At 37.7% G+C, this 115343-nt stretch carries 112 protein-coding genes, 7 pseudogenes, 2 riboswitches and 1 other annotated feature (2 of these 122 cut by a window edge); of the genes and pseudogenes, 66 read left to right on the forward strand and 53 right to left on the reverse strand.

The annotated features are described in order from the left end of the window. Both MHB42_RS09880 and MHB42_RS09885 read left to right on the forward strand, forming a co-directional pair. Positions 1-972, forward strand: partial view of an AI-2E family transporter gene (locus MHB42_RS09880; RefSeq protein WP_340805831.1) — the 3' portion only. The gene continues 228 nt to the left of window position 1, outside the view; only the last 972 of its 1200 coding nucleotides appear in the window; the start codon falls outside the window, past its left edge; its stop codon occupies positions 970-972. A 203-nt stretch (positions 973-1175) separates the two neighbouring features. Then, positions 1176-1541, forward strand: a complete 366-nt coding sequence (locus MHB42_RS09885) for a cupin domain-containing protein (protein WP_340805833.1) — start codon at positions 1176-1178, stop codon at positions 1539-1541. Between the two features lie 51 nt (positions 1542-1592). Here the strand turns inward: MHB42_RS09885 and MHB42_RS09890 are convergent, their stop codons facing one another. Beyond that, positions 1593-2768 (reverse strand): aminotransferase class I/II-fold pyridoxal phosphate-dependent enzyme, encoded by a 1176-nt coding sequence (locus tag MHB42_RS09890; protein WP_340805834.1) that lies wholly within the window; start codon positions 2766-2768, stop codon positions 1593-1595. Positions 2769-3016: 248 nt separating this feature from the next. Between MHB42_RS09890 and MHB42_RS09895 the strand changes: the two genes are divergently transcribed. Further along, entirely contained in the window at positions 3017-3823 is an 807-nt protein-coding gene (locus MHB42_RS09895) for an AAA family ATPase (RefSeq protein ID WP_340805835.1), read from the forward strand. 49 nt (positions 3824-3872) lie between these two features. Here MHB42_RS09895 and MHB42_RS09900 read toward each other — a convergent pair whose 3' ends face one another. Beyond that, complete coding sequence (locus MHB42_RS09900) at positions 3873-4667, reverse strand: enoyl-CoA hydratase/isomerase family protein (RefSeq protein WP_340805836.1); 795 nt, start codon at positions 4665-4667, stop codon at positions 3873-3875. A gap of 297 nt (positions 4668-4964) precedes the next feature. Between MHB42_RS09900 and MHB42_RS09905 the strand changes: the two genes are divergently transcribed. After that, positions 4965-5840 carry a tyrosine-type recombinase/integrase gene (locus MHB42_RS09905; RefSeq protein WP_340805837.1) on the forward strand — a complete coding sequence of 292 codons (876 nt, stop codon included), beginning with the start codon at positions 4965-4967 and terminating at the stop codon, positions 5838-5840. Positions 5841-5884: 44 nt separating this feature from the next. Here MHB42_RS09905 and MHB42_RS09910 read toward each other — a convergent pair whose 3' ends face one another. From MHB42_RS09910 to MHB42_RS09920, 3 genes are all read right to left on the reverse strand, one after another. Next, the gene (locus tag MHB42_RS09910; protein ID WP_340808572.1) at positions 5885-6739 is read right to left on the reverse strand and encodes a transglutaminase family protein; all 855 of its coding nucleotides are present in this window, start codon (positions 6737-6739) and stop codon (positions 5885-5887) included. 61 nt (positions 6740-6800) lie between these two features. Next, a complete protein-coding gene (locus MHB42_RS09915) occupies positions 6801-7766 on the reverse strand; it encodes an alpha-E domain-containing protein (RefSeq protein WP_340805838.1) in 966 nt (321 codons plus the stop codon). Then, positions 7720-9210 carry a circularly permuted type 2 ATP-grasp protein gene (locus MHB42_RS09920; RefSeq protein WP_340805839.1) on the reverse strand — a complete coding sequence of 497 codons (1491 nt, stop codon included), beginning with the start codon at positions 9208-9210 and terminating at the stop codon, positions 7720-7722. The genes MHB42_RS09915 and MHB42_RS09920 overlap by 47 nt, the downstream gene beginning before the upstream one ends. Before the next feature lie 77 nt (positions 9211-9287). On the opposite strand from MHB42_RS09920, the gene MHB42_RS09925 reads away from it, so the two are divergent. Then, on the forward strand, positions 9288-9701 hold the full coding sequence (locus tag MHB42_RS09925) for a hypothetical protein (protein ID WP_340805841.1): 414 nt from the start codon (positions 9288-9290) through the stop codon (positions 9699-9701). Positions 9702-10013: 312 nt separating this feature from the next. Here the strand turns inward: MHB42_RS09925 and MHB42_RS09930 are convergent, their stop codons facing one another. Continuing rightward, positions 10014-10235 (reverse strand): PF20097 family protein, encoded by a 222-nt coding sequence (locus tag MHB42_RS09930; protein ID WP_340805842.1) that lies wholly within the window; start codon positions 10233-10235, stop codon positions 10014-10016. A 199-nt stretch (positions 10236-10434) separates the two neighbouring features. On the opposite strand from MHB42_RS09930, the gene MHB42_RS09935 reads away from it, so the two are divergent. From MHB42_RS09935 to MHB42_RS09975, 9 genes are all read left to right on the forward strand, one after another. Next, positions 10435-11388, forward strand: a complete 954-nt coding sequence (locus MHB42_RS09935; protein ID WP_340805844.1) for a tyrosine recombinase XerC — start codon at positions 10435-10437, stop codon at positions 11386-11388. A 119-nt stretch (positions 11389-11507) separates the two neighbouring features. Then, a complete protein-coding gene (locus tag MHB42_RS09940; RefSeq protein ID WP_340805846.1) occupies positions 11508-12053 on the forward strand; it encodes a sigma-70 family RNA polymerase sigma factor in 546 nt (181 codons plus the stop codon). Further along, the gene (locus MHB42_RS09945) at positions 12022-13377 is read left to right on the forward strand and encodes a DUF4179 domain-containing protein (RefSeq protein ID WP_340805848.1); all 1356 of its coding nucleotides are present in this window, start codon (positions 12022-12024) and stop codon (positions 13375-13377) included. The genes MHB42_RS09940 and MHB42_RS09945 overlap by 32 nt, the downstream gene beginning before the upstream one ends. 147 nt (positions 13378-13524) lie before the next feature. After that, positions 13525-13674, forward strand: a complete 150-nt coding sequence (locus MHB42_RS09950) for a hypothetical protein (RefSeq protein WP_004230023.1) — start codon at positions 13525-13527, stop codon at positions 13672-13674. Positions 13675-13794: 120 nt separating this feature from the next. Next, entirely contained in the window at positions 13795-13965 is a 171-nt protein-coding gene (locus MHB42_RS09955) for a transcriptional regulator (protein ID WP_340805859.1), read from the forward strand. A gap of 346 nt (positions 13966-14311) precedes the next feature. Beyond that, on the forward strand, positions 14312-15991 hold the full coding sequence (locus MHB42_RS09960) for a putative bifunctional diguanylate cyclase/phosphodiesterase (protein WP_340805860.1): 1680 nt from the start codon (positions 14312-14314) through the stop codon (positions 15989-15991). Positions 15992-16028: 37 nt separating this feature from the next. After that, positions 16029-16248 (forward strand) — a binding site (T-box leader). A 51-nt stretch (positions 16249-16299) separates the two neighbouring features. Beyond that, positions 16300-17736, forward strand: a complete 1437-nt coding sequence (gene proS / locus MHB42_RS09965; RefSeq protein WP_340805862.1) for a proline--tRNA ligase — start codon at positions 16300-16302, stop codon at positions 17734-17736. 132 nt (positions 17737-17868) lie between these two features. Next, positions 17869-18492 (forward strand): hypothetical protein, encoded by a 624-nt coding sequence (locus tag MHB42_RS09970; protein WP_340805864.1) that lies wholly within the window; start codon positions 17869-17871, stop codon positions 18490-18492. Positions 18493-18506: 14 nt separating this feature from the next. Then, complete coding sequence (locus MHB42_RS09975; protein ID WP_340805866.1) at positions 18507-19208, forward strand: Dph6-related ATP pyrophosphatase; 702 nt, start codon at positions 18507-18509, stop codon at positions 19206-19208. Between the two features lie 22 nt (positions 19209-19230). On the opposite strand, the gene MHB42_RS09980 is transcribed toward MHB42_RS09975, so the two are convergent. After that, positions 19231-19407, reverse strand: coding sequence for a TetR-like C-terminal domain-containing protein (locus tag MHB42_RS09980; RefSeq protein ID WP_445299977.1), 177 nt, complete (start codon positions 19405-19407; stop codon positions 19231-19233). A 126-nt stretch (positions 19408-19533) separates the two neighbouring features. On the opposite strand from MHB42_RS09980, the gene MHB42_RS09985 reads away from it, so the two are divergent. After that, positions 19534-20597, forward strand: a protein-coding gene (locus MHB42_RS09985) for an IS630 family transposase (protein WP_340808510.1) whose coding sequence is annotated in 2 segments (ribosomal slippage) — positions 19534-20055 and positions 20058-20597 — 1062 coding nt in all. Because the reading frame shifts where the segments join, the coding sequence is not laid out codon by codon here. A gap of 19 nt (positions 20598-20616) precedes the next feature. On the opposite strand, the pseudogene MHB42_RS09990 reads toward MHB42_RS09985, so the two are convergent. Then, positions 20617-20925: pseudogene (locus tag MHB42_RS09990) on the reverse strand (TetR/AcrR family transcriptional regulator); the annotation flags it as partial. Between the two features lie 184 nt (positions 20926-21109). Between MHB42_RS09990 and MHB42_RS09995 the strand changes: the two are divergent. The 7 genes and pseudogenes from MHB42_RS09995 (at position 21110) to MHB42_RS10025 (ending at position 27427) form a co-directional block, all read left to right on the forward strand. Further along, positions 21110-21826 (forward strand): annotated as a pseudogene (locus MHB42_RS09995) (SDR family oxidoreductase). Between the two features lie 12 nt (positions 21827-21838). After that, entirely contained in the window at positions 21839-22582 is a 744-nt protein-coding gene (locus tag MHB42_RS10000) for a RibD family protein (protein ID WP_340805868.1), read from the forward strand. Next, positions 22572-22967 carry a cupin domain-containing protein gene (locus MHB42_RS10005; protein WP_340805870.1) on the forward strand — a complete coding sequence of 132 codons (396 nt, stop codon included), beginning with the start codon at positions 22572-22574 and terminating at the stop codon, positions 22965-22967. Before MHB42_RS10000 ends, MHB42_RS10005 begins: the two co-directional genes overlap by 11 nt. 102 nt (positions 22968-23069) lie before the next feature. Beyond that, positions 23070-23396, forward strand: a complete 327-nt coding sequence (locus tag MHB42_RS10010) for an ArsR/SmtB family transcription factor (protein ID WP_340805872.1) — start codon at positions 23070-23072, stop codon at positions 23394-23396. Next, complete coding sequence (locus MHB42_RS10015; RefSeq protein WP_340805874.1) at positions 23393-23803, forward strand: SRPBCC family protein; 411 nt, start codon at positions 23393-23395, stop codon at positions 23801-23803. Before MHB42_RS10010 ends, MHB42_RS10015 begins: the two co-directional genes overlap by 4 nt. A gap of 85 nt (positions 23804-23888) precedes the next feature. Further along, positions 23889-26376: pseudogene (locus tag MHB42_RS10020) on the forward strand (hypothetical protein). Positions 26377-26482: 106 nt separating this feature from the next. After that, complete coding sequence (locus tag MHB42_RS10025) at positions 26483-27427, forward strand: nucleoside hydrolase (RefSeq protein WP_340805877.1); 945 nt, start codon at positions 26483-26485, stop codon at positions 27425-27427. Positions 27428-27435: 8 nt separating this feature from the next. Here the strand turns inward: MHB42_RS10025 and MHB42_RS10030 are convergent, their stop codons facing one another. Genes MHB42_RS10030 through MHB42_RS10040 form a run of 3 tightly spaced genes read right to left on the reverse strand, consistent with a single transcriptional unit; the run spans position 27436 to position 31211 of the window. Further along, positions 27436-28560, reverse strand: a complete 1125-nt coding sequence (locus tag MHB42_RS10030; protein ID WP_340805879.1) for a Ger(x)C family spore germination protein — start codon at positions 28558-28560, stop codon at positions 27436-27438. Further along, positions 28547-29668 (reverse strand): GerAB/ArcD/ProY family transporter, encoded by a 1122-nt coding sequence (locus tag MHB42_RS10035; protein ID WP_340805881.1) that lies wholly within the window; start codon positions 29666-29668, stop codon positions 28547-28549. Before MHB42_RS10035 ends, MHB42_RS10030 begins: the two co-directional genes overlap by 14 nt. 16 nt (positions 29669-29684) lie before the next feature. Further along, a complete protein-coding gene (locus MHB42_RS10040; protein ID WP_340805883.1) occupies positions 29685-31211 on the reverse strand; it encodes a spore germination protein in 1527 nt (508 codons plus the stop codon). 580 nt (positions 31212-31791) lie between these two features. Here MHB42_RS10040 and MHB42_RS10045 point away from each other — a divergent pair. Then, positions 31792-33225 carry a DHA2 family efflux MFS transporter permease subunit gene (locus MHB42_RS10045; protein WP_402893661.1) on the forward strand — a complete coding sequence of 478 codons (1434 nt, stop codon included), beginning with the start codon at positions 31792-31794 and terminating at the stop codon, positions 33223-33225. Positions 33226-33272: 47 nt separating this feature from the next. Here the strand turns inward: MHB42_RS10045 and MHB42_RS10050 are convergent. Further along, positions 33273-34186: pseudogene (locus MHB42_RS10050) on the reverse strand (C40 family peptidase). A gap of 317 nt (positions 34187-34503) precedes the next feature. Continuing rightward, on the reverse strand, positions 34504-35097 hold the full coding sequence (locus tag MHB42_RS10055) for a YczE/YyaS/YitT family protein (protein WP_340805887.1): 594 nt from the start codon (positions 35095-35097) through the stop codon (positions 34504-34506). A gap of 110 nt (positions 35098-35207) precedes the next feature. Between MHB42_RS10055 and MHB42_RS10060 the strand changes: the two genes are divergently transcribed. The 11 genes from MHB42_RS10060 to MHB42_RS10110 all read left to right on the forward strand — a co-directional run bounded on the left by MHB42_RS10060 (position 35208) and on the right by MHB42_RS10110 (position 42026). Continuing rightward, positions 35208-35660 (forward strand): MarR family winged helix-turn-helix transcriptional regulator, encoded by a 453-nt coding sequence (locus MHB42_RS10060; RefSeq protein WP_340805889.1) that lies wholly within the window; start codon positions 35208-35210, stop codon positions 35658-35660. A 20-nt stretch (positions 35661-35680) separates the two neighbouring features. Continuing rightward, complete coding sequence (locus tag MHB42_RS10065) at positions 35681-36199, forward strand: GNAT family N-acetyltransferase (RefSeq protein WP_340805891.1); 519 nt, start codon at positions 35681-35683, stop codon at positions 36197-36199. Between the two features lie 341 nt (positions 36200-36540). After that, positions 36541-36933, forward strand: a complete 393-nt coding sequence (locus MHB42_RS10070; RefSeq protein ID WP_340805893.1) for a hypothetical protein — start codon at positions 36541-36543, stop codon at positions 36931-36933. 183 nt (positions 36934-37116) lie between these two features. Continuing rightward, the gene (locus MHB42_RS10075; protein ID WP_340805895.1) at positions 37117-37872 is read left to right on the forward strand and encodes an NADH dehydrogenase FAD-containing subunit; all 756 of its coding nucleotides are present in this window, start codon (positions 37117-37119) and stop codon (positions 37870-37872) included. A gap of 76 nt (positions 37873-37948) precedes the next feature. Continuing rightward, entirely contained in the window at positions 37949-38593 is a 645-nt protein-coding gene (locus MHB42_RS10080) for a hypothetical protein (protein WP_340805896.1), read from the forward strand. After that, the gene (locus MHB42_RS10085) at positions 38590-39288 is read left to right on the forward strand and encodes a hypothetical protein (protein WP_340805898.1); all 699 of its coding nucleotides are present in this window, start codon (positions 38590-38592) and stop codon (positions 39286-39288) included. Before MHB42_RS10080 ends, MHB42_RS10085 begins: the two co-directional genes overlap by 4 nt. A gap of 12 nt (positions 39289-39300) precedes the next feature. Continuing rightward, positions 39301-39939, forward strand: coding sequence for an ABC transporter ATP-binding protein (locus MHB42_RS10090; RefSeq protein WP_340805900.1), 639 nt, complete (start codon positions 39301-39303; stop codon positions 39937-39939). Positions 39940-39998: 59 nt separating this feature from the next. Further along, positions 39999-40307, forward strand: a complete 309-nt coding sequence (locus MHB42_RS10095) for an ATP-binding cassette domain-containing protein (protein WP_340805902.1) — start codon at positions 39999-40001, stop codon at positions 40305-40307. A 5-nt stretch (positions 40308-40312) separates the two neighbouring features. Further along, positions 40313-41113 carry a metal ABC transporter permease gene (locus tag MHB42_RS10100; protein WP_205443625.1) on the forward strand — a complete coding sequence of 267 codons (801 nt, stop codon included), beginning with the start codon at positions 40313-40315 and terminating at the stop codon, positions 41111-41113. A 27-nt stretch (positions 41114-41140) separates the two neighbouring features. Then, the gene (locus MHB42_RS10105) at positions 41141-41548 is read left to right on the forward strand and encodes a hypothetical protein (protein ID WP_340805906.1); all 408 of its coding nucleotides are present in this window, start codon (positions 41141-41143) and stop codon (positions 41546-41548) included. After that, positions 41541-42026 (forward strand): hypothetical protein, encoded by a 486-nt coding sequence (locus MHB42_RS10110; protein ID WP_340805908.1) that lies wholly within the window; start codon positions 41541-41543, stop codon positions 42024-42026. The genes MHB42_RS10105 and MHB42_RS10110 overlap by 8 nt, the downstream gene beginning before the upstream one ends. Positions 42027-42395: 369 nt before the next feature. Here the strand turns inward: MHB42_RS10110 and MHB42_RS10115 are convergent, their stop codons facing one another. Together MHB42_RS10115 and MHB42_RS10120 are read right to left on the reverse strand one after the other, a co-directional pair. After that, positions 42396-43436 carry a cytochrome ubiquinol oxidase subunit I gene (locus tag MHB42_RS10115; RefSeq protein WP_340805910.1) on the reverse strand — a complete coding sequence of 347 codons (1041 nt, stop codon included), beginning with the start codon at positions 43434-43436 and terminating at the stop codon, positions 42396-42398. Further along, the gene (locus tag MHB42_RS10120) at positions 43433-44761 is read right to left on the reverse strand and encodes a c-type cytochrome (RefSeq protein ID WP_312129289.1); all 1329 of its coding nucleotides are present in this window, start codon (positions 44759-44761) and stop codon (positions 43433-43435) included. Before MHB42_RS10120 ends, MHB42_RS10115 begins: the two co-directional genes overlap by 4 nt. A 321-nt stretch (positions 44762-45082) precedes the next feature. Here MHB42_RS10120 and MHB42_RS10125 point away from each other — a divergent pair, with 321 nt between their 5' ends. From MHB42_RS10125 to MHB42_RS10155, 7 genes are all read left to right on the forward strand, one after another. Continuing rightward, positions 45083-45676, forward strand: a complete 594-nt coding sequence (locus MHB42_RS10125) for a class I SAM-dependent methyltransferase (RefSeq protein ID WP_274768988.1) — start codon at positions 45083-45085, stop codon at positions 45674-45676. Between the two features lie 197 nt (positions 45677-45873). Beyond that, positions 45874-46515 (forward strand): nitrous oxide reductase accessory protein NosL, encoded by a 642-nt coding sequence (locus tag MHB42_RS10130; protein ID WP_340805916.1) that lies wholly within the window; start codon positions 45874-45876, stop codon positions 46513-46515. Between the two features lies 1 nt (position 46516). Then, the gene (locus MHB42_RS10135; RefSeq protein ID WP_340805917.1) at positions 46517-47752 is read left to right on the forward strand and encodes a right-handed parallel beta-helix repeat-containing protein; all 1236 of its coding nucleotides are present in this window, start codon (positions 46517-46519) and stop codon (positions 47750-47752) included. Then, positions 47749-48201, forward strand: a complete 453-nt coding sequence (locus MHB42_RS10140) for a nitrous oxide reductase accessory protein NosL (protein WP_340805919.1) — start codon at positions 47749-47751, stop codon at positions 48199-48201. Before MHB42_RS10135 ends, MHB42_RS10140 begins: the two co-directional genes overlap by 4 nt. A 44-nt stretch (positions 48202-48245) precedes the next feature. Next, positions 48246-48995, forward strand: coding sequence for an ABC transporter permease (locus tag MHB42_RS10145; protein WP_340805921.1), 750 nt, complete (start codon positions 48246-48248; stop codon positions 48993-48995). After that, the gene (locus MHB42_RS10150) at positions 48992-49678 is read left to right on the forward strand and encodes an ABC transporter ATP-binding protein (protein ID WP_340805923.1); all 687 of its coding nucleotides are present in this window, start codon (positions 48992-48994) and stop codon (positions 49676-49678) included. Before MHB42_RS10145 ends, MHB42_RS10150 begins: the two co-directional genes overlap by 4 nt. Further along, on the forward strand, positions 49675-50220 hold the full coding sequence (locus MHB42_RS10155) for a TlpA family protein disulfide reductase (protein ID WP_340805925.1): 546 nt from the start codon (positions 49675-49677) through the stop codon (positions 50218-50220). The genes MHB42_RS10150 and MHB42_RS10155 overlap by 4 nt, the downstream gene beginning before the upstream one ends. Positions 50221-50260: 40 nt before the next feature. On the opposite strand, the gene MHB42_RS10160 is transcribed toward MHB42_RS10155, so the two are convergent. Beyond that, positions 50261-51685, reverse strand: coding sequence for a PepSY-associated TM helix domain-containing protein (locus MHB42_RS10160; RefSeq protein WP_340805926.1), 1425 nt, complete (start codon positions 51683-51685; stop codon positions 50261-50263). Positions 51686-51901: 216 nt separating this feature from the next. Between MHB42_RS10160 and MHB42_RS20680 the strand changes: the two genes are divergently transcribed. The 3 genes from MHB42_RS20680 to MHB42_RS10170 all read left to right on the forward strand — a co-directional run bounded on the left by MHB42_RS20680 (position 51902) and on the right by MHB42_RS10170 (position 53070). After that, the gene (locus MHB42_RS20680) at positions 51902-52033 is read left to right on the forward strand and encodes a MerR family transcriptional regulator (RefSeq protein ID WP_402893664.1); all 132 of its coding nucleotides are present in this window, start codon (positions 51902-51904) and stop codon (positions 52031-52033) included. A gap of 57 nt (positions 52034-52090) precedes the next feature. Further along, complete coding sequence (locus tag MHB42_RS10165; RefSeq protein ID WP_340805928.1) at positions 52091-52228, forward strand: hypothetical protein; 138 nt, start codon at positions 52091-52093, stop codon at positions 52226-52228. Positions 52229-52794: 566 nt separating this feature from the next. Then, the gene (locus tag MHB42_RS10170) at positions 52795-53070 is read left to right on the forward strand and encodes a YqhV family protein (RefSeq protein ID WP_009371666.1); all 276 of its coding nucleotides are present in this window, start codon (positions 52795-52797) and stop codon (positions 53068-53070) included. A 156-nt stretch (positions 53071-53226) separates the two neighbouring features. On the opposite strand, the gene MHB42_RS10175 is transcribed toward MHB42_RS10170, so the two are convergent. From MHB42_RS10175 to MHB42_RS10185, 3 genes are all read right to left on the reverse strand, one after another. After that, on the reverse strand, positions 53227-53994 hold the full coding sequence (locus tag MHB42_RS10175) for a hypothetical protein (protein ID WP_340805932.1): 768 nt from the start codon (positions 53992-53994) through the stop codon (positions 53227-53229). Positions 53995-54469: 475 nt separating this feature from the next. Further along, complete coding sequence (locus MHB42_RS10180; protein WP_340805934.1) at positions 54470-54907, reverse strand: Tn7 transposase TnsA N-terminal domain-containing protein; 438 nt, start codon at positions 54905-54907, stop codon at positions 54470-54472. Positions 54908-55199: 292 nt separating this feature from the next. Then, complete coding sequence (locus MHB42_RS10185) at positions 55200-55796, reverse strand: SCO family protein (protein WP_340805935.1); 597 nt, start codon at positions 55794-55796, stop codon at positions 55200-55202. 533 nt (positions 55797-56329) lie between these two features. On the opposite strand from MHB42_RS10185, the gene MHB42_RS10190 reads away from it, so the two are divergent. The 5 genes from MHB42_RS10190 (at position 56330) to MHB42_RS10210 (ending at position 60806) form a co-directional block, all read left to right on the forward strand. After that, entirely contained in the window at positions 56330-56665 is a 336-nt protein-coding gene (locus MHB42_RS10190; protein ID WP_340805936.1) for a DUF485 domain-containing protein, read from the forward strand. Continuing rightward, a complete protein-coding gene (locus MHB42_RS10195; RefSeq protein ID WP_340805938.1) occupies positions 56666-58219 on the forward strand; it encodes a solute symporter family protein in 1554 nt (517 codons plus the stop codon). A gap of 467 nt (positions 58220-58686) precedes the next feature. Beyond that, positions 58687-59025, forward strand: coding sequence for a DUF485 domain-containing protein (locus MHB42_RS10200; protein WP_340805940.1), 339 nt, complete (start codon positions 58687-58689; stop codon positions 59023-59025). Further along, the gene (locus MHB42_RS10205; RefSeq protein WP_340805941.1) at positions 59022-60566 is read left to right on the forward strand and encodes a solute symporter family protein; all 1545 of its coding nucleotides are present in this window, start codon (positions 59022-59024) and stop codon (positions 60564-60566) included. The genes MHB42_RS10200 and MHB42_RS10205 overlap by 4 nt, the downstream gene beginning before the upstream one ends. Positions 60567-60629: 63 nt before the next feature. After that, complete coding sequence (locus tag MHB42_RS10210) at positions 60630-60806, forward strand: hypothetical protein (protein ID WP_340805942.1); 177 nt, start codon at positions 60630-60632, stop codon at positions 60804-60806. Between the two features lie 26 nt (positions 60807-60832). Here MHB42_RS10210 and MHB42_RS10215 read toward each other — a convergent pair whose 3' ends face one another. The 8 genes from MHB42_RS10215 to parE all read right to left on the reverse strand — a co-directional run bounded on the left by MHB42_RS10215 (position 60833) and on the right by parE (position 70110). Beyond that, the gene (locus MHB42_RS10215) at positions 60833-61582 is read right to left on the reverse strand and encodes a TatD family hydrolase (RefSeq protein WP_340805944.1); all 750 of its coding nucleotides are present in this window, start codon (positions 61580-61582) and stop codon (positions 60833-60835) included. Beyond that, the gene (locus MHB42_RS10220; protein ID WP_340805945.1) at positions 61572-62321 is read right to left on the reverse strand and encodes an ABC transporter ATP-binding protein; all 750 of its coding nucleotides are present in this window, start codon (positions 62319-62321) and stop codon (positions 61572-61574) included. Before MHB42_RS10220 ends, MHB42_RS10215 begins: the two co-directional genes overlap by 11 nt. Further along, the gene (locus tag MHB42_RS10225; RefSeq protein ID WP_340805947.1) at positions 62296-63069 is read right to left on the reverse strand and encodes an ABC transporter permease; all 774 of its coding nucleotides are present in this window, start codon (positions 63067-63069) and stop codon (positions 62296-62298) included. Before MHB42_RS10225 ends, MHB42_RS10220 begins: the two co-directional genes overlap by 26 nt. Beyond that, the gene (locus MHB42_RS10230) at positions 63069-63359 is read right to left on the reverse strand and encodes a thiamine-binding protein (protein ID WP_340805948.1); all 291 of its coding nucleotides are present in this window, start codon (positions 63357-63359) and stop codon (positions 63069-63071) included. The genes MHB42_RS10225 and MHB42_RS10230 overlap by 1 nt, the downstream gene beginning before the upstream one ends. A 1-nt stretch (position 63360) precedes the next feature. Continuing rightward, positions 63361-64365, reverse strand: a complete 1005-nt coding sequence (locus tag MHB42_RS10235) for an ABC transporter substrate-binding protein (protein WP_340805949.1) — start codon at positions 64363-64365, stop codon at positions 63361-63363. A gap of 180 nt (positions 64366-64545) precedes the next feature. After that, a riboswitch (TPP riboswitch) is annotated at positions 64546-64656 on the reverse strand. Between the two features lie 82 nt (positions 64657-64738). Then, positions 64739-65503 (reverse strand): coiled-coil domain-containing protein, encoded by a 765-nt coding sequence (locus MHB42_RS10240; protein ID WP_340805951.1) that lies wholly within the window; start codon positions 65501-65503, stop codon positions 64739-64741. Between the two features lie 192 nt (positions 65504-65695). Continuing rightward, positions 65696-68137, reverse strand: coding sequence for a DNA topoisomerase IV subunit A (gene parC, locus MHB42_RS10245; protein WP_340805952.1), 2442 nt, complete (start codon positions 68135-68137; stop codon positions 65696-65698). Then, positions 68134-70110 (reverse strand): DNA topoisomerase IV subunit B, encoded by a 1977-nt coding sequence (parE, locus tag MHB42_RS10250; RefSeq protein ID WP_340805953.1) that lies wholly within the window; start codon positions 70108-70110, stop codon positions 68134-68136. Before parE ends, parC begins: the two co-directional genes overlap by 4 nt. A gap of 445 nt (positions 70111-70555) precedes the next feature. Between parE and plsY the strand changes: the two genes are divergently transcribed. The 6 genes from plsY (at position 70556) to MHB42_RS10280 (ending at position 75678) form a co-directional block, all read left to right on the forward strand. After that, entirely contained in the window at positions 70556-71158 is a 603-nt protein-coding gene (gene plsY, locus MHB42_RS10255; protein ID WP_340805955.1) for a glycerol-3-phosphate 1-O-acyltransferase PlsY, read from the forward strand. Between the two features lie 22 nt (positions 71159-71180). Beyond that, positions 71181-71471 (forward strand): HesB/YadR/YfhF family protein, encoded by a 291-nt coding sequence (locus MHB42_RS10260; protein WP_340805956.1) that lies wholly within the window; start codon positions 71181-71183, stop codon positions 71469-71471. Positions 71472-71581: 110 nt separating this feature from the next. Beyond that, positions 71582-73108, forward strand: a complete 1527-nt coding sequence (locus tag MHB42_RS10265; protein ID WP_340805957.1) for a spore germination protein — start codon at positions 71582-71584, stop codon at positions 73106-73108. Between the two features lie 3 nt (positions 73109-73111). Then, entirely contained in the window at positions 73112-74299 is a 1188-nt protein-coding gene (locus MHB42_RS10270; RefSeq protein ID WP_340805959.1) for a Ger(x)C family spore germination protein, read from the forward strand. A 15-nt stretch (positions 74300-74314) separates the two neighbouring features. After that, entirely contained in the window at positions 74315-74548 is a 234-nt protein-coding gene (locus tag MHB42_RS10275) for a hypothetical protein (RefSeq protein ID WP_340805960.1), read from the forward strand. Positions 74549-74568: 20 nt separating this feature from the next. Then, positions 74569-75678, forward strand: a complete 1110-nt coding sequence (locus MHB42_RS10280; protein ID WP_340805961.1) for a GerAB/ArcD/ProY family transporter — start codon at positions 74569-74571, stop codon at positions 75676-75678. Positions 75679-75710: 32 nt separating this feature from the next. Here the strand turns inward: MHB42_RS10280 and metA are convergent, their stop codons facing one another. Beyond that, positions 75711-76646 (reverse strand): homoserine O-acetyltransferase MetA, encoded by a 936-nt coding sequence (metA, locus tag MHB42_RS10285; protein ID WP_340805963.1) that lies wholly within the window; start codon positions 76644-76646, stop codon positions 75711-75713. Positions 76647-76744: 98 nt separating this feature from the next. Further along, positions 76745-76854, reverse strand: a riboswitch (SAM riboswitch). A gap of 202 nt (positions 76855-77056) precedes the next feature. Between metA and MHB42_RS10290 the strand changes: the two genes are divergently transcribed. After that, on the forward strand, positions 77057-77428 hold the full coding sequence (locus MHB42_RS10290) for a nucleotide excision repair endonuclease (RefSeq protein ID WP_340808574.1): 372 nt from the start codon (positions 77057-77059) through the stop codon (positions 77426-77428). A gap of 63 nt (positions 77429-77491) precedes the next feature. Here MHB42_RS10290 and MHB42_RS10295 read toward each other — a convergent pair whose 3' ends face one another. After that, complete coding sequence (locus MHB42_RS10295; protein WP_340805964.1) at positions 77492-78274, reverse strand: TrmB family transcriptional regulator; 783 nt, start codon at positions 78272-78274, stop codon at positions 77492-77494. Positions 78275-78378: 104 nt separating this feature from the next. On the opposite strand from MHB42_RS10295, the gene MHB42_RS10300 reads away from it, so the two are divergent. Beyond that, a complete protein-coding gene (locus MHB42_RS10300) occupies positions 78379-79146 on the forward strand; it encodes a TSUP family transporter (RefSeq protein ID WP_340805965.1) in 768 nt (255 codons plus the stop codon). A gap of 35 nt (positions 79147-79181) precedes the next feature. On the opposite strand, the gene panF is transcribed toward MHB42_RS10300, so the two are convergent. From panF to MHB42_RS10315, 3 genes are all read right to left on the reverse strand, one after another. Then, positions 79182-80630: a sodium/pantothenate symporter gene (panF, locus tag MHB42_RS10305; RefSeq protein WP_340805967.1), complete on the reverse strand. Its 1449-nt coding sequence runs from the start codon at positions 80628-80630 to the stop codon at positions 79182-79184. Further along, positions 80630-80887: a YhdT family protein gene (locus MHB42_RS10310; RefSeq protein ID WP_340805968.1), complete on the reverse strand. Its 258-nt coding sequence runs from the start codon at positions 80885-80887 to the stop codon at positions 80630-80632. Before MHB42_RS10310 ends, panF begins: the two co-directional genes overlap by 1 nt. 216 nt (positions 80888-81103) lie before the next feature. Beyond that, entirely contained in the window at positions 81104-82084 is a 981-nt protein-coding gene (locus tag MHB42_RS10315) for a diaminopimelate dehydrogenase (RefSeq protein ID WP_340805969.1), read from the reverse strand. Between the two features lie 257 nt (positions 82085-82341). On the opposite strand from MHB42_RS10315, the gene MHB42_RS10320 reads away from it, so the two are divergent. Further along, positions 82342-82554 (forward strand): hypothetical protein, encoded by a 213-nt coding sequence (locus tag MHB42_RS10320; RefSeq protein WP_340805970.1) that lies wholly within the window; start codon positions 82342-82344, stop codon positions 82552-82554. A gap of 2 nt (positions 82555-82556) precedes the next feature. Here MHB42_RS10320 and yeiL read toward each other — a convergent pair whose 3' ends face one another. Next, positions 82557-83219 carry a transcriptional regulator YeiL gene (gene yeiL, locus MHB42_RS10325; RefSeq protein ID WP_340805972.1) on the reverse strand — a complete coding sequence of 221 codons (663 nt, stop codon included), beginning with the start codon at positions 83217-83219 and terminating at the stop codon, positions 82557-82559. 98 nt (positions 83220-83317) lie between these two features. On the opposite strand from yeiL, the gene MHB42_RS10330 reads away from it, so the two are divergent. Beyond that, complete coding sequence (locus tag MHB42_RS10330; protein ID WP_340805973.1) at positions 83318-84469, forward strand: MFS transporter; 1152 nt, start codon at positions 83318-83320, stop codon at positions 84467-84469. A gap of 21 nt (positions 84470-84490) precedes the next feature. Here the strand turns inward: MHB42_RS10330 and MHB42_RS10335 are convergent, their stop codons facing one another. Further along, positions 84491-85915, reverse strand: coding sequence for an aminotransferase-like domain-containing protein (locus MHB42_RS10335; RefSeq protein WP_340805975.1), 1425 nt, complete (start codon positions 85913-85915; stop codon positions 84491-84493). 109 nt (positions 85916-86024) lie between these two features. On the opposite strand from MHB42_RS10335, the gene MHB42_RS10340 reads away from it, so the two are divergent. Then, on the forward strand, positions 86025-86627 hold the full coding sequence (locus MHB42_RS10340; protein WP_340805977.1) for a LysE/ArgO family amino acid transporter: 603 nt from the start codon (positions 86025-86027) through the stop codon (positions 86625-86627). Between the two features lie 39 nt (positions 86628-86666). On the opposite strand, the gene MHB42_RS10345 is transcribed toward MHB42_RS10340, so the two are convergent. The 9 genes and pseudogenes from MHB42_RS10345 to MHB42_RS10385 form a co-directional block, all read right to left on the reverse strand. After that, positions 86667-87626 carry a DUF3221 domain-containing protein gene (locus MHB42_RS10345; RefSeq protein ID WP_340805978.1) on the reverse strand — a complete coding sequence of 320 codons (960 nt, stop codon included), beginning with the start codon at positions 87624-87626 and terminating at the stop codon, positions 86667-86669. After that, positions 87619-88134, reverse strand: a complete 516-nt coding sequence (locus MHB42_RS10350) for a sigma-70 family RNA polymerase sigma factor (protein WP_340805979.1) — start codon at positions 88132-88134, stop codon at positions 87619-87621. Before MHB42_RS10350 ends, MHB42_RS10345 begins: the two co-directional genes overlap by 8 nt. Positions 88135-88249: 115 nt before the next feature. Then, positions 88250-89773 carry an S-layer homology domain-containing protein gene (locus tag MHB42_RS10355; RefSeq protein ID WP_340805981.1) on the reverse strand — a complete coding sequence of 508 codons (1524 nt, stop codon included), beginning with the start codon at positions 89771-89773 and terminating at the stop codon, positions 88250-88252. A gap of 185 nt (positions 89774-89958) precedes the next feature. Beyond that, positions 89959-92664 (reverse strand): aconitate hydratase AcnA, encoded by a 2706-nt coding sequence (gene acnA, locus MHB42_RS10360; RefSeq protein ID WP_340805982.1) that lies wholly within the window; start codon positions 92662-92664, stop codon positions 89959-89961. A gap of 398 nt (positions 92665-93062) precedes the next feature. Beyond that, positions 93063-93533, reverse strand: a pseudogene (locus MHB42_RS10365) (transposase); the annotation flags it as partial. A gap of 287 nt (positions 93534-93820) precedes the next feature. After that, positions 93821-94267 carry a YkvA family protein gene (locus tag MHB42_RS10370; protein WP_340805984.1) on the reverse strand — a complete coding sequence of 149 codons (447 nt, stop codon included), beginning with the start codon at positions 94265-94267 and terminating at the stop codon, positions 93821-93823. A 113-nt stretch (positions 94268-94380) separates the two neighbouring features. Then, positions 94381-96449: pseudogene (locus MHB42_RS10375) on the reverse strand (catalase). A 160-nt stretch (positions 96450-96609) separates the two neighbouring features. Further along, entirely contained in the window at positions 96610-97086 is a 477-nt protein-coding gene (locus tag MHB42_RS10380; RefSeq protein ID WP_340805985.1) for a GNAT family N-acetyltransferase, read from the reverse strand. Between the two features lie 178 nt (positions 97087-97264). After that, positions 97265-98743, reverse strand: coding sequence for a methyl-accepting chemotaxis protein (locus tag MHB42_RS10385; protein WP_340805987.1), 1479 nt, complete (start codon positions 98741-98743; stop codon positions 97265-97267). Positions 98744-98880: 137 nt separating this feature from the next. Between MHB42_RS10385 and MHB42_RS10390 the strand changes: the two genes are divergently transcribed. The 3 genes from MHB42_RS10390 (at position 98881) to MHB42_RS10400 (ending at position 101250) form a co-directional block, all read left to right on the forward strand. Beyond that, positions 98881-99081: a hypothetical protein gene (locus MHB42_RS10390; protein WP_340805989.1), complete on the forward strand. Its 201-nt coding sequence runs from the start codon at positions 98881-98883 to the stop codon at positions 99079-99081. Positions 99082-99198: 117 nt separating this feature from the next. Continuing rightward, entirely contained in the window at positions 99199-100323 is a 1125-nt protein-coding gene (locus MHB42_RS10395) for an IS4 family transposase (protein WP_340803732.1), read from the forward strand. Positions 100324-100479: 156 nt separating this feature from the next. Then, entirely contained in the window at positions 100480-101250 is a 771-nt protein-coding gene (locus MHB42_RS10400) for an MBL fold metallo-hydrolase (protein WP_445299988.1), read from the forward strand. Between the two features lie 17 nt (positions 101251-101267). Here the strand turns inward: MHB42_RS10400 and MHB42_RS10405 are convergent, their stop codons facing one another. The 4 genes from MHB42_RS10405 to MHB42_RS10420 all read right to left on the reverse strand — a co-directional run bounded on the left by MHB42_RS10405 (position 101268) and on the right by MHB42_RS10420 (position 105562). Next, a complete protein-coding gene (locus MHB42_RS10405; RefSeq protein ID WP_340805993.1) occupies positions 101268-102662 on the reverse strand; it encodes a sodium/glutamate symporter in 1395 nt (464 codons plus the stop codon). Positions 102663-102680: 18 nt separating this feature from the next. Continuing rightward, on the reverse strand, positions 102681-103847 hold the full coding sequence (locus MHB42_RS10410) for an alanine dehydrogenase (protein WP_340805995.1): 1167 nt from the start codon (positions 103845-103847) through the stop codon (positions 102681-102683). Positions 103848-104159: 312 nt separating this feature from the next. Continuing rightward, entirely contained in the window at positions 104160-104684 is a 525-nt protein-coding gene (locus MHB42_RS10415) for a hypothetical protein (protein ID WP_340805997.1), read from the reverse strand. After that, complete coding sequence (locus MHB42_RS10420; protein WP_340805999.1) at positions 104681-105562, reverse strand: response regulator; 882 nt, start codon at positions 105560-105562, stop codon at positions 104681-104683. The genes MHB42_RS10415 and MHB42_RS10420 overlap by 4 nt, the downstream gene beginning before the upstream one ends. A gap of 538 nt (positions 105563-106100) precedes the next feature. Between MHB42_RS10420 and istA the strand changes: the two are divergent. Then, a pseudogene (gene istA, locus MHB42_RS10425) lies at positions 106101-107315 on the forward strand (IS21 family transposase). Positions 107316-107323: 8 nt separating this feature from the next. Beyond that, the gene (gene istB, locus MHB42_RS10430) at positions 107324-108076 is read left to right on the forward strand and encodes an IS21-like element helper ATPase IstB (protein ID WP_340808575.1); all 753 of its coding nucleotides are present in this window, start codon (positions 107324-107326) and stop codon (positions 108074-108076) included. 201 nt (positions 108077-108277) lie between these two features. On the opposite strand, the gene MHB42_RS10435 is transcribed toward istB, so the two are convergent. From MHB42_RS10435 to MHB42_RS10445, 3 genes are all read right to left on the reverse strand, one after another. Further along, positions 108278-108700, reverse strand: coding sequence for an EAL domain-containing protein (locus MHB42_RS10435; RefSeq protein WP_340806001.1), 423 nt, complete (start codon positions 108698-108700; stop codon positions 108278-108280). Further along, positions 108685-109748, reverse strand: a protein-coding gene (locus MHB42_RS10440) for an IS630 family transposase (protein WP_340808510.1) whose coding sequence is annotated in 2 segments (ribosomal slippage) — positions 108685-109224 and positions 109227-109748 — 1062 coding nt in all. Because the reading frame shifts where the segments join, the coding sequence is not laid out codon by codon here. Before MHB42_RS10440 ends, MHB42_RS10435 begins: the two co-directional genes overlap by 16 nt. A 65-nt stretch (positions 109749-109813) precedes the next feature. Next, positions 109814-111112, reverse strand: coding sequence for an EAL domain-containing protein (locus MHB42_RS10445; RefSeq protein WP_340806003.1), 1299 nt, complete (start codon positions 111110-111112; stop codon positions 109814-109816). Between the two features lie 659 nt (positions 111113-111771). Between MHB42_RS10445 and MHB42_RS10450 the strand changes: the two genes are divergently transcribed. Beyond that, on the forward strand, positions 111772-112002 hold the full coding sequence (locus tag MHB42_RS10450) for a hypothetical protein (protein ID WP_340806004.1): 231 nt from the start codon (positions 111772-111774) through the stop codon (positions 112000-112002). A 135-nt stretch (positions 112003-112137) separates the two neighbouring features. Here MHB42_RS10450 and MHB42_RS10455 read toward each other — a convergent pair whose 3' ends face one another. From MHB42_RS10455 to MHB42_RS10465, 3 genes are all read right to left on the reverse strand, one after another. Further along, positions 112138-113343 carry an EAL-associated domain-containing protein gene (locus MHB42_RS10455; RefSeq protein ID WP_340806005.1) on the reverse strand — a complete coding sequence of 402 codons (1206 nt, stop codon included), beginning with the start codon at positions 113341-113343 and terminating at the stop codon, positions 112138-112140. Positions 113344-113628: 285 nt separating this feature from the next. Beyond that, positions 113629-114732 carry a hypothetical protein gene (locus tag MHB42_RS10460; RefSeq protein WP_340806006.1) on the reverse strand — a complete coding sequence of 368 codons (1104 nt, stop codon included), beginning with the start codon at positions 114730-114732 and terminating at the stop codon, positions 113629-113631. Positions 114733-114746: 14 nt separating this feature from the next. Continuing rightward, positions 114747-115343, reverse strand: the 3' end of a protein-coding gene (locus MHB42_RS10465; protein ID WP_340806008.1) for an SPFH domain-containing protein. The gene runs 726 nt beyond the window's last position; the window shows 597 of its 1323 coding nt (coding positions 727-1323); its start codon lies off the right edge, out of view; its stop codon occupies positions 114747-114749.

Genomic DNA, 115343 nt, shown 5'->3' on the forward strand with positions numbered 1-115343 from the left:
TTGCTTGCCATATTGGTACGTTGGCGCATTCCAAGAATTTGGGGAATTTTACTGCTCTATATTGCGGTCATTGGTGTGATTACATTACTTGTTGTGCTGGTCTATCCATTTTTACGTGATCAGTTCACCAATTTAGTACAGGAGTTTCCTGAATACTTTATGGCGTTTACACAAAGCATTGTTGAATTCCTGAATCAATCACGCTTTAATGAATACTTAGATAAAATTAATTTAAACTATGATGAGGTTGTAAATAATTTCACAACAGATATGGTTGAAACAGTGAAGGATACAGCAACAAATGTAGCACAAGGCGTAGCAACAGGCATTACAGGCTTTTTATCCACATTAACAGGTATTATATTATCGCTTGTGACCGTGCCGTTTATTTTGTTTTATTTACTGAAAGAGGGCGAAAAGCTACCGAAATTTATGCTGAAGGTTTGCCCACCACGCATGCGTCAAGAGGTAACGGATATTTTCCATGATATGGACAAGCAAATTAGCTCCTATATTCAAGGGCAAATTTTAGTATCCATGTGTATTGGGGCAATGGTGACAATTGGCTTTTTAATTATCGGTATGAAATATGCGCTACTGCTTGGCTTCCTTGCTATGATTACAAGCGTTGTGCCATATTTAGGACCAGTCATTGCTATTACACCTGCTGTGATTATTGCACTCGTAACATCACCATTTATGGTTGTTAAGCTAGCGATTGTTTGGACGATTGTCCAGCTCATCGAGGGAAAATTTATTTCGCCACAAATTATGGGCAAATCGCTTAGCATTCATCCGATTACTATTATTTTTGTGTTGCTGACAGCAGGCTCATTATTCGGTGTGCCAGGTGTTATTTTAGGAATTCCAGGCTATGCGCTTTTAAAGGTGCTTGTTACGCATTTATTTAAGCTCTTTAAACAACGCTATAACTATTACCAAGATAAGGATCAGGAAAAATATGAGCTTTAAAAAAACAGCTACTGCTAAATATCCGCAGTAGCTGTTTTTGGGTGTTTGAATCATCAGTGTATTAATATACATATATTTTTGTAATTGATACAATTCAAATTTGGACGTATACTATAGCAAAATGTGGATTGGGTTTGAACAGTGCAGGTCTAGGGCATTCTTCATTGAAATTCGTAGCTTCATACCAAGGGAGGAAACATAAAATGACATACATACCGATTAATTTTCAAGAAAAATTAGCTAAATTTCAAGAGCATTGGTCACCAAAGGTTATTGCTGAAATGAACGATTATCAATTTAAACTTGTCAAAGTACAGGGCGATTTTGTTTGGCATAAGCATGCTGATACAGATGAAGTGTTTATTGTCCTTGAGGGGCATTTAACAATCGAATTCCGAGATGGCGAAGTGAGCTTGCGTGAAGGTGAAATGTTTGTAGTACCACGTAATGTCGAACATAAACCCTATGCAGCTTCAGAGTGTAAAATTTTACTTGTAGAGCCTAATGGGGTCGTGAATACAGGTGAAGAGCAAACAGAGCTAACTGCTGAAAATGATGTGTGGATTTAAAAATTATGATAAAACCCTTCTAAGTCAAAAATTAGAAGGGTTTTTGTCTGTTTAAGGCTGTGGCGTTAATTGCACTTGGGCCAAGCGTGTAACCGCCTCCTGTAACATCTCATTTGGTTGTACTAAGGCTAAGCGCAAATAGCCTTGTCCTGCTGTGCCAAAAACTGTGCCTGGTACAGTAACAATGCCAACTTGTTCGATTAATTGAAAGGCTAGCTCTGTACAATCGATATTGTATGGGTATTTTGCCCAAACAAACATCCCGCCGTCTGATGGTGCTGCCTCCCAGCCTAGTGCTTGTAAGCCATTCATCAGCGTTTTATGACGTTCTGAGAAAGTGGCACGTAAGCTTTCTGTAATTTCTTCTGCGTGATCAAGTGCTACGACAGCTGCATCTTGAATGGGCTCAAAAATCCCAAAGTCTAAATTGGATTTCAATTGTTTTAAAATAGCAATTATTTCTGCATTACCTGCGATATAGGCAATACGTGTGCCCGCAAGGCTAAAGCTTTTAGACAGGGAATTAATTTCAATGCCCACTTCTTTTGCGCCCGGTGCAGCAAGGAAGCTAATAGGGCGATCCCCTGTAAAGTAAAACTCAGAGTATGCCGCATCATGCAGCACGATAATATTGTATTTTTTCGCAAAGGCAATCACCTTTTCAAAATAAGCGAAGGACGGCATGGCAGGCACTGGGTTACCCGGTAAGTTTAAGATTAAGAGCTTGGCTTGTTGGGCAATTTCTTCAGGCACTGCGTCTAAGTCTGGTAAATAATCGTTAGCGGCTGTTAATGGCATATAGTAGGGTGTTGCTCCTGCTAAACGAATGCCTGCATCATAGGCAACATAGGCGGGATTTGTGGAAAGCACAATATCACCAGGGTTACAAAAGGCAATCGGTAAATGAACTAAGCCTTCTTGGGAGCCCATTGTTTGAATAATTTCAGAAGCGGGGTCTAAGTCAACATGGCTACGACGTTTGTAGTAGCGACTAACAGCTTCATAGAATCGCTGTGTACCTGTGAGTGTGTAGCCATAAGATTCGGCTAAGCTTGCTTGGTAGGATAGATGCTCACGAATTTTTGCATGTGGGGGAATATCAGGGCTGCCTAAGCTTAAATCAATGAGCTGCATCCCCTTTGCTTGCTGCTGTTTGGCAAAGTTTTTTAAATCGCCAAAAATTGCTTGTGTAAAGTATGACATTTTGTTAGATGGATTGATTTTCAAAATACGTACACTCCTTATGATTATCTAAAATGAAGCTTTAATTGCATCATTTTATCATACGAAAGCATGGAAGGGGAAAGATATTCTGAAAAAAGAAAATATTTATAGTGAGCGAGCATAGTCTGACGGATTGCGTGTCTAAATGGACGGATAGACTGTTTACTGTGACGGATAGCAGGCTTTCCGAAAAGAGGAAGGTTATATTATACTAAACTTCAATGGGAGAGCTTGAGAGGAGGAGTGCGATCATGAAGGTATATTCATTAAGCGGACCGAGCGGCACAGGCAAAAGTACAAGTGCGCTTGCCTTTGCCCATCAATTGGGCGTTGAGGCGATTATTGATGATGGCTTGCTGATTGTTAATGGCGTTAGGGTGGCAGGTGTTTCCGCAAAATTTGAAAAAAATACAATTACGGCTGTACGCCGTGCTATTTTTACGGATGAGGTGCATCGAGAGGCGGTGCAAAAAGCATTGGCAAATTATCAGGTGCAGTCAATTTTACTAATTGGTACATCGAATAAAATGACCAATAGCATTGCTAAGCAGCTAGCATTAGGGCCGATTGCACATTATTATTATGTGGAGGATATTCGTTCCTTGAAGGAGATTCAAAAGGCACGCTTTATTCGTCAAACACAAGGAAAGCACGTGATGCCGATTCCCTATCGCCAAGTGGAGCAAAACTTTTTTAAGCGTTTAGTGCAAAAGGGTATGGAAATTTTTGGACCAAAGCGAGAGAAAATTGGCGAAACGACCATTGTGCGCCCAGATTTTCAGCGGGAATATATTGACATTGATAAATCGGTATATGTTCAGCTATTAACGCATAGCTGTCGTCAGCAAGCGCTTGTACATAAGGTGGAGCACGTACAATTTCTATTAGGCGAGCAGGCACAGGCAATCCTAACCATTCAGATTAAGCTGCCGCTGGATGGTTCATTGGCAGAGCGTTTATATGCCTTACAGCAGGCAGTGCAGCAGGAGTTTTATCAGCATTTTGATTATGAGTTAGATGCTATTCATCTCCATGTGAAAGCCGCTAAAAGGCCGTAAAAAACAGGTACTCCCTTCACATATTTGTGAGTAGAGTACCTGTTTTTAGCTATTTTGGCTGACGTGTAAATTGAGGCTGACGCTTTTCTACAAAGGCACGGCAGCCCTCTGCAAAATCGCTGCCGACAAAAGGTGTGGAGCCTTGCCAGAGGGCAGGTACACTATCGAGGCATTCCTGCACGGATTGCTTTACAGCTAGCAGCGATTCTGGTGACATGCCTGCGACCAGCTTGCCCATGCGAATCATATATTTATTTAAGTCCTTTTCTGCTACTAGGTAGTTCAGCATTCCTAAACGAAAGGCTTCCTCTGCTTTAAACATACGCCCTGTAAAGACTAAATCCTTTGTTGTGGCAGGGCCTACAAGCTGGACTAAGCGCTTGGCAAATTGATTATTTAACGTAATGCCTAATTTACCAACGGGAATGCCAAGCTTGGCTTTATCGGAGCCAATGCGAATATCACACGCTAAAGCTAGCTCTAAGCCAGCGCCCATGGCAGGTCCATTAATGACACCAATCGTTGGTAGGGGAAGGCGCTCAATAAGAGAAATCGTTTGCTCCATATGCACAAAGGCTTCCTCCGCCTTGTCGAGAGAAATGGCATTAAATTCTTTAATATCAGAGCCTGCTGTAAAGTTTTCACCTGAGCCGCGTAAAATCAATACTTTATTTTTAGGGTTTTCTAATACTTGCTGAGCGATTTTCGCTAATTCATCCCACATATTTGCGGTTAATGCGTTTTTTGCCTGAGGGCGATGAATCGTAATAATCGCTAGGCCAGCGGTTTCTTGATAAATAATTTTTGCATCTTCTGCTTCCAGTCGAGTTGTCCTTACTTGCATATCGGCAAAGCCTCCTATAGGTTTCATTCATATTATTATTATATAACACAAACAATAAAAAACACGAAATTATCTGAATTTTACAAGGAAGCGGCATTTCTGATTGAAAGCATGTCGAAACTATGAGAAAATACAATAAGAACATATGTTTCTTATTACTGTAAGGGGCATCCTATTAGTAGAAGCGGTTAAATACAGATTATCCGACACTACAATTTAATAAAATAAATAGAACATACGCACCCAAAATATAGTAAACTATAAATAATTTACGCATAGCAAACAAGGAGAGATTCTATGGTCACATTAAAGGAAGCATGGAATAGCTATTTATTATTGCTGCAATCATTGAAAAAAAGCGCTGCCACAAAAAAGCAGTACAATATGGACGGACAGCAATTTTTAACGTTTGCCCGTGAGCACAACTACTTAGATGTAGATCAGCATTTCAAAGATATATTAGTGCTTTATTGTAACTATCTCAAGGAAACATATAGCAATATTAATACATTTAATCATAAAATCGCGACACTCAGAGGCTTTGTGGACTTTATTTTTTTACGAGAATGGGTGGAGCCCTTTGATTATCAGCATATTTTACAGCCGAAAAAACGCCAAAAAGAGGCACTTCAATTACTAACAAACAAGCATATGATGCAAATTTCTAATGTTTGGCCAACCTATTTTCAATATGCTAAAACAGAGGAGCATGCATGGCTGGCACGGCGCAATGGCTGCATTGTCCAAATGCTAATGGAAACAGGATGTAAGCCAGCAGAGCTTGTCCGTATGAAATGGGCACATGTTCATGATAAGGAAGCCACTATTTATATTGCTAATCGCAATGGACGACGAGCCATTAAGCTATCTGCATTATTGCTGGAAATGCTAGCACACTATCAGCAGGAAACAGCAACATTGCATCAGCAAGAGCTGGGGGAATGGATGTGGGTTAGCGAGGCAAGTCAGGCAAAGCCGATTACGACTAAAACCGTGGAGCGCATTTTTCAAACAATCTCTCAGGAAATCGGGAAAAATGTACGGGCAACGGATTTACGCTATACCGTTATGCAGAAGGCGTTTCAGCAGGAAAAAACATTGGAGCATATTCAGCAGGAGATGGGCTATGTGCGTAAATGGGTGCTAACCGAAAGACAGCGACGTTTTGAATAAAAAATATGCAGCAAGCGCATTTTCGCCATTGCTGCATATTTTTATTATAAATGATTTAATGCCTTAACGTTTACCTTTACCGTTAAATCATGCTTACCACCTGTATAAACACCTTCAACAGGGCTTATATCACTATAATCACGGCCAATGCATAGAATAATATGGCTCTCCAATACTTCCACGTTATTTGTTGGGTCAAGACCGATCCAGCCAATGCCAGGAATCATAACTTCTACCCAAGCATGTGTCGCAATATCGCCGATAAGCCCTGAATTTTCATCCACATATAAATAACCACTAACATAGCGCGCTGGAATCCCTTTTGCGCGTAGCACAGCCAGCATAACATGCGTAAAATCCTGACAAACACCGCGTTTTAAGGCAAATGCTTCATTGGCAGTTGTTGTAACATCTGTTGCGGTCGAATCATAATTAAAGCTAGCATATAAATATTGCATTAAATTCAACGAAAACAGCACAGGATTTTCAGCATGACCAATTGCATGATAAACCTCCTCTAATTGCGGCTCCGACATAAATGTAAAATGGGTCGTCTTTAAATATGGTAAGTAATGCTCGTAAAATAGCTGTGAATGAAAAATTGTCTGCATTTCAGGTGAATATTGAATACGATGAATAAATGGCGCACGCTGAATACTAACAATAGAGGAGGTGTGAATCTCTAATGTTTGATGCTGCTCTGGAATATAAAAGGAACCAACTGTATTGCCCCAAATATCCGTATGCTCACGTGTCAGGGATGATGGTGTAATCGCAATACGGTAAGAGAGCAGGCGCTGACGCTCATCACTGCGCGGCTTTAAGCGAATCGTATTTAAGCTTTGATCGACTTCAGTTTCATATTGAAAAATATTGGTATGCTGAATTTCAAATTTCATCGTGTCCGCTTCCTTTTGCTTACTGACTTGCTTGTTGACAGGGAGCTGTGGTGGATTCCCTTCAAGATTGTAGGCTGGGTTCATATAAATGATAGATTGTTGAGAATGCATCACCGAAGGCAATACATTGCCCCAATCGTTCCTCCATAATAATAATAGCTTCGTGCACATCCAGTTGTTCAAAATGAATCGAGTTCATTGTAGCAGCAAAGCGCTTGATTGTCACATGCAGCGTTAAAAACCTTTCAGATGAAGCATCCTGCTCAATGGCTGTAATAGCTTCTTCTATTTTTTGCAGACAAAACATGACCGAACGAGGAAAATGCTCATCCTGTACTAAATAGCGCATCACCGCCAATACATTAATTTGTCGATGCTTGCGTAAGAAAGATTCTCTTGCTACAGCAATATCTAATAGAAAGGTGCCATCACTCTCCACAAGAGGGAGTGCTGTTGCTTTATGTTGCGCTAGAATTGTGACAATCATGCGCAGCGTTTTTTCTGCACGTTCAAGCCACTTGCCAATTTGTATAAAATAAAAGGGGAGATCACGATCCATTGTACCTTCAATTAGCCCTGTGACCGTTAAGAAAGTTTTGCGTATATCCTGTAAAAAGGCTTGCAGCTCAATCAGTGGAATAGGACGCTCTCTTGCTAGAATCGTTTGCTGCTTTGTAACATAAAAGGCATTTTGCATTTCCCATAGCTCTGCTGGCATACTATCTCGTGTGACACGCGCATTTTCTCGAATAGACCGCAATGTTGCCTGAAGTGCATTGCTGTTTTTCTCTGAAAATAATAGATAATCAATTAATGGATTAACACGTATCGTTTGATAATTAGCTAAATATTCCTGCTTGGAAGCGCAAATCGTTAAAATAGCCTCCCAATGATCTAAATATTCATGTTCTTTTCCCGATTGCTCCAGCATATTCAACAGCTGTACCTGTAATATATGTGCATTTGTTTGTGTTCGTTCACTATACCGTGCCATCCAATATAGTGCGTCCGCTACTCGACTTAGCATGCTGCACGTCCTCCTTTAATATCCAAGTATCCTTAGCGCCACCACCTTGCGATGAATTCACAATCAATGACCCTTCCTGTAATGCCACTCGTGATAAACCACCTGGCAATACATAGCAATCCTCACTTTTGACCACATACACACGTAAATCGACATGGCAAGGATAAAAGCGTCCTTGCTGAAATGCAGGTGCTCGCGATAGCTTAATCGTTGGCTGTGCAATATATTGCAGTGGCTGTGCTACTATTTTTTCCTTAAATAAAGCAATTTCCTCCTCGCTCGCATGTGGACCAATCAGCATATCATAGCCCCCTGAAGCACCAACATTTTTAATAACAAGCTCATGCAAATGCTCCAGCACCCATGCACGCTGACGATCATCTCCTAAATGGTAGGTTTGGACATTCGGTAAAATAGGCTCCTCCTGCAAGTAATAACGAATCATCTCAGGCACATAGGCATACATCGCCTTATCATCTGCCACACCGTTGCCAACCGCATTTAAAATCGCTACATTGCCTGCCTCATAAGCTGCCATTAACGAAGGAACACCTAATAACGAATCCTTTCGAAACACAGCAGGGTCTAAAAAATCATCATCAATCCGCCGATAAATAATATTAATTTGCTGCAAGCCATAGATCGTTTTCATATAAACCTTTAAATCTTGTACAACTAAATCGCGTCCCTCAACAAGCTGAATATTTAAGTGTTGGGCTAAAAATACATGATCATAATAAGCCGAGTTATACATCCCTGCTGTTAATAGCACCGCTTTTGGCTCACGTGCTGCTGACATAGAGGGTGGGCGATGTGCCAGCAAAGCTTTTTGCATATAAGCAAGATGCTTATCAAGAGGACGTATTGTATGCTTAGAGAAAAATTCAGGATATACCTCCTTCATAACATGACGATTTTGAAAAACATAGGAAATGCCAGAAGGGTTGCGTAAATTATCCTCTAATACATGATAATCACCATGCTCATCGCGAATTAAATCGATGCCTGCTAAAAAGATATGATTAGCGATTGGTACTTTCAATCCCTTCATTGCTAGAACGTAGTATGGATTATGTTCAACAAGCTGCCGTGGAATATAGCCATCCCGAATAATCGCTTGTTCACCATAAATATCTTGTAAAAATAAATTTAGCGCTTTAACACGCTGCTTGACACCTGCCTCAATGGTTGCCCACTGTGCATGTGGAATAATAATTGGCACACAGTCAAATGGCATGGTGCGCTCTGTTCCATCCTGTGCACCATAGACAGTAAAGGTAATCCCTTGGGTAAGAAAGCTTGTCTGTGCTTGGCGATATTTTTCTTCAAGCTGCTCCTGCGAAAACATCGCTAGCTTGCGATAAAATGAACGATAATGCGGCTTAGGCTGAGTACCTTCAAACATTTCGTCAAAGAATAAGCTGGAATCATAGAAATTCATCATATAGCATCGCCTCCGAATTTAAGTAGTGGTGAAAACATGTTACACTGTGAATAAGTAGATAAAAGGAGCTAATAATTATGACACTGATTAATTTAATGCAAGCCTATGAATTAGATAAGCTATCTAAATTACATTTATCAGATGAGGAAATTTTACAAGCTTTACGAGCAGGAGATGTATCAGCTTGGCAGCAACATGTGCCAAACTATGAATTTCAAGAAACAATGGCACTTTATCAGCAAGGGGAACAACAGTTCTTGGATGCGTTACATGGCCATTATCAAATTAAATATGTAACATTACCAGGCATCCAACGTTTATTGCAACTCCGCTTTCAATTAGAGGCAGGCAAAGATTACGAATTACTTGAAACTGGTATCCAGCATTTAACATGTACTGGCGAAACAATTGACAAGCTTCAGCAAATGCTATCCAGCAATTGGTCACTTACAAAGGAAGCAGACAATACATATGCTATATTTGTAAAATAATGTAACATGCGTTGTGAGAAGAATCGACATAGGTAGTTATCCATCTTCTGCTTTTTCGAATCGTTTCACAGCGCAAAAAGGTGTCTACTAAGTTAATATTCAAAAACAATGAATTTTATACCTACTATTACAAAAATCCCCTTGATAAGCAGGGGATTTTTTATATTGTTGAAAGAACATATGTTCTAAACCTCTAAAAAGAGCATTTTTCCTAATAAAGTTCCCAAATTTATATTTGGGAACGTTTTTATGGTAAAGAAAATGCAAAAGCTCCATTTTGAAAAAGATTTAATCAAAATGGAGCTTTTCGCTTTAGCTAAGTTTATGAGGTTCATCTACAAACATCCCTAAAATATAACCACAATCCTGACAATAATATGCACTTATTTTAGAATTCTTTCTTAAATGCGAATTCAGTGGTGCACTTTTTTTCATTGCTTCTTCAGGAAACATATAAAGTGGAGCATGAGCTGCTCGAATAATACCTTTACGAATATCCTTATGATTACACTGTGGACATATCTTCAATTCCATAGCAATCCCTCCATAGACTTTTATATATTCTACTATAAACTTTTTTCTTAAGTACTTTATGAATAAACATATCTGTTAACGAGTTTCTTTAGCGGTGATTACATTCATAAAAGTATATCACTAATAAATAATGATTACTTTGATATACAATTTGGGAACGTTTTTTGTGGTAAAATAGAGAGCAATTAGAGGTGATTTGATGCAAAAAACAAAACTACCAAAAATCATAAAGGATTTTCTTGTTTATTTAACGACAATTAAAGGCAAATCCCAGCGCACAAGAAAGGAATATGAATATGATTTACTATTATTTTTCCGCTTCCACAAGGCTGTGCAGGAGGATGTAGCTACTGATAATTTAGCAGCCATTGATATTGTTAGCATTTCCATTGATGATATTCGTGAGATTACATTAGAGGATTTATACTTATTTATGGAATATTGTGAGGTACAGCGTGGCAATTCGGCTGCGGCAAGAGCGCGTAAAGTCGCAACCTTAAAATCCTTCTTTAAATACATAAAGGGGAAGCGTCGGCTAATTGAGGAAAATCCAGCAGATGAACTAGAAACACCGAAAATTGGACGCAAAAGACCCATCTATCTAAATATGCAGGAAGCGACGCTATTTATGGATGGTCTACAGGCATCTCCACGCAATTACTGTATTATGATGTTTTTCTTGAATTTAGGAATCCGTGTTACAGAGCTTTGCCAGCTCAATAAATCCTCCATTCAAGGGCGCTATTTAACGATCGTTGGAAAGGGCAATAAGGAGCGCACTGTTTATTTGAATGATAGCTGTATACAGGCATTAGAGAACTATGAAAACAGTGGTAAAACACCCTATAAGGGAGAGGGCGAGGAGCCGCTTTTTGTATCACAAAAGGGCACACGACTTACGCGCCAAACCGTTGCCAGAATTGTGAAACGCATTAATCAGCAATCAGGCTTACAAAAGGAACGACTAACACCGCATAAGCTGCGCCATACATCCGCCACAATGATGTACAAGGCAGGCGCTGATATTCGAAGCCTACAGCATATTTTAGGGCATTCCAGTGTCGCAACAACCCAAATCTACACCCATATCGAGGATGAACAGCTTCAACAGGTACTCAACAACAATCCATTTAATATTGTTCATAAAAAATAAGAAGAAAAACGGGGTCATAGGCTTGATTTTTAGCCTATGACCCTAAAATTCTTTCCTAATAAAAAAATTGAAACTTTTTGGCGGAGTACCATCTCTAATGAACGAAAGGAGGTTGAGGCATGAACGAAAGAAAACTAGTAAAAAAGGCAGTAAAGGGCAATAAAGAAGCATTTGAAAAGCTTCTCGTTATACATAGCAATCAATTGTATCGTACTGCCTTTTTATATGTAGGAAATCGCGAAGATGCATTAGATATTGTACAAGAAGTCGCTTATAAGGGGCTTTTAGCAATAGGTCAGTTAAGAAATGAGGAATTTTTCTTAACATGGCTCACAAAAATTTTAATGCATTGTGCTTTTGATGTCATAAAAAAGAAGAAACGAGAAATACCCATTGAAAAAATAATAGAGCCTTCATCTGAGAAATTAGAAAAAAGAGAGAGCCGCTTAGATTTAGTGAAGATGATCCACCAATTAAAAGCTCCTTATCGAGATGCTATTATTCTATTTTATTTTCATGATTTGCCGATTAGTGAAGTAGCCAAAATAATGAATATCCCTGAAAATACAGTGAAAACATATCTTTATCGCGGCAAGGGACAGTTAAAAAAACTACTAAGGGGGAATGGTTACAATGGAGAAGAAACCGTTTCAAGTAGAATATGAAAAGATTGAAGTACCGCAGGATGAGGTTTTACAGGCTATACAGATTGGTATTAACCGAGCAACGGCTACAAGAAGTATAAAAAATCGTAAAAAACGTTTAAAACCTTATTTACTATTAGCATCAGCATTACTTTTTATAACAGCAAGCTTTATCTCTCCGTCTATATCATACGTAATGGCTGAAGTACCTTTTATCGGTAAGGTATATGAAAATATGAATGATTTCATCGGTAGAAATTTAGCATCACAGCAATTAATCACCCAGTTAAATGAAACAGCCAGCAATCAAGGCATTGATATTACGATCAAAAGTACCTATTATGATGGTGCAGTGATTGGCGCTACTTTTTATATAACTGGTGATGTTCAAACAGAAGCTGATGGTAGATTGCTAGGCTTCTATGAACTATTTGATGGGAAGAAAGAGATAGCAGATAGTAAAGAACTCGTCTATTTAGACCCTACAGAGGATGGATATGCAGGTCATATCCAATTATATTATCCAAAAACGGAGCTGCCATCTAACACGACTTTTCCGCTTGAATTTAAGCGTATCGGCACAAAAGAAGGTGTTTGGAAGTTTGATGTGCCGATTCAGCAATTGCCTTATACAACCATTCAGCTTCAGCAAAAAAGCAGCGCCATAGATGCAGGTATAAGCGTGCTGTTTGATACCATTATGCAAGGACAAGCATCAACCGCAATTAACTATACGGCTACTTTTCCCCGTGAAGGAAAGCATGACCAAGTAAGGTTAGAAATTTTTGATGATAAAGGAAAGCAGCTACCATTATTGGCAGATGGTATTGATTTAGAAACGTCTAAGGATCAGCATTCTATAACCATTAAAGGAAGAACGATCATATCACAGCCACTAGCAGAAACAACAAGCCATTTAACAATCTCTCCAAAAGTAGCTGTCTATGAAAAGGATCAGTTTACCACATTGGAACAACCAACGCCAATTCATATTGACTCTGCTCGGCAAAAGCTAGGTGTAACAGTAGAAAAGATAACATTAAAGGACAAGCAATTGACGATTGATTTCTACTTCAATAGTGAACATAAAGATTTTATACTGTTTGAAAACTTTGCTCGAAACAATATCGAACTTGTTGAAGAATCTGAAAAAGAAGTGTACAAGAAGTCGATTAAACATACAACGAAAGCAATAGATAAAGATAACTTACGCTTTAGCAGTACATTTAATATTGGGACAGTGCATAATTTTAGTACAGATAACTATGTTTTAAGGGTCAATTTCAATGCACTCCATGCAAATATACCAGTTGAATTAGATGCCGTGAAAATTGATGTGAATTAAACAGCAGGGAATTTAGCGCTATCGCAAAGGGCTAAATTCCCTGTTATTTTTTTAAAAAGAATACTTGACGGATAAAACAATCTGTTATATATTAAATAAAAATAATAACAACTGTTATAAAACAGATTTATCCAAGGAGGAATTTATATGTCAAAGTATCGTGATGGTTATGAGTTTTATTGTGAAATGTGTGAGCGTTATGGATTAGAGCCAATTTCTTTCCGCTATTATGTATTACAGCTATCGCAGCAACAACTATCTGCCTATAATATGCAAGCAAAACAATTAGGGATTTAAAAGGACGTGATTATGACGGAAGCCGATGTGAATATTTTATAAAAGCCCAGCCATATAGCATAACATGGACTGGGCTTCTGCAATTTTATAGACATGCACAACTGAAAGGAAGTTATGATGATGACAGATTATCGAGAAGGCTATGAATATTATCGACAAGCTTGTGAAAAACATGGCTTAGAGCCAATTAATTTTCACTACTATATTTTAAATTTATCGCAGGAGCAGTTGGATGCCTATAACCATTATGCCAAAGTATCAGGAGGCTCAATTGAATATGAGGTTTCTTAGCCTATAAAATGTCTTACTGCTTATTGCGTATAGTAAGGCATTTTTTTACTGTTTCTCATACAAAAGCAATTAGCTGTTATAGTATAAAAGTAATTTAATTATCATAAATTTATAGGATTTCAAGCAACTATTTTCTATATTTTTTGTAAAAATACAGAAAAAATAACGTTGAATGTTTTTGATATTTGGGTTGAATTAACTGCTTTTCTAAGACTATAATATAGTTACATAAAAAAGGGGCGCTATACCACAACTTTATACCTCGCTGTAAGATAAAGCAAAAGTACCAAACCCTTCATATTTTAATGAACGGAGAATGAAAATGATGAATATCACGCCTAGTAGTATGAATCAACACAATTATAGTCTAAAAGAATTACAGGATATCTTTTCTGCCATGAATAGTTCCATTATTGTAGCTATTACAGATCGTACAGGAAAAATTACATTTGTGAATGACCATTTTTGTAAAATTTCAAAATATTCACGTGAAGAATTATTAGGGCAGGATCACCGTTTACTGAACTCGGGCTATCATCCTAAATCTTTCTTTAAAGAGATGTGGAGAACTATCGGGAGAGGCGATATGTGGAATGGCGAGGTGTGTAATCGTGCAAAAGACGGGAGCCTTTATTGGGTAAAAACAACTATTTTCCCATTTCTTGATGAAAAAGGGAAGCCGTATCAATATATTGCGATACGTGTAGATATTACAGCACAAAAGGATATAAAAAAAATTACGCATATTGCCTATCACGATGAGTTAACAGGACTACCAAATCGTCGTAAATTAGAACAGCGTTTAGAAAATGAATTCCATCAATCTCGACGTACAGGAGAGAGGTTTGCGTTGTTTTTCATTGATGTGAATCGTTTCAAACACATTAACGACGGGCTTGGTCATATTATTGGCGATATGTTTTTAGTAGAGATGGCAAATCGTCTGCGCAATATTGATTACACATCGAAGTCATTCTATCGCCATAATAGTGATGAATTTGTAATGATTTTAAATGATGTCAATCGTATTGATGAAATGGCAAAGGAAATTATTAATGCATTTAATGAAAGCTTTATCATTGATAACTATGAGTTTTATGCAAGCATTAGTATCGGAATTAGTATATTCCCTGATCATGCAGGCTCCATCGAGGAATTATTAAAGAACGCTGATATTGCGATGTATGCCGCAAAATCTACACGCGGCAACCAATATCGCTTATACCGCGATAATATGGATGAAGCGAACGATAAATGGCTTTTATTAGAAACAAAATTACATCAGGCTTTAAAAAATGATGCCTTAGCGCTGCATTACCAGCCTAAAATTGATTTAAAAACAGATACAGTTGTTGGGATGGAGGCATTGCTGCGCTGGCATGATGCAGAATTAGGTCATGTCCCACCAGATCGCTTTATTCCATTTGCAGAGGAATGCGGACTTATTAATGATATTGGTATATGGGTGCTACGCAAGGCATGTGCGCAAGCGCGTCTTTGGAATCAGGAATATAGCTTAAGCTTACGTGTTGCTGTTAATATTTCACCGATTCATATTAGTACACCGGGCTTTGTGAATATGGTGCGTGAAATTGTTGCAGAAACAGGGTTTGACCCGCATTTATTGGAAATTGAAATTACAGAGATGAGCATGCTTGATTATACAGAGGAGCTTATTGATACCATTAGGCAATTACGAGCACTCGGTATTACGATTTCATTAGATGATTTTGGCACAGGCTATTCCTCCTTAAATTATTTAAAAAAATTCCCTGTCGACGTACTGAAAATCGACCGTGCCTTTGTACGGGATATAGTGCCTGAAAAATCAGGAATTGCCATGATTTCAGCGATGATTTCCCTAGCCCATGCCTTAAACTTGCAAGTTGTTGCTGAAGGTGTTGAGGAGGAGGCAGAATTAAAGGTGTTACGTGAGCATGGCTGTGAGTATGTACAAGGCTATTATTTCAGCAAGCCGTTATCTGTAGAGGATTTTACCAATTTAATTAAACAATCTAGTTTTTAATTGCTATCGGAGAGCTGTTTTGCTAAAGTTAGATCAAATATAATTGATGATGTGGCCAAGTAAGGAAGAATTGTGAAACAGAAAATATAGCAATTGCTGAAAGCTATATCACCGCTTCTTCGCTGAACACCTACCACGGAGATGTTATGCAAACATAACCGAGTCGTTTTCGTTATCAAACGTGAGAGGGCTTTAAGTTTTGCTTAAAGCTAAATCAAGGTGGTACCACGTCTATCTAGCACAAGGACGTCCTTTTAACAAGGACAGCTTTGTGCTTTTTTTGATTTTACTGTTAGGGAGGAATGCATATGTCAAAGCAGCTAGAGGATTTTTCGAAATGGTATATTGAAACCATTCAAAAGGCAGATTTAATGGATTATACGCCTGTTCGTGGCTGTATTGCCTTTAAGCCAGATGGCTATGAAATTTGGGAGCATATTCAGGAGGAAATGGATCGTCGCTTTAAAGAAACTGGACATCGCAATGCCTATTTCCCAATGCTTATCCCTGAATCCTTCTTCCAAAAGGAAAAGGATCATATCGAAGGGTTCTCACCTGAGCTGCCATGGGTGACGGAGGCAGCAGGAGAACCATTAGAGGAACGTCTAGCACTTCGACCAACCTCTGAAACAATGATTGGCCATCTTTACTCGAATTGGATCAAAAGCTATCGTGACCTACCTGTGCTGCTTAATCAATGGGCAAATGTCTTTCGCTGGGAAAAGAAAACCTTGCCGTTTATCCGTACATCTGAATTTCTATGGCAGGAGGGGCATACGGCACATGTAGATGAGGCAGAGGCACGTCAGGAAACCATGCAAATGCTGGACATTTATAAAGAGGTGGTGGAGCAAGTATTAGCCATTCCTGTCTATGATGGACAAAAAACACCGTCCGAGCGCTTTGCAGGAGCTGTTGATACGTATTCCATTGAGGCAATGATGAAAAATGGTAAGGCTGTGCAAGCAGGTACTTCGCATTATTTAGGCACTAAATTTGCGGAAGCCTTTAATATCAAGTATTTAACAAAAGCAAATAAGCATGACTATGTACACACAACCTCTTGGGGCACTTCTACGCGTTTAATTGGCTCTGTCATTATGGTGCATGGTGATGAGCAGGGGCTTGTCCTACCACCACGCATTGCACCAACACAGGTTATATTAATTCCTGTTGGACCGTGGAAAAAGAATCCGCAAATTATGGAGCAGCTCGATACTATTTTTGCAACGCTTAAGGCGAAGGGAATTCGTGTACGTCTTGATGATTCAGACCAATCACCGGGCTTTAAATTTAATGAGTGGGAGCTCAAAGGCGTACCATTACGTGTAGAATTAGGGCCTCGTGATCTCGATAATCATCAAGCACAGCTAAAGGCACGCGATGAGGTGGAGAAACAAGCAATTGAGCTATCCGCTATTGTTCCAGCCATTGAACAGGAGCTAGTAGCAATGCAAACGCGCTTACTAGAAAAAGCACGTCAATTCCGCGAAGCCAATGCCCACACAACCATTGATACACTTGCACAATTACAGCAGCATATCGACATAGCCAAAGAAAATAGCACAATTCCAGGCTGGGTGCTTGCTGGATGGTGTGGTGAGGATGCCTGTGAGGAACAAGTAAAAGAACAAACGAAATATACCTCTCGCAATATTCCATTTAGCCCACCAACAACCAAAGCAATCTGTATTGGCTGTGGCAATAAAGCCAAGCATACAGTTTGGTTTGCCCAAGCCTATTAATGAACCTAAGCCGATTTCCTTTTGAGAAATCGGCTTGTTTATAAAAATTATGTAAATGTAAAACTTTCCTTATAATAATGGCAGATTCACTGGAAATGAGGATGCCTATGATAAACTTGCAATTGCTTTATAATGACTATCTACATATTAAATTTTATAAATGAGGAAACGCTTGCCTCCTTTGCATTGCAAGGCGATACGCTTGTACATACGAAAACAAATATCCAAGTAGCGCATTATTTTGCTTGTTACTATGATTATTATTGTGAGCAACTAGCTATAACACCTGCACATCTAAATGCCTGCAAAAATCTTACGCTAACGCTTGTGCAAACAATAGAGGGCAAACGTAATAAGCTGACAATGCCAGCAGCACAGGGCATAGAGTGCATCATACAGCTTATTAATGATGTCGATGCCTTTTTACAGATGTATCATGGCAATAGCATAGTCTTCTTTATGCTTATTGAAGATTTTCTATGCCATCAGTCTGCAATGCCTTACCATAATCATTGTTTTGACATGCTCTTACAAAATTATGTAAATTATATTTTAGCTTTTCATTTTGAGGAGATGAATAAGCTTATAGACTACTTCACCGAGCAGCCATTATACTGTAAACTAATTATTAATAAGCTTTTTGGATATACCATTTTTATGCAAAAAATAATAAAGCAAGCCAATATCGCTTTAAGCGAGTATCCAAGGCTTACGCAATTTTTCGAGCAGGAAACAAGCGATATCTATCAAGCATAAAGGAGAACATCATTATGTCACAAGCCGTCAATTGGAAAAACAATGCACAAGGTCAGCGATTTATTGCCTCCTTTAGTGGTGGCAAGGATAGTGTGTTAGCATTATATAAAGCAAAAAAAGTCGGGCAAGCAATGGGCTTGATTGTGATGCTGGAGGAGGAAGGTAAACGTTCCAGATCGCATGGTATGCCCCCTGCACTAATACAGGCACAAGCACAGGCAATTGGACTGCCTGTTTATACGGCTGCTGCGAGCTGGGCGGATTATGAGCGTGTATTTATCCAGCTTTTAGCAGATGCCAAGCAGCAAGGGGCAGAGGTATTAGTGACAGGGGACTTAGATATGCCTATTCATGATTGCTGGCATGATAAGGTGACAAAGCAGGCTGGTTTACAGCTTGCCATGCCATTATGGGACATGGACCATCGTGCTGCTGTGCAGGAATTTATTGATTTAGGCTTTGTTACAATGGTGGTGACGGTTAATTTATCACTTGGTATGACAGAGGAGGATTTAGGACGTGTGCTTACCCATGATTATATAAAGGAGCTTGAAGCACGTGGGATTGACCCTTGCGGAGAGGGTGGGGAATTCCATACAACCGTTCTTGATGGACCACTTTTTCAACAGCCCATCACTATTCGCCAATGTCCCATCCACAAAGATGGTGAATATGCTTTTTTACCGCTGGAATTAGCTAACAATAACGTCATGTAGATGGCGTTATTGTTTGATGCTGCTATAAATTTGTTTCCAATAAATTGCCCACTTGCTCTGCCATAACTTGTGGTGGATAGGGCTTACCATTGGTAAACCACCATTCCACAATGCCAACAATGGCAGCCCCCAAAAATTGCAGTGTAATCTCCTGCTTATCCCCCACATCCTTTGTTAATTCCTCTATTACAAACGCCAAAAATATTTTTCTAAAATAGTGTGCGCCTTTACTATCTATATATAAGGTGATTAACTTTTAGACTTACACTCTTTTTCTTCGTTTTCCTGTATACTATTCTTAATAGATATGAAACGGAGAAAAATGATGCGTAAAATTGTCCTAATTCCTGAAGAACAAATTCCTGCTGCTTTAGAAGAATTAAAGCTTGTCATGAAAGAAGAAAACAATCATAAAATGTTCGTTCGCTACCAAGTGATTTATATGTTACTTTCCGGCGAATCGTATGAAAAAATTGTCGACTATACAGGTCTTTCTTTAGCGACGCTGTTCAATTATCGCAAAGCTTATTGTGAAAAAGGGATCGCTGGACTTGGACGTAAAAAACAACCTGGTCGAAAGCGTCATTTAACGGCTGAACAAGAAGCACGAGTCGTCGCGACAATTGTCAACCAAACGCCTAAAGATGCTGGTTTTCCCGTTGAAATGAACTGGACAGCGCCTCTTCTTCGCGATTGGATTGAGCGAACATTTGGTGTGTCTTTTTCTGTACGTGGGACACGTGATTTATTGTACCGTCTTGGTTTAAGTTATACGAAACCAACGTATACATTGGAAAAAGCAGACCCCCTCAAACAAGCAGTTTTCCTTGAAAAATTTGAACAGGCGAAAAAAAACTAATTCATGGTCAAATTGATCGTATTTTATTTGAAGACGAGTCAATGATCCGTGATTACCAAGCGATTTCCAACACGTGGTTTCTTAAAGGTCAACAAAAAATCATTCCAACATATGGCCGACATCAAGGGGTTAAGCTAATTGGTACATTGGATTACGAAACGGGCGATGTATTTTGCGTGCAAGAAGAACAATATACCGCTGTTGAATTCCTAAGTTTTTTAGAAAAAGTCATCGCTCGTTATCCGAATGAACGCATCGTGATGGTATTAGACAATGCGCGCATACACCATGCGAAATTGATTCAACCATTTTTAGAAAAGTATCAAGATTTCTTTGAATTTCTGTTCCTTCCGCCGTACAGTCCCAATTTAAATTTAATCGAAGGACTGTGGAAATGGATGAAGACAACGGTGATCCACAATGTCTTTTACTCAAATGTCGGAAAGATTCAACGTGCTGTCCAAGGCTTTATCCAAATGATTAATCAAACACCTGAAAATACGGTGAATAGGCTGTGCTTGAAACTCTAATTTTCTTTCACCGTATATATAGCATTGTTGTAAAAAATAATGTATGACGGTCAAAGTATTCAAACCATAATAGCTCTGCCTCAACATAATTCATATCCATAGCTAATGTACAAAGCTTACGTAATTCCTCTATATGCTCATCTGTTAATTTATCCAGTAAATCATATTTATCAAGATAATGTAAATAAAAGGTTCTTCTATTGACATCTGCTCGATCGGAAATTTCTTGTATAGTAATAGCATCAAAGCCTTTTTCCGCCATTAATGCAAGAAAAGCATTTTTAATGGCTTTTTGAGATTTTATAATTCTGCGATCTATTTTTGTCATACTAGAAAACACCATACTTTCTACACAATATCAAATTATTTGTGCACTATTGCTCTAATACTAGCAATTTGATTATTGCGAATAGCTACTATTTCTTTTAAATTATACACAGTTGAGTATTAATTCATCAAGGTGAATTAATAGAATGGAGGAATAAGCTATGATAAAAGATAAAGTTGTGATAATGACAGGCGCGTCCAGTGGAATTGGGGAGGCAACTGTCAAGGAGCTTGCTGCTAAGGGCGCAAAGCTGGTACTCGTTGCACGTCGTCAGGAGCGTCTTGCAAAATTGCAGGCAGACATTCAAGAAAGGGTGGACAGGCAGTTTATCAGGTTGCAGATGTGACATCCCCTATACAGATGGAGGCAGTAGCTGCCTTTAACACTTGAGCAGTTTGGACAAATTGATGTATTGGTTAATAATGCAGGCATTATGCCACAAGCATTTTTGTATAAGCAAAAGCTTGTCGAATGGGATCAAATGATTGATGTCAATATAAAAGGTGTGTTGTATGCGATTGCTGCTGTGCTTCCTACAATGCGTGAGCGTCAATCAGGGCATGTGATAAACCTTTCTTCTGTTGTTGGTCATCATATTTATCCGGGCGGTACTGTTTATTGTGCGACAAAGCATGCCGTGCGAGCGATTTCGGAAGGCTTGCGTCAGGAAGAAGCGATGAGTGGGACAAATATTCGTGTTACCAATATTTCGCCTAGAGCCGTTAACAGCGAATTATTAGCAACAACTTCAGATACTGATATGCGCGCAGGCTTAGATGAATTTTATCAAGTAGCGATTGATGCGACAAATATTGCAAAAACCATTGCATTTGCTATTGAGCAACCTGCTGAGGTTGGTATCAATGAAATTATTGTGCGCCCAACCGTACAGGTAGGGTAAAAGGAGAGAATCATGAGTAGACCATATTTATTTTGTCATATGCTTGTTTCATTAGACGGGAAAATTATCGGCTCCTATATGGATACACCTGAGGGGCAAGAAAGTAGCAACGTGTTTTATAACATTGCATTTGGGGAAAAGCCTTTTTATAAGCATCAGGGCTGGCTATCTGGACGTACCACAACAGATGATAATTTCACCCACTATCAAACGCCGAACTTAGATAACACTGCGCCAGCCGTACCAGCAGGAGATTTTATTGTCGACACAGATTTAGACAAATATTATGTATCCATTGACCCATCTGGCAAGCTGGGCTGGACAAGCAATATATTACAATACCGAGATACAAAGGCTCATATTATTGAAGTGTTGACAGAAAAAGCAAGCAATGCGTATAAAGCACTATTAAGAACACACAATATCTCCTATATTATCGCTGGCAAAGAAACATTGGATTATGATATTGTAATGCAAAAGCTTAAAACATTATTTATGATGGATACACTGATGCTTGGCGGTGGTGGTGTGTTGAATTGGTCATTTATCCAAGCTGGGCTATGTGATGAAATCAGTATTGTCATTGCACCAACGGCAGATGGTTGTGCAACAGCTCCCTCATTGTTTGAAACACGAGAGGGCTTATCAACAGCTATACCTGTAGGATTTTCCTTAAAAGCTGTTGAAGCACAGGAGGATGGTAGTGTTTGGTTAAGATATACTGTGAAGAAGGCAGGGACTGATAATGGCAAATGAACATTTACGCAATAGCACAATTTTTCCATTAGGGCAAAAAGTCGAAGCAAACTTTATTGGAGATGCGTATCTACAAATGGTGTTTACGGATGCAGCACCGCTTAATACAGCCATTGGCAATGTAACCTTTGCGCCAGGAGCACGCAATAATTGGCATGTTCATCATACTGGGCAGGTGTTATTAGTAACAGGTGGCGAAGGCTGGTATCAAGAGGAAGGAAAGCCAGCCCAGCGTTTAACAACAGGCGATGTTGTCAATATTCCGCCAAATATCAAGCATTGGCATGGTGCAACAAAGGATAGCTGGTTTGTGCATTTAGCGATGACACCTGGTGAAACAGAGTGGCTAGAGCCTGTTGAGGATGAATGGTTTTCTCAATTATAAGTATTAAAACGTTGTAAAGAAGGGGCATACTTTCTTTATAACGTTTTTTCTTGCTATATTGACAGGACACCGTTAAGTGTCCAATTAGAAAGGGTGGTGGTTGTGAGCCATAATAATCAAGAGCGTGATGTTTATGTAGCCATTGCTGACCCAACAAGACGTCAATTATTGCGTTTATTAGCAGAGGCAGAGGAATTACCACTTCATGAATTAACCGCTCACTTTCAAATGGGGCGCACTGCTGTATCCAAGCATTTGGCGATTTTAAAGGATGCTGGTCTTGTCCTTGCACGAAAGGATGGCAGGGAAACGAAATATCGTTTACATGCTGCTCCATTACAGGAGGTTCAGGATTGGGTCGCATTTTACGAAAGTTTTTGGAAGCAACGAATGGGTCAATTACAACGTTTATTGGAGGAAAACAAATGAAACCAGATGTATCAGTTGATTATCAATTTACAAGTTCTATCGAGCAAGTATGGCATGCCTTAACAGATTCAGATATGCTCGCAAAATGGATATGGAGCAATGATTTTCAGCCAGTCGTGGGACACAAGTTCCAATTCCGCGCAGAGCCAAATGAATGGTGGGATGGCATTGTCCATTGTGAGGTGCTGGAAATTGATGAGCCTCATAAAATATCGTATACTTGGGCAAGTGCTGGTGAAACAACAACCGTTACATGGACACTCACACAAAATGAAGATGGTACAACCCAGCTACGTCTTGACCAATCAGGCTTTAGCGAGGAAACAAAAGCACGTCAAGGCGCAATTGAAGGTGCTAAATATTCTTGGCTAACAATGGGTGAGCAGCTTCAAAAAGTGCTGGGATAGCCTCTAATAAAGAACGCAATTCCTTTTATAGAATTGTGTTCTTTCCATTTTCATTGAAATCTCTGCAAACAGAAAGGACCATCTAATGAAAATTAACCAACTAATCGCCAACAATATTTACCGTCTAGATGTGACATTACCAGAGAATCAATCGCTCGGTATTACTGGGTTATCTGGCTCAGGGAAAACAACATTCTGTCAAACTATTGGAGAAGAATCAAAAAAACGTCTTGTATCGTTATTACCAAAGGCTGAATATCAATATTTATTTCCAGAGGTTATGGAAACCAATTTTAGTGCCATTCAAATGGAGGATATGCCCTTAGTGCTATTTTTAGGGAAATCATCTATTTCCACTAATCCCCGTTCAACAATTGGCACACATACAGGTGTTTTTAAAGAAATTCGTCAGCGCATGGCAGAGGAATTTCAGCTATCGCCAGAGGTTTTTTCCTTTAATAATGCGCTTGGCTGGTGTCCTGCCTGTAAAGGACGTGGCACAACGAAAAATATACAATGCAAAAAGTGTGAAGGGAAGCGCTACAATCCTGAGGTAGAGCAATACAAGATGACATTGCAAGGTCAGCCTCACAACATTTCAGCTATCCATGAATTAAGCGTTGAAACGATTTATGCACTAGCAGGGGAATTAAAGATTAGCGAAGAGAAACAGCATATTTTGCGCAATATTATGGAAATGAATATTGGCTACCTAACATTGAATCGCATTATGGGGACATTATCAGGTGGGGAATTAACAAGACTTTACCTAGCAGAGTTTATGGCAACAAGTGAAGATACGGTCATTATTGTGGATGAAATTTCTGTTGGTCTTGACCACAATACATTGCTAAAAATTTTACAGCAAATTAAACAATTAGGCACTAAAAATCAAATTTGGCTAATTGACCATTCCGATACGGTGCTGGATATGGCTGACCAGCCTGTATTCTTTGGGCCGGGCAGTGGGAAATACGGTGGAAAAATTGTTGAACAATCACCAAGACCTCAGCCCATCTACTGCAAGCGCAATGAGGCAGCTCCTACAGCCTATTATCAATTTCACGATTTATATTGCCGCAATATTGAAATTGATCATATCGAAATTCCAAAAAACCGTCTTGTGACCTTTACGGGTGAATCTGGCTGTGGAAAATCAACACTTGTCAATGGCTGAAAATATTTATAAGGGCGGTATTTTAAAGAGTCTATCATCTATGGCACGCCTCATTTATGGAGAGTATGAATCGAATAAAATTGCGCCTGTTGTGGCGATTGATCTTGAAAGACATTTATATAGCCAGTATAGCTTCCTGTATGAAATGGGCGGGCTAATTAATCATATTGTTGCTGCACATCCAACAAATAAAGATACACGAAGCTTTGACTTTTTCCGTCAAGAAAATCATTGTCCGAGCTGTTCAGGTCGCCTAGAAATTGAAAAATTCGATATGGATATTGTTATACAAAATAAAGACGTACCCTTTTGGGATGGCTTATTACATCCTGATATTATGGAAGTGCTACAATACTATCAGCATGCAAAATTAGCCTTTTTATTTGAGGAAATTAAACGTGAGCTTGGTCAAGATTTAACGAAAAGCTACAATGATATGACAGAGGATGAAAAGCATACATTTTTATATGGCTATTGGGACAAGCCGTTTTATGATAAAGCCACAAAATCATCGAAAAAGTGGGAAGGCTTTAATTTTATTATTGGACGTTATATTGTCATCTCCAAATCCGCTATTAAACAGCAAATTAAAGATTCAAAAGAAAAGATGCCATGCCCAATCTGTCATGGCACTGTGCTGAACCATCAAAGGAAATTGCTGTTTGGTCATACAGATATTCGTGATATCATTCAGCTACCAATTGATGACGTGATGAATATCGTTGGCAAGCTTCCAGTGCTTGACAGGCTCAAGGCAATTGTTGGCGGGGAAATGTCCTTGCTGCAAGATGTGTCCTTGCTGCCGCGAGCAACACAGGTATCCTTAAAAATGCTCGAATTGGAGCTAGCAAGCTTTGTAGGCTATGAAATCGTGCTGCAAAATGCCTTACCATTCTGGGCTACAATTAAAGATAATATTGAAACGATTAGCCATAAAAACCTTGTGACGATCTGTGATTTTGCTAATATTTACGAAACAAGGGAGGCTATGATCGATCAATATTTCACCAATGGCAAATATAAAAAGCTCACATATGTATACGAAGCATTTGGCTATAAAAAAATCGTCACACAAATAAATAAAGTAAAAGCGAGTCATCCTTGTCCATTCTGTAAAGGAAAAAAGGTTATTGCAGAGGACGGCTTGCATGACGGTGTTCAGAAATTATCCATTCCTTGTGTGAGCTGTGGGGCAAGTGGTATGAATGAGGAAGGGCTACAGGAAAGCATTGACGGTATCGATGTTCAGACATGGCTAACAGGTGCTGTGCGTGATGTAATAGCAGAGGGCTTATATACAGAGGATGCCGCAAATATTCCTATTTTTAGCCGTATTCGAGAGTTAAATAAACAACAGATGATGGCGATTTATCACTGCCTTGAGCAGTATCGCTAACAACAAAACTCATTTGCCATAACCACTGGCAAATGAGTTTTTTCTTTATATAAGTGTATCGTCTTACAAGTGTTCATCGTACTATAAGGGAAAGGAGAGGATATTATTGGGAAAAAAGGTGCTGTTATTTGGAGATATTGGTATTGATGATACAGTAGCCTTAATCTATGCATGGCTGAATCAAGAGATTGAAATTGTAGGGCTAGTGGCAGATTACGGCAATGTATCAAGAGATGATGCTGTAGCCAATATTTATTATGTCATGAAGTTATTTGATTTTCCACAAGATATTCCTGTTATTTTAGGGGCAGAGGTGCCATTAACAGGAGAGCAGCCTATCTATTATCCAGAAATTCATGGCGAGCGTGGACTTGGACCTATTATCCCAACCGATGACCATGATATACAAATCGAAAATTTTTTAGAAATCGTCAATATTATTAAGCGCTATAAAGATGAGCTAGTCATTGTGAATATTGGGCGTCTAACCTCACTAGCAATTATGTTTATTTTGTACAACGATTTAATGAAGCATATCAAGGAATATTATATTATGGGTGGTGCTTTTTGGATTCCTGGCAATGTGACAACTGTTGCAGAAGCAAATTTTCATGGCGATCCATTTGCGGTCAATATTGTGCTGACATATGCCAATAATGTAACAATTATTCCATTAAATGCAACGCAAAAGGCGATTGTCACGCCCGGCATGGTAAATTACATTGATTCCTTTGGCAAAACAAAAATTTTAAAGCCTTTAATGGACTACTATACAAAGTTTTATCAGGAGCGTGATCCATCCTTATTAGGTAGTCCTGTGCATGATGCCGCAACACTTATTGCAACAATTCATCCTGAAATGTTTATCTTCGAGTCCTATCCTGTAATGGTTGTTGATAAGCTGGAGGGACCTGCACGAGGGCAAAGTATTGCTGAAACAAGGCATTATGAAAACGAAAAAAACGGTGCGAAAATGCATCGTATTGCCTTTGACCTTCATTATGAGCAATTTTTTCATCACTTTTTAGCGGTCATGACAGGGCATTATTGAATCACCATCTATTCAAATACACCATTTCTTAAAATAACAAAATCAACATGGATATTGACTTTCATATCTTTATACATTTCATGCCATTTTTCTCTTGTCAGTTGCGCATGCCTTATAGAGCTTCTATATTCCTCACCAAAGCCAAAAATATCTGACTCTACCTTTTGACTATGGGTAATTACCCTAGCCAATTCTTTCGTTAATTTGTGCTGAATGACCTTTTCCAGGGCAGCAACACTTTTTGGATTTCCCTGATTAATATCTGGATAGGTTTCTAATATTCTTGCTTTGATTTTCACATTCAGATCAAACTCTGGATTTGTAGCATCCACCAATGTGACTTTTCTTTTGGAATGGATTGCATCAAAGGCTACTGTCATGTCATCAGATGTTACTTTTTGTAAGTTTGATGGGAGGTCTTCTTGGTGTAATATCGTTTCGTATAAGCCAGCTTTAAATGTATCTCTAACAATTTTCACATAAAAACTGTCTGTGGCTGGCAGTGTACTCACCATTTTGCCATCTTTAAACAAGGCTACACCATTTAATTTCACAAGCTCCTTATCCCTTTTAATAATCGGCATTGTTACATCTTTACCAACGGAATAATAATCGCGTGCCACTTCGTGCAATGTACCAGAAATCATATATTCCTGCTCAATGTTTTGTTCAATAAGTCTATAGATATGCTGACCAATATCCTCGATATTTTCGTATTCATATTCTAGTAGGGGAGCTACTCTGTCCTCCACAATAGCCATATATATACCATTGCTAACACTAGCATTTTCCAAATTCGTATCAATATAATAACGAAGACCTTTTTTCGCCAATTCTTCACCAAATAAAATAACCCTCATTTGACCAACAACAACCTTTTTCGATAGTTGTTGATTGGCTTCCATTCGATTGCCCTTACTTGTATCATTTTCTGTTGTCAGCACTTCTACATTACTTTGAAATTCTGGATTGACCTCCCGAATGACCGCTGTTGTAGCTATCTTTTTTTCTATGCCTACATCATAGCCAACTAATGTTGTCAGCCCTATTTTATCGAGAATGTTGGTCTGTGCACATCCGTATAAAAGCACCAATGCTAATAAAAGACTATAAACATTTTTAAGCTTGTTCATTTTTTTGCTCCTTCTTTGTGATGATCTTCTTTTTCAATGCAGCTATAATCCATAACACAATCGGGTAGACAAAGATAACATAAAACGCTATATTCGACAGTTGATTGTTAATCGCATTGATTTGTATACGTGTTTGAATAAATAATGTGGCAAGAAAAATAAAGAAGGCAAATAGCCAAGCAAATTTTGTATGACTAATATTGACTAAGCGAATAGTACCACGATAAGCAGCCCATAAATAAAGACAAAGATTTGGCAAAATAATCAGCATCCAAAAGCAAACTGCCATAAATTCAAAGCGCTCGATAAAAGGAAAGCTAATAAAGCTAAATAATGTTAATGTCGCCCATACCGTTTTGATGATTTCCTCTTTGCTATAATAGGTAATCGAAACGAGCATGACAGCTAAATAAATAGCTGTTGTAGCTAGTAAGCTTAAATGGGCATATTTTTGAACATGCTTTTTATCATTTAAAAAAGGATAAATAACCATTAATATCTCAAAGCCAAGAATCGTAAAGGTCATGGATTTTGCCCCTTTTAAAATAGCGAGAAAATCTGTTTCTAAAACAGGAAGCAGACTGTTTATAGATGAAAATTTTAATGGAAAAGCAAGCATAGGGATAATCCATAAAGACAGGACAACACTAAAGAAGGAAACCCCTACAATCACACGCAGCCCACCCGTAAAGGCATAGATAATAATGATTAATAAGGTTATGGCTAAAAACCATGCTCCAATATTAGGAAAAATCCATGCCTGAATAACCTCAATATAATTGCGTAAAACGGAAAAAAACGCTACAAAGCAATAGAACACATAGAGGATATTTAACATATTTCCAAGCCATTTACCAAAAATATCCTGTTGAATGCCATAAAGGTCATTGGAGCCATATATTTCTAATGTTTTAATCATACAAAAGGTTACAATATGTGTGGCAATACCCGCTAGTAGAACTGAAATCCATGCATCATGTCTTGCATCCTGATACACAATACGTTGAAACCCCTGTACACCAACCCCAATTTGAGCACTGTGCATCACAAAAAACAATAAATAAGTATTGACCATCTCTTTAGGGCTAAGCTGTATAGGCTTTTTCATCTATTTCACCTTCAGTTCAACTTTTTTTCGGCTTGATCGGTTCAGGGTCGAACTTGTAGTCATCTTTCGGTCTTGTTAAAGCAGGTCTTTTGGCTGTTAATGGAATCGGCATACGGATAATACTATCTCGCATTTCCTTTAATCTCGGAGGATAGAAGGGAGACATATATGGTGCGCCCAAGCTTGACTGGCGTAAAAGATGAACGAGTATAAAACAGACAGCAAGCATAATCCCATAAAAGCCCCAAAATCCTGCAAGTATAATAATAGGAAAACGAATAAGTCGAATCACGTTCCCCATCATATAGCTTGGGGAGGTAAAGGATGCCAAGGCACTTAAAGCAATAATAATTAATAAAATATTACTTGTAATACCTGCCTGTACCGCTGCTGTACCGATAACGATACCGCCAACAATACCGATTGTTTGCCCAATTTTAGTGGGCAGCCTTGCACCTGCTTCTCTCAATAATTCAATAATAATTTCCAGCAGCAATGCCTCAAATATAGGCGGAAAAGGAACTAAAGCCCTCGATTCACTTAACGGCACTAAAAAGGCTTGTGGAATCACCTCATAATGAAAGGTGAGGGCAGCCACATAAAATGGCGTTAAATAAACTGATAAAAAGAAGGCGGCAAGTCGTAATAATCGCACAAAGGTTGCAATTTGCCAACGTAAGTTTTGATCCTCCTGACTTTGAAAAAATTCAGTAAAGGATTGCGGGCAAATAATCGCCATCGAGCTACCATCAACAACAATACCGATCTTCCCATCCAACAAACCATCACAAAATCGGTCGGGTCTTTCGGTTAACAGCATTTGCGGAAAAACAGACAAGGAATTATCATCAATCATTTCGGTCAAAACCGCACTATCAATTAATGCATCTACACGGAGGTTCGCAAGACGCTGACGTACAGTATTGACCATTTGATCAGAGGCAATACCATTCATATATAAAAGGGTCACAGCCGTATTTGTGCGTCTGCCAATTTTTATTTTTTCATTACAAAGGTCAGGGCTCACTATGTAACGACGAATTAACGAAATATTTGTAGATAGACTTTCATTAAAGGCAACCTGTGTGCCGATTACTTGTGACTCATTTTCAGGTGTCGATAAAGCTCGTGACTCTCGACTAGCGATATTGGCTATGATTACTTGCGAATAATCTGCTATATGAATCAAAACAGACCCATTGACAATTCCTTCTATCGCTTTTATGAGCAGACTAGCTATCATAGTTTCAGGAATGGAAAGGGCAGCCATCAGGGTTTCGGGTGTGTCGTCTGGCTTATTTTGTACATTGGCTATAATATTATTGTTTAATGTCTGATCGTCCACTAAATTATCGATGTAAATAAGCGTGATATTAGGTGGGAAAGATTGAATAATTAAATCATCTGGATTATTCGTAATATCTTTTATCGATTGAATAAAGTCACCTTGGGAATGCGGAATTTTTTCGACATTTTCTATAGGAGCTTCCCAGTTCATTGTCGTAGATGATTGTTTTTGGTTGAAAGGCAGTTTAAATTTCATATTGAATGATAAGGCTCCTTTCATTAGTTTACTTCGTTTATAGAATTGACGGTAGAAAGACGTTCTATACTTATTTCTTATAAATCGAAATTTGGCTCTACTTTACACAATAGGAAACCCGTCAGATTGATATGCTCTGACGGGCTTTTATTTAAGATTAGCTATTTTGTGTTATGAATGATTCGTTGTTCCTGTAGAGCAAGCTCGATCGTATTGATCGACTATTCTAAGCTTCTTACTCTTATTACGTATCCAAAGCAATGACTTCTATCAAAAATTTATTTTTTATAACCATAGGGGAGAGGACAAATAAAAAAGTCGATTCCTAAAATAGTAGGGAATCGACTTTTTTCTATTGAAATCACTTATTATTTATGATAAATTTATATAGCTAGACTTTGTGTATTCATTTTTACTCACTATTATCTATTCTAATTATAGCACAAAATCTATCGCTAAGTCAACTTCTTATATTGATTTTTTTCAAGAGGTTGCAGCAAAACAATAACAACACAGAAAGTAGGACTGATGCTATTTGACAGAGAGCTTAACTTCCACCCAATCGAAAACACCCTATGGTATGATTGCAATTTTATTTATTGGAGCCTTTGTAGCAATTTTAAATGAAACATTACTGAACATTGCCCTACCAGCAATTATGGATGAATTCCATGTCAAAGCAACGGCTGTGCAATGGCTATCTACAGGCTATATGCTGATTAATGGTATTTTAATACCCGCAAGTGCATTCTTTATTCAACGCTTTACAGATAGAAAGCTGTTTATTACAGCTATGGCGCTATTTACGCTAGGGACATTTCTGGCAAGCGTTGCACCAGCATTTGGTGTATTATTAGCCGCTCGTATGATTCAGGCAGCAGGCTCAGCGATTATGATGCCACTATTAATGAACGTCATGCTCACAGCCTTTCCAGTTGAAAAACGTGGGGCAGCGATGGGGATGTTTGGTCTTGTCATGATTACCGCTCCAGCGATTGGGCCAACGCTTTCTGGCTGGTTAATTGAGCATTATAGCTGGCGTATTTTATTCGATATCGTCCTACCAATTGCCATTTTAACGTTAATTTTTGCAGTCTTTAAATTAAAAAATGTCACACCGCAACGTGCCATTAAGCTTGATGTGTTCTCGCTTATTTTATCAAGCATCGGCTTTGGCGGTCTGCTTTACGGCTTTAGCTCAGCAGGGGACAAGGGCTGGGATCATCCACTTGTCTACGGCACAATTATTATTGGGTCACTGGCATTACTTACATTTGTTCTTCGTCAGCTACGAATGGACGAGCCGATGCTGGAGTTTCGCATTTTTAAATACCCAATGTTTGCTTTATCCTCAGCCATTGCGATTGTGATTGCCGTTGCGATGTTTTCAGCGATGATTTTAATGCCAATTTATGTGCAAACAATTCGTGGCATTTCGCCGATGGATTCAGGCTTACTCATGCTTCCCGGAGCGATTGTAATGGGAATTATGTCGCCCATTACAGGGAAGCTCTTTGATAAATACGGCGCAAGAAGCTTAGCGATTATTGGCTTAACCATTACCATTATCACGACGTATTACTTTAGTAAAATTGATATGGAAACAACCTATGCGACACTTGTTTGGCTTTATACATTGCGTATGTTTGGAATGTCCATGGTAATGATGCCTGTGATGACGAATGGCTTAAATCAGCTACCAGCCTATAATAACCCACACGGCACAGCGATGAATAATACATTGCAGCAGGTATCGGGGGCTATTGGCTCCGCTGTATTAATTACGGTAATGAATAATAAAACTACGGCAAAGGCAGAGGAGCTAGCTGCAACTATTAGCCCAACAGCTTCACCACAGCAACTATTAAACGAGTCAATGCTTCACGGCATTACATTTACCTTCTTTATTTCAACATTGATTGCAGCCATTGCACTGATTCTTGCATTCTTTATCAAGAGAGTTACACCTAGTCATGATAATGCTGTGAACGAGGAAGCGAGCGATCAAAAATAACTGGAAAAACGGGTGATGCGTATTTTAAGCATCACCCGTTTTATATGCTAATGACTTAATCGTTGGATAAAGGCAGTTAATTGTTCCAATGTAACATGATCGTTTACACCAAAGGCTCCATTCCCTGTACCAACTGTAATTTTATTGGAAGCGAGAATGGCTACATACTGATTAGCCCAGTGAGAGTTTGGAACATCCGTAAATTGTTCTGCTGTGCCTTGCTGTTTTAAATGAAAGGCCTCCACTAAAACCTTGGCTAATTGACCTCGTGTGATTGGGGAGCTTGGATTGAATTTTCCGTGCTCATCACCTGTAAAAATGCCCACTTTTTTGAGTGCTTCCACAGCACCTGCATATTTAGCAGATGGCTTAACATCAGGGAAGGTTGTGTTTGTATCAGTTGTATCTAACTGTAGTACATTCGCTAGTCGAAGTGCAACCTCTCCACGTGACGCATAAATACTAAAGTCAATCTCTGCATTTTTTACTTCTCCCAAATCATTGTCAGTGAAGCTAGCAATACGCTTTGCCCCTATGTAGCGAGAAGCCCAGTAATAGGGATCGTTAATGTTATCTATTTTACTCCAGCACTTGTTGTAGCCGAAATAAACTTGCTATCACCTATGTATATACCAACATGTGAAACACCGCTTCCTGAAGTATTAAAGAATACAAGATCACCCGACTTTAAATGGCTCTTTGAGATAGAAGTGCCTTGCTGATATTGAGCTTTAGAGGTACGTGGTAACGAGATACCTAACTTTGAAAAAACAAATTGTGTATATGCTGAGCAATCAACGCCTGTTCTAATATCGTTTCCGCCATATTTATAAGGGGCTCCGATATATTCCTTGGCTGTATTGGTAATATCTGCTGCTGTTGCTGCTTTTGCATCATGCATACCAATGCCTGTGAAAAGTGTGAAAGATGCAAAAATAGGTAGTAACCATTTTTTCTTCAATTAAACCTTACTCCTTTCAAATAGCTTTCGCCTTTGACTAGAGTAAGAATAACATGAAATAGCTAAGTATTATTTTTCAATAGTATTACTGTTTATAATTGACCAGTAAAATTGAAACCTTAATTTCATCTATGTAAACTATCCGCAATAATCATGGTCAAATTTGTTAAAAAAATATAAAATTATAGGATAACTAGTGACATAAGTGTTCACTCCCAAGTTTTCTTAAATTTACACGGTGTAGTTATTTTCTTACTATTAGCTAGGCATGAGCAGGCATAGTTTCATATTGCTTGCCCATGCTTTTTTAGTTGCTATTATACAAATCGGCTTAAAGCTTTTTCTGTATAAGGCATAAAGAAATGAAGGATAAAGCCACCTAAGCAAACCGTTAATATGGTGCCAATACCGATTGGACCATGAAATAGCATCGCCAGCACTAAAAACACAATGTAAATCAATGTTCTAGCAATAAATAAATTTGTATTCATAACATCCTGAATAATTAATGTCAGTCGATCAACAGGAATGGGTGCAAAATTAACATATAAATAAATAGCTGTGCCAAGCCCAATCACAATTAAGCCAATGACAAAGCAAATGACTTGGCTATACCATACGGTTGGCGTTAATAGATCACGCCATAAAAGCAACCATCCATCGATGCCAACTCCTGCTATAAAGGCTGTTACAAGCCCTAGCAATTCAGGTCTTTGCCTTGCAAGAATAGCATTGCAGCCGATTAATAGAAAGGCAATAATAATCTCCCAGCTTCCTACCGTCAACCCCACATGGCTAGCCAGTCCGACCAGCAATGCATCAAAAGGAGCTGTACCTAGATTAGATTGAATCGTTAATGAAATACCAAGCGTTAAAATAATAATTCCTACAGTAAAAAATAAATACCGCATATGTAGTCGCTCCTCGCTTTTATGTTGCAAATACAATAAAATTAAACTATATTGACTATATAGCCTTTTTGTTGTATTTGCAATATAAAAAATTGCGAAGGAGGTGCAGCATGACAGAAATTCTTCGGGAAATTGGTATGATTGCTAGGGCATTGGATTCCATCAGCAATATCGAATTTAAAGAATATGATTTAACAAAGGGTCAATATTTATATCTTGTGCGAATATGCGAACATCCCGGAATTATTCAGGAAAAGCTAGCTGAGATGATCAAGGTTGACAGAACAACCGCCGCACGCGCTATTCAAAAATTAGAGGTCAGCGGCTTTATTGAAAAAAGGAAGGACGAGCAAAACAAAAAAATAAAGCGACTCTTTCCAACCGACAAAGGTGAGGCAATCTATCCGATTATTAAACGAGAAAATGATTATTCCAATAGCGTTGCATTAACAGGCTTTTCTGAGGAGGAGGCAGCGCTTGTTTTCCAGCTTCTTGAAAGAGTGCGGAAAAATATTGAGGTTGATTGGGAGCTTGTCAAAAAAGGACATAAAAGAAACTATTAATGATAAAAGAGGTGGCGTCAATGACAATTACATTAGCAAAATGTCAACAAAGCGATGTAAAACAGCTACAAGCAATTAGTATTGAAACATTCAATGATACATTTAAGGATCAAAATACCCCTGATAATATGGAAGCATATTTAGCACGAGCATTTACTGAGGAACAGCTAACAAAGGAGCTAGCAAATAAATCGTCAGCATTTTATTTTATCTTTGTGAATGAAGAGGTGGCAGGCTACTTAAAGGTAAATGTTGATGAGGCACAATCTGAAAAAATGGGGAACGAAGCACTGGAAATTGAGCGAATTTATATAAGAAGCAGCTACCAAGGGCAAGGGCTTGGTAAATACTTAATGGACAAGGCCATCGAGCTGGCTACAGCACAAAACAAAAAATGCATTTGGCTAGGCGTGTGGGAGAAAAATGAGCCAGCTATCGGCTTTTACAAAAAACGAGGCTTTGTTCAAACAGGCACACACTCCTTTTATATGGGGGATGAGGAACAGATTGATTGGATTATGACAAAAATGCTTGAATAAAACCTAAAAGCCATTATTTTGACGTATATATTCAAAATAATGGCTTTAATTTTATTAAATAAACCATTAATAAACATTTTATGTTTTTACACCCATAATTGTATTTACAAATTTTATTTATAAATACTATAATACAACAATAGAATACATAATATGTTAATTTTAAAACAAAAAAGTAATGATTATAAATCAAAATAGCCAAAAATAAACTTTTTATTAAAAATACATTGTATTAAAAAGGGGGAAGGTGATATATTAATTACAATACATAGAAAAGTAGGCATTAAATTACATTTTTTATTATGATTCGAAGTAAGAAAAATAAAAGGAGTTGTCTTTGAATGAAGAAAAAATTAGTGTCAACAATATGTGCGGCAGGATTACTGATTAGTGCAGGTGCGGCAAGTGCAGGTACTAGTGCTATTTCATACGCCAAAGAACTGCCAGTATTATCTAACAATATCTATTTAGCAACAGGAAAAAAAGATACTAATAGTCAAGCAAAAGTTGAAAATTCTGTAGTCGGCGCTGACTACAAAGCAAATATGTGGATTGTGGATGCTAATGGAAAAAAGGTATCACCGACAGCTACAAAAGTAACTGACAATGATACACGTTCCTTTACAGTTGATCAAAGTGCTGTTGGTGGTAACGTAACCCTTGTTGCAGAGAATGATACTGCAACATATGTCAAGGTAGATATTTCAGGAAAATTTTACCCAGATGTAAAATAAAATGAAGGGGGTTGTCTTTAAGTAGACAACCCTATGCTTAATTTAAGGTGGGGGATAACAATGCTCATTGAATATAAAAAATTATTAAAAAATAAAAATTTTTACCTTAGCCTTTTTTTATTAATACTTATTGTTGTAATCGCAGTCTTTATAGGAGTGAATACGCATAAAGAGGAATATCAATTGGTAGAGAGGATTTATGAAAAAAATGCAACAGTGTTAAGTCTAGTTTCTCCTCATAAACAATGGATTGGCTTCTCCAGTGCTTCAAATTTTGCTTCAAGCCTGTACTATTTCTTCTTTCCAGCAATTATATCGATTGCACTTGTAGATTCTATTTATCGTGAAAAAAGAAGTGGTAATCAAAACTATCTATTTATGCGGATGAATAGAAAGAAATATTATACGATCAAGTTTGCAACAACCTACATAACAGCTTTTTTATTATTTGTACTGCCATTATTACTAGGTGTGATACTAGTTAATCTCTTTACAAATCACTGGGATTATACAGCGTATGCCACTAGCTATAAACAGTTAGTGGAAGGAACAATTATACTACCAGATGATGCTTTTAAAGGAGATATACTAGACCTTTTTTCTGATTTTTTAATTACATCTCCCTATGTATATATGATTTTTTATTATGTACTGGGTGGGCTATTTGCCAGTGGCTATATTTGCATGGGACTAGCATTCTCTATGTTTATTAAAAATCATTATTTAGTAATATTTATGCCACAAATTATTTATATTGCTTGTTGGGGGCTACTGACTGCCTTAGGGAAGCCAAGCTGGGATCCATTTAATTTAATAAGCCCTAGACAAAGTTTAGAACAATTATCGGTTACGGCAATCATCGTCACATTTCTTTTACAGCACTTGCTAGCATTTGCGATTTACTTCATCGGTATAAGGAGAAATCGTGATGTTTTATAAATATATCATGTATAGTATGCAAGATATACTACTGAAAAAGAAGGTATTCTTCATGGTTATATTTTTTATAATAATCATGATGACATTGGCTATTATACCTAATCCTACAATGGTATTAACGAAATGGCATTCCGTGAAAGATTTTATGCTATTGTTTCGCTATGAGTATTTTCATTTGCCTATATTACTTGTCTTATTAGGCTCTTTTTCAGAGATAAATGACTGGATACTGCTAAGAAGATATACACAACGCCAACAAATTGCTTGGCAAAAAGTCTGTTTAGTGTTCATAGTTACTGCTATTTTAACTGTAATTATAACGCTGGGTAGTATTATTTGCACGGCTTTAGTAAAGTGGCTAATTTTCCCCTCTACAATCAATTACAGCTCTTTGTTTTTATATACACCTGAGCGTATAAGGGAAGACTCATCGCTTTATTTTATTTATATGTATTTCTGTGTGACTGCTATTTGTGGTCTAGTGTTTATTGTCCTGCAACAGCTAGTCAAAAATAACTTTTTAAGTATGATTATTGTGCTAAGTGTTGTTATTTTAGATCAGATGACAATAAGCATAATACCGATTTTCTTCTATAGCAGTGAATTTACATCACCTATTAGCTCATTTCTAATATTACTAGCAATTGCTGTATTATTCATTAATACAATTCATTATTTAGTCAATAAACTAGACTTTTATGTGCGAGATGATAAAGAATGAAGACATTTGGATTAGAGTGGAAATTAATACGAGAGGATGCACTTAAAATCAGCTTGATTTGTACTATCTTTCCTATTCTTAGTGCATTATTATTTCTTGATAAAGCAATATTATTTGATAGTATGACGTTACGACAAGCCTTTACAATGCTATTTGGTCAAATTAATCAATTTAATGTCATTTATTGGACATTGTTATGGTTTGGCTATGTTATTTTGCTACAAATTTTATGGAAGCCTCGCTCTAAATATTTTTTATACAATATGCTATTACGTTATCCAACAAAGAGTTGGTTTTGGCTAAATCAACTATTATTAATATTTATTTTTACAGTAGGCTATGTCACACTTTATTTTGTCACAAGCTTTTGCCTCTTTTTATTTTTTAAAGTGCATATACAGTTCAGCTTCTTAATTGTGCTACAAATTGTTGTGATATCCATAAATATTTACTGTCATGCGCTCTTATGGAAATTAATTGAGCTACTGTTTTCAGCAAAAATTGCTACGGTGTTACTTGTTATTATATTTTACGCTGGTGTAAAAGTACCCACTCCCTATATCCCTTTCTATTTTGGAATGACGGAACACTTCAACCCCAGCATATTATTCACTGTTTTATTAACTGAAGTATTGCTTATTTGTATGATGAGTATATGCATTATACGCATCGGATTAAAAAAAGATTATTATTAAGGAGGTTACGATATGTCTATTGAAGTATCAAATGTTTCAAAGGTCATTAAAGGGCGAACAGTGTTACAAAATATTAATTTTCACTTATCACAAGGAAAAGTATATGGCTTTGTTGGGCACAATGGCTCAGGAAAGTCGATGTTATTTAGGATTATTTGTGGCTTAGTGAAGCCTAGTACAGGAACAGTAAAATTATTCGAAGATGTCTTACATAAGGATATTTCGTTTCCTAAAAGTGCAAGTATCATTCTCGAAAAACCGGGGTTTTTAGAGCACTATTCAGGATTTTTGAATTTAAAATTTTTAGCGGCTATTAGAAATCAGATTAATGACCAGGATATAAAAGCAGCGATCGAACAAGTTGGATTGGACCCAACAGACCAACGTCCAGTCAAAACATATTCTCTTGGTATGAAACAAAAACTAGCGATTGCGCAAAGTATTATGGAAAAACCCGATATTATTTTACTAGATGAGCCAATGAATGGGTTGGACGAAGATGCTGTGCAAGCGGTATATGAAATCATTAAGGCTGAAAAACAACGAGGTGCGACAATATTATTAACTTCGCATAATAAAGTTGATATTGAATCCTTATGTGATCAAGTATATATGCTGCGTGATGGTGTATTGACGGAGAAGGTTATATAGTTTGGACAGAGGCTGGGACAAAACCCATCTCTAAACTAAAAAGCCGGTGAAAGGCTAATTTGCTACTTGAAAGAGTTGGCTTATTTGAACTGAAAGACAAGGATTGTCGGTTGCTTTCAGGGGGACAACGTCAGAGACTTAACATAGCACGTGCTTTAGTACGAGAACCTAAAATTTTATTACTTGATGAGCCTACTACTTATTTAGACAAAGAGTCTCGTATTATGTTAGAGCAATGTGTTAATGAATTAAGAACCCTATACAATATGTCAGTGATTCTAATAACACATGAACAAGATGCAATAGAGCAATTTGGTGCTCGAGTAGTTCGTCTTCAAAATGGATGCATGTATGAAGAGTTGAGGTAAAAAAGATGAATGTATGGCAGTATTTTGAACTTCCGGTTTTTCAAAAGGCATTATATGCATGTATATTGTCTGGAACTTTTATTTCATTACTGGGTATTGTAATAGTGATGTTGAATTTGACTACAATTCGATTTGCTCTTATGCATATGGCTTTACTCGGGGGAGCTATCGGTTTAATGTTTGGTACTACCCCTATTACAGGGGCTATGGGTGGTATTGTGTTGGGATCTCTATTACTAGGGCCTTTTTCTCGAAAATTAAAGATGGACACAGGGTTAATTGGCGCTTTTTTTATGACCGGTGCTATAGCTATAGCATTCCTAATATTTTATAGTGCTGGTATACCAGCTATGGATGTATTTGGGTTGTTTTCGGGTAGCGTACTTACCATGACCAAGTGGGATTTAATATTACTAACAGTATTATCATTAATGGTCGTAGGGTGCTATTTTTTCTTTTATCGAGAACTTCAGCTACTGTTTTACGATGAAGTTCAGGCAGAATGGCTAGGTATGCCAACAGAGTTAATAAAAAATATATTGCTCTTTATGACTGGATTGGCTATTGGCATAGTGATGAAAATTGTTGGAGCACTGATGATTGACGCCATAATATTGTTGCCTGCTCTATCAGCGCTAAGAATTTCAAGAGATTTCAAACAATTGTTACTTTTGACTTCTATTTTTGGCATGCTTACAACCTGTGGAGGTCTATTTCTTTCAATAATGTTAGATTTTCCTATAGGGGCAACAATTGCGATTGTGGGTGTAAGTTTACTACTAATCACATTGCTGTTCCGACGTTAAATAATAAGAATTAAAAGGGGTTATGAGATGAAGTGGAATAAAACTATAATGTATTTTTCTCTGTTTACTGTTATTTCATTGTCAGGATGTGGAAATGCAAAGGAAAGTGAAAATACATTGAATGACCATAGTACAGGTCATTCTGAAGAGAATCATGGCACACAATCTAATGAACATAGTCACAATGGTCATGAAACAAGTGATCAGCAAAGCAATAAACCCGTAAGCCTTTCAGAAGTAAAAGGTGTAGTGGCTTCTACGAGTTTAACCGCAATGATAGCAAAAGCAGCTGGTGCCAAGAATGTGACTTACATAGCACCGTTAGAATTACGTCATCCTCCAGAATATGACTATCGCCCAAGTGATTTGTCAAAAATCACTGACAGTTATATTATTTATCTTGGTTATGAACCATTTATGAAAAAAATTGATTGAATCTTCAAATATTTCTTCGGATTTAACAGCGGTTATTGAAGTAGATAATACACCTGACGGTTACCTTAATGAAGCCAGAAAATTAGCGAACATTTGGGGTACACAAGCTGAGGAGGCCAAGTGGGAAGAAGAGTTTAATAAGGTGGTAGAAGAACTAGAACAATTGGCCAAAAAACAAGATGTATCCAAAGTCAAAGTGATTTCTCAAGTTTACATGACTCCATTAGTTAAATGGTTTGGTTTTGATGTTGTTGGGGAGTATGGTCCAGAGGAATTAACGGCTGCTCAACTAAAGGATCTTATAGCTCTAAAACCAGATCTTATTGTTGATAACGCACATATGCCACAAGGGAAAGGCCTTGCAACTGCTTCAGATAAAACAAAACTGGTTGAATTAAGAAGTTATCCAGACGGAACTTTAAATTCAGTTCAGGATATTTTAATCTATAATGCTAAGCAATTAGAAATTGTAAAATAAAGTGAAATGTAAGTACGTAAGTAACCTTAATACTTGAGTATGGTATTACTAGTCACATCTAAACAGGTGTGGCTTTTTAGTTTTTAATATAACAGTAGAGCAACAATTGAAGTAAACCTATAATAGGGGGAAAATATGATAAAAAGATAAATTGATCAGAGTTATTTATATAGTGAATCTATTTTGAGTGCATTACAATTTACATTAGATTTTATCTATGAGCAGAAGTTTTATCTCGTAGTTTAAGATAAACCTTTTCAATCAAATGAATTGATATATTGTTTTAATAACATAGCAATCCCGTTTAACCTAATAGAAAAACGGGATTGGGGATTACGTTATATAGAAAAATGATTGGTACAATTAATTTTATTCTGAGGTAGATTCAATTCTTTCTTCTGTTCGTGGATGTTCGTCAAGATATGGGGATAAATAGGCTTCTCTTAATTCATGTCGCATCCACCCCATTATACCTATTACACAAATGAACACAATTATAGAGGCTAGAAAAGAACTAGCAGAATCTTTGTAGCCTGCTACATATAGTAGCATACAAAGAATAACAGTCAATACAATAGAAATAATAAGTAAAGAAGTTAACAATAAATCCTCGCCTAAATAAAGCATACGAATATTCGTATCAAATGAAAATAATAATATGAAACCAGCTACCAACTGAACAATTGTAATCCAAAAGCCTACTTTTGCACCAAGAAGTTTTAATGATTGCTCATGTTCCTCTAATCTCTTCTGCTTCCGCTTCTGATAAGCAAAATAGACAAACATATAAAATCCACCTGTTGCTAAACTTGCTAGCATGAAATGAAGGTAACGTTGCCAGATTTGAGGATAATAAAATAAGCTTTCAAAAAAACCATTTGCTTCTCCCCAACGATCAGGATATAACATAGAAGTTACATTGACAATAAAAATAAGGGGTACAAAGAATAAAATCAACATTGCCAATAAACCAATACTAATATGAAGTAATTTTTTGGTTTGATATTTATCCCAAGTGAACTTGTAAATGTATAACAGAAGAAATGCAGTAATCAATAGGATTAATAAACTCATCCAAGCCTTTCCTATTAAAATAGTTGAAGAATAAAAATATTGTGTATACAAGACACTCACAATTAGTAATGGGCCAACTCCTAGAACGACTGCAATACTCTTATGTATTGAAGCATGAAATGAACAAATTTGCGCCATTTTATCAAATAAACTATTTTTTTTGATCATACTCGTAATTTCTAATCCAACTGCTCCTGCAGTCAATGAGATTGTAAAATTCACGAAAATGATATGAAAAATAAATGTCGCAACGATAAGAATTTCTAGTAACCCAATAGGTGCAGGTATTGGTAAAGGGTTATCTGAAGAAATTAAAGCAAAACTTAAATACTTCATTTTGTAGACACCTCTTTTTCTTCTTCAAGTACTGTTAAAATATAAGTAGCTAAAGCTTCTATTTCTTTTTCAGTTCCCATAAATGGAGGCATTGCTACTTGTGCATAATGCATATTCGGAACAAAGGACATAATGGCTTCCTTATCCCAACCTTCCATTCTACTAGACAAGGCTCTTGTATCTCTCCATCCATCTATTGTATGACAGGTAATACATTGACCAACGAATACATCTCTACCCGCTTCCACCATATTGTTGTCATTTACTTCTTTTTCTTTTGCCCATGTAGCATTAGCCAGAAAACCTTCTTTTTTTAGTTTTTCTTCATTTTTTGCTAACATCCCATTCGCATACATATAGTTATAGATAATATAGGGTTTTCTTACAGTTTCCCTTACTACTTCAAATTCCCCAATAAAACCGATGGATGAGAACATCACTGCTATTGATAGAATCCACGGGACTGTTTTTGGACTTTTTACAAGCCATACTAAGAAAATAATAAGTATACTAAATCCTAAGATATTTAAACTTTTGAAGATGACCTCGGACATCCCTGTAGACCAGACAATCATATTATAAGCTTCAGTTGGAATGGCCCATAAATACCATAACCCTGTGATAAAAGTCATAGGTAAAGAGATAGCACCCCAGAATGCAAATACACGAAAAACTTCTGTACGTAAAGCCTTATCTTTAATACGCCAACGGATAAAAAATGATACTAAAGATATTGCCAACATGATTGCTAAAAACATGCGGAATCCAAGTGAAGGGAAGTAGGTTGGATTGAGAAATGCATTCCAAAATGAAAAAGTTTCAATCCAACGCCCTGGTGTTAATTTTGCAGCTAAGACACCCGTAATGATCACCATTGTTACCCATGAAGCAACACTTAGTGCTACGCCCAGCATGATATGTTTACGTTTACGTTCGCCTTCTTTCCATTTATCCCAAGTATAATAGTAAATAATAAGTATAATTACTTCTGAGATAAACGCTCCCCATTCAACCACCCATGCCCAGAAAAAAATACGTAATAGAGAAGAAATTGAATCTGGTTGTATGACTGTGGTTGAAAACCAAATGCCTACTCCGGTCATCGCTCCTATAGTTGTAGTAATGATTAAAACCCACTTCAACATTGTTTTTGCTACTTGATCTAATTTCTCATTCTTCTTTTTCATCGCTCGATATTCAGTCGATACAACTAAAACAGAAGTACCTATCGCGACGCCATGGCTAATTATCACATGAATAATTGCAATAAGAGCAATCACAGTGCCATTACCAAACCATGTATAATCCACGGATGGAAAATTCATATTACCCTCTTCCTTTCATTTTTTAATCAAATGCAATGCAATCATACAAAATAGTTTTGAAAATCGAATGAGTAATATGTGAAATTGAAAGGAACTATATTTCATTGTTTTGTCAAAATAGTTTAAGTAACAAGAATTTCTTTATACTGGGTTCTCTTTATTAGCCCTTTTTTTATAGCAGTCCCATAGGTTATACTAATGAAATTCTATTTTTTGTTGCTTAAAGTTCATTTGAATTTCTCAATTGTTTTTTATAATGGTCATGTTAATAGGAACAATATAGTTAAAAAATGAAGCTTTTTTACAAATAGGAGGAAGGATATGAGTATATGGAGTAAGCAAGCTAGTCCACCATTATATATATATGGAACTGAGGCTAATCGATTTATTACCTCAGCAGTTCAATATTTTCCTAAACAAGCCAAAATTGCTGCCTATGAAGAGAAAGAGGGAGCGAACGCGGTTTTTTTAGCGAAGCTTGGACACCAGATAACAGTTTATGATTCAACTTCATCTGGTCTAGCAAAGGTGCAGTTATTAGCAAGAATGAATGGTGTATCAATCATTACAATAAGAGCAGATTTAATAGAGTATGAGCTACCTCAAGAAACTTATGATGGCGCAATTATGGTATTTGGTCATTTTCAGCACAAATTCCAATTAGTGATATTGGAAAAAATAATGAACTCTATTAAATTAAATGGTGTTTTTATGTTTGAGGTCTATGAATATGCGCAGCTTTTATACAATACAGGAGGACCAAACGAAATGGCTTATTTATATAATGCTGAAGATATATTAAGGTGGGCTAGGCGTTATAAGCTAAAACATTACTTCACAGGGGAAGTAGAACAATATGAAGTTTCTTTCCAAACAAATACTCGCCGTGTCATACAAGTTATTGTAGAAAAATAAGACATTTATTTTACAATTCAAAATACATTTTTTTAAGATCTCAAAGAAATAATAAGGTGGTGGTAGGAGCGAATCTTCACGTAATCCATTTTAACTATTCAAAAAGAATATTATTGTCACTTTAATTTCTAATTTTTTTCACAACTTTTTAGTAAAGTGAATATGTCTAGTAAAATAATTACTTTGGAGGTAAAGGTATGAAGAAAGTTTTTCTAGTTGTTCCATTTATGCTAGCTCTTTATGCATGTAATGATGATAGTACAACAGGAACGAACAAAGACACTAAACAGGAGCCCACACATGAAGAGGTTGTTTCAGAGCAACCGAAGAATGAAGTTACATATTTAGCATCCACTGCTGAGTGGAAAATAGATGATCGTCTACAAGAGCCAGCAGAGGATACTGTTTGTGAAATTTGTAATATGAAAGTATATACAAAGGACCATGACCTAGGCGTTTTTTCTGCGCAATCTGTTAAACCTGATGGATCGATTGCATTTTATGACGACATTGGCTGTTTATTAAATGCGGAGTTGGTTCAAAATCAAACGAATGAAAAATTTGTGAGAGATTATATAACATTAAATTGGATAGATGTTGAGGAAGCTACAGCTGTTAAAACTGATATGAAATCCCCTATGAACTGGGGGTATATATTCTTTGCCTTTGAAGAAGATGCAAAAGCTTATATTTCAGAAAATCCAACCGCAAAAGTTGAAGAATTAGACGTAATTAAACAAGCAGCAAAAGAACGTCGTGAAAAAATGATGCAAGAAAAAGGGGACCATGAACAACATAGTGAGGACCAGCATGGAACTGAAGAAACACATAGTCACTAATATGAAAAAGGGCAGTTTACTTGCCCTTTTTTTCTGCATAGTTGGATTTTCAACACCTGCATATGCTCAGAGCGTACAACAGCAGATCGATAGTCTCTCGTTGGGGGATGTTTTAGAGCTAGAACCAGGGCAATATTCAGAAAATTTATTAATAAAAAAACCCATTAAAATATACGGAAACAAGGGGGTTAAATTCACTGGAAAATTAGAAATAAAAGCTGATGATGTAGAGGTTAGTGGTATTCAATTTCTTGGAGAACAAGGGGTTGTTGCAAAGAAAGTTGAAAACATCAAAATAACTCAAAGTTCATTTCAAACAAAAAGATTTCCTATTTATTTCGATGGTGTAGAAAATAGTGAAATTGCTGAAGTAGACATTATCGGTAAATCCGGCCATTATTCAGAAAAAAGTCACGGTATTTCTCTTTATAACTCAAAAGGTATTCATGTTAAAAATAATAGTATTACACAAACACAAGACGGAATTTATTTAGAAAATAGCAGACAAGTTACAATCGAAAAAAATACGATTACGTATGGACGTTACGGTACTCATATCATGTATGGTAGCGATATGAAATTGTTTCAAAATAACTACGCCCATCATATAACGGGTGTGATGTCCATGATGGCAAAGAATGTAGATATAGAAAAGAATACAATTAAACATCAAAATGCTTTAAATAGTTCTGGCATTACACTTTATCAAACTTCTAAAGTAAATGTAATCAACAATATCATTCGTGAAAATTCTATTGCAGTTCAGTTACAGCAGGCAGATACGGTGGATATGTCTAGCAATATATTCGCTAGTAATTTGTTAGTACTTAAAAACATTCAACCCAAAGGTGTCCTTGTTACAAACAATCAACTTTATGGAAATGTGCTAGTTGCTTCAAGTGGTTCTGATGGAATAACACTTATAGGGAATGTTTATGATGATTACGAAGGGGAAGATTTCGACGAAGATGGCTATGGTGATAGTGTTTACATTGCAACTTCTACATTTGGTAAATGGGTATTAAAAAATGAATATTATCAATATTTTATTGGAAATACAGCCACTGAATTATTAGAAAAAATGGATAATAAACTATCAAAACCAAATTCTTTAATAGATGAGAAACCTATTGTTCATAGGGGGCAACCTTGGCAATTATCATTTAAAGGGAAACATTTTAGCATTGGCGTTGCATTACTGATTGTACTAGTTTTTAGTTGGAGGAAATTTAAATGAAAAAGATCATTTTATTAGTAGTAATTGGACTTTTTTTGATAGGGTGTTCGGAGAAGACCATAGAACCTCGAGATATTGATCCAGAGACGGATATTTGTATTGTTTGTAACATGGGTATTACGCATCCTGATTATGCAGGGCAAGTAATTTTCAAGAATAATGATTATTTAGTGTTTGATGATCTAGGTTGTTTAATTGAATATTTGAAAAGTCCAGAGCAAGAAGTAGCAGCAGCTTATATCAAATCAAATGATAAGCAAGAATGGATAGATGTGAAAACGGCAGCTTATTTATATAATGAGGATTATTGGACACCCATGAATTATGGTGTACTTGCCTTTGCGTCGATTGGAGACGCAGCAATTTATGAGCAAGAAAATGGTGCGGGTAAGCCTCTCGGATACGAAGAATTAGTAACGTCATTTAATTGGGGTGTGCATGAACATTGATTAAATCGGAAATAAAACAGCTTTTCCGGAGTAAGTGGATTTACATGTTGCTTGGTATTTTTATTGTATTATTTGTTGCTATTTTGATGTTGCAACAGTTAAACACGGATGCAGGTGGATTCGATCGCTTTCAAGCCTCTCTCTTAAATTTATTACTTTTTTTGTTTCCTTTATTTATTTTGACAATAGGCGCAATGAGTATAGCTGCTGATATAGAATCAGGTTGGTATCAATTAATACGATCATATCCTGTTAGTATCGCACATTATTTAGGGGCAAAATATGTTGCATTGGTATCCATTTTTTTATTTGCTTTAGCAACTACAGAGGCAGTTATTTTAATTGTAGGTTCTTTCTTTGGTGGCGTTCATATAGATACTCAATTTCTTTTATTAACGACTGTTATTATCGTTGTTTTTAGTGCTATAAGTGTAATGATTGGCGCTTTTTCCATACATCGATTACAGGCATTAGGTTTTAGTCTAGGGCTATGGGCAGTTTTTACATTATTAAGTAATTATGTAGTAATGGCAATTGGAACCATTATTCCAAAACATGTCTATGAAAAAATAATCTATACACATGTTCATATAAATATTATTGAGTGGCTCCGATATGTCTATTTAATTCAAATCGAACAAACAGGTATTTTAGGGAAGTCGTTTTATTATTTATCACAGTTTTACGAAACTAGTCTAGGGATTGGCTTGATATTAGGTATAACAATATTATGGTGGTTTATTCCTCTTTGTCTTGCTTATTTTAAGTTGAAATGTAAGGAGAGCTATAGATGATAGAGCTACAAAAAGTTGTGATTACATATCGTAAAGGACAACAAATTGGTCCAGTTACCTATCAACTTACAAGTGGGAAAATTGTAGCTTTAGTGGGGGAGAATGGTGCTGGTAAAAGCACGCTAATGAAACTGATTATGGGACAATTACCCTTAGATAAAGGGACTATAACTGGCATTCCAAAAGGAAGAGTTCGATATATGCCTGATGATTTAAACTTTCCAACTACACTAAAAGTGAAAGAAATTATTGAGCTTTTAGGTAAGTTAAAGGGGATTACTAGTAAGAGTCAAGATGATATCTTACAGTTAGTTGATCTATTCGAGCATAAAAATAGTTTTGTTAGTGAGCTTTCAAAAGGAATGAGACAACGTTTAAACTTTGCACAAAGCCTGCTAGGCGAATGTGATGTGTATATTTTAGATGAACCTACAAACGGTCTAGATCCGTATTGGATCAACAGAGTGAAATCAATTTTAAAGGAAGAAAGAAATAAAGGTCAATTAATCTTATATTCTACTCATCTACTATCAACAGTAGAGGAGATTGCAGATGAAGTAATTTTCATTCATAAAGGTAAAATTCTTGCCTCAGGTAATATTTCGAGCTTGAAAAGACAATATGCTGAAGAATCTTTAGAATCCCTATGGTTGAAATTGTATTTAGGGGAGGAGATGTCTTGAAAAATTGGCTTTCAGCAAGTGTTGTTTTAATTTTAATTGGTATTGTCTTTATTAGCTATTTAGATTCAGATAAAACAGAAACTTCTAAAGAAATAATTGATAGTACAGTTAAGACAGCCGATATACAACTTTCAGATAGAGCAGTGCGAAATTTTGAATTGCCAAATCTCACAGGCGAACAAAAAACATTATACAATTATCTAGGTAAACCGGTTGTCCTTGTATTTTGGGCTACCTGGTGTGGACCTTGTAATGAGGAAATGCCACGCTTGCAAAATTATTATGAAACAAAAAAAGATGTTCAAATTTTAACAGTCAATGCAACTGATACGGAAGCAAGTAGAGAAACCGTGACTAAATATGCTAATAAAAAGGGATGGGATTTACCCATTTTAATGGATGAAACTGGAGATATCCGAAAGCGATTCGGTGGTTTTACAATACCCACTACAATATTTCTAAGCGCAAATGGAGAGATTGTTCATGAAGTTTTTGGACCCATTGATGAGGCATATATAGATGAAATTATAAAAAGCTTGTAAGAACGATATTAACTAAATATTAACAATAAAAACCAGGTGCTTATTGTTTTAACACCTGGTTTTTATTATTATGAGTATACTTTATTGAATCGTTATTTACTTCCTTGAATGGAGGTTTTATTCCTTTTTTTGTAAACCCAAAAATTAGTTCGATTAAAACAACTACAATAAGAGAAATTCCAAAGAGTGGCATAATGACACCTAGTAAAATCATGAAAATACAAAATGGAATAGATATTTCTTTTGGCATAGGTGGTGCAGAAATCATACCCTTTTGTCTACGTAATAACCATGTTTTAAAGCCAAGGTAGATTAAATATAAAAATGCTAGACAAATAAATAGATTGATTATTTTATTTGGCCAACCAAATAGATGTCCTTCATGTAATGGAATTCCCCATGTAAACCACTTTCCTAGAATACCATATTCATTATATCCGACAGATGAAATAAGTGAGCCAGTGTATTGGTCAAAATAATTAGTGACTTCTTCATTTGGATTTACATCCAAACCTGTTACACCAGTGTTTGAACCCTTCGCAACTGTAAAAACACCTTCTTCTGAGCTAGGTAAAATAATAGAATAAGGTTTAGAAATGTTTTCACTTTCAACATGCTCCATCAATTTACCAACTGACATTGCATATTCATTCGAATAATCAGGAACACTTTGAGATCCTCCATGACCTGCATGACCTGAATGATCTTCAGAATTAGAAGTGGGCATTTCATTTTTACGAGTAGCCCATGGAATTTCATTGATATCAGATGTTGGTGGATTTGAATTCAGTTCAGGAATTCCGATGGATGGATTTTGTTGTGCAGCTGTGTAGATAAAGTTCCCCATAAATGCTGACCATGGTAAGCCTGTAAAAATAATAGCAATCATAGGAATTGTGATAATAACACCTAAAATACTGTGCCATCTCCGGGATCGAATACGAGATGTTTCTGTCTGCACTTTCTTCCATATTTTCTTTCTAAAAGTCATGTATAGGCCTGATAGCAACAAGAAAATAGCCCAGCATGCAGCAAGCTCCACTAAGTAGTTTACGAATGTCCCACCTATGAATAAAGAGCTATGAAGATTACGCATGATATTTGAAAATGTATAGTTTGCATCCTGACTATCTACTACCTGATTATTATCATCTAAAAAGACATACTTTTGTTCGCCTTCACTGTTAGTCATCGTTAAGCGCGTATTATAAGGTTCGTCTAAAACTATTACTTTACTGACAGTATAGTCACTAAATTTTGCCTTTGCTTGCTCAATCCCTTCATCGATAGTAATGCTTGTTGTTTCTTTACTATCTCCAAAGAAAGCATCAGAGTAGAGCTTGTTCTCAACGTCTGTGTAGAATAGGTACCCTATACCACTAATTGTTAAAGTAAGTAAGAGGGGAGTAATAAATAATGCAGCAAAAAAGTGCCATCGCCAAAAACGATTGTATAAATTCTTCATAAAGCCTCCTAAAAAAATATAATTTCACTTACAAGAATAATATACATTTGAAATGTGAAATATAGATGATATTTTTAAGGAGAATTTATGTTTATATATAAAATTTATATTATTTTGAAGAAAATTTTTCATTAATATGTAAGCTGATTTTACATTGAAATTTAATAAAAGTTTATGTATACAATAGGAGAAGTAGCAAAGTAATTCAATTTAAGTATCTCAACTCTTAGGTATTACGATAAGGAGGGTTTAATTCTTAATATAGAAAAGAGTAAAAGTGGGAATCGAATCTTTGACGATGAAGCTATTTCAGGTTTAATTACTATTGAGTGTCTGAAAAAAACCTGAATGTCTATAAAACACATTAAAACTTTTATAGATTGGTGCCAAAAAGGAGATGAATCATTGAAAGATCGTCTAGAAATGTTTTTGGCCCGTAGAAAAGCACTCCAATCTCAAATCAAAGAAATAATGCTATTATTTATCATTACATTACGGGAACATAAAGTGAATGCCACACACAAAATACGAAATGAAGAATAAACATTTGCTATGCGGTTTCTTTTTTTATATATAGAAACATTTGTTTGAGTGAATCCTATGAGGAATAAAAAAGAAGACACCAAAGTCTAAACTTTTTTGATAATTAAGTAAAGTTTAGACTTTGATGTCCATGTACACTAAAATATCTCACTATTATAAGTATACTTTTCAATGAAATATAACTTCCTATAATTTATATTATGTAAACTAAAATTATTTGTGAGGAGTTGGAATAAAGAAAAATATCCCTCAATCCTCTTATTCGTACCGACGCGCATTGGCATTCCCATGTACCTACACCTGATGTAACAATGAGCAGTTTACATTAGAAACGAGGGAAAAGCCAATCCAACCCACTCCTCTAGCGTGTTCTTCTGCAGCAAAGCACATGGATATATAAAACTTATTCTATTAATAAATTTTTTGAACTTTTATCTAAAAAATCACTTATTAAATTAATACTATAAAGCATAATATAATACGAATCATACATATATTGATTTTAGTATTTCATTAAAGTAGAAGACTATAATTATCCTAATGTGAAAATTATCTATAAAGATAGGATGATGACAATCATTGAAAAGTCGGTTCTTGCTATGGTTATATTACGTGTATTGTCTGGAAGTATTGAAGTAAGTGCTGGATTGTTGATGCTAAAGTTGAATAATTTAGAAAAAGCATTCTATATTAATACAATGCTTGCATTGGTTGGTCCAACTGTTTTAATCGTAACGACAGCAATTGCATTATTTGGACTAGCTGATAAAATTCCGGTGACGAGAATCATTTGCCTATTTACGGGAATAACACTAATTATTATTAGCTCACATATTAAGTAAAAATAATAAATGGATACAAAATAATGTTTATTAGATTGCTGCTGTAGCGTGTAACGACGCTGCATTTTTTTGTATAGGTAACCTCTAATTGAGTGTGTCGCACACACTTATTCCGTTGTGGCGTTGGTTGACCATCACAACCTCCCTCATTCAAGGTCATATTACCCCAGTGCCCCTTTTATAATTTCTATTCTCAGGCTCTACCCATATTGGTAAATAAGTGTAGCCTATCCATTCATCCCAAATTCCATATGCAGCTTCATGTACAAGATATGAGGGGAAACCTGAACTTTCACTATATTTTAAGTTGGGTATAGTAAGTTCTTTTGGTTTCCAAGGTTTTATAGCATTCCTAATGCACATTAAAACATCGTCCGAAGAATATTCTTTATTTAGACATAAGTGATAGCCTAATATACAACGGGTAGCAACATCTATTATTGATAAAATCCAAATTCTATTTAAGGTATCAACTATTTCATCTCCTGCAGGTGTTGTATATTTTACAGATAATGCAACATCTATTTTATGTCCATCAAATTCTACCTTTTCATAAGGACGAATTGGCGTTTGTGTTTGAAATTCTGTGAAATTCGCACCAGTATTTTTAGCTAACATTTTCGATTCTTCACCGGATCGAGCTGCTACAGCAACAAAATGTTTATTTGACAGAGATTTTAAATAGCGTTCAACAGATTTATAAGCTTTCGTTTGTGTATTTAATGGATACTGATTAAGTCCAATACCTAGTTTAATACAATTTCTCATAAACCTTTGATGAATAGTTTTAGTGCTTAAATTTCTTTCCCTTACCTCCCCCTTTTTATATACGTTTAAGAAATCTTTTTCAATTTGCTCTTTAAGACTAGGGTGTTCTTCTAATAATTGTTCGAAAGGTGCATTAATAGTTGATTGAACTCTCATGTATGGAATTAGTGCTCTGAAACCGAATAATCGACCATCCGTATGTGTTTCTAAACATCTCTTAAGTAATCTATAGACTTCAGATTTTTTAATTCCATACCTTGAACAAATATTATCAATCGTTTCGTTTCGTTCAATATACGCAACAACAGCTGTTTTCTATTAATGTAGACTTCTTTCTGTTTAGCAGTAAGACTATCTTCTAGTACACTTGGCCACTCTAAAATATCTGATTTACTTATGCTTTGATATTTATTAGAGTATTTCCCCATTGATCTGTGACACCTCCAATTTAGTTCCAAAATAACATGTATCTAAGTTCGCGTTTATTTGTCCCCTATACAATAAAAAAGCGATATTTTTTAGGACAACAGTATTATCTACTTTAAGTAAATCCGAAAATTCAGAAATTTCTAGTCGTTCTTTAGCTTTTATAATATCTAGGTAACCATCTAATGCAACGAGTTCCTTTATATCAACATTTTTTTAAAATGCTTAATAGAGACTTATAGTTTGATAAAAGTAAACGATTTTCACGAACTTCTCTTTCAGTTACTATTCTATGTCTAATACAATTTTTTGTAGCCCATAACTGTTGAATCTCTATTTGCTCTTTTACTTTATTCTTAGTTAAATCATTAGAGTATTTAACTTCGACTATTTCTTCATCACCATTATCATAAAGAATCCACATATCCGGTATAGAAGTTCTGATAGTATTATTGTAGGGAATTTTAATTAGAAATGGTTGTTCGCAAAAGTTGACGATAGATGGATTACATTCCACTGTCAACCAATTATCATATTCCAAATCGCTATAAAGAAATACTTCTCTATCTATTTTAAGGCTTTTTGATTTCCAACGATTATTTCCATATTTATTGGAAATATTCGTTACAAGAGGTTTATTCACATGAACCACTCCTTCGTAATCTATAATATTTTCAATATTATAAATAGTTTAAACTTTAATGTCCAAAAATACGAGTAGTTTATATTTAGATGTCTTCAAAAATAAAAAGTTTAGACTTTACTGTCTAATTTTCTGGACAGTAAAGTCTAAACTAAATCATCAAATATGTTTATTTTATTGGTTTTATGTAGTTTAGACTTTGGTGTCCTTTTACAAGATTAGACCAGCTCCAATTGACTGGATGTATATTATTTTTTGATAAAATAATACAGCAGTCACATGGACTACTGCATTATTTGCTCTCCTTAATAAGAGCTTTCATATCTGCGACAATGCTTTCGACTGGGACGTCTGTTGCGCCATCATAATCTTTCACAACTGTGCCATCCGCATTAACTAAATAGTAACGTGACATATGTATGACCTGGTCTGAATTTGGATCGTTTTTAACAACTGAATTAAAGGATTGACGTGCAAATTGTTCAATAAATTTTTGCTCATAGCCCGTTAGTAGCTGCCATTTGCTTTCATCTACAACATTATAATTGCTTAAGTAATTCGCCAATACCTCAGGTTGATCTACCTCAGGGTCTACACTAAAGGCAACAATTTGATAATCCTTCATGCCTTTATCCGCTAGCTCCTCCTGAATGCCTGTCATATTAAACGTCATTGGCGGACAGACGGTTGTACAATTTGTAAAGATAAACATTGCTAGCCATGGCTTCCCCTTTAAATCCTCTAATTGTACTTGCTCATTGTGCTGGTTTGTCATCGAAAAATCTTGAACCTCAATATTTAATGATGGCTCAAATTTATAGCTGCCACACGCCGTTAAAATACTACTGATTGTTAGTATTAAAAGCAGTACAATACGTTTCTTTTTCATTATCATTACTCACTTCCCTTCAGTTCACCATCTTATTTTATGCATTCTAGCAGTTAAATACAACATAATGGTCTTGCTGCGAACTGATATTGCCGCAAATTTGCCAAACAAAGCAATTTTTTTAAAAATTTTTTAAAGCTTATTTTTACTATTTCTTTCAATAGCATCTAGTTGTTATATAACAACTTTTCCTATTTTTTAACATTCTCGAAATCTTAATTGTACAATAATAAATTACAGAAAATTCTCTTTTATGTTTAAATTTCGTCCTATACTTCTTATTCTCTATTATAAATTATTTTTAAAATACTATTTCTATAGAAAATTTCTTTCGCTTTCCTAAAAATTTTTTCTAGTAAATCCTTATTATTTCTATGTTATTCCATTCTTTTATATTTAACTAAAAATTTTTAAAAATCGAAATTTAGTATTGCATTATAGAAATCTCCCTCATAAAATAAGTGAATATAACGACGAGTCATCAAGAAATATGTCGTTTAAAACAGAAATATATAACTTTAGGGGGAATAATAATGGCTAACGTTTCAAACACAAAACAGGGGCAAGCAATTGATTATGATGCAATTGAAGCAATGGAATCGTTCAATCGCTTTGTAAGAAAGAAAAACACCTTCCTGTTCTCGATTACAGCAATCTTTCTAATCCTTTATATCTTGCTGCCGATTCTTGCTTTCCAGCCTGTACTACAACAAAAATTCTTTGGTAATATTACGGGTGTTTGGGTTTATTCTGCAGGATTATTTATTATGACAATTGTGCTCTGTACGGTATATGTAAAAAAAGCTGCTTCATTCGATAAAGCTGCAGCTGCTGTGCTAGCAGAGTATCAAGCGAAAGGCGGAAAATAAATGAATTTAGTATCGATTAGTTTCTTTTTAGCAATTGTTGGTTTAACGCTTGTTGTTACATATATTGCAGCAAAGCGCACATCCTCTGCGGCTGATTTTTATACGGCTGGCGGTGGTTTAAAGGGCTGGCAAAATGGATTTGCCATTGCAGGTGACTATTTATCTGCAGCAGCATTTCTTGGGGTGTCTGGCGCTATTGCTTTAACAGGCTTTGATGGTTTCTTCTTCTCTGTTGGTTATGTAGTAGCCAATTTAGTGCTGCTTTATGTGATTGCTGAGCCTATGCGTAATTTAGGTCGCTATACATTAGCTGATATGCTGACAGCACGCTTTAATGAAAAGCGCATTCGTGGTGTGGCAGCATCAGGCACAATTATTATTGTGATTCTTTATATGATTGCACAGCTAGTAGGTGCTGGTGCGCTTATTAAGCTACTATTTGGCATTGAATATTGGATTGCGGTATTAATTGTCGGTGTGATGATGACAACCTATGTATTATTTGGTGGCATGACAGCTACGTCTTGGGTACAAATTATTAAAGCAAGTCTTCTATTATTTGGGACAGGCTTATTAGCAACATTAGTGTTAGTAAAATTTGATTTTTCACTCATGAAAATGTTCGATACGATTGCGGTCGATCATGGTGAGGAATTCCTTGTACCAGGCATTAAATATACAAGTACAATTGACTCTGTTTCGATGATGATGGCTTTAGTTTTAGGGACATCAGGTTTACCACATATTTTAATGCGTTTCTTTACAGTAAAAGATGCCAAAACAGCACGTGCCTCTATTTCTTGGACAACTTGGATTACAGCTATTTTCTTCTCATTAACAATTTTCTTAGGCTTCGGTGCATTAAACTTTGTAGGGCTTGATCAAATTCTTGCCGAAAGTAAAGCTGGCAATACGGCTGCCCCACTGCTTGCACATTACTTAGGTGGAGATGTATTGATGGCATTTATTGGTGCTGTAGCCTTTGCGACAATTTTAGCGGTTGTATCTGGCTTAGTATTAACAGGAGCTTCTGCTATTTCTCATGATATTTATGGGGAAATTATTAAAAATGGACAATTAACAGAAAAGCAGCAAGTAATCGCTGCTCGTACAGGCTCTATTTCGATTGCGATTGTGTCGATTATTTTAGCTTTATTTGCGCAAAGCTTAAATGTTTCATTCCTTGTATCCTTTGCATTTTGTATTGGTGCTTCAGCGAATTTGCCTGTCATTCTTTATACAATTTATTGGAAAAAGTTCAATTCAACAGGTGCTGTAACAGCAATGGTTACAGGTTTAGTATCATGTTTAGTTTTAGGGGCAATGGGACCAAATGTCTGGAGTCCTGTTGAAGGCGCAGCTATTTTTGTGGGTACTCCACTTGTGCCACTTGCTGTACCAGCTATTATTACGATTCCACTAGGCTTTATTGCAGGCTATCTAGGGACAATTTTGTCATCTAACAAAGCAACGGATGCAGAGGCAGAGCGTATTTATAAAGAAATTCGCGTAAAGGCAAATACAGGTGTGTCTGTGTCAGATGTTTCTCATTAATTTAACAGACTGAATTTCTATTCAAAATTTACAGAAAAAGATGCGAAAAAAACGATTTTTTGTCGATTTTTTCGCATTTTTTGTTATTGAATTTCTACTAAATTACTTATCGAACAATATTATTTTACTTCCAAAAAACAGAAAAAAACCAGTATTCACTAGGTAAATAGTGTTTATTTTCGCTTGAAAAAACATTATTATTTTGTAAATTTACCCTTCTGTTTTTCTTGAAAACCTAGATTTCCCTTCGCCTCATTTATTTATCTGAATATTCTAAAACCCTTTGAATGCTAGGTTTCTAAACGCTTTTTCTCTTTTAGGACTATTTTCTGAGAAATTTTTTTTGCATAATTTTTCTGAAATGTATTGCAATTTCGTGAACTGTTTCATAAAATGAAAATGTGAATTCACTAAACTAGCAAAAATAAGTCTTAAGGCAGAAAAAAAACACAAAATGGGGAATGTTAATGGCGAACAATCAAACAAAAAAAGAAGTCGTAATTGATTATGAGGCAATTGCAAAGCAAGAGTCATTCAAGGCACTTGTACGAAAGAAAAATTCTTTCCTGTGGTCTATGACTGTCATATTTTTAGCAGCTTACATGATGTTACCAATTTTGACATCATATACGGAAATTCTACACCAAAAGGCATTTGGGGAGATTACTTGGGTGTGGATTTACTCTGCAGGACTATTCCTTATGACATGGGGGTTATGTCATTTATATGTAGCGAAGGCAAATAGCTATGACAAAGAAGCAAAGGCGATTATTGCCGAATATGAAAACGGAGGTGGCCGCCGATGAGCTTTACAGCTATATTTTTCTTCGTAGCCATTGTTGGTTTAACATTAGTTGTTACATGGTGGGCATCTAAGCGCACATCTTCAGCAAGTGATTTCTACACTGCTGGTGGTGGTTTAACAGGCTGGCAAAATGGACTAGCTATTGCAGGTGACTATTTATCTGCAGCATCTTTCTTAGGGATAGCTGGTGCAGTCGCATTATTCGGATTTGATGGTTTCTTCTTCTCTGTTGGTTATTTAGTAGCTTACTTAGTGGTATTATACATCGTAGCGGAGCCATTACGTAACCTTGGGAAATTTACATTAGCTGATATGATTACAGCGCGCTTTAATAATGCAAAAGTTCGCGGAACGGCGGCTTTAAGTACAATTACAATTGTTTTATTCTACATGATTGCACAGCTAGTTGGTGCAGGAGCACTTATTCAATTACTTTTAGGAATTGACTATTGGATCGCCGTATTAATCGTAGGTGTGATGATGACAACCTACGTACTATTCGGTGGTATGACAGCAACATCTTGGGTACAAATTATTAAAGCCTGTCTTTTAATGTTAGGTACTGTGATTATTTCCTTCTTAGTATTACTGAAATTTGATTTCAGTATTGCGACAATGTTTAGAGAAATGGCAACGGCTACGGATAACGGTGCAGCATACTTAAATCCTGGCTTACGCTATACAAACGGTATTGATACAATTTCGATGTTAATTGCCTTAGTAGTAGGTACTGCAGGTCTACCACATATCCTAATGCGCTTCTTTACAGTAAAAGATGCACAAACAGCTCGTTCATCTGTAATTTGGGCTACTTGGATTGTAGGTTTATTCTATATATTAACAATCTTCTTAGGCTTCGGTGCAGCAGCATTCGTTGGAAAAGAAGATATTATTGCAGCTAACCCTGCTGGTAACATGGCTGCTCCACTTCTTGCAGACGCACTTGGTGGCGATATTCTATTCTCATTCGTTTGTGCGGTAGCATTTGCGACAATTCTAGCGGTAGTAGCAGGTCTTGTACTTTCGGGTGCATCTGCCCTATCTCATGATATTTATGGTCAAATTATTAAAAAGGGTAAAATTTCAGAGAAAGAGCAAGTGCTTGCAGCTCGTATCGGCTCAATCACAATCGCTGTTATTTCTATCCTATTAGCACTTGGTGCACAAACATTAAACGTTGCGTTCCTAGTATCGCTTGCATTCTGTATTGCGGGTTCTGCTAACCTTCCAGTAATTATTTACACAATTTATTGGAAACGCTTTAATACAGCGGGTGCTGTAACAGCGATGTTAACAGGGTTAATTTCAGCATTAGCGATCGTAGCTGTATCACCAAACGTATGGAATCCAGTTGAAGGTGCTGCTATTTTCGTTGGTGAACCGTTAATTATGTTAACGAACCCAGCCCTTATCTCTGTACCACTAGGCTTCCTTGGTGGCTTTATTGGCACATTGCTTTCTAAAGAAAGTGATGAAGCGAAATATCGTGAAGTGGATGTTAAAGCAAACACAGGTATTTCTGTACAGGACGTATCTCACTAATACATGTAAGCACCTCGTAAGTATCATACTTACGAGGTGTTTTTTAGAAAGGAAGGCATAAATATGTCACAATCAAAGGCAAAGAAGAGGCGCAAGCATATAAAGCGCACAAGCGGCAAGGATGTTGAAAAGCATCGTCAATCTACCTCATTTAGCACACATGAACGAATCACCAAAACAAAGCGTGAGCAATTGGAACAGGGGCACACTAAATATAAAAAGCAGTATCAGCACGATTAAATCGTTACCGATACTGCTTTTCAGCGTTAAAGTTGATAGAAATTTTTTGTATTTTGCATCAGTATATATGCCGCTTCCTGTGCAGTTATCCCCTTGATCGCCGCAATCATCCGAATGGTTGAATGCATCATCCATGGCGCTGTACGCTTACCTGCAAAAGGCCCCTCAAACGGCCATGGACCATCTGTTTCCACCATCATCAATTCAATCGGATAAGCTTGAATTAATTGCTGAATCTCTTCCTCATATAAGCAATCAGGCGTGATGGAAATAGCGTAGCCATGCTGAATCAGCCGTTGCACCACTGCCTGATCCCCTTTAAACCAATGAAAATGCGCTCGCTGAACCTGATGCTTTTCAAGTAAATCACAGGCAATCATCGCATCCTCATACACTGCATGTAAAATAATTGGTTTACGAAGCTCCTTTGCCAAGACAATAAAACGCTCTAGCAAAGCGATATAGGGAGCATTGTCAATCGCCTGTTCCTGCCTTAAATAGTACGGTAAGCCTACCTCACCTACTGCGACCATATGATCCTGATAACGACGAATCCACTTAAACAATGCATCCTCATCCATCTGACTAAGTACAGGCTGCTCGGGATGAAAGCCAAATGCTGCCTTTACCTTGCTATACATTTTGGCTAATTGGTGTGTTCTTTGGCAGGAGGATAGCTCCATACTCACAGCAATCACAGCGTCTACCTCATCCAGCAAGGAAGGAATTTCTTCATCCTTATATTGCTCTAAATGAATATGCGCATCAATCAGCATAGATATCCTCCTTTTCTTCCTGTAAGTATGTAAATAGCTGCTGCTTCAATGCTGTAAATGCAGCAGAATGGCGAATCTCTCCTTGCCGTGGTCTAGCAAATGGCACAATAATTTCTTTTTTGATGGAGGCAGGGCGTTTCGTTAATATAAGAATACGATCCGCTAAAAAAAGCGCTTCCTCAATACTATGGGTGACAAATAAAATCGACTTACGATATTGCTCCCAAATAGATAAAAGCCATGCCTGCATTTCAAGTCGTGTAAATTCATCCAACGCTGAAAATGGCTCATCTAAGCATAAAATAGGCTTATCACTCACAATGGCACGGATAAAGGATACACGCTGCTGCATCCCCCCTGATAGTTCATGGGGATATGCATGGATAAAGGAAGCAAGTCCAACCTTTTCTAACCATGCCTTGGCACGCTCTCTATCGGGCTTACCTGTAAGCTCCTCCACAATCGTGACATTCTCTATAATCGTCCGCCATGGCAACAAAGAAGGCTGCTGCGGCATATAGCCAATCGTTCCCCGCTTGTGCTGAATAGCCTCACCATTTAATAAAATTGCCCCTTGATCAATGGACGATACACCACCAATTAATTGAAAAAGTGTGCTTTTGCCACTGCCTGAAGGCCCAATAATCGCCACAAACTCGCCATCCCTCACCTCAAAGGATATATCCTTAAGAACTTGAAGGGTATCAAAGGACTTAGCGATGTTTTGAATGCTCAGCATTATAGCCTCTCCCCTTCACCATAAATTTTTCAAGTAAACGAATGCTACTAAATAACAATAAGCTTAGCAAAACAATCGCAAAAATCGCCACAAATACCCGATCTGTGCGGAAGGAGGACTGTGCTAAGGTCATATATACACCAATTCCCTTTTTAGCACCAAGCCACTCAGCAATCACAGCGCCCATCACACTGTAGGTAGCCGCAATTTTAACCCCTGAAAAAATAGCTGGATAGGCATAGGGCCATTCGAGCTTCCAAAAGGTTTGTGCCTTGGATGCACCAATCATTTGAAAATAATGCTTTAGTGCAGCGTCAGTTTGACGAAAGCCATCCATCGTTGCAATCACAATAGGGAAAAAGCAAACCAGACAAATAATAATTAACTTTGGTAATAAGCCAAAGCCAAACCAAATAATAAGCAGTGGTGCTAAGACAAGAATCGGAATATTTTGCGACATAATAAGAATTGGATAAAACAATTCCCGAATAAATGTAAAACGATGCAGAATAATAGCAACGATAAGACCGCAGCCAATCCCAATAACAAGCCCTAATAACGCTAATTGCACCGTTGCTAAAGCATGTGGTATAAAGGTTTGATAGGACTGGAAGCCTTCTCGCACAATGACACTTGGTGCAGGCAGTAGCCATTGAGGAACTTCAGCCACATACACGATTAGTTCCCATATGAATAAGAGGAAGGCGATAAAAAATATCGTCCTTCCCTTGTGTAACGCTTGTTTCATTACTGATATTTCTCCGTTAATGTATGCATCGTAATACCAGATGGCTGATATAAAATTTTCACCTGTGTAATTACATTAATAGCACCAAGTTCAATCATTTTATCATTCATTTTCTCAATAATTTGCAGCAATGTTGATAGCTCCCCCTCCATTGTTGTTTCAAGCGGGTGTACCTCATACTTCACACCTGATGCATCAATAACAGCAATAGCCGCATCAACATAAGGAATAATATCCTCATATTTTTCTGTTTTCGGAATAATTTGTACACTAATTAATGAATTTGCCATATTAGTTTTTCTCCTTTTTCGGTAAGAAATCATTTGTAAAGGCTTGCTCAGCGTTAAAATCGCCCTCTAACACCTGATTGCTTGCCATCCACTTTGCATAGTTTTCCCAAACAGCTAATTTTTGCTCACCCCATTGTACAGCATCATCCTGATACTTATCTGCTAACCATTCTTGACTTTTATGTACCAGCTCTTTATCTAAGTCAGGAGCCGCTTCTAGTAAAATATCAGCCGCCTCGCTAGGATGCTCGATCGCATATTCATAGCCTTTTGCTGCCGCAGCGACAAAAGCCTTCACCGTATCAGGATTGTTTTCAATCATCTTTTCATTTGTTGCCAAGACAGGTGTATAATAATCAAGCTGCTCACTATAATCCGTTAAATACAACATATTAATCTTTTCTCCACGAAGCTCTGCCTCAATGCCTGTCCATGCATAATAAATCCATGCAAAATCAATATCCTTTTGCATCATGGTGAAGAAATCTAAATCGCCTGCATTCACAATATCAAGCTTATTGATATCTGCATCTTCCGTTTGCATTAAGGATTGCAATACCGCTTGCTCAAGTGGCGCACCCCAGCCACCATATGTTTTCCCTTCAAAATCCTTTGGCGACGTAATCCCCTTAGAGGCAAGAGAAGCAAAACCAGATGTATTATGCTGAATAATCGCAGCGATGGAAACAAGTGGCACATCCTGTATACGTGCCTGTGTAATCCCTTCCTGATAGCTTACACCAAATTCCGCCTTCCCAGATGCCACAAGCTGATCAGCTCCTGCCTCACCAGGCATTATAATCTCGACATCTAAGCCCTGTTCCTCAAAATAACCAAGCTTTTCGGCTACATAAAGCCCTGTATGGTTCGTGTTTGGTGTCCAATCAAGCACAACAGAAACCTTTTTCGGTGCATCCTTTGCTTGCTTATCCTCCTTCTTCTCACCACAGCCTACGAGTGCAAGCAGTGCAGCAACTGTCAATACAATAAATGACCATTTCTTCATGCGAAATCCTCCTAGTTTAAAATATAAAAGCGTTCATACAATGAATGTTAGTACCAGAAGAACATTGGCAAAATGCACGTGAAGCCTATTTATAACACCATCTATAACCACACGCTGCACCAAAATAAAAAACGTCTAGGATTTCTCCCAGACGTATCACAATCAGCTTCCAAAAATTTTCTTTTTTGAATAGATGTTCCCTACGCTGGTACGAGCCAAATCAGGTTCAAAGGGTCAGTGCCTATCGGACACAATCTCAGCTAGCAACTACTAGCCCCCCTACATTCTTTCACTATGAACTTTTCGTTGATTATTATACCCATAGATACAACAAGATAACAAGCATATTTTTATTCGTTCTGCTATGAAAGGCTTAAGCTTTTCTTTTTAATTGAAAAATATCACGGTCATGCTGCGAAATTTTAATATCGAAGTAGTCTAAATCTTCCTTTGTTGCTAATGTTGCTAACTTTGTCATCATTTCCGAATGATATTCAGATAATTTCCCCGTTTGCTCATAGACAAGATGCTGTTTTGCCTCTATGCCATCTAAGCGCTCATTTGTTTTCTTCTGCTCCGCTTGTAGACCTTGAATATCTATCTTCATATCCTGCATATCTGTTTTAATATTTAGGATATCTGTTTTTGTATCCTGAATATCCAACTTCATGTCTTGCATATCGGCTTTGATATTTAGAATATCTGTTTTTGTTTCCTGAATATCCGACTTCATGTCTTGCATATCGGCTTTGATATTTAAAATATCCGTCTTTGTTTCCTGAATATCGGCTTTCATGCCTTGCATATCTACTTTGATATTTAGAATATCTGTTTTTGTTTCCTGAATATCAGCTTTCATGCCTTGCATATCTGCTTTAATATTCAAAATATCTGTTTTTGTATCTTGAATATCGGCTTTCATGCCTTGCATATCTGCTTTAATATTCAAAATATCTGTTTTTGTTTCCTGAATATCCGACTTCATGTCTTGCATATCTACTTTAATATTCAAAATATCTGTTTTTGTTTCCTGAATATCTACCTTCATATTTTGGATATCCACTTTCATATCCCCGATATTCGTTTCCATACCTGTTACTTTTTGCAGCATTAATTCAAGTAATTGGCGATCTGTCATCCATAAGCTCCTTTCTTAGTTATTTTAAAATTTCCTATATTTTCGATGTATTGCCATAATCCGACACTATTTTATATCTCCCTATGTTTCTATCATATTATAGGCTATTCGGTGAGTAAAGCGAGGAATAGATAATTTTCAAGATAGAAAAAACACCGCCCTGTATCGTGATACTAGGCGGTGAACCTGTAACTAGCTTTCTTCTACGTCTTCTTTTTTGTCAATCACGACATGCGAAATGGCGCCATCTGTTGCAATATCAACCTTAAAGGAGCCGTTGGAATGACGGTCTGCACGTGTTAAAGCCCGTACATCCAAGACCTCCTGTACACCTTTTTCCGTTTCAATAACCACCCGCTCCTGATCGGTAGCCTGCACAACGGCAACAATACGGTGTGGATTTGCTTTTAACTCGGTCAAGACCTTAAGCCCGCGTTTTGCTCGGCTTGCCATCTCAACTTCCGTCACATTCATTTTCTTAACAGCTCCGCGCTGTGTCACAATAACAACATACTGTGTTACATCAGGCTGTAACACAGTGACACCCACTAAGGATTCTCCCTCCTTTAATGTGATCCCTTTTACGCCACCTGTTTTAACACCTGTTACAGGTAATTCTTCCATTGGGAAACGAATAGCATAGGCAGTATCCGTTGTGAGCATCAGCTCTACCTCATCTGTGACAGGTGCGGCATAAATCATTATATCGCCAGCCTTCACATTCATTGTTTTAATGGGCTTTGAATAACGAGTTACAGCATAATCGGCTAATGGTGATCGCTTAATTTGACCATCCTTTGTTGCTGTAAGAATATATGTGTTTGGCTGCTCAAAAGTGGCAAAGCCATACGCAGCAATAATAGATTCATCCTCACCTGTTGGCACAATGCTAGATATATGCTGACCGAGTTCCTTCCAGCGAATATCAGGCAGCTCATGAACAGGCTGATAAATATAATTGCCTCGATTTGTAAAGAGTAATAGATGGTGCTGTGTATTTAACGTTGCCTCATACAATAAATAATCCGAATCCTTCATGGCACAATCTTGCCCATTGGAAGCGGCATGTGAGCGTGTGGATGTACGTTTAATATAGCCATCCTTTGTTACAGTGACCACCACTTCCTCACTTGGCACAAGCACATCTAACGTAATTTTAATTTCTTCAATTTCCTGCTCAATCTTCGAGCGGCGAGGTTCTGTAAAGCGTTTCTTAATATCTAGCAACTCTTGTTTAATAACGCGCACAAGCTTAGCCTCACTTTGCAGAATCCCCTCTAGCTTCGCAATTAATTTATTCAGCTCTTCCTGCTCTTTACGCAGCTCTGTAATATCCGTATTTGTTAAACGGTATAATTGCAAGCTAACAATTGCCTCTGCCTGCACCTCAGTAAAATCGAACTTCGCTTGTAAATTCTGCTTGGCATCCTTTTTATCATTAGAAGAACGAATCGTTGCAATGACTTCATCTAAAATAGATAGTGCTTTAATTAGCCCATCAACAATATGTGAACGATCCTTTGCTTTTTGTAAATCGTAAATAGAACGATTTGTGACAACTTCCTTTTGATGGGCGATATAAGCATCCAATAACAATGGTAGGGTCATCATCGTTGGACGACGATTATGAATGGCAATCATATTAAAATTGTAAGCAATTTGTAAATCGGTTGTTTTAAATAAATACTGTAAAATGCCTTGCCCTGGCACATCTTTTTTCAGCTCGATGACGATACGTAAGCCTGTACGGTCGGATTCATCGCGAATTTCGGCAATTCCTTCTAGGCGCTTATCGACGCGTTGCTCATCAATTTTTTTCACAAGATTTGCTTTATTGACATCGTATGGCAATTCCGTAATAACAATTTGCTCCTTGCCACCCTTAATCGGCTCCACAACAGCCTGTGCGCGTACAATAATTTTGCCACGACCTGTTTCATAAGCCTTTTTAATGCCTTCAACACCTTGAATAATGCCACCAGTTGGGAAATCAGGTCCCTGAATAACCGTCATTAATTCATCCACTGTAGCAGTTGGCTTGTCTAAGCGCATTAAAACAGCATCTAACACCTCATCTAGTGCATGTGGTGGAATATCTGTGGCATAGCCAGCAGAAATCCCTGTTGAGCCATTGACCAATAAATTTGGGAAGCGTGCAGGTAGCACCGTTGGCTCCATATCCTGATCATCAAAGTTCGGCACAAACTCTACCGTTTTCTTACCGATATCTCGCAGCATTTCCGCCGCAATCGTAGAAAGTCGTGCCTCTGTATAACGCATCGCAGCAGGCGGGTCCCCATCCACTGAGCCATTATTTCCATGCATTTCAATCAGCATATGACGCGCTTTCCAATCCTGACTCATACGTACCATCGCTTCATAGACAGAGCTATCGCCGTGTGGATGGTAATTCCCAATCACATTCCCGACGGTTTTAGCCGATTTACGGAATGGCTTATCATGTGTATTGCCCTCTGTATACATTGCATATAAAATACGGCGCTGTACAGGTTTAAGACCGTCACGTGCATCAGGCAACGCGCGGTCTTGAATAATATATTTACTATAGCGACCAAAACGGTCACCCATTACTTCTTCTAAAGGTAAATCTTGAAACTTTTCCGTACTATTCATGCTTGGCCCTCCTCCTGCTGGATGAATTCATTGTCTAAAATATTGACATCATCCTCCATGCCGAAATCGACATTGGCTTCAATCCATTTACGACGTGGCTCTACTTTATCGCCCATTAATGTTGTGACACGTCTTTCTGCTCGTGCACCATCCTCGATTGTGACACGAATTAATGTACGTGTTTCAGGGTTCATGGTTGTATCCCATAGCTGGTCTGCGTTCATCTCACCAAGCCCTTTGTAGCGCTGTAGTATGTAACCCTTACCCACTTTTTTAATGGCCTTTTGTAAATCGCTTTCTGTCCAAGCATATTCAACCACTTCTTTTTTCCCTGTTCCTTTGGACACTTTATACAATGGTGGTAGTGCAATAAAGACCTTGCCTGCCTCAATAAGTGGGCGCATATAACGATAGAAAAACGTTAATAGCAGCACTTGAATATGAGCCCCATCCGTATCAGCATCGGTCATAATCACAACTTTATTGTACGCTGAATCTTCAACGGAGAAATCTGACCCAACACCTGCGCCAATCGCATGAATAATCGTTGAAATTTCCTCGTTTTTCATAATATCTTGCAGCTTTGCCTTTTCGGTATTAATGACCTTCCCGCGCAATGGTAAAATCGCTTGGAATGTGCGATCACGACCTTGCTTCGCGGAGCCGCCCGCAGAATCGCCCTCGACCAAATACAGCTCGTTTCTAGCAGCGTTGCGTGATTGTGCAGGCGTTAATTTTCCTGATAAAATCGTGCTACCCTTTTTATTTTTCTTGCCATTTCGTGCATCCTCACGCGCTTTTCGAGCCGCCTCACGCACTTGCTGGGCACGAATCGCCTTTCGCACAAGAGATGCCGATAATTCTGCATTTTCCTCCAGCACATATAAAATTTGCTCAGATACAACACTATCTACGGCAGAACGAGCTTCACTTGTACCAAGTTTACCCTTTGTTTGTCCTTCAAATTGCAGTAAATGCTCTGGAATTCGCACAGATACAATGGCTGCTAGACCTTCCCGAATATCCGTTCCTTCTAGGTTTTTATCCTTTTCCTTCAGCAAGCCAATTTTTCTTGCATACTCATTAAATACACGTGTGAGTGCCGCTTTTGCACCTGTTTCATGTGTGCCACCATCACGCGTACGCACATTATTGACAAAGGATAAAATTGTTTCCGAGTAGCCATCGTTATATTGAAAGGCAAATTCTACTTCAATATCATCTTGGATACCTTCTACATATTTTACAGGATGTAGCACATCCTTTTCTTCATTCAAATACGCAACGAAAGCTTCAATGCCGTTCTCATAAAAGAACACATCCTTTTTGCCTTCCTCGCGCTCATCAATTAATTCAATTTTTAAGCCCTTTAATAAAAAGGCTGACTCGCGTAAACGCTCTGCTAATGTATCATAGTTAAATTTCGTCACAGAGAAAATTGTTTCATCTGGCAAAAAACGAACAAGTGTTCCTGTTTGCTTTGTTTGTCCGATGTCTTCAAGCGTTGTCACAGGATGTCCACCATTTTCAAAACGCTGACGATAGATTTTCCCGTCACGATGAATCGTTACCTCTAAAAACGTTGATAGCGCATTCACAACAGAAGAGCCTACACCATGCAAGCCGCCGCTTGTTTTATAGCCGCCTTGCCCAAATTTTCCGCCAGCATGTAACACAGTAAAAATAATTTCAGGCGTTGGCTTTCCCATTTTATGCATCCCTGTCGGCATCCCACGCCCAAAGTCACGCACACTTACACTTTGATCATTGTGAATCGTGACAATAATATGAGCCCCAAAGCCAGCCAGCGCTTCATCCACCGCATTATCTACAATTTCATACACAAGGTGGTGAAGTCCACGGCCATCCGTTGAACCGATATACATGCCAGGTCGTTTGCGTACCGCTTCTAATCCTTCTAATACTTGTATGGCGTCATCATTATAGACGCTCGGTGACTGTTTATTCGTCAAAAAATTCCCCTCCAAAAAACAAACGCATGTTCTATTACTATTCTCATCCTAATCAATCATAGCATTTCCTGTCAAGCACTAGCGACAAGTCGTTGTTATTTTACTTTGTATATAGTAAACATCTGCAACACTTGCTTAAAATTGGGATTTCAACAACACAGCTAGCTACTTATCGTCCGTATCATTTGACGAACCCTTTCATATTTAGTTGCAAACATTTGAACGGACAAACTAGCGTCAGACTTCTATTCTATCAAAGGAATGATCGATTGACAAAATGACCATTATCCCTATATTTACCCAATTACTCTCTAGTAGTTGGATTATCTATTGAATTCAAGGCTTGCTACGAATTCTCCTTCCGAACATTGTAGATTCGCAAGAAAAAGTGTAAAATACTTGTGACAAACTATTCGTTATCAAGTGAAGGAAAGGAATCCACCTTATGATCAATGGACTTATTATTTTATGCGCTTATCTAATCGGCTCTATACCTTCTGGATTATGGATAGGCAAACTTTTTTATCATACAGATATTCGTGAGCATGGCAGTGGGAACCTAGGTGCAACCAATACCTTTCGCATCTTAGGGAAAAAGGCAGGCATTGTTGTAACAATCATGGATGTTTTAAAGGGGACAGCTGCTGTTTTATTAGTGGCATTGCCTTTTTTTGCAGATAGCTCCATCCATCCATTAATGCTTGGCTTGGTTGCGGTAATTGGTCATATGTTCCCTATCTTTGCCAATTTCCGTGGCGGCAAAGCAGTGGCAACATCAGCAGGGGTATTGCTTGGTTACTCATGGCCGCTCTTCGTTCTGCTCTTTATTACATTTATTGTGACATTAAAAATCACAAAAATCGTTAGCTTAACATCTATGATAGCCGCATTAGTAGCACTTATTTATGCAATCGTTTATTATTTTGTTACAGGCGATTATGCATTAGGTATCCTAGTAGCCTTTTTATTTACCTTTATTATTTACCGTCACCGTGCTAATATTGCCCGTATTAAAAATGGCACGGAGCCAAAGGTCAAATGGCTTTAGGAAAAGAGAGGAGCATATACGTATGAACATTGCATTAACAGATCAGGCATTACAATGGTTTAAACAGGAGATGGAAGTGGAGCCTGGCGATACGATTCGCTTTTATGCTCGCTATGGTGGCTCTAGCCCATTTCATGAAGGCTTTTCACTTGGGATGACACGTGAAGAACCGATTGCCATTGGTGTGCAAACCGTGGTTGATGATGTAACCTATTACATCGAAGAAAAAGATTTATGGTTCTTTAACGAGCATAGTTTATATGTAGATGTTGATACAAGTAACGATGAATTACAATACGACTATCGTACATAAGCAGTATATCGCTAAGATATATTGCTTTTTTTAATGTCTACTATCGTTTATCTCCCGCTAAAATTGTCTATTCTATAAATAATGACTGTCCTAGTTGAGGAGGAACACGCATGACGATCTCTCACAATACCGATACCTCCCCATTATATACATCACTATCTAAAAATCTGCAAACAATTAAGCATGCACTCGGTCATAGTAATGACCTTATGATACGTGAAATAATCATTGATAGCGTAGATCACTACACCCTTGCTGTTATTTCGATTGATGGCTTAGCTGATAAAATGATGATTGCAGATGATACTATTGATAAATTAACAGCCCATATCGAAGAAGAACAGCAGATTGATATAGCCACAATTCAGCAATACATTGGGAATGCCTATTTAACAGTTGGTGATATTGCAAATATCGAGCATTTTACAACATTGTATCGAGCGATTTTCAATGGTGAAACTGTCATTCTTTTGGACGGCTTTGCAGCAGGCATTGCTACCAACACGAAAAATGTGAAAGATCGCGCTGTTACAGAGCCATCCACCGAATCTGTTATTCGCGGACCAAAAGAAGCCTTTACAGAAACATTACGGACCAATACAGCATTAATTCGCCGAAAAATTAAAAGCCCTAACCTTTGGATAAAATCTCGTGTTATTGGTGATGTGACACAAACCAATATAGCTATCATGTATATCAATGGCATTGCTAATGACAAAATTGTCGCTGAAGTATTAGCACGTTTAGACCGTATTCAGACAGATAGCATTTTAGAGAGCGGCTATATTGAGGATTATATACAAGATGAGAAAAAATCGATTTTTCCTACTGTCTACAACTCTGAGCGTCCCGACGTTATTGCAGCTGAACTGCTTGAAGGCAAAGTAGCGATATTGGTCGATGGTACACCCTTTGTATTAGTTGTACCTGCATTATTCACATCCTTTCTACAATCAGCAGAGGATTACTATCAGCACTGGTTTATTAGCACGCTCATTCGTATATTACGATTTTTTGGTATTAGCTTAGCCTTAGTTGCCCCTTCACTTTATGTAGCTATTACAACCTTTCACCAAGAAATGCTGCCAACACCCATGCTGATTAGTATCGCCTCCCAACGAGAGGGTGTGCCCTTTCCAGCCGTCGTGGAAGCATTAATTATGGAGGTTGCCTTTGAAATATTACGTGAGGCAGGACTTCGTATGCCAAGGACCATTGGACCTGCTGTATCCATTGTTGGTACGCTTGTTATTGGGCAGGCAGCGGTTGATGCAGGCGTTGTATCAGCAGTAATGGTGATTATTGTAGCCTTAACAGCCATTTGTAGCTTTTTATTTCCAGCATATGGCTTATCGAATACCATTCGTGTGCTACGCTTCCCTTTAATGATTGTGGCAGCCATGTTTGGCTTATTCGGTGTTATGTTTGGCATTATGCTGATCATTCTTCATTTATGTAGCATTCGTACATTTGGCGTGCCTTATTTAAGCCCATTTGCACCGTTTATCACAAAGGATCAAAAAGATGCATTTCTATTGTTCCCACGCAGTCGATTGCTGACACGACCTCGCTTGATTAATCAAAAAAACATCGTTAGAGGACGTTCCTATATCACTCGTAAAGGACGAAAGGAATAAGTAATGACAAAAATAAAAAAAATTGGCTTACTATGCATCCTGACCTTGCTATTAGGTGGATGCTGGAGTAAACATGAATTAAATGAATTAGCGATTGCTATAGCACTTGGTATTGATAAGGTCGGAGATGACTATGAAATCACCGTGCAAATTGTTGACCCTAGTGAAATTTCCGTGCGTCAAGTTTCTGCGCAACGCTCCCCTGTCGTTACATACCATACAAAGGGAAAAAGCATCTTTGAGGCATTGCGAAAAATGACAACACTTGCAGCAAGAAAGCCCTATTTTTCGCACCTGCAAGTCGTTGTGCTAGGAGAAGACCTTGCCAAAGAGGGCATTCAGGAACCGCTCGATTTTATTGCGCGCGATCATGAGTTTCGCAATGATTTCAATGTGATTATGTCTTATGAGGCGACAGCAAAGGAAGTATTAAATGTCCTGACCCCCATTGAAAAAGTACCTGCTAATAAAATTGTCAATTCTCTTCGAACCTCTGAACATGCCTGGGGCTCAATCATGACAATTACTATTGATGAATTAGTCAATACCCTGAATAACAAAGAGAAGGGCACTGTTTTGGCAGCTATTGAAATTCAAGGTGATAAGAAGCTAGGCATGGACCAAACAAATGTACAACGAATCCAAACACCCGTATTATTGCGTTATGCAGGCTTAGCCGTTTTAGAGGAGGGGCGATTTGTAGGCTTGCTGTCAGAGGAAGAAAGCCGAAGCATTGGCTTTTTAAAAGATAGCATTCATAGCACGGCTGAAATCATTGCCTGCCCTGAACAGGGATCATTATCAACAGAAATTATACAATCTGACACGAAGGTAAAGGGATCTTTTGAGCGGGGACAGCCTAAAATAGCTGTGCAAATTCATATTATTCAAAATGTGGCAGAGGTGAAATGTACCATCAATCTTACAGAAGATACAACCATTCAGACCATTAATCAAATAACCGCACAAGATATTCAACAACAAATTGAGCAAGCATTAGCAACTATTCAACAATACTATCAGGTCGATATTGTAGGATTTAGCAATGTTCTACACCGAGCTGATGCAAAGCAATGGAAAAAAATCAAATCCGATTGGGCTACTATTTTCCCAACATTGCAGGTTGATGTAAAGGTCGATGTGCAAACCCAAGGATCGGGCACTATCCAAAATTCAATAACCAACAAGTGAAAGGAGACAGGATAGATGATTTTGGCAAGCGTCGTTTTAATAATTTCTATCATAATTGCCTGCCAATGGATACCCAAGCTAAAGCAGCAGCAAGCACTAAACACCATGATCGTATTTTCCCTTCTTTTACTCATTGGCACTGTTTTAAATATGGGTATTTTCCTAAAAATCAAAATACCTAGCCCATTCGACGGTATTACTTTTATCCTTTCACCCCTTAAAGAATATATTGTTTCATTCACCAAATAAATAGTTGGAGGCATCATAAGATGGAAAAAGAAATCATTAGCACAAGACAATTTACCATTATTACCATACTCTACTCCATCGGGACAGCTATTTTAATTATACCTGGTAGCATTGCTAATGCTGCCAAGCAGGATGCATGGATTGCTGCGATTATTGGTGTCATAATCAGTTTACTAAATGTAAAATTATTTATGACATTAGCCAAGCAAACACCTACACTAACGTTTGTTGAGGCAAATAAGAAAATTTTAGGACGCTTTTTTGGCACAATGACAGCGCTATGCTTTGTCATCGTGACCATTCTTTCAGCAGGCGAATTATTATATTTTATTGGGATTTTTATGCAAACGGAAATCATGCCCGAAACACCTATGATGGCTTTTGCCCTGCTGTTTAGCATTATTATTATGTATGCAGCTTACTTAGGTATTGAAACATTTGTACGTTCGGCAGAAATTCTCTTTCCACTGTTTCTCTTTATTTTTATTTTTTTCGTGATTTGTATTACACCACAGATTACATTGGACAATATACAGCCCGTGCTGGAGGCGTCGAAGACATCCATGCTGTATAGTATTATGCGCTTTTTAAGTATCTTTTCCTTTCCATCAGTGCTGCTATTGATGCTCTATCCCCTGACAGTCAATGTCCAACATTCTGTGCAGAAGGGCTTTTATATTGGTACAATAATTGGTGGCATTGTATTAACAACAATGGTTACACTGTCCATACTTGTCTTAGGGCCAGATAGTACAACCGCTCGAACCTTCCCTAGCTATGCACTTGCCCAAAGAATATCCATTGGTTATTTTTTAGAACGTATTGAGGTATTGATAGCTGTTATGTGGATTATCTCCCTTTATATTCGCTCATTTATGTACTTCTATACAAGTGTTGTCGGGCTTGCGCAAGTGTTGAACATTAAGGATCATCGACCACTCATTTTGCCAATGGGCCTGATAGTCATTGGTCTATCGCAAATTCTTCATCCAAGTATTGTTCATTCCAATAACTACAATAATGAAATTTGGCCCATTTTATCATTTATTGTAATGATTTTACTACCTATTATAATGCTTATTGTCGCTGTCATACGCAAGTCGAAGTTACAAAAAAAAGAAGAAGTCTAATTTCTGCGTGGAAATTAGACTTTTTAAATGGCTTAAATATGGAATTCAATTTCATCCACAAAGTCCCATTCGTACGGTGTTTCTTGGTAAACATAGTAGTTCAGCCAGTTTGAAAACAATAAATGCGTATGAGCACGCCATGTATTAATCGGTGCTTGTGCTGGGTCATCATTTGGGAAATAGTTGACAGGCACTGCCGTATCAAGCCCCTTCGCTATATCGCGATGATATTCATCCGCCAATGTTGTCGCATCGTACTCTAAATGACCTGTAATCATAATATTTTTATTATCCTTCGATTGGACGATAAAGACACCTGCCTCCTCCGAATAGGATAACAAGCGTAAATCAGGATGATTGCGTACCTCGTCAATGGATACAGAAGTATGGCGTGAATGCGGTGCTGTAAATAAATCGCTAAAGCCACGCACTAAATCAACCGTTAAATCAGTAATAACATGGGAATAAACCCCCGAGCATTTAGCAGGAAGCTCAAATTTCCCAATACCATAATGATGATAGAGTGCCGCCTGTGCCCCCCAACAAATATGAAGAACAGATGTAACATTCGTTTTGGACCAATCCATAATGTCCTTTATTTCTTGCCAATAGTTTACATCCTCAAATTCCATTTTCTCGACTGGCGCTCCTGTAATAATCATGCCATCATAACGGCGATGGCGAATTTGTGAGAACGTTGTGTAAAATAGCTGTAAATGTGATTTACTCACATTTTTCGATTTATGTGTAGCTGTATTTAAAAAGGTAATATTAACCTGTAGCGGCGTATTCCCTAGTAAACGTAATAATTGTAGCTCTGTTTTTTCCTTTTCAGGCATTAAATTTAAAATTAATATACTTAACGGACGAATTTGCTGTGTTCGTGCGCGGTCCTCTTCCATCACGAAGATTTTTTCCTCACGTAAATGTTCTCCAGCTGGTAAGTTTTTCGGAATATTAATTGGCATCTTGCATTCCCCTCTCTCTTTTCAGTAAAGCCTGCTTCAAATTAAAAAATCCCCCTCATTCCATACGAGATAGAATGAGAAGGATTTTTTCACGTCCACTCTTATCTCTCAAAGGAGTACCTTTGCTGGAATTAGCACCTTTCTAACAAATTGTTAGAGGTTGCTGAAGCGTCATCGGGCCAAATCCCTCAGCTTCTCTTGATAAGATTTATTTAACTATATCGAATTGTAGCATGAACTAGTAGGAATAGCAATAATTCATAGAATATTTTGTGATTCATTTGTATGTTCCCTATTTTATTGCCCCATACTAGGCTGTGTATATCACTTTTTCTAGATGAAATTTTATGGTAAGCATACCGTAATTATGTTATCATATAGCTTTAGGGATAGAGAGGAACGTGAAAAACTTGATTAAAATTGAATTTCCAAAACCAGATGTAGTCATTCGTCAGCGTGAGCAAGATGTAAAGCCTGGTGATGTGCCGATTACACCTTACCATGGATTTATTGACTTCCATAAAATCACACGCGAAAAAGGCGGCATTTTCTTATTTTATAATGAAAAAAATGAGCTATTATTTGTCGGGAAAGCTCGCAAAATTCGCCAACGTATTAAAAAGCACTTTGAAGACAATGTATCGCCAATGAAAAATCATCGTGATGAAATTTTTAAAATTGAAGTATATGAAATAGAAGACCCAATGGAACGTGAAATTTACGAAACATATGCCATCAATGTCTTCCGCTCCAAATACAATGTAGACAAAGTATTTTACTAAGAAAAGGTGAAATCTCTTGCAATAAGGGATTTCACTTTTTTTCTTGGCTTATATGCTAGAGCTTTAGTTGAGGAAAAAGGCTTGTCGCTCTTTAGTAATCCATTCCTCCAATGCTTGGTCATCGCGCTTGATTAAGCGATTGACCAGCACATCATGCCAAATATAATCCTCCAGCAAATAAATATGCACAGGGTCCGTTGTAATAAAGGCAATTTCCTGATTGGATGGTACATGCCCATAAATCATTTGCTGTCCATCCACTGACATAATAAACCAATGCGGTGTAGATGTTTTTTTTGTATAGCGTGTCATGCGATGCTGATCCAATGTAGCAATCGGGTTTTCCACATAGAAGGTAATGCCATGGATAGGCACACGCTGTGCTGCCTCTTGAATCGCTTCATCTAACGCCTCATACATATCCTCCCACATTGATAATAGCACCTTCTGCTTAGCATTTTGGAGCAGCGATTGACAATAGTTGATAATCGCCTCCTTGCCCTTTAACATAACGACTTTATGCTCCGCTTCCTGCTCTTTTGCTTCTAGCCTAGCTAACTTTGTACCAATGGATGTAAAATTAGCCTGCCAACGCTGCTGCATTTGCTGTAAAAAAACTGCGACAGGCAGTGCAGCATATATCGTTTGCTCGGCTGTTTCCTCCTTAAGCACAATCCCCTTGTCAACAAGGCTTGTTAAAATATCATAAATTCTAGCACGGGGTATTCCTGAATTTTTACTAACCTGATAGGCATTTACATGGCTATGCTGGACAAGGGCTGTATAAGCCTTTGCTTCATATTCGGTAAAGCCTAGCTCCTTTAATTGGACGATTAATTCCTCCATCAAATCCCTCCATTGCCTTTATTATAAACGAAAAAATGAAGGGTTTACAGCATTCATCAAATTAGTTACTATTCTAGTAGTAACTAATTTAGTGGGGTGTCAGCATGTTTTTCGATATAGATATACATATTCTTCTTTTATTAATTGCCTTTGGTTTTTTAGCAGCCTTTATTGATTCTGTTGTAGGTGGCGGTGGCTTAATTTCATTACCCGCTTTACTATTTGCTGGACTAAATCCAGCCGCTGCTGTTGCAACAAATAAGCTTGCAGGCTCGATGGGTTCACTTACCTCCACTATTTCCTTTTATCGTTCTGGGCAGCTTGAGATTCGCCCTGTTCTTAAATATTTTCCGCTCGCCTTTATTGGCTCATTGTTCGGCGCGTGGACCGTGCATTTAATCAACCCAGCACTCTTAAAGCCATTAATGCTTGTCATGCTGGCAGCGGTGGCAGTTTACACAATCTTTAAAAAGGATTGGGGCGCTGTGGCAGCCGTGAAAACTCTTTCGCGCACGCATTTACTGCTATTTATGGCTTTATTATTTAGCATTGGCTTTTATGATGGATTTCTTGGTCCTGGAACAGGCTCTTTTTTAATTTTTAGCTTTTTACTTGTAGGCTTTGATTTTTTAAAGGCTGCGGGCAATGCAAAGTTTTTAAATTTAGCAAGCAATGTAGCAGGTCTTTGTATGTTTGCCTACTTAGGGCAAATTCATTATGTCTATGGTCTTGTCATGGGGATTGCACAAATTGCGGGGGCTGTGGTTGGTTCACGCCTAGCGATTCAAAAAGGAAGCGGCTTTGTTCGTATACTATTTATTGTTGTTACAATAGCGCTACTTGCTAAAAATGCCTATGATTATCTAAAGTAAAAAAACGCCGCAGAAGCTTATTCTACGGCATTTTTTTATTCAATGATGAGCGCTGTATCTTTCACTTTATGATGTGTCAGCAAACTAACGCTGACAAAAATAAACAAGGATGCCATAATTGGAATCGTCACTGTATGCATGCCGAAAATAGAAGGGTAGTATCGATCAATAACAATATATAAGGTCATTCCTGCAATCATGGAGGCAATTGCTCCATATTTATTTGCCTTTTTCCAATACAGCCCTAGCACAACCGACCATATAAAGACTGCCTCTAGCCCACCAAAGGCAAATAAATTTAGCCAAATTAAAAAGTCTGGTGGATTCAGCGCAAAGAGAATAACCGCTAAGCCAATCACCGTTGTAACGATAAAGCTTACCCGTTTAATCTCTGTATCGTTCGCTGCTGGTTTTATATAATTTAAATAAATATCCTTCACAACTGTTGAGCTCACAAGCATTAATAGCGCATTGACTGTTGACATTGTAGCCGCCATTGGTGCAGCTAGTACAATGCCCGCTAAAAATGGCGGTAGCACCTTTAATGTTAGTAATGGCATCACCTTATCGCCAATTTCAATCCCCGGTAAGACAGGTCTTGCTAAAACACCAATTAAGTGCATCCCAAACATAATTGTCCCTATGGCAACCGTGCCAATGAGAATCGCAAGGTGCATACTTTTTGAATCCTTGTAGCTCATCGCACGTACAGCAATTTGCGGAAGCCCTACAACACCTACGCCAATTAAAATCCAAAATGTTGACACATAGAGCGGTGTTAAATCCCCCTCTGCCCCAAATGGTGATACAAAATTAGGGTTTTCAGCAACGAGTGAAGCCATAATATTGTCGATGCCACCCCCTGCCACAATGGTACCGATTAATAAAATAATTGTCCCAATCACCATAATCGTACCCTGAACAGTGTCTGTTAAGGCAACAGCTCGAAAGCCGCCAATAATGACATAAACTAAAACAGAAATCGCAAAAATAAAAAGTGCCGCTGTGTAGCTTAAGCCTGTTAATGACTCAATTAAACGTGCCCCACCTACCCATTGCGCCATCATTGCGGAAAATAAAAAGACAATAATACTAATAGCCGATACGATCACAATGGTATGGCTTTGATAGCGCTCTCGTAAAAAGTCGATTAATGTAATGGCTTGATAGCGGCGAGCAATAATCGCAAATTTCTTCCCTAGTATCATCAGCACAAAATAACCCGCAGGCAGCTGTGCCATTGCCAGCAATACCCAGCCAAGCCCTTTTGTATAAGCAACCCCAGGGCCTCCAATAAAGCTACTTGCACTGCCATAGGTCGCAATCATCGTCATCGCAAGGATAAAGCCGCCCATTTCACGGCCGCCAAGAAAATACTCCTGCAAAAAGGAATTGGAAGAGCGAATATGCTGATTAGCCCAAATACCAATACCAAAAATAATTATCAAAAATAATACCAATGGAAACACAACTTGCCAATGCATTAGCGATCCTCCTCCCCAAATGGAACCTCTTTAAAAAAGAGCTTCATCACAATCCAGATAAGCAGGATCATAAAGCCTGTCCCCGCAATACAGCTATAGAAAAACCATGCAGGAAATCCTAGGATATACGAATAATTTGCTGGATCACCTGCACCCAGCCCATACGCAAAGCCAAACCAAATGGCAAAATTAATGAGGACAAGTCCTATCCCAATAAGCGCCTCTTTATGCGCTATTCTAAAGCGTTGATCTTTCACACAACAATCCTCCTAACCTCCTCTATTTTACTGATATGTTTGCCTGATGGGAAGCATTGTGTTTTCAGAGCTCCTATTCGGACGGATTGAGTCCTATCCGTCGATTTAGCATGGCTATCCGTCAGTTTCATAGTTCTATCCATCACTTTTGCATTTCTATCCACGCCATAAAAAACCCTAATTATCAAATAAATGATAATCAGGGCTCGTTGAGAGTTATAGTAATTCCTTGCGTAGTTCAGCTGCTGATTTTGGTGATAGCAGACCGAATGGGATATCGAATACTGTTTTCGCGCCCTTATCACCTGCTTGGCTTAGGCGATGTGCTGCACGTGCATAGGCTACTAATACACTAGATGTGAAGTTTGGATTACTTTCAAGCTTTAATGAGAATTCAAGAATTTGTTTATCGTTAGCGCCACTCTCACCGCTGCGAATAACGAAGCCACCATGCGGCATACCTGTATGATTTGCTTTAAACTCTTCTTCAGAAATAAAGTTGACTGTTGTGTTATACTCATCAAAGTAGTTTGGCATTGTCACAATTTCTTGCTCAACTTTTGCTGCATCTGCGCCTTCTTCTAGCACAACCCAGCATTCACGGGCATGTTTTTCACGTGTTGATAGCTCAGGGTTTTCACCGTTACGTACACGCTCTACAGCTTCTTTTATTGGTAATGTGTATTGAACAGCATTTTTAACACCTTCGATACGACGAACTGCATCAGAGTGCCCTTGGCTTAAGCCATCTCCCCAGAACGTATATGTTGTACCAACTGGTAAGACAGATTCTCCTAGTAGGCGATTTAACGAGAATAAACCTGGGTCCCAACCCACTGAGATCACAGATACTTTCCCAGCTTGCTGTGCCGCTGCATCAACAGCCTCGAAAAATTCAGGAATTTTCGCATGTGTATCAAAGCTATCAATTGTATTAAACCATTGTGCAAAATGCGGACCTTGCTCTGGTAAATCTGTTGCAGAGCCACCACATAAAATCATAACATCAATGTCATTTTGGAATTTTTCTGCTTCATCTACTAAATATACACTAGCATTACTTGCTACGTTAACTGTTGAAGGATCACGGCGTGTAAACACCGCTACTAATTCCATATCTGGATTTTGTGAAATGGCATGCTCCACACCACGTCCTAAATTTCCATATCCTACAATACCTACTCGAATTGCACTCATTCAAATTCCTCCTAACGATTTCGTGACTATGTGAAAACCTTCACGTTAAATCTACATACAATAATACTTCGCGTTAGGAAAATTCACAATAGTTTGAGTACACTTTTTTTCAAGAATAGATATCCATTTTCTATGGTTTTCATCCCACAATTATATGAATGCGGTTACATAAAGGTTTTGTTAAAATCTTGTAAATAACGGCTATTTTCACAAGCCTTCTTGTACAATAAAGATAACGACAAAAGGGGGCATGTTGAATGAAAAGTAATGGTTATGTAACAAGCACAGCATTTGTACAAGGAGCACTACTTACATTCCATATGATACAAGCATATGGAGGCTGTTTACCCTTTAACGTTCTAAATCATGAGGCACACTTTTACCGTAGCAACAAGGAAGTTACACGCTGGCTCATTAAAAAAAGTGAATATAATAAAGACCCGAACTATCCTCAAAGTTCGGGTCTTTAACGCTACTGAATATCCTGCGCTAGCTGGGATAAACGCTTTTCGTCAATAATATAGTAACCCGCTTTTCGTTTTTCCAATATTCTTTCTTCGCAAAACTGCGCTAATACATATAATAAATGACGGTAGGAAACACCTAAATATTCACAGATTTCCGTATGCTTTTCTTTATAGATGCCTTGCTCGGCAGATAATTGAATAAAGGCAGCTAAACGATTTTCAAGTGGATAGGCTTGATTTTGTGTATATTTAGCCGTCATATTCGTTGCTTTTTCCCCTAAAAATAAACAAAGTCTACGTAAAAATAAAGCATCTGCAAGTAACTTTTCCTTACATGACTGACGAATAGAGTAACAAATGGTTGTTGCGACCGTTTGAATGCCCTTTGTGTACCTCGCCTCATTCAACAGCTCGATTTCCCCCATAAAAAGAGGTGCCTCTAAATAATCAATCAATGAAACCTTGCCATTTTTATGCGTCATATACAGCTTTGCCTTGCCCTCAACCATATAATACAATGTATCTGGAAAAGAGCCTTCCTGAAAAATCCATTCCCCTTTAGCAAATTGGCAAACCTCAAGGTATGGCTCAATATCAAATGAAAAAAAATCATCAATGGGATACTTTTTTAAATAATCACTACGCGCCTTCCCTGTTAAAATATGCATTTTTTTATGCGCTCCTTCAAAAAATATGAGATATCTCACATTATTGTAGCGATGAACGTGCTATGATTCAACATAGTTACTGGAGGTACGATAATTATATGAATCATCAACGATGGCTTTCTCAAAGTTTCTTTACCTTTTTTATGACATGGGGCATTTTCCTTCCCTATTGGACAGGCTGGCTTGTGGACGCTAAACAGTTAACAGTTTCTCAAGCAAGTGTTGTTATGGGCTGTGGCTTATTGGCACGTGCCATCTCGAATCTATTGCTCTTTCCTATGCTTGCAAAATATGTACATAATAAGCGTCTAATTACGATTTTAGCAATAGGCTCGCTACTAACGGCATTGCTTTATATCCCAAGCACTGGCTTTATCGCCTTATTAATCGTGACGATTTTATTTAGCACATTTTATCCAGCATTATTACCCGCTGTTGAAAGCAGTGCTGCAACGCTTGTCCAGCATAGCAATATTCACTATGGTAAGAGCCGCTCCTATGGCTCACTTGGCTTTGTTATCGCTGTATTAATTATTAGCATGCTAACAGGTGCTTTTGGTAAAAATGCGATTTTTTGGAGCATGATTATTGGGCTAGCTGGTATGCTGTTAATGCAGCAATTGGCAACACCAAAGGAATTACTCACTGTGCCGACAAAGGAGCAGCGTGCTAAATCACTATCCATGAAAACATTATGGCAAATAAAAGGCTTCCCGCTTGTGCTATTGATTGTTATTTTATTGCAGGGAGCACATGCCTCTTACTATAGCTACGGTTATATTTATTTAGAGGATTTACAGGTAGACCCCTTCTATATGGGCATGATTATTAATATCGCTGTTATTTGTGAAATTCTGTACTTTATGAAGGCTGATACAATATTGACAAAATGGCGCTCCTCATCTTTATTACTGCTGGCAGCGAGTGGCTCTTCCCTACGCTGGCTACTAATATTTATGTTTCCAAATGTTTGGGTTTTTATTGCTTCTCAAACATTGCACGCACTATCCTTTGCTCTTGCACACTTTGCCTTTATTCGCTATTTAACGCAAACCTTACCAAAGGAGCAAATTCCAAATGCACAGGGGCTTTACTCGGCATTAGCAATGGGCTTAAGCACAGCCATCTTAACATTTTTAGGCGGCTATTTATATGAATTTTCCCCAGGTCTATCCTTTGCTGCCATGCTGATTTGTACTGTGCCAGCGATCGCCATTTTGCTGATAACACGTCAGAAATACCAATATTAATTAACGGCAGGTGAGTGCTCCTCACCTGCTTTTTACATATGTATACAAAATAGCTAATCCCTCTCGCAATTCCTGATAGCTTGCATACGCATACGATAGTCGAATATGATGATGATCCTGAGGGTCATAAATATAGCCAGGATTGATTAAAACTTGTCGATGCAATAGCTTCATAAAAAATTCTTTATCGACAATCGGCTCATGAAATTTCAGCCAAATATAAAAGCCGCCCTTTGGTGTTTGCCAGCTTGCCATATTCTTAAATTTTTCCTGTAAAATCTGTTCAACGAAGTGGGCGCGTGCCTGTAATTGCTGACGTAAAGCAACGAGATGCTGCTCATATTTGCCTGATTGCAGCCAATGCAGCACAATTTCCTGTGAAATCGCACTAGAGCCATAGTCCGTCTGCATTTTAATATCGGCTAGTCGTTCGATAACAGTTGTTGGTCCAATTAGCCAGCCGATACGCAGCCCAGGGCTTAATGTTTTGGAAACACTGCCAATATATAAAACTTGTCCACTGCTATCCATTGCCTTAATGGGTTGTGCTGTCGCCTCGAACAGCAATTCATCATAAACAGCATCTTCTATAATAGGAATCCGCGCTGCCTGACATGCCTCATAAAGCGTCCTTTTTTCCTGTGCTGTCCAGACAGCGCCTGTTGGGTTATGTAAGGTTGGAATCGTATAAAACACAGCCTGCTTTTTTCGTTTGCGTTGCGATAATGTTTGGGCGAGCTGATGATCACGTTGCACACCCACCATTTGCATACCAACTGATTGAAAGGGATGAATCGAGTTTAAATAAGAGGTCGATTCCTGAAATACAATAGACCCTTGCTCTAACAAACCAACCGCAATTAACTGCAAAGCCTGAAGCGCGCCTGATACAATGCAGACGTTTTGAGGCTCGGCAGTAATACCTCTTTTTTGAACATGCTTACAAATAGCTGCACGAAGCTTGGCATTGCCCTGTGGTGATGAATAGCCGAGTGCTTTTGGCTGAAATAATAGCTCTTGCAGTGATGCTTCCATTTCCTTAATTGGCAGTAAGCTTGGTGCTAGCTCTCCTGTCCCTAAGCGAATCATATCATCACGCTGCTCATAGTCATTGATTAATTGAATCGTATGGTAATTGGGCTTATGGATGCTTGTTTCAATATAGGTTTGCCAATTAGGCTGTGTTTGTTGGATTAATGCATGCCAAGAATTATGTGTAACATAAATACCTGAGCCTACTTTTGCCTCAAGAATGCCCATTGCCTTTAATTCCTCCAAAGCCTGTTGAACCGTGCTGCGATTCACACCAAACTGTAGCGCTAGCTGTCGTTGCGTAGGTAGCTTTGTGCCTGCCACCCAATCGCCTCGTTCCACCTGTGCTGTTACCCATTGGATAATTTGCTGCTGCAATGTAGTATCACTTTGTCGATTTGGCTGCCAGCTCATATGCATCACCCTTCATCTCAAAAAATTGGATGGGTCAAAAGCCATCCAATTGGTCGTTTTCTTTTAGTTATACCATATCTACAATTAACAATGAAAGGAGGGATTGTTGTTGGAAGCATTTTTTCATGGAATGATTTTAGCATTTGGGCTTATTTTGCCATTAGGCGTACAAAATGTATTTGTTTTCTCTCAGGGTGCTACACAGCCCAATTTATTTCGCGCTCTGCCAGCAAGTATTACAGCTGCGATTTGCGATACAGTGCTTATTCTGCTTGCGGTATTCGGTCTGTCATTAATTGTCCTACAATTTGAATGGCTACGTATTTCCTTAATAGTTGTTGGTATTATGTTTTTACTTTATATAGGCTATACGATCTGGCGTGCAAATCCAGCCACAACAGATAACAATGAAGCATTGCCGATGAAAAAGCAAATTATCTTTGCGCTTTCGGTATCGTTATTGAATCCACACGCTATTTTAGATACAGTTGGTGTCATTGGGACAAGCGCATTAAAATATAACGGTGTAGAGCAGCTTATTTTCACTACTGCCTGTGTATTAATTTCTTGGCTATGGTTTTTTGGGCTTACGATTACAGGAGCATCCATTAAAAAATTGGATGGCTCTGGCAAGCTAATGCTTATTTTTAATAAATGCTCAGCCATTTTTATTTGGGCAACAGCACTCTATCTTGCGAGTGGTTTACGATAAAAAAGCTAGACATTCCATAATAGAATGTCTAGTCCACTATTATTTACCTTCTTCCACTATCCTTATCCCCAAGTTATCTTTAAAATCAATAAAAGCCTGAGAGCCATCGCCTGCAATTGTCTTGTTATGTTGCACCTCTACCCGATCACCAATGGATAATGTTTTAGGCGCATTGACCAAAGGAAACCATGTACCATTAGTATGCTTTTCCACAATTTCCTCTACGGACAATTTTGCGATATCACTTGGAAATGCACCTGATACGACTAAAAATTCATGCTCCTTTAACGCTACGACCATACCACTTCTTGTAAAAACCCATTGACCATCCTTCTCAGATATTTTATATTTCTCTCGCAAAGCGGCAATTTCCTGCTGATAATGCTGCTCCAAGTAGTTCATTGCCTCCTGTTCAACAAACCACCTACGAATCGGGTCACTTGTATTGGGATAATCAGCTTTCGTCACATCCCATAATAACTCGCCTGTAGCAATTTTATAGGCAATCGGCTTCAGATAGCTTTCGATAAATTCCTCCTGTGATAATTGCAGCATGGCTAAACGCTCACTCAGTGTCGGTGCACCCTCGTAAAATAGCGCCTTTAATTCTTCTAATTTCGTAGCTATCTGTTCCTGTGTGGGCACTAGCCCTTTTGATTGTGCATAGGCAAAGGAGGATTCGATAGAAAGGAAGCTATCAAAGCTAGTTTTATACAGACGATTTTTGCCATTCATTTCAGCATCGCTTTGTAACGATAGCTCTAATATTTTTTCATCCAGTATAGGTGCCATCTGTGAAGCCTGCTGCTGGGCATCCCTGTATTGCATATAAATAAATAATCCAATACAAATGCTTATCACTGCTGTTAGTACACGATATTGCCAGCGTTTAGATGGTTTTTTGGTATGTCGTTGCTCCAAATGCTGTACAACATTTGCCATAACACGCTTCTTACTTGCAGATAAATCCCTGATTACCCTGACATCTACTTTACTCATGTATCAGCACCTCCCATTCAATATGCCGAAGCTTTGGCTTTAATAATTCTCGCCCACGACGTAGTCTTGTTTTTACTGTGCTCTCAGGAATTTGTAAGAGCGCTGCAATCTCCAAAACAGACAGTTCTTCAAAATAAAAATGAATAATTACTTCTCGCTGTTTCAATGGCAATGCAACAATGGCATTTTCAATCAATGTCTGTTCATCCTGCTGCACAAGCATATCTCTTCTTATCGTCGCTTGCTTTGAAAAAATTTTTTGCTGCACCTGTATTTTACGATAGGTCCAGCTACGTAAATAATCCTTGCTTTTATTAACAACTAGCTTCGATAAATAAGCTTTTAGCTCACCGCGCTCCTCATAGCTTTGTGCGTTGTTGTAAAACTTAATAAAAACCTCCTGCACAATATCCTCAGCGCTCTGTAAATCCCTGACATAATAAAAGGCTAAGCGAATTAATCTTTCTGTATGCCGCTCCATTATTTGCTCTAATTCATGTATTCGCAACCTTGCGCCCCCTTTCCACCCTATAAACGGTGCTCAGCAACTGGAGGTTTGTTTTTTTGTAAAGAAAAAAATAGGCTTACACCAATTTGGCATAAACCTACTTTTTCGTTATATCTTATTTGTTTGCTGTAACTTCTACTTTTTTGCTTTCTAATGCTGCTGTTGCTTCGCTTAAATCTAATTCTACAGCATTGTCAAGCACATCTTGTGGAATTGTAATTGTTGTAACAGCATTAAAATCATGGTACTTGATTGTTGATTGCTGTCTTGTTTTCATCGTATTGCCTTCTACTTGCATATTGATTGTCATGTCCATTGTGATTTCTTCTACATCAAATGTTTCTTTATTAATCACTAATGTATATGCAAGGTTATCGAAAGACATATTACCTAATTGTGCCTCTAGGTCAGCATCCATACCTAAGTCCATTGCACCAAGCTGCTGCTCCACAAGCTCCATAAATTTATCGCCAGCACCTTTTAATGTTAATTGATAATGGCTTACTGTTTCCTCTAATGTAAACTCATCAGCAAATGCTTGTAGCATCTCTAATTGCTCCGTTGCATCTGGCTGCATGCCTGTTTGGCTCAGCGCATCCTCAAATAATTGACTTGGGAACTTCACCCAAGCTTGTTGATCTGCCTCATACATATACATGCCATCTTTAGCTGTCATATACATTTTAATTGGTAATTCAAACGCTTCACCACTTGTTGGGTCTGTGATTGCCATTGTACCTTCTGTAAAGAATTGCATTGGCTCTGTCACAATTTCCATGGACATATTGCCTTTAGAATCCATTGTCATTGTTTCCTGACCATCGCTTACTTCCACTGACTGCGATATTGTCATTGTTGCCTTCACGCTTTTTAGCTCTTGCTGCTTCGCTAATGTTTTGGCAAATACGTCTGCTAATACAGCTTCTTCAGTTGATGCCTCAGGTTGCTCCTCTTTTGGCTCCTCTGTTGTTGGCTCTTCTTCTGATTGTTCTTCTGTTGTTTCCTCCACTACAATCTCTTCTTCAGCTAAGCCTAATGCATTCACAATAAATGTTGCTAGTTGGCCGCGCGTTACATTTTTCTCTACACCAAATTCAGTTGCAGTAAGACCTTTTGCAATGCCTGCTTCATATAATGCTGTTACAGCATCTGCATATGGGCTATCTTGTGGTACATCTGCAAATGGACTTTCACCTTCTGCTGTTAAGCCTGTTGCCTGTGCAACCATCACTGCCATTTGACCGCGTGTAATTGTATCATTTGGACGGAATGTATCATCCTCATAACCTTGTACAACGCCAAGATTCACTAATGTAACGATAGCATCATAGTATGCGCTAGATGTAGCTACATCTTTAAAATTCGGGTCTTCTTCAGTTGCATCCGTTGTAAGCCCGAAAGCACCTGCAATCATTTTTGCCGCTTGACCACGTGTTACATCCTGTAATGGCTTAAATGTACCATCTGGAAAACCGTTAATAATACCAGCTTCGTGTAATGCTGAAATACTACTAAAATGTGCATGGTCTTTGCTTACATCTGAAAATGAGTCAGCCGCTGAAGCAGGTACTACTGCTAAAGCTGTCACAGCCATTGCAGTTGTTGCTGCTGTGTAAAGCTTGTGTTTTTTCTTTGTCATAATTAATCGTCCCCCAATTATGTATATTTAAAAGGCTTACATTTCAATTTTATCTAAATCGCTGGGAAAATGCTATAAGTTTGGTAATTAATTTGAACTTAATATCCAAATAAGTTGATTTTTTGACAATTTGTCATAAAAAACAGCATGCTAGAAAAATCTAACATGCTGTTTGACAATTAATCTTATTCAGCTGCTTTTGCGCGTAGAACCATTTGTAGGATACCGCCATGACGGTAGTAGTCTACTTCTACTTCTGAATCGAAACGAGCTAAAGCTTGGAAAGTTTTCACTGTGCCGTCTTCAGATTTAGCAGTTACTGTTAATACTTCACGTGGTTTCACGTTATCTGTAATGTTAACAGAGATTTCTTCTTTACCAGTTAAGCCTAATGTATCAGCAGATTCACCTGGCATAAATTGTAATGGAAGAACACCCATCATTACTAGGTTAGAACGGTGGATACGCTCGTAAGATTGTGCGATAACAGTTTTCACGCCAAGTAGGAATGTACCTTTCGCAGCCCAGTCACGAGAAGAACCCATACCGTAGTCGTTACCAGCAAGTACCACTAAGCCAGTACCTTGCTCTTGGTATTTCATACATGCGTCATAGATGTACTCTACTTCGCCTGTTGGCCAGTAAGTAGTGAAGCCACCCTCTGTACCAGGAGCAATTTGGTTACGGATACGGATGTTTGCAAATGTACCACGCATCATTACTTCGTGGTTACCACGACGAGAACCATAAGAGTTGAAGTCACGGATTGCAACACCGTTTTCGATTAAATATTTACCTGCAGGTGTATCTTTACCGATTGCACCAGCTGGGGAAATATGGTCAGTTGTAATAGAGTCACCGAACTTCGCTAAAATGCGTAAGCCATCTAAGCCTTGAATTGCTTCTGGCTCTTTTGCAAGACCTTGGAAGAATGGTGGGTTTTGAATGTAAGTTGATTTGTCATCAAATGTATATAAAGATTCAGTTGATGTTTCAATTGCATTCCATTTTTCGTTCGCTGTGAATACTGTTTCGTATTCTTTTTGGAATAGCTCACGGTTAACAACAGTATTTAATACTGCGTTTACTTCGTCAGTTGATGGCCAAATATCAGCGAAGAATACATCGTTACCATCTTTATCTTTACCGAATGAATCTTTTTGTAGATCGATATCCACTGTACCAGCAAGTGCATAAGCAACAACAAGTGGTGGTGAAGCTAAATAGTTCGCTTTTACAAGTGGGTGTACACGACCTTCAAAGTTACGGTTACCAGAAAGTACAGATGTTACGAATAAGTCATTTGCTTTAATAGCATCTTCGATTTCAGGTAATAATGGACCTGAGTTACCGATACATGTTGTACAACCATAACCTACAGTGTTGAAACCAATTTGGTCAAGGTAAGATTGTAAACCTGAATCTTCAAGGTAACCAGTTACAACTTTAGAACCTGGTGCTAAAGAAGTTTTTACCCATTTAGGCACTGTTAGACCTTTTTCTACAGCTTTTTTCGCCACTAAGCCCGCAGCAATTAATACGTAAGGGTTAGATGTATTTGTACAAGAAGTGATCGCAGCGATTGCTACAGCACCTGTTGGGATTTCTACATCACCTTCAGCGAATTTCGCTACAGAAGTTTTTGCAAATTCATCTTCTGTTAAACCGAAACCTTGTGTACCTTGTGGTGCCACTACTGCTTCTTTGTAACGAGAACGCATTTGAGATAGTGGAATTAAGTCTTGTGGACGTTTTGGACCAGAAAGGTTTGGTTCGATTTCAGCTAAGTTTACTTCTAAAACATCTGTGTAAACTGGCTCTAATGTTGGATCAAAGAACATGTGGTTTGCTTTTAAGTAAGCTTCTACAACCGCGATATGCTCTTCATCACGACCAGTTAAACGCATGTAGTTTAATGATTCTTCGTCAATTGCGAAGTAACCACATGTAGCACCATATTCAGGAGCCATGTTTGAAATTGTTGCACGGTCAGCTAGTGGTAATTTAGATACGCCAGGTCCGAAGAACTCAACGAATTTACCAACTACGCCACGTTGACGTAATACTTGTGTTACTTTTAATGCTAAGTCAGTTGCAGTTGTTCCGTTTGGAAGATCGCCTACTAATTTAACACCGATAACTTCTGGGATTGGGAAGTATGAAGGCTGTCCAAGCATACCTGCTTCAGCTTCGATACCACCTACGCCCCATCCAAGAACGCCGATACCATTAATCATTGTTGTATGTGAGTCAGTACCTACTACTGAATCTGGGAATGTTTCAAATGTGCCATCAGCATTTTCGTTCACATGTACAACTGGAGCTAAATACTCTAAATTTACTTGGTGAACAATACCTGTTGCTGGTGGTACAGCACGGAAGTTATTGTAAGCAGTTTGTGCCCATTTTAAGAAGTTATAACGCTCAGCATTACGTTCAAACTCAAGGTCCATGTTTGCTTGTAGTGCAGATGCATTACCATATTTGTCAACTTGTACTGAGTGGTCAATTACAAGGTCAACTGGAATAGCAGGGTTGATTTTGCTTGGGTCGCCGCCCATTTCCTTCATTGCAGAACGAAGAGATGCAAGGTCAACTACTACTGGTACACCAGTAAAGTCTTGTAATACAACGCGAGAAGGTTTGAATGGTACTTCAGCTTCTGGATCAGCACCATTACCCCATTTTGCTAGTTCATTTACGTGTTCTTCTTTGATTACATACGCATCATATTGACGTAACACAGATTCTAATAATACTTTAATTGAGTAAGGAAGGTTTGAAACTTTTGCAACGCCAGCTTTTTCAATCGCAGCTAAGTCATAGTAATTGTAAGTTTTACCATTCACTTCGAATGATGCACGGCTATTGTGTAAATTACCTTGTGCCATTTGCGGATCCCCCTAATATATCTTTTTGAAAAGGCTTTAAAAATATAGCATCTTTTCTCCAATACCCATCATAACGCATTTATATTCATAAGTAAATTACATTAATATTATCTTTTTTTATAAGTTTCCCTTATGACCAAGCATTCTATCCTGATGTTTTTAATGTTAAGATTGCTGATATAGCAAGGTTTTGTTTTCGTGGTGGTTTCTATACCTATGTATTGAAACGTATTTAAGGGTATCTAACTGTGGTACACTTTGCGGTACGAACTGCGGTACGTGGACTTTGTTAAAAAGTGTACCGCAGTTTGATAAATTAGACTAATTTAATGACCATATTAACAAAATATAGGAATTTTGGTATAGTTAATTATAGATCATACATAAAAAGGAGATTACTTATTATTCGCACTCGCTTTCACATGCGTAGAATCAATAAATAGATGGTCTGCATGGAGGAGTCCCTGATGCATAATTTCATTTAATATACGATAGAATATCTGTTCAAATAGATCGGTGTCTTGAAAGCGACGGGCATAATTTTTACCGAGGGTAGAGAAATGCGGGACTTCTGTATGGAAGCCAAATCCTAAAAACCAGCGATACGCCATATTCGTTTCAATTTCATTGATGGTTTGACGCATGGAGCGAATGCCAAAAACATATTGAATAAATGTCATTTTAAAGAGAACAACAGGATCAATACTAGGACGCCCATGAGGTGAATAGAGATGTTCTACTAAAGGATAGATAAATGAAAAATCAATAGCAGCCTCTAGTTTTCGCACTAAATGATCGTTGGGAACTAATTGATCAATCGTTAACATTTCTAATTGATCACGTTCATTGGTTTGATTCTTCGTCATCATGGTTGATCACCTCAAAAGTTTACTTTTCAACACCCCATGTAGATAGAGTACTTTATGTAGAAGTTGATTGGAACGAAGGGCGGCGACTCCTGCGGGAAAAGCGGGAAAGTCGAGATCCTGGACTGAGCGAAGCGAGGGAAGCAGCTCGACCCCGCCCGCGGAAAGCGTCCGCCCGTAGTGGCAATCAACGGCTTTACTTTATTTTATTGTAAAAGAAAAAAGACTGTAGGCAAACTCAAAATTCATCGAGTTTGTCTACAGTCTGAGCATCCTCTATATGAGAATGCTTACATGAGTTTATTGTCAATCTCTGATGTATCAACATCATCGCCAAACCAATCTGTTAGCTTTGTCTTTGCCTGCTGCTTGACATCTTCATCAATATACATCGCGACTTGTACAATCGCTGCCAAAAGTGCGCCAATATCATCAGCATAGCCTACACCTGCTGCCATATCAGGAATTAAGTCAAAGGGTAAAATAAAATAACCTAATGCGCCAATAATAATCGCTTTATCTTTCTTCGGCACTTCCTCTTTTTGTAGGACAAAATACAAAATTAATACGGCATAGACAACAGAGGAGCCTGCTTTTTTAGCATATTTCTTTATCTTGTGCCAAAGCCCGTCCTCAGAATAGTGCTTACTATGCTGTTGAAGTGCTTCTTCATTTATTGTAGCTAAATGATCTTCTGCGGATGCTTGTTGTTTATTCTTTTTCAATTTTTCTAACATGTATATCACCCCTCGTTACCCTTTATCTTATATTATTTTCAAGCTAGCTTCAAATATCATGGGGTTATACATCAATAGACAAAGTCAACAGTGCGACTTTGCCTATTATTCGTTCATCCAAGTGCATTGCTAGCAGGGTAAAGATAGCTTGGGCGGTTCCAGAAGCGCTGCTGAGCCATTGCATGAATAAAGCTTTTGGCGAAATCTGGACTACTATCATTGATAACCCCTACACTGTTATCAAATGTTAAATTTAACGGTTTTAGTACCGCTTCACCATTCTGCATTGTACCAATTGGTTTAAAGTGATTATAAATATTAACTGTGTATTTTTGAGCTTCATACGTAAAATAAGGCGTAATATTGCCGCTTCCTACAATTAAAACCCCATCATAGGTTAACGAAGAGCCTGTTAAAAAGCTATCATCTACTTCATATTGAACGCCCTCTGTTCCAGTTACTGTGCCTAATCGATCATGCACAATCACAATTTGCAGCTTTGCCTTAACCAATGTGTCTAATAATCTTTTCACGCTTGGGCCGTCAAACCCTTCCGCTAAGAACACCCCTACACGTAATGTATCAGGTACAAATGTAGTATTCATCAGACTTAACGCAGGTGAGGACTTTGTGACAGTGGATTCGGGTACATTCGGAACAGTTGTACCTAATTCCTTGGACACATTCCTTGCTAAATCATGGCTAATATGGGCGAGTACATTAACCATTTCCTGCCGCACAAATGGGCGACATTTGCCAAGCTCAAAGCAAAAAGCACCGATAATATGCTGCTTTTCCACATCGCTCATACTATTCCAAAACATTCTAGCTTGGGAGTAATGATCTTTAAAGGATGGGGCTGTTTTTCTTACCTTACGCCCTTCTACAGTCGATGGATAGGTTACAAAACCGCCCTGTGTACCCGGAACAGGAGAAGGTGTATTATTGGCAAGCCCATTACGATGATAGGAAACCTTTCCGCGATCAATAATTAGCCTTGATGCCCCATCGCGCTGGTTATTGGCAAATGGGCATACAGGTCTATTAATAGGGAGCTGTTGATGATTGGGGCCAAGACGTGCCTGTTGCGTATCTGTGTAGGAAAATAATCTGCCCTGAAGAAGAGGATCATTTGAAAAATCAATCCCTCTCACAATATTACCTGGATGGAATGCACACTTTGCTCCGTTTCTGCAAAGGCATTGTCCACATTACGATTAATGGTAATTTTGCCGATTTTCCGTAGCGGTACTTCTTCCTCTGGCCATAATTTTGTCGCATCTAATATATCAAAATCAAAGGCGAATTCATCTTCTTCCTTAATAATTTGAATCGCCAGCTCATACTCAGGGTAATTGCCATTTGCAATATTTGTCCATAAATCTCGACGATGATAATCTGCATCAGCACCAAGCTGTTGTGCTTCATCCCATATTAATGTATGCACACCTAACATTGGTTTGATATGGAACTTTACAAAGTGAGCAACCCCATCCTTATTGACTAAACGGAACGTATGCACACCAAAGCCTTCCATCGTTCTAAAGCTTTTAGGTATGGCTCGCCCAGTCATAATCCATAACGACATATGTGCCGTTTCTTTATTAGTCGCCATAAAATCCCAAAAAGTATCGTGGGCAGTTTGTCCTTGAGGATATTCATTATCAGGCTCAGGCTTCACAGAATGAATTAAATCGGGAAATTTAATAGCATCTTGGATAAAAAATACAGGCATATTAATAGCAACTAAATCAAAATTTCCTTCATCCGTATAAAACTTAATAGAAAAGCCCCTGACATCACGATTTGTTTCATTACAGCCTCTTGAGCCAACCACTTGTGAAAAACATACAAAAAGGGGTGTTTTTTTATTGGGGTCCTGCAAAAAATCAGCCATTGTGATATCCGATAAAGATTCATATAGCTGAAATTCTCCATGTGCACCATAGCCTCTTGCATGGACAACGCGCTCAGGAATACGCTCACGGTCAAAGTGCGCTAATTTCTCACGTGCAAGGAAGTCTTCAATCAACGTCGGACCGCGATCACCAGCGGTTAAACTATTTTCATCATCGGAAATCGGAATCCCTTCATTGGAGGTCATTTTTTTACCTTCCGTTTCATGAATAAATGGTTCTAATTGCTTACGCTTTTTATTGGAAGAATCAACGTTTTCATTCACGCTATTTCACACCTCATATCATTCATTATTCATTAAAAAGTATATACAAAGATATAAAATTATATTCTCGATACTTAGTAGTGCTCACCGTAGGAGCGCAAAATTTTAGCCAATACTAAAGGCTGTCTAGAAGAATGATTCCTCCAGACAGCCCCGTTTTTTATTCCAAAATTTTATAGAATAACACGCGATCTTGATTTTCCCCGCCATAGTTTGTATAGACGGACATCGTATCATCAATTATTTTATCACCTTTTTCCATTCTAAAGCCCATATTTGTATGAAAGGCAATGGATACCTTATTCGTTGGTGATGTTACACATTTCACAACATTGCGATTATATTGCTTCACGACATGGAAGAAAACATCATACAATCTTTTGGCAATATTCTGTTTTCGATAGTCAGGATGCACGCCTACAAAATGAATAAATGCTTCATTTGACTGTGACTGCGATAAAAACCCAACAAGAAAACCAATAATTTCGCCTTTATCTTCCATAATAAGACTAGTATTTGTGAAATGATCGAAAAATAATTTAGGCAGCTTACCTGACATATTTTGACCGCCCCACCACTCATTAATGAGTGGCGATAAAATTGCATAATCTGAACTTTGTAAACCACGAATATTCATCCTATCCCTCCTTCAATTGATTGGCTACGAAGGGTGAATTGTATCTACTTGCATGTCCCCCCATAAACACACTGCCAATAGCGTATTAACTTAGCTTATAAAATGTTTCTTGATAGCCGCTACATAACATCTCTTTACCCTTCAATTCACTTGCTTAATCATTCTTATTTTTATCGTATCAAGTTTCCTTTGTCATCACCAGTGACTTTAATGTAGCACTTAATGCCTCAATACGATTTGTCGTCGCTGTCATTATCTCTAGTAGCTGATTTTCCTCCTCGACGGAATGAAGAATTTCCTCTGTTGATGTTGCATTTTGCTCCGTCATTTGATTAAGCTTCTCAATTTGCAGTTGTATCGCTTCAAATTGTGAAATGGCACTGCTTAATTCATGCATTCCCCTTGTTAAATCAGTATTTGTTTGTGTAAAGGAATCTTTTAATCGATCAAAGAAATGACTAACCTCCTGCAAAAGACTCTCACCATGCTGTAATGCTTGTTCACCATTACCTGAACGCTGATAAACCTCTGTTGATTTTTCGAATAAATTTTTTGTTACATTGGTAATATTGACTGTAATGGCAGCACTTTCTTCCGCTAGCTTGCGTACCTCATCAGCTACAATCGCAAATCCTTTGCCATGCTCCCCTGCTCGCGCCGCCTCAATGGCTGCATTTAAGGCAAGTAAATTCGTTTGCTCTGCAATATGGGTAATACCCATTAATAAGCTATCAACCGTTTGCAAGCTGCTTTGAAGATTATTGACAGTTTCTGCTGTTGAGCCTATTGCCTGATTCATCACCTTCATCTGTGCCATCACATCCTGCATTTTTTCCCAGCCTGTCAATACCTCCTGCTGAAGATTGGTTGATTTCGCTACAGTATTCTGTGAAATGGTAAATGTTTCATTGATAAAGTGCACAGAATCTCTCATTGTGCTATGAATCATCTGTAGGCTGGAGGATTCCTGCTGAATACTAGCAGCAATATCATCCGTAGCAAGCAAGATTTGTTTACTAGAGCCTGAAATTCGCTGCATTGTTTGCTGGAATTGTGTTACATGCTCGTCCAATGCCTGACTACTTTTTTCAATCTCTTGAAAGGCATTTTGTAATTGATTAAAAGATGCCTGTACATTATTTTGCTGAATTTCTGCATGCTCAATCAGCTCATTGCCCCATTTTGCAAGCAAATAAAAGGCGATAACGACCCCATTCATAATAGCAATAAGCGTAATAAAGACAATGATATCGTCAAATGGCCCTAGCAATGATGAAGAGTTGACCATATATAAAATCACAAAGCTCACGTTTACTAAGATACCAAAAAATATGATTAGCTCTTTTTTGAAATATAGAGCAATAATGGCAACCGTACAGAGCAAAATATAATGCTTATTTAATGAAAAGCTATCAAGCAAGAACAGTGTAAAAACAATGCTAGAAGGAATTAAACCAAAAATAAAGCCTTTTACATAGGTTTTGATGGGTAAAAAATAATTACATACGGCTAGTGCAATCACAATCAGTCCAACAAATAAAAATAGTATTCCTTTTGATAGAATCATTGGTCCACAAATTAACATGGCTAAAATTGAAATAATAGCTAAGTTTACTCGATGAACCTTCTGTGTATCATAGCGAAGTTTTTTCTCCATTGCTATCCCCCTAAAAAATGAATGGACATTCAGTTTAATTTTCTATTATTATATAGTATAACAACTACTTTTTGTAGTTAAATATTGCATAAAAGAGCATTTACACTATGTTTTTGCAATAAAAGGAGGAAATAACATTGACGAATGTCCAACAACTTGCACCAAATTTTTATTGTATTGATACACACGATTTGAATCGCGAGCAGCGCACAAGCTCTTATTTATTAGTGGATGAAAAAATTACCTTAATCGAAACATCTGCAAGCCCATCTGTTCCTTATATTCTGGCAGGGCTAAAGGAATTAAATATTGCTGTAGAGGCACTAGCGTCGCATTAAAATAATCCAACGCGTTTAATTAAACTGAAATTTCTGTCATCTATTCCAAGCATAAAAAAATCCTTTATACTGGTTGGTGGTAGCAAACCATCCAAATCCAATACAAAGGACTCAAGCATGGATAAGTTTACACGAAAAACATCATTTGAACAATGGTTTTCACCCATCTCCTCCACGAAATTCGCGGATTTGGTTGAAACCCATCAATTAAATAACTATACAAAGAAGCTATACATGGATTCATTTTTAAAACTACTGCTGTTCGCCCAACTGAATGAAGCCGAAAGTATGCGCGATGTGCAATTGAAGTTATTTTCAGATGAACTTCAACAAGCCACTAAATTAACATCCATCAGCTTTTCACAGTTAGGTCGTCGGTTAAATTACGTACCAACAGAGGTGTTTCAACAGGTATTTTATGATTTAGTCGCTCAAATTCACGAAAAGGCACAGTATAAGCAGCGCCGGCAAATCACGACACCATTGAAAATCATTGATTCGAGTACGTTGCCGTTGAATTTGAACAACCATAAGTGGGCTGAATTTCGCCAAACGAAGTCGGGCATCAAGCTTCATTTACGACTCATTTACGTAGAAGAAGGGCATTCGTATCCGGATCAGGCGATTCTCACAAATGCGATTGAGCACGATCATGGTCAGCTCGAACTGCTCGTTGACGACAAGGAATGCATGTACGTTTTTGACCGTGGTTATTTAGACTATAAACAATTTGATCAGATGACGGATGACGGTTATTTCTTTGTCTCGCGCTTACGAAAAAACGCAGCGGTTCGTGTCGTTGAAGCCTTTCAATTGCCCGAAGAATCAATCGCCTTATCCGATGAAATGATTTTAATTGGCACACCCCAAAACCGAGCAGAAAACTACTTTCGTCGGGTCAAAGTAACGGATACAAAAGGAAATGAGCTGCAGTTACTTACAAATCGGTTTGATTTAAACGCAGACGAAATCGCAGAACTGTACAAATCGCGCTGGGCAATTGAACTATTTTTCAAATGGTTGAAACAACACCTAAATATTAAAAAGTTTTACGCGCAAAGTGAACAGGGCGTGCATAATCAAGTCTACATTGCGATGATTGTGTATTGCCTACATGTGTTGGCACAACTGAACACGAATAGTTCGAAAACCTATTTAACAATTGGTCGATTATTAAAGGCAGCTCCATGGAAATCCGCTCACTTATGGGTTCGAAAAATTGCCGGGAAAGCGATTCCATAAAGGGTTCATCTTTTCTGTCGCACACGTCACAGGTTATAGTAAAAAAATGGATGACTACTACCTCTGCTTAAGTGTCTTCGTTTTTCTTCATAAAAGGAACGAAAAGAAAACAGAAAATTCAGTTAAAATTTATGCGACGCTAGTGCTGTAGAGGATATTCATTATGTCATTGTGACACATATTCATTTAGATCATGCTGGGGGTGCGGGTTTATTTTTGCAAAGCTGTCCAAATGCTAAATTTGTGGTCCATCCACGAGGAGCTGCCCATATGATTGATCCTAGTCGTTTGATTGCGAGTGCTAAAGGGGTTTATGGGGCTGAGTTTGATCGTTTATTTGACCCGATTGTGCCAATTGCTGCTGAGCGCATTATTGAGGTTCAGCATAAACAGCAATTACAGTTAGGGCAGCATCATTTAACGTTTTACCATACAGAAGGTCATGCTAAGCATCATGTATCCATACTTTATTCGGCAACAAACGGCTTATTTGTAGGCGATACAACGGGTGTTCGTTATCCAGAGATGGATGGAGAGGCGATTGATTTAATTATTCCTTCAACTTCTCCAAATCAGTATGATCCAGCTACAATGGAGCAATCCATTCAGTTATATGAAACATTACAGGCAAGTGAATTATATTTTGGACACTATGGTGCGTATCAAAATCCAGCAGAAGCCTATCGTCAAGTGCGTTATTGGACACCGCTCTTTTTAGAGGCAGGCAGAAAAGCACAAGCCATCTCAACAAATTTTCATGAACAAGCAAGCTTTTTAGATGCGCGCTTAAAGGAGCTTTTATTTCGTTATTTACAGGAAAATGGTATTGCTGACAATCATCCTGTCTATGAAACCATTCCCTTTGATACTATTGTATCAGCAATGGGGATACTCGATTATTTAGCAAAAGTAAAAGCATCGGTGTAAGACCGATGCTTTTGTGCTTATGAGGAACTGCTTCGATCATCCTCTAGTGGAACAGGTGGCCGTTCGCCCAACGGTATCTTCCAATACCACCATTTGAAAATACGTGCAATCACAAAGCAGGCGATGGCGATTGCAGAAAAGATACCAACAAATGTCCAATGTTGACCACCTAACAGCATAATCGGCCCTGCTGACCAAGCAAATAGCTCCAAGGGGGTATTCAAAGGCCCTACAACAGCTGTATCTGTTAATGTTTTCGACTTATTGTTCGGGTCTACTACTCGTAGCAATGTTAAGCCAATCGCAAATACACCTGTTGAATAGCCGTATACAAAGATCGAACGCTCAAACCAGCTTTCATAGTTCATTGCTGGTCCGACAATCACTAACATTACTACCACAATAACAACACCTGATAGCATTAATAAACCAAGTGGTAGCGCATATTCAAGAATAATTGGTAGTTTAATAGAAGCAACCCCAAAGAATACAAGGAAGTCCGTTGCAGCACTTCCTAAACGATCCACTACTTTACTATCTACATATTTGTAAACGCCCTTTTCACCTTTGCCAAGCAATAAATACATCACTAAAGCGAGTAAAAAGGCAATTGTAAACGTTGGAAATTCAAGTCCCCATGTATTGGCAATATAATTATTTAATAAATAGCCAAACCCTGATGGCACAAGCAATAATGCTATATGGAAAGCAATCGGGTCTAAGGCAATCGGTGAAACGGTTTCCTGCCCAAGCGATGTTCGGTTTTGAGGTTGTACTAATCCTGTTTTTAAGTCATTCGAAATCTCAGAGAAATCTTTCACATAATGTGTGTAGCCTTTTCGTGTTGCCCATTTAATAAAAATAAGTCCGCCAAATATTCCTGCTAAAATACCGCCTGTTGCAGCAGTCATCCCTAAATCTGTCGCTGTTTCCCAGCCCATATTTTCAAAGGTTGTCCCAACTGCCGCCGCTGTCCCATGTCCACCATAGAAGCCAGCAGCTAATAGTAAACCAAAGCCATAATTAATACTTGGGTCTAGCTTTGAAATAACGATAATCGAAAAGATAATGGGGATGGATAATTGCATAGCAATAATCAATACCTTATAAGTGGCATAGGCTCCCATTCGATTAATATCTCGCTTCATATTATTCGGTGAGAAGGAGAAGCCATTAATCCCAACGGCTGCAAATACGAAAATGGTAATAACGCCTGCATATGAGCCGATATCTTCAGAAAACGGCAGAATATTTAAAAAGCTTGGTCCTAATGCCAAGCCTAAAAATCCTGCTAATAAGCTGGCAGGAATAAAGCTTCGTTGAATAAATTTAATTTTGGCACGCAGCAGCATCCCAATTAAGATAAGAATGCTGGCACAAGCAAAATCCGTTAATATCGTATATACTGTCATGTATGTGACTCCTTTAGATTAAAGCTGTAAAAAGTTCGTGGATCTTGTCGATGTAGCAGGCGGTGCTGGGTCAAGCTTTTCATTGGCAATATCCAAAATTTCCTCTGGTCGAATCCACGGTCTATTTTGAATAGCACTTGTTTCTTCATGTGTTAAATAGCCTTGATAAGCTGTTAAACTTCTTCGTAAAAAGCCGTCTTTGATACAAGCTTCTTTTACACCTAAATTTAAAATTGATTGAATATGTGGTAGCACAGATGCGGCATAAGCAACAGAAGTTGAGTTAGCAATCGCACCAGGAATATTACTTACACAATAATGCACAACCCCATTTTCAATATATGTAGGATTTTCATGTGTTGTTTCACGGAAGGATTCAATCGCACCATCCGTATCATTACTAATATCAACAATCACTGAGCCCTTTTCCATTAAGTGCAACATATCACGATCAATTAAATAGTCCTTACGCTCTTTTGGCCATTTAACACAATTAATGACCATATCAATTTCTGGTAATAACTTTTCAATATTTTGCTTTGTCGATAATTGTGTGTTCACTTTTTCATTATACGTTTTGCCAATATCTCGTAAGACACCATAGTTAACATCCATTACCGTACACCACGCACCGAGCGATTGTAGCACCTGCAATGCAGAGCGACCTACTAAACCACCTCCAAGAATAAGCACCTTCATCCCTGGCGCACCTGCTAGTCCGCTTACGAACTTTCCTTTTCCGCCGTTAATTGTCAGCATCGCTTGTAGCCCCATTAAAGCTCCTTGCTTCCCAGCAGCTTCACAGTTTACAGAGCCGTAGCGATGTGAGTCCTCAGCTGTAAAGGCAATACATTTGCTATCAAGAATTGCTTGCACTTGCTCCTTATGTGCGGCTGGATGAATACAAGTATAAACAATTTGATTTTCTCGCAGTAAAGGATACTCATTTTCTTCAATTTCTTTTACTTTCACTAAAAAATCGCATTTTTCATACATTTCCTCAATCGAATCAATGATTTGAGCTCCTGCTTCTTCATATTGCTCATTGCTAAATCCTGCAAGCAGCCCTGCATCTCTTTGCACAAGAACCGTATGATGATCTGCCTTAATTGTCGCAACCTCCAAAGGCGTTATAATCACACGATATTCTCCTACTTTGCTATCTTTTAATACACCAAATACCATTTTGTCCTCTCCTCAATCACTAAAACGTTTTAGATTTGGGCTTTACTTCGATACCCAAAGTAAAGTATATAGCAATAGGTCTGAGAATTCAAAAAATTTTAATAAAAAGGGCAGAAAAGTTAATCAATAATCAACAAAATAACATTGCTTTCCTATCGTTTAGAACAAAGCTATCACTGTATTATCCAAAAAAATTACTCCCCCTACCTTATAGAATGACGATAAAATTCATCTTTGATTCTTTCCATCTTTCGGAGCATGTACATATAGACAACCATTTGAAACCCTTGATATACAAGGCTTTATAAAAATCTAAAGACAATTAAACACATCAAACAAATCTACATGGAAATACGAGTATATTTTTAATAACTGAAAATGCTCTTCCGCTGAAATATTCCTTTTCTCCAGTTCTTGACATGCTGGCAGCAATTCATCCATCTGTAGATCTGCAATATGATAAAGAGCATTCATTCTAATGCTCCAGCGTTTATTCGATAAGTCCTTCTCATAAAACTTTTTTAAATATTGATTGGCAAATTGCTGAATAGCCTGCTGTACGTTTGCATTCGTTATATTTTTTAAATAGGATGAAAAAATCATTTCAACCCCTTCTACCTGAGCCCTATTACGAGGAACAAGCACAATACTAAATAGCTCTTGATTGAACAGGTAGTCATACCAAAGCTGAGAATAATTTTGTAAATAACGATCACGTACTTTTTCAAAACGACTTTCACGCTGTCGTTGGACAAATAAATAAAGCATCAAGCTTAAAAGGATAATGACTAAAAAAGCAATGCCAAACAAAAGAAAAGAAATAGATAGCTGAATCATAACCAAAACCTCGCAAAAGTCCTTTTAATTTTCGCCTCTAGCAGACGTAAATTAAATGGTTTAACAATGTATTCATCAACGCCACCTTCATAAGCATTCAGCATAGCAATCTCCGAATTACGCTCTGACATCATATAAATAATAAATTTCTTGTCATTTGGCATATTTCGTAGAATATGCAGAATTTCTAAGCCATTCTTACGAGGTAAAATATCATTCATCATGATTAAATGCATATGGCCTGTTTTATAGCTTTCCGATTCTAAGAAACTATAGCCATCCTCATAGACCTCCACCTCTAACGTAAAAAAAGGAATGTCTATTTGATCAAGTGTTGATTTTAATACTTGCCTAAAGATTTTATTTTGCTCAATAACGCTGACCTTTACCTGCTCAGTAGGCTGTATACAATAGTCCTCAATTTGGGCTATCGACCAATTTAATGCTCCATTTTCTGCTAGCTTTTCTTTATTTTTAGTAAGTAATTCCTCAAAAGTAACATGATTATTGCGTATTTCTGTAATCGATACGTTTAAGGCAATATGCTGATACTGTTTTTCAGCTTGTAAGATCGTAAAAATTCGTTTTAAAAATGCTCTCGCTTCTATATTGCTGCTTTGTAAAAAGAAAATTCCCCAATGCTTACCGTCCGCTAATTGAAAGAGTAAATCAGTCTTACGAACTTTAGATTGTAAGAATACGGTTATTTGCTGATTTATAGAATTGTCAGTTGAACTCGTTTGCGAAGAATCAGCTATTTTAAAAAAAATTGCTGTGATCGTCAGTCGAGATCGAATCACACTTTCCCTCCATATTTCAAAATAGCTTCTTACTTCATATTCCTTCATGATGTCTGACACAGCACTTATTTCACTCATTCAATTCACTCCATACTATAAAAAAATCAGGCATGTTTATTCACTAGCATCGATCAGCTTCAATAAATTTTTTAGCTCGTGTTCCCTACCTTGCGATAAAATTCAATTCCCTGTAAAAGAATTACTTTATTCACTCATTCTGCTGAATGAAAAATAAAGCTATATCATCAGCCTATTATACTAATTAAACCTGAACATTTTCTAAACAATTTATAAAACAGGTCTAAAGCAACAAATTATTTTATAAAAATAAACGAATAGTACAACATTTTAGAAAAAATATACCTTTATTATAGTAATATATGCGAGCGACAAAAGTATTAAAAAAATAGAGCTGTTACCAATAATCTACGAAAAGACTATTGGCACAGCTTATAAATGCTAATTTAAATATGTACATTCCTGCTTGAATAAATATGTACAAAATTAATACTTCCTTTCATACTGATACTGAGGTGATAGTATGAATATTCAACTAGGAATAGAGACAGAATTTACAATCAACAGTCTTTCAGACTTAGCAAACTTTAAACAAGTAATGAAGCAATTAAAAATGAAAATTAATAAAAGTAAATTAGCAAGGGACATGGGTGTAGATCGACGAACAATCGATAAGTATTTGAATGGCTTTGTTCCAAAAACAAAACGAAATAAACCTTCTAAAATTGATAAGTATTATTCGATTATTGCAAGTCTTTTGTCGGAAGATTCAAAGCAAGTATTTTATTATCGACGTAATCTTTGGCAATATTTAAAAGATAATCATGGTCTAGAATGTGGGCAATCGACATTCCGTACTTAGATTGCAAATACACCAGAATTTCAAGCCTATTTTGAGAAGGATGAGTGTGTCTCTTCTTTTAATAACAACAGTGGAATTCGATTTGAAACACGTATGGGGAAACAAGCACAGCTGGATTGGAAAGAAAGTATTCTTTATGAAACCAGTGATGGAGAACAAGTTGAGATTAATGTAGCAGTATTAGTACTTGGACACTCCCGTATGCGATTCTTTTATATGAGTATTTCAAAATCACAGGCTGTTTTATTCTCTTTCTTAACGGAGACGTTTGAGAAGATGGGTGGTGTACCAGAAGAACTCGTCACCGATAATATGAAAACTGTGATGGATGATGCAAGAACAGAACATTTTGCAGGGAAAGTGAATGCGAAATTTGCACAATTTGCGAAGGATTTTGGATTTAAAGTGAGACCGTGTATAGCAGGACGTCCAAGAACAAAGGGGAAAGTGGAAACAACTATGAAATTACTCGATGAAATCCATGCCTATCAGGGGAAGTTTAATATAGCCGAATTACATGCTTATATTGAAAAACTATGTAATCGGATTAATCATGAAATTCATCAAGGAACAAATAAAATTCCAATTTTAGAATTCCAAAAAGAAAAGAATCACTTACTCCAGCTACCAACTGAACGAGTAAGAGATTCCTACCGAATCAAGCATAGACTTGTAAAAGTTAATGCTTCAAACATGATTTCCTACAAATCCAATCAATACTCAGTTCCACCAGGGTATCAAGGGAGAAAAGTAGGTTTACAAGTATATGATGATCAACTATGGATTTATTATAACATGGAACTAATCGCACAACATAAAATTAGTGAAGCAAAATTGAATTATCAAGAGGCACATTACCGGGAAATCATCACAAAAGCGTTGCCCGAATACCCCGATATAAACGATTTAGCAAAACGTAATTTAACAGCGATTGGAGAAATGTACAAATGAATTCAATTATGAGCACAAACTATCAGCAGCTCCAACAAAACTTGGAGTATTTAAAATTAAAGCAAATGGGCCTCCATTTGAATGAAGTTATTGACTTCAGTATAAAGAATGAACTTTCATTTATTGATACGCTTATTAAACTAACAAACTACGAAATTGATGTCCGTGAGCAAAATATGATTCATGCGATGGTGAAAGTAGCTGCATTCCCACACTTAAAGGAAATGAAGGATTTTGATTTTGAATTCCAACCAAGCATTAATCAGCAACAATTACTTGATTTTCAAAGTCTTCGTTTTATTGAAGCAAACGAAAATATCGTATTTCTAGGTCCAAGTGGTGTCGGCAAGACCCATTTGGCCACTGCAATAGGCATTACGGCAGCAAAAAAACGCACAAGTACCTATTTTATTAAGTGCCATGACTTAATTCAGAACCTGAAGAGAGCACGATTAGAAAACCGCTTAGAGAGCCGTTTAAAGCATTATACGAAATATAAATTATTAATCATTGACGAGATTGGATATTTACCAATTGATCCAGAGGATGCAAAACTATTCTTCCAGTTGATTGATGCCCGTTATGAATATCGCAGCACGATTTTTACAACAAACGTGAATTTCAAATCATGGGATGAAATTTTCCCTGAACCGAAGTTAGCAAATGCGATTCTAGATAGGATTTTACATCACGCTAGTGTAGTCACAATCGTGGGTGATTCATATCGATTAAAGCAACATTTAGCCCCAGAAAATGAGTGATTTTGTACATCCTTAAACGAGCAAAAATGTACATATTGGTGTTGACATTTATACAGCTCTCATATTTTCGAAGGTAGGCAGCTACCTCCATCAATTACGTCGGGACTTTTATTTTGGTTCAGTGGGCGTTTGGACACCCTGTGAACAGAGGTAAAAAAGCATTTATCCTCTTCCTACAAAAGAGGAGGTCTTCTGCTATTATCATTTTTCGTAGTAATTAACTGGCTGAGGCCTTCCTAATAAATAACCTTGAAAAACATCGCAGCCTTGTGCTGTCAAGTATTGCAATTGTTGTTCATCCTCAATTCCTTCTGCAATAATACTAAAGCCTAACTCATGTGCTAAATGAATCATACTATTAACAATTGCCTTGCTTTTAACAGAAGTCATACAGGTAGCAATAAATGTTTGATCAATTTTCATACCATGAATAGGTAAATCCTTTAAATATTTGAAATTAGAAAAACCTGTACCATAATCATCAATCTCTACTTCCATACCACTATCATATAATTTTTGAATAATAGGAATGACATTTTCCACTGAAAATGCTGAAATTCCTTCAGTGATTTCAATTTTAATACAACTATATATACGGTGAAAGAAAATTAGAGTTTCAAGCACAGCCTATTCACCGTATTTTCAGGTGTTTGATTAATCATTTGGATAAAGCCTTGGACAGCACGTTGAATCTTTCCGACATTTGAGTAAAAGACATTGTGGATCACCGTTGTCTTCATCCATTTCCACAGTCCTTCGATTAAATTTAAATTGGGACTGTACGGCGGAAGGAACAGAAATTCAAAGAAATCTTGATACTTTTCTAAAAATGGTTGAATCAATTTCGCATGGTGTATGCGCGCATTGTCTAATACCATCACGATGCGTTCATTCGGATAACGAGCGATGACTTTTTCTAAAAAACTTAGGAATTCAACAGCGGTATATTGTTCTTCTTGCACGCAAAATACATCGCCCGTTTCGTAATCCAATGTACCAATTAGCTTAACCCCTTGATGTCGGCCATATGTTGGAATGATTTTTTGTTGACCTTTAAGAAACCACGTGTTGGAAATCGCTTGGTAATCACGGATCATTGACTCGTCTTCAAATAAAATACGATCAATTTGACCATGAATTAGTTTTTTTTCGCCTGTTCAAATTTTTCAAGGAAAACTGCTTGTTTGAGGGGGTCTGCTTTTTCCAATGTATACGTTGGTTTCGTATAACTTAAACCAAGACGGTACAATAAATCACGTGTCCCACGTACAGAAAAAGACACACCAAATGTTCGCTCAATCCAATCGCGAAGAAGAGGCGCTGTCCAGTTCATTTCAACGGGAAAACCAGCATCTTTAGGCGTTTGGTTGACAATTGTCGCGACGACTCGTGCTTCTTGTTCAGCCGTTAAATGACGCTTTCGACCAGGTTGTTTTTTACGTCCAAGTCCAGCGATCCCTTTTTCACAATAAGCTTTGCGATAATTGAACAGCGTCGCTAAAGAAAGACCTGTATAGTCGACAATTTTTTCATACGATTCGCCGGAAAGTAACATATAAATCACTTGGTAGCGAACGAACATTTTATGATTGTTTTCTTCTTTCATGACAAGCTTTAATTCTTCTAAAGCAGCAGGAATTTGTTCTTCAGGAATTAGGACAATTTTACGCATCATTTTTCTCCGTTTCATATCTATTAAGAATAGTATACAGGAAAACGAAGAAAAAGAGTGTAAGTCTAAAAGTTAATCACCTTATATATAGATTGAATATTATATTTTTCACATAATTGCAATAAGCGTGAAACAAGCTGTTCATCAAAAAATTGTCTGATGGATAAATTAAAGGCAATTTTAATTTGTTTTGACATAACATTTTGTAATCTTAGGAAATCTTGCAGCATTTGCTCAAACAACAAATAACTAAGTGGAATAATTAAACCTGTTCGTTCTGCTAATGGGATAAATTTGGCTGGGGAAATAAAACCATGTGTTTCATCATACCAGCGAGCAAGTGATTCAAAGCCTATGATTTCATGATGTGCATTCCATTGGGGTTGATAGTGCATAGTAAATGCTTTTGTTTGTATCGCTCTAAATAATTTATTTTTCAATGCCAAATTTTCATCTATATCCTCCAACATGGTATGCTTGAAAAAAGCATATGTGTTTTTACCTTTTTTCTTTGCATAATCAATCGCTGTACTAATGTAATACACTAAATCTTGATAGCTTGTCGTATCTTCTGGATAGCGCACTCCTCCAATACAAAACGTCATATAATGCTCACTATCTAAATAATGAATAGGTGTATCGCACAGCTTTCTAAGTGTATGAATAAATGACTTTATCTGCTCCTTTGACATTGGGCATAGCAGGATAAATTCGTCACCATATGCTCGTGTTAAGAGTACATGATGGTGTTGACTAATAGCCTTTAAGCGCTCACTAATTTTTTTCAATATTTGATTGGCATGTTCCATCCCTATACTTTCATTCAAGCTTTTAAAATCATCAATATTAATTTTCAATAAATAAAATGGCTCATTGGCTGCTATTTTTTTCGTTACGATGCTTTCTAAATAAATACTGTTCGGTAAACCTGTAATCGAATCATGTACAAGCTGCTCTTCCAGCTTAAATGCTAACATTTTTTTCTCTGTAATATCAGAGCGAATCGCTATGTATTGCTCCACTTCGCCTAATTCGTTTTTGGAGGGCACAATTGTTGTATCCACCCAATAAACTGTTCCATCCTTTGCCTGATTACAAATTTCCCCTCGCCAGGTCGTCCCTTGTGAAATGACCTCCCACATATTTTTAAAGAAGGAAGCGTCATGGTAACCAGAATTAATAATGCGATGTGTTTTACCGAGTAGTTCGTCCTTTGAATATTTTGATATATCACAAAAATTTTGGTTTGCATATAAAATACATCCCTTTGTATCTGTAACCGCTAAGATGGTCGTTGCATCCAATGCTTCATATACATTTACTATTTTTTTAAGCTCCTGCATCAGTTCCATTTTTTCACTCAATTCTATTTTTTATAAATGTAAACAACAGAAATCACTAACAAAATATCTAAAATTCAACATAGTTATCTTTACCAGTAGATTATTCTACCAAAAAATCCGAAATATTAAATCCTAAAAAATACATATACCCCATTACATTATAATAGTCCTTTCATATGTGTTTTTTTGAATATTATTACAATTTCAAACAAAATATTTTTCATCATAGGCACTTAGTTAAATAAATATCTGACTATTTTTTAGTAGCTATGATTTCACGTAGTTTTTTGCGACATTTTTTACAATTATAAACAAAACTTTCGCAAGCAATGTGCAATAAGATAGGAGATTATTAGATAAGGACAAAGGTGAGGAGTTGGGACTAAATATAGCATTATGTCATTATTCATACAGCATTCATATGATCCATAGCAGCTAGAGCCTCTAGAACGTAGGCTTTTCGATATAAGTGGATTTTAGCTGAAAACGTTTATTTTTAATTTAGGATAAATGCCTATTCACTTAGGACTGAACATCATATATTGGTAATGTACCCTACTCGCTTTCCATCTTTGCTCATACTTCAGCAAGAAACACATCCCCATTTTATTTGGTCACTTATTAAACAATAGGTGACCTTTTTCGCTCGGTGACAAATTAGCCGATTTTAGGAGGATAGCATGTTGAACAATCAAGAGGAAACTAAGTCCGTCAGCCAAGCCGCGAAGCTTGCTGTTATCGCAGGTGCTATTACAACACTTGGCGATGCACTAGCCACCGTTGCAGCAGGTCTTGCCTTAGAAGATGAATTAAAGGAAAATGAGCGTAGTCAGCAAAATATTGACAAGCTCCAAAAACAAATTGATGAATTACACTATGAGGTCAAGCAGCTAAAGAGAATGCTCCGTTAACATTATTTCTCAGGCAATGAAGTGAATAGCCCATAAAAAAACTAGGCTCTCCCCTTTTATGGAGAACCTAGTTTTTTGTTACTATGCGTGTTCATTTCTAGCATACCATAACATCCTCAACAATTTCTGAACAAACTATCTAAAAATACCATGCTCATACAAATATTCATAGGAAAGGTCTACAAATAAATATTCATGCTCGTTAATGGCGATGGAGAATGTTCTTGTAATTTCGCCTGTTTCAATATCACGATATAATTCAGAGATTTCGCCGCTTTGATCGTTACGCATTTTAATAATGGTTTGCAAGAAATAAGGTCGCCAGCTCCAATTTTTATTAATAGCTTGTGGCTGGAGTTCCCACTTGCCGTTGATGCGCATGATATTAGGTGTTAGCTGGAAGCCGTCCTCATTGCAAATATAAAGACGGAAGGAATAGCTATCCAATAGTTCAGCGAGATGCTCTAATTGTGAAAGATTATCGCTTGTAGGCTTCACACGATGAACAATTACCTCCAGCTCCTCTCGTAATTGCTTCAATTGAAAGTATTGTGCCTCCAGCATTTTCTTTTCAGAGGTAATAAATTGCTGGCACTCTTTTTTAAAGCGTTCCTTTAACATCTCTTTATCAACAAAGGATGTAGCTGGATTCGCTAGATAAGGCCCTTGGTAGAAGCGTCCTCCATTTTTCCAAGCAAACTGTAGCTGATATACTGTTTCAATATCCTCAAATAATAAATTTGCCCCAATTTTATAAGCAAGGCTGCCGATTGCCGAGATCATATCCGCTTGAGCCGACCAAGAATCATAATTGAAATCGCGTGTATTCACCTTTAAAATATGCGGAGCCAATAAAGCAATGTGCTCTAAATGACTTTCTGCGCCCACTTCTTGAATAGCAATTTTCACACCAAAAGTTGTAAAATAACGTAGTGCATGGTGTAGCTGATGAATATCTCCTAAAAAACGATGCTCGGATACAACTAACACAACACGGTGTAAATCTTCTTCCTTTATATATTGCTGAATAATATTAAAATGACTTTCGCCAAAATCTTGCATTAATAGGTTTGGATTGCTTGGAATATATATCGCAATATCTGATGCAATGTCATCAATATTGGCTAATGCAGCATGTAAAATTTTATGCTCCATATCTATTCGATATTCTTCTGGAATATCTTCATTATTTAAAAAATCCTTTAGGTTAATTTGTTGCCCTTCAATTTGCAAATGCCCGGAAATTTCGTAGGCAATCACCGTATGCGCATCTGCGCTAAATATCGGCTGATAGTACCCATGTATTTGATCTAAATTTGTTAACACTTCAATTGCGTCCATATCATCGAAACCTCCATTATGAATAACATTCTTCTTAGTTATTCAAAAATACATATCGTAAAAAGCTCTTTGACTGTATCATAAGTCGTTTAGCATAAAATCGCAACTTCACCGACTGTCATTTATGGAAAATTTGTTTAAACTCTTTATCGCACCTTGTTACTTTATGTTTGAATAAGAAGGTCTATGCATATTTTCTTTATCACTATAATTTATGCACCATATCTGCTCTATAGCCATGATAAAAAGCAGCATCCCAGAAAGAGTTTGGAATACTGCTTTTTATTATTCAGCTATAAAGAAGAACCAAATACATCCGATAACGAGCAATGATAACAGCACCGCAATTGTGACACGAAGCGGTGAAATTGGTGCATCTCCACCTACACGACCTGTTTGCCCGTTAACCATAAAACGATAAATTTTTTCCTTATAACGAAATGATGATAGCCAAATCGGTAACATTAAATATTTATATGTAATATCATCATGATTGGTGGAAAAGCGTAAATTTGATACTACATCTGCATTGTGCTTCCAACGAATTTTAGCAGTGATTTGGGCATGAAGATGATCATGAATTTCACGCTTCGCTTGGTTCCAGCCATCCTGCAAGCCAACGCTGTAGCGCTCTGCTAAAAATCCAGCAACATATTCTGGCTTATAGGCTTTGTTATTTAATAGATTAAATGGTTCAATTTTTCGCATCATATTACGATCATAACGAGTTGTCGCACTGACTAAATGATCATCAATAAATTCCTGATAAAAGCCGCTTGTTGAATACCAATCTGTTTCTGTATGGGTTTTTCCATCTTTATCGGTTACTGTACGATGTCGCCCATATCTTGCGGAATATCTAGAGCTTGTTTTTGAATCAAAGGTCCAATATGGAAGGTATACACCTTTAAATGCCTCTGGTTTAGCACTGATTTTAGCAGCTTTTGGTGTAAACCACTTCCCTTTAATCCATCGGTGAAAATGTTCTCCTGCCTGCTTATCCGTAATTTCAAAGGCACAGACACCGTTTGGCGCTAGCGTGTTTTCAGCACTTGCTTCCATCACTTGATGAGAGCCACAATAAGGACAGCTATCAGCTACCTGCAATGCATCATAGATTGTTTCGGCTGCACAGGCTTTACAAATAACCGTTTTTTTCGCTGATCCCCAATTGAAGTTTCCACGCTCCTCTGCCCTCGCAAAGTCCATTTCCCGGGCAACTTTCTCCTCCTCCTGCTCTGGCATAGCAATTTCAGACTCAAAGCCACAGTATGGACAGGTTAGCTTGCCTGTTGCAGGATTAAACTCAATCGATGCACTACATGACGGACATTCCGCGTCAAAATCAAGCTTAGCTTGCGTGACATTTTCAACTTCTTGCGTTGACATGTGCCATCCTCCCCTTATTTCACATCATTTTCATCAAAAACATCGCCGCATTCAGGACAGAATTTTGGTGGATTTGTTGGGTCCTCTGGTGCCCAGCCACATTTATCACATGCATATAGTAAAGCTCCTGCTGGTTTTTTTGTACCACATTCACTACAGAACTTGCCTTTGTTCATCGCTCCACAAGTACACATCCAACCCTCTTCAGCTGGCTTTGGTGTGCCACAGTTTGAACAAAATTTGCCGCTGTTTTCGTGACCACAGGCACATTTCCATGTATTCGTTGCTTTTGCTGTTTGCTCTTGCATAGCAGCCTGTGCCTGCTTATTTTGCTCACTCATTTGATAAAGCTGTCCAGTATTTACACCACCTGCTTGTGCAGCCATATTCATGCCCATAAAGCTAGTCATCGCACCGCCCTCATTATTAGCGGCTGCAATCATTGCCTCTGCCTGTGCGCCTGTTAAATGAGCGGCAGCCATTCCCGGATCACGCATCACCGCATTGCGCTGTAGTTGCTTAATCATCGCCTCATCTTCTTCAGAAGCCTTTAATGTACTAATGCCAAATGATACAACAGCTAAGCCACGTGTTGCCAACCATTTTTCTGA

This window comes from Lysinibacillus sp. FSL K6-0232, from assembly GCF_038008325.1.
In the GTDB taxonomy this organism is placed as follows: domain Bacteria; phylum Bacillota; class Bacilli; order Bacillales_A; family Planococcaceae; genus Lysinibacillus.

Coding starts and splice junctions, on each gene's coding strand:
- MHB42_RS09885 (WP_340805833.1), top strand. CDS start 1,176: ATGACATACATACCGATTAATTTTCAAGAAAAATTAGCTAAATTTCAA.
- MHB42_RS09895 (WP_340805835.1), top strand. CDS start 3,017: ATGAAGGTATATTCATTAAGCGGACCGAGCGGCACAGGCAAAAGTACA.
- MHB42_RS09900 (WP_340805836.1), bottom strand. CDS start 4,667: ATGCAAGTAAGGACAACTCGACTGGAAGCAGAAGATGCAAAAATTATT.
- MHB42_RS09905 (WP_340805837.1), top strand. CDS start 4,965: ATGGTCACATTAAAGGAAGCATGGAATAGCTATTTATTATTGCTGCAA.
- MHB42_RS09910 (WP_340808572.1), bottom strand. CDS start 6,739: ATGAAATTTGAAATTCAGCATACCAATATTTTTCAATATGAAACTGAA.
- MHB42_RS09915 (WP_340805838.1), bottom strand. CDS start 7,766: ATGCTAAGTCGAGTAGCGGACGCACTATATTGGATGGCACGGTATAGT.
- MHB42_RS09920 (WP_340805839.1), bottom strand. CDS start 9,210: ATGATGAATTTCTATGATTCCAGCTTATTCTTTGACGAAATGTTTGAA.
- MHB42_RS09925 (WP_340805841.1), top strand. CDS start 9,288: ATGACACTGATTAATTTAATGCAAGCCTATGAATTAGATAAGCTATCT.
- MHB42_RS09930 (WP_340805842.1), bottom strand. CDS start 10,235: ATGGAATTGAAGATATGTCCACAGTGTAATCATAAGGATATTCGTAAA.
- MHB42_RS09935 (WP_340805844.1), top strand. CDS start 10,435: ATGCAAAAAACAAAACTACCAAAAATCATAAAGGATTTTCTTGTTTAT.
- MHB42_RS09940 (WP_340805846.1), top strand. CDS start 11,508: ATGAACGAAAGAAAACTAGTAAAAAAGGCAGTAAAGGGCAATAAAGAA.
- MHB42_RS09945 (WP_340805848.1), top strand. CDS start 12,022: ATGGAGAAGAAACCGTTTCAAGTAGAATATGAAAAGATTGAAGTACCG.
- MHB42_RS09950 (WP_004230023.1), top strand. CDS start 13,525: ATGTCAAAGTATCGTGATGGTTATGAGTTTTATTGTGAAATGTGTGAG.
- MHB42_RS09955 (WP_340805859.1), top strand. CDS start 13,795: ATGACAGATTATCGAGAAGGCTATGAATATTATCGACAAGCTTGTGAA.
- MHB42_RS09960 (WP_340805860.1), top strand. CDS start 14,312: ATGAATCAACACAATTATAGTCTAAAAGAATTACAGGATATCTTTTCT.
- proS (WP_340805862.1), top strand. CDS start 16,300: ATGTCAAAGCAGCTAGAGGATTTTTCGAAATGGTATATTGAAACCATT.
- MHB42_RS09970 (WP_340805864.1), top strand. CDS start 17,869: ATGACTATCTACATATTAAATTTTATAAATGAGGAAACGCTTGCCTCC.
- MHB42_RS09975 (WP_340805866.1), top strand. CDS start 18,507: ATGTCACAAGCCGTCAATTGGAAAAACAATGCACAAGGTCAGCGATTT.
- MHB42_RS10000 (WP_340805868.1), top strand. CDS start 21,839: ATGAGTAGACCATATTTATTTTGTCATATGCTTGTTTCATTAGACGGG.
- MHB42_RS10005 (WP_340805870.1), top strand. CDS start 22,572: ATGGCAAATGAACATTTACGCAATAGCACAATTTTTCCATTAGGGCAA.
- MHB42_RS10015 (WP_340805874.1), top strand. CDS start 23,393: ATGAAACCAGATGTATCAGTTGATTATCAATTTACAAGTTCTATCGAG.
- MHB42_RS10030 (WP_340805879.1), bottom strand. CDS start 28,560: ATGAACAAGCTTAAAAATGTTTATAGTCTTTTATTAGCATTGGTGCTT.
- MHB42_RS10035 (WP_340805881.1), bottom strand. CDS start 29,668: ATGAAAAAGCCTATACAGCTTAGCCCTAAAGAGATGGTCAATACTTAT.
- MHB42_RS10040 (WP_340805883.1), bottom strand. CDS start 31,211: ATGAAATTTAAACTGCCTTTCAACCAAAAACAATCATCTACGACAATG.
- MHB42_RS10045 (WP_402893661.1), top strand. CDS start 31,792: ATGATTGCAATTTTATTTATTGGAGCCTTTGTAGCAATTTTAAATGAA.
- MHB42_RS10055 (WP_340805887.1), bottom strand. CDS start 35,097: ATGCGGTATTTATTTTTTACTGTAGGAATTATTATTTTAACGCTTGGT.
- MHB42_RS10060 (WP_340805889.1), top strand. CDS start 35,208: ATGACAGAAATTCTTCGGGAAATTGGTATGATTGCTAGGGCATTGGAT.
- MHB42_RS10065 (WP_340805891.1), top strand. CDS start 35,681: ATGACAATTACATTAGCAAAATGTCAACAAAGCGATGTAAAACAGCTA.
- MHB42_RS10070 (WP_340805893.1), top strand. CDS start 36,541: ATGAAGAAAAAATTAGTGTCAACAATATGTGCGGCAGGATTACTGATT.
- MHB42_RS10080 (WP_340805896.1), top strand. CDS start 37,949: ATGATGACATTGGCTATTATACCTAATCCTACAATGGTATTAACGAAA.
- MHB42_RS10085 (WP_340805898.1), top strand. CDS start 38,590: ATGAAGACATTTGGATTAGAGTGGAAATTAATACGAGAGGATGCACTT.
- MHB42_RS10090 (WP_340805900.1), top strand. CDS start 39,301: ATGTCTATTGAAGTATCAAATGTTTCAAAGGTCATTAAAGGGCGAACA.
- MHB42_RS10100 (WP_205443625.1), top strand. CDS start 40,313: ATGAATGTATGGCAGTATTTTGAACTTCCGGTTTTTCAAAAGGCATTA.
- MHB42_RS10105 (WP_340805906.1), top strand. CDS start 41,141: ATGAAGTGGAATAAAACTATAATGTATTTTTCTCTGTTTACTGTTATT.
- MHB42_RS10115 (WP_340805910.1), bottom strand. CDS start 43,436: ATGAAGTATTTAAGTTTTGCTTTAATTTCTTCAGATAACCCTTTACCA.
- MHB42_RS10120 (WP_312129289.1), bottom strand. CDS start 44,761: ATGAATTTTCCATCCGTGGATTATACATGGTTTGGTAATGGCACTGTG.
- MHB42_RS10125 (WP_274768988.1), top strand. CDS start 45,083: ATGAGTATATGGAGTAAGCAAGCTAGTCCACCATTATATATATATGGA.
- MHB42_RS10130 (WP_340805916.1), top strand. CDS start 45,874: ATGAAGAAAGTTTTTCTAGTTGTTCCATTTATGCTAGCTCTTTATGCA.
- MHB42_RS10135 (WP_340805917.1), top strand. CDS start 46,517: ATGAAAAAGGGCAGTTTACTTGCCCTTTTTTTCTGCATAGTTGGATTT.
- MHB42_RS10140 (WP_340805919.1), top strand. CDS start 47,749: ATGAAAAAGATCATTTTATTAGTAGTAATTGGACTTTTTTTGATAGGG.
- MHB42_RS10145 (WP_340805921.1), top strand. CDS start 48,246: ATGTTGCTTGGTATTTTTATTGTATTATTTGTTGCTATTTTGATGTTG.
- MHB42_RS10150 (WP_340805923.1), top strand. CDS start 48,992: ATGATAGAGCTACAAAAAGTTGTGATTACATATCGTAAAGGACAACAA.
- MHB42_RS10160 (WP_340805926.1), bottom strand. CDS start 51,685: ATGAAGAATTTATACAATCGTTTTTGGCGATGGCACTTTTTTGCTGCA.
- MHB42_RS10170 (WP_009371666.1), top strand. CDS start 52,795: ATGATGACAATCATTGAAAAGTCGGTTCTTGCTATGGTTATATTACGT.
- MHB42_RS10175 (WP_340805932.1), bottom strand. CDS start 53,994: ATGAGAGTTCAATCAACTATTAATGCACCTTTCGAACAATTATTAGAA.
- MHB42_RS10185 (WP_340805935.1), bottom strand. CDS start 55,796: ATGAAAAAGAAACGTATTGTACTGCTTTTAATACTAACAATCAGTAGT.
- MHB42_RS10190 (WP_340805936.1), top strand. CDS start 56,330: ATGGCTAACGTTTCAAACACAAAACAGGGGCAAGCAATTGATTATGAT.
- MHB42_RS10195 (WP_340805938.1), top strand. CDS start 56,666: ATGAATTTAGTATCGATTAGTTTCTTTTTAGCAATTGTTGGTTTAACG.
- MHB42_RS10200 (WP_340805940.1), top strand. CDS start 58,687: ATGGCGAACAATCAAACAAAAAAAGAAGTCGTAATTGATTATGAGGCA.
- MHB42_RS10205 (WP_340805941.1), top strand. CDS start 59,022: ATGAGCTTTACAGCTATATTTTTCTTCGTAGCCATTGTTGGTTTAACA.
- MHB42_RS10210 (WP_340805942.1), top strand. CDS start 60,630: ATGTCACAATCAAAGGCAAAGAAGAGGCGCAAGCATATAAAGCGCACA.
- MHB42_RS10215 (WP_340805944.1), bottom strand. CDS start 61,582: ATGCTGATTGATGCGCATATTCATTTAGAGCAATATAAGGATGAAGAA.
- MHB42_RS10220 (WP_340805945.1), bottom strand. CDS start 62,321: ATGCTGAGCATTCAAAACATCGCTAAGTCCTTTGATACCCTTCAAGTT.
- MHB42_RS10225 (WP_340805947.1), bottom strand. CDS start 63,069: ATGAAACAAGCGTTACACAAGGGAAGGACGATATTTTTTATCGCCTTC.
- MHB42_RS10230 (WP_340805948.1), bottom strand. CDS start 63,359: ATGGCAAATTCATTAATTAGTGTACAAATTATTCCGAAAACAGAAAAA.
- MHB42_RS10235 (WP_340805949.1), bottom strand. CDS start 64,365: ATGAAGAAATGGTCATTTATTGTATTGACAGTTGCTGCACTGCTTGCA.
- MHB42_RS10240 (WP_340805951.1), bottom strand. CDS start 65,503: ATGACAGATCGCCAATTACTTGAATTAATGCTGCAAAAAGTAACAGGT.
- parC (WP_340805952.1), bottom strand. CDS start 68,137: ATGAATAGTACGGAAAAGTTTCAAGATTTACCTTTAGAAGAAGTAATG.
- plsY (WP_340805955.1), top strand. CDS start 70,556: ATGATCAATGGACTTATTATTTTATGCGCTTATCTAATCGGCTCTATA.
- MHB42_RS10260 (WP_340805956.1), top strand. CDS start 71,181: ATGAACATTGCATTAACAGATCAGGCATTACAATGGTTTAAACAGGAG.
- MHB42_RS10265 (WP_340805957.1), top strand. CDS start 71,582: ATGACGATCTCTCACAATACCGATACCTCCCCATTATATACATCACTA.
- MHB42_RS10270 (WP_340805959.1), top strand. CDS start 73,112: ATGACAAAAATAAAAAAAATTGGCTTACTATGCATCCTGACCTTGCTA.
- MHB42_RS10275 (WP_340805960.1), top strand. CDS start 74,315: ATGATTTTGGCAAGCGTCGTTTTAATAATTTCTATCATAATTGCCTGC.
- MHB42_RS10280 (WP_340805961.1), top strand. CDS start 74,569: ATGGAAAAAGAAATCATTAGCACAAGACAATTTACCATTATTACCATA.
- metA (WP_340805963.1), bottom strand. CDS start 76,646: ATGCCAATTAATATTCCGAAAAACTTACCAGCTGGAGAACATTTACGT.
- MHB42_RS10295 (WP_340805964.1), bottom strand. CDS start 78,274: ATGGAGGAATTAATCGTCCAATTAAAGGAGCTAGGCTTTACCGAATAT.
- MHB42_RS10300 (WP_340805965.1), top strand. CDS start 78,379: ATGTTTTTCGATATAGATATACATATTCTTCTTTTATTAATTGCCTTT.
- panF (WP_340805967.1), bottom strand. CDS start 80,630: ATGCATTGGCAAGTTGTGTTTCCATTGGTATTATTTTTGATAATTATT.
- MHB42_RS10315 (WP_340805969.1), bottom strand. CDS start 82,084: ATGAGTGCAATTCGAGTAGGTATTGTAGGATATGGAAATTTAGGACGT.
- MHB42_RS10320 (WP_340805970.1), top strand. CDS start 82,342: ATGAAAAGTAATGGTTATGTAACAAGCACAGCATTTGTACAAGGAGCA.
- yeiL (WP_340805972.1), bottom strand. CDS start 83,219: ATGCATATTTTAACAGGGAAGGCGCGTAGTGATTATTTAAAAAAGTAT.
- MHB42_RS10330 (WP_340805973.1), top strand. CDS start 83,318: ATGAATCATCAACGATGGCTTTCTCAAAGTTTCTTTACCTTTTTTATG.
- MHB42_RS10335 (WP_340805975.1), bottom strand. CDS start 85,915: ATGAGCTGGCAGCCAAATCGACAAAGTGATACTACATTGCAGCAGCAA.
- MHB42_RS10345 (WP_340805978.1), bottom strand. CDS start 87,626: ATGAGTAAAGTAGATGTCAGGGTAATCAGGGATTTATCTGCAAGTAAG.
- MHB42_RS10355 (WP_340805981.1), bottom strand. CDS start 89,773: ATGACAAAGAAAAAACACAAGCTTTACACAGCAGCAACAACTGCAATG.
- acnA (WP_340805982.1), bottom strand. CDS start 92,664: ATGGCACAAGGTAATTTACACAATAGCCGTGCATCATTCGAAGTGAAT.
- MHB42_RS10370 (WP_340805984.1), bottom strand. CDS start 94,267: ATGTTAGAAAAATTGAAAAAGAATAAACAACAAGCATCCGCAGAAGAT.
- MHB42_RS10380 (WP_340805985.1), bottom strand. CDS start 97,086: ATGAATATTCGTGGTTTACAAAGTTCAGATTATGCAATTTTATCGCCA.
- MHB42_RS10385 (WP_340805987.1), bottom strand. CDS start 98,743: ATGGAGAAAAAACTTCGCTATGATACACAGAAGGTTCATCGAGTAAAC.
- MHB42_RS10395 (WP_340803732.1), top strand. CDS start 99,199: ATGGATAAGTTTACACGAAAAACATCATTTGAACAATGGTTTTCACCC.
- MHB42_RS10405 (WP_340805993.1), bottom strand. CDS start 102,662: ATGACAGTATATACGATATTAACGGATTTTGCTTGTGCCAGCATTCTT.
- MHB42_RS10410 (WP_340805995.1), bottom strand. CDS start 103,847: ATGGTATTTGGTGTATTAAAAGATAGCAAAGTAGGAGAATATCGTGTG.
- MHB42_RS10415 (WP_340805997.1), bottom strand. CDS start 104,684: ATGATTCAGCTATCTATTTCTTTTCTTTTGTTTGGCATTGCTTTTTTA.
- MHB42_RS10420 (WP_340805999.1), bottom strand. CDS start 105,562: ATGAGTGAAATAAGTGCTGTGTCAGACATCATGAAGGAATATGAAGTA.
- istB (WP_340808575.1), top strand. CDS start 107,324: ATGAGCACAAACTATCAGCAGCTCCAACAAAACTTGGAGTATTTAAAA.
- MHB42_RS10450 (WP_340806004.1), top strand. CDS start 111,772: ATGTTGAACAATCAAGAGGAAACTAAGTCCGTCAGCCAAGCCGCGAAG.
- MHB42_RS10455 (WP_340806005.1), bottom strand. CDS start 113,343: ATGGACGCAATTGAAGTGTTAACAAATTTAGATCAAATACATGGGTAC.
- MHB42_RS10460 (WP_340806006.1), bottom strand. CDS start 114,732: ATGTCAACGCAAGAAGTTGAAAATGTCACGCAAGCTAAGCTTGATTTT.